112 protein-coding genes, 1 tRNA gene and 1 other annotated feature (2 of these 114 cut by a window edge) are annotated in these 114470 nt (G+C 63.8%); of the genes, 61 read left to right on the plus strand and 52 right to left on the minus strand.

Annotated features, from left to right (window positions below; translation table 11 throughout):
• The 6 genes from JI59_RS05850 to JI59_RS05875 form a co-directional block, all read left to right on the plus strand.
• On the plus strand, positions 1-199 hold the end of the coding sequence (locus JI59_RS05850; RefSeq protein ID WP_038575623.1) for a glycosyltransferase. It extends 803 nt beyond the left edge of the window; only the last 199 of its 1002 coding nucleotides appear in the window; its start codon lies off the left edge, out of view; it ends in the stop codon at positions 197-199.
• Positions 196-1656, plus strand: a complete 1461-nt coding sequence (locus tag JI59_RS05855) for an oligosaccharide flippase family protein (RefSeq protein ID WP_007013720.1) — start codon at positions 196-198, stop codon at positions 1654-1656. Before JI59_RS05850 ends, JI59_RS05855 begins: the two co-directional genes overlap by 4 nt.
• A gap of 25 nt (positions 1657-1681) precedes the next feature.
• Positions 1682-2602 carry a beta-1,6-N-acetylglucosaminyltransferase gene (locus tag JI59_RS05860; protein ID WP_038575626.1) on the plus strand — a complete coding sequence of 307 codons (921 nt, stop codon included), beginning with the start codon at positions 1682-1684 and terminating at the stop codon, positions 2600-2602.
• Between the two features lie 88 nt (positions 2603-2690).
• Positions 2691-3590, plus strand: a complete 900-nt coding sequence (locus JI59_RS05865; RefSeq protein WP_007013718.1) for an aspartyl protease family protein — start codon at positions 2691-2693, stop codon at positions 3588-3590.
• Positions 3591-3626: 36 nt separating this feature from the next.
• On the plus strand, positions 3627-5447 hold the full coding sequence (locus JI59_RS05870; RefSeq protein ID WP_038575629.1) for an ABCB family ABC transporter ATP-binding protein/permease: 1821 nt from the start codon (positions 3627-3629) through the stop codon (positions 5445-5447).
• A gap of 123 nt (positions 5448-5570) precedes the next feature.
• Positions 5571-5626, plus strand: a sequence feature (sul1 is cis-regulatory element that is thought to sense ions involved in sulfur or methionine metabolism; They are found in Alphaproteobacteria).
• Positions 5627-5694: 68 nt separating this feature from the next.
• A complete protein-coding gene (locus JI59_RS05875) occupies positions 5695-7179 on the plus strand; it encodes a SulP family inorganic anion transporter (protein WP_007013715.1) in 1485 nt (494 codons plus the stop codon).
• A 63-nt stretch (positions 7180-7242) separates the two neighbouring features.
• On the opposite strand, the gene JI59_RS05880 is transcribed toward JI59_RS05875, so the two are convergent.
• The 4 genes from JI59_RS05880 to JI59_RS05895 all read right to left on the minus strand — a co-directional run bounded on the left by JI59_RS05880 (position 7243) and on the right by JI59_RS05895 (position 9906).
• Positions 7243-7443, minus strand: coding sequence for a DUF1737 domain-containing protein (locus JI59_RS05880; protein ID WP_007013714.1), 201 nt, complete (start codon positions 7441-7443; stop codon positions 7243-7245).
• Positions 7444-7457: 14 nt separating this feature from the next.
• Positions 7458-8759, minus strand: a complete 1302-nt coding sequence (gene hslU, locus JI59_RS05885) for an ATP-dependent protease ATPase subunit HslU (protein WP_007013713.1) — start codon at positions 8757-8759, stop codon at positions 7458-7460.
• A 14-nt stretch (positions 8760-8773) separates the two neighbouring features.
• Positions 8774-9334, minus strand: a complete 561-nt coding sequence (hslV, locus tag JI59_RS05890) for an ATP-dependent protease subunit HslV (protein WP_007013712.1) — start codon at positions 9332-9334, stop codon at positions 8774-8776.
• Positions 9335-9411: 77 nt separating this feature from the next.
• The gene (locus JI59_RS05895) at positions 9412-9906 is read right to left on the minus strand and encodes an outer membrane protein assembly factor BamE (RefSeq protein WP_038577105.1); all 495 of its coding nucleotides are present in this window, start codon (positions 9904-9906) and stop codon (positions 9412-9414) included.
• Positions 9907-10052: 146 nt separating this feature from the next.
• On the opposite strand from JI59_RS05895, the gene JI59_RS05900 reads away from it, so the two are divergent.
• Positions 10053-10607: a ubiquinol-cytochrome C chaperone family protein gene (locus JI59_RS05900; RefSeq protein ID WP_081473989.1), complete on the plus strand. Its 555-nt coding sequence runs from the start codon at positions 10053-10055 to the stop codon at positions 10605-10607.
• Complete coding sequence (locus tag JI59_RS05905) at positions 10604-11122, plus strand: YceD family protein (RefSeq protein WP_007013709.1); 519 nt, start codon at positions 10604-10606, stop codon at positions 11120-11122. Before JI59_RS05900 ends, JI59_RS05905 begins: the two co-directional genes overlap by 4 nt.
• 85 nt (positions 11123-11207) lie before the next feature.
• Here JI59_RS05905 and ssb read toward each other — a convergent pair whose 3' ends face one another.
• The 5 genes from ssb to JI59_RS05930 all read right to left on the minus strand — a co-directional run bounded on the left by ssb (position 11208) and on the right by JI59_RS05930 (position 15344).
• Positions 11208-11786 carry a single-stranded DNA-binding protein gene (gene ssb / locus JI59_RS05910; protein WP_007013708.1) on the minus strand — a complete coding sequence of 193 codons (579 nt, stop codon included), beginning with the start codon at positions 11784-11786 and terminating at the stop codon, positions 11208-11210.
• Positions 11787-11888: 102 nt separating this feature from the next.
• Positions 11889-13730: a ferrous iron transporter B gene (gene feoB / locus JI59_RS05915; protein WP_007013707.1), complete on the minus strand. Its 1842-nt coding sequence runs from the start codon at positions 13728-13730 to the stop codon at positions 11889-11891.
• Entirely contained in the window at positions 13727-13966 is a 240-nt protein-coding gene (locus JI59_RS05920) for a FeoA family protein (protein ID WP_013832518.1), read from the minus strand. The genes feoB and JI59_RS05920 overlap by 4 nt, the downstream gene beginning before the upstream one ends.
• Before the next feature lie 105 nt (positions 13967-14071).
• Positions 14072-14725, minus strand: coding sequence for a COQ9 family protein (locus JI59_RS05925; RefSeq protein ID WP_013832517.1), 654 nt, complete (start codon positions 14723-14725; stop codon positions 14072-14074).
• Between the two features lie 19 nt (positions 14726-14744).
• A complete protein-coding gene (locus tag JI59_RS05930; protein WP_007013704.1) occupies positions 14745-15344 on the minus strand; it encodes an ankyrin repeat domain-containing protein in 600 nt (199 codons plus the stop codon).
• 156 nt (positions 15345-15500) lie between these two features.
• Here JI59_RS05930 and JI59_RS05935 point away from each other — a divergent pair, with 156 nt between their 5' ends.
• Genes JI59_RS05935 through JI59_RS05960 form a run of 6 tightly spaced genes read left to right on the plus strand, consistent with a single transcriptional unit; the run spans position 15501 to position 19422 of the window.
• On the plus strand, positions 15501-16103 hold the full coding sequence (locus tag JI59_RS05935) for an SCO family protein (protein WP_013832515.1): 603 nt from the start codon (positions 15501-15503) through the stop codon (positions 16101-16103).
• On the plus strand, positions 16091-16579 hold the full coding sequence (locus JI59_RS05940; RefSeq protein ID WP_007013702.1) for a YcgN family cysteine cluster protein: 489 nt from the start codon (positions 16091-16093) through the stop codon (positions 16577-16579). The genes JI59_RS05935 and JI59_RS05940 overlap by 13 nt, the downstream gene beginning before the upstream one ends.
• A 4-nt stretch (positions 16580-16583) precedes the next feature.
• The gene (locus JI59_RS05945; RefSeq protein WP_007013701.1) at positions 16584-17309 is read left to right on the plus strand and encodes a M48 family metallopeptidase; all 726 of its coding nucleotides are present in this window, start codon (positions 16584-16586) and stop codon (positions 17307-17309) included.
• 33 nt (positions 17310-17342) lie between these two features.
• Positions 17343-17837 (plus strand): hypothetical protein, encoded by a 495-nt coding sequence (locus JI59_RS05950; RefSeq protein WP_038575636.1) that lies wholly within the window; start codon positions 17343-17345, stop codon positions 17835-17837.
• Positions 17834-18820: a bifunctional diaminohydroxyphosphoribosylaminopyrimidine deaminase/5-amino-6-(5-phosphoribosylamino)uracil reductase RibD gene (ribD, locus tag JI59_RS05955; protein ID WP_007013700.1), complete on the plus strand. Its 987-nt coding sequence runs from the start codon at positions 17834-17836 to the stop codon at positions 18818-18820. The genes JI59_RS05950 and ribD overlap by 4 nt, the downstream gene beginning before the upstream one ends.
• Positions 18805-19422, plus strand: coding sequence for a riboflavin synthase (locus JI59_RS05960; protein WP_007013698.1), 618 nt, complete (start codon positions 18805-18807; stop codon positions 19420-19422). Before ribD ends, JI59_RS05960 begins: the two co-directional genes overlap by 16 nt.
• Before the next feature lie 3 nt (positions 19423-19425).
• Here the strand turns inward: JI59_RS05960 and JI59_RS05965 are convergent, their stop codons facing one another.
• From JI59_RS05965 to JI59_RS05975, 3 genes are all read right to left on the minus strand, one after another.
• Positions 19426-19980, minus strand: coding sequence for a GNAT family N-acetyltransferase (locus JI59_RS05965; protein ID WP_007013697.1), 555 nt, complete (start codon positions 19978-19980; stop codon positions 19426-19428).
• A 2-nt stretch (positions 19981-19982) separates the two neighbouring features.
• Positions 19983-21161, minus strand: coding sequence for an amino acid aminotransferase (locus tag JI59_RS05970; protein WP_038577113.1), 1179 nt, complete (start codon positions 21159-21161; stop codon positions 19983-19985).
• A gap of 241 nt (positions 21162-21402) precedes the next feature.
• A complete protein-coding gene (locus JI59_RS05975) occupies positions 21403-22245 on the minus strand; it encodes a DUF1134 domain-containing protein (protein WP_007013695.1) in 843 nt (280 codons plus the stop codon).
• Between the two features lie 247 nt (positions 22246-22492).
• On the opposite strand from JI59_RS05975, the gene JI59_RS05980 reads away from it, so the two are divergent.
• A tRNA-Ser gene (locus JI59_RS05980) sits at positions 22493-22583 on the plus strand.
• A 375-nt stretch (positions 22584-22958) separates the two neighbouring features.
• Here the strand turns inward: JI59_RS05980 and JI59_RS05985 are convergent.
• The 3 genes from JI59_RS05985 to JI59_RS05995 all read right to left on the minus strand — a co-directional run bounded on the left by JI59_RS05985 (position 22959) and on the right by JI59_RS05995 (position 28848).
• Complete coding sequence (locus JI59_RS05985; RefSeq protein WP_007013694.1) at positions 22959-25724, minus strand: bifunctional aconitate hydratase 2/2-methylisocitrate dehydratase; 2766 nt, start codon at positions 25722-25724, stop codon at positions 22959-22961.
• A gap of 302 nt (positions 25725-26026) precedes the next feature.
• Positions 26027-27763 (minus strand): sensor histidine kinase, encoded by a 1737-nt coding sequence (locus JI59_RS05990; protein WP_007013692.1) that lies wholly within the window; start codon positions 27761-27763, stop codon positions 26027-26029.
• Positions 27764-28224: 461 nt separating this feature from the next.
• A complete protein-coding gene (locus JI59_RS05995; RefSeq protein WP_007013690.1) occupies positions 28225-28848 on the minus strand; it encodes a response regulator transcription factor in 624 nt (207 codons plus the stop codon).
• 339 nt (positions 28849-29187) lie between these two features.
• Between JI59_RS05995 and JI59_RS06000 the strand changes: the two genes are divergently transcribed.
• The gene (locus tag JI59_RS06000) at positions 29188-29880 is read left to right on the plus strand and encodes a helix-turn-helix domain-containing protein (RefSeq protein ID WP_238532561.1); all 693 of its coding nucleotides are present in this window, start codon (positions 29188-29190) and stop codon (positions 29878-29880) included.
• 60 nt (positions 29881-29940) lie between these two features.
• Here JI59_RS06000 and JI59_RS06005 read toward each other — a convergent pair whose 3' ends face one another.
• The 8 genes from JI59_RS06005 to JI59_RS06040 form a co-directional block, all read right to left on the minus strand.
• On the minus strand, positions 29941-30957 hold the full coding sequence (locus JI59_RS06005; protein WP_238532560.1) for a LacI family DNA-binding transcriptional regulator: 1017 nt from the start codon (positions 30955-30957) through the stop codon (positions 29941-29943).
• A gap of 206 nt (positions 30958-31163) precedes the next feature.
• On the minus strand, positions 31164-33449 hold the full coding sequence (gene pnp, locus JI59_RS06010) for a polyribonucleotide nucleotidyltransferase (protein WP_007013687.1): 2286 nt from the start codon (positions 33447-33449) through the stop codon (positions 31164-31166).
• A 179-nt stretch (positions 33450-33628) separates the two neighbouring features.
• The gene (gene rpsO / locus JI59_RS06015; protein ID WP_007013686.1) at positions 33629-33898 is read right to left on the minus strand and encodes a 30S ribosomal protein S15; all 270 of its coding nucleotides are present in this window, start codon (positions 33896-33898) and stop codon (positions 33629-33631) included.
• 5 nt (positions 33899-33903) lie between these two features.
• Positions 33904-34815 (minus strand): tRNA pseudouridine(55) synthase TruB, encoded by a 912-nt coding sequence (gene truB, locus JI59_RS06020; protein ID WP_038575640.1) that lies wholly within the window; start codon positions 34813-34815, stop codon positions 33904-33906.
• Positions 34816-34894: 79 nt separating this feature from the next.
• On the minus strand, positions 34895-35305 hold the full coding sequence (locus JI59_RS06025) for a DUF6491 family protein (RefSeq protein ID WP_007013684.1): 411 nt from the start codon (positions 35303-35305) through the stop codon (positions 34895-34897).
• A gap of 115 nt (positions 35306-35420) precedes the next feature.
• On the minus strand, positions 35421-36107 hold the full coding sequence (locus JI59_RS06030; protein ID WP_013832446.1) for a site-2 protease family protein: 687 nt from the start codon (positions 36105-36107) through the stop codon (positions 35421-35423).
• A 78-nt stretch (positions 36108-36185) separates the two neighbouring features.
• Entirely contained in the window at positions 36186-37106 is a 921-nt protein-coding gene (locus tag JI59_RS06035; protein WP_007013682.1) for a hypothetical protein, read from the minus strand.
• Positions 37107-37259: 153 nt separating this feature from the next.
• Entirely contained in the window at positions 37260-37841 is a 582-nt protein-coding gene (locus JI59_RS06040; protein ID WP_007013681.1) for a thymidine kinase, read from the minus strand.
• A gap of 119 nt (positions 37842-37960) precedes the next feature.
• On the opposite strand from JI59_RS06040, the gene JI59_RS06045 reads away from it, so the two are divergent.
• On the plus strand, positions 37961-39613 hold the full coding sequence (locus JI59_RS06045) for a DUF1963 domain-containing protein (RefSeq protein ID WP_007013680.1): 1653 nt from the start codon (positions 37961-37963) through the stop codon (positions 39611-39613).
• Between the two features lie 16 nt (positions 39614-39629).
• Here the strand turns inward: JI59_RS06045 and rbfA are convergent, their stop codons facing one another.
• The 10 genes from rbfA to pspF form a co-directional block, all read right to left on the minus strand.
• Complete coding sequence (rbfA, locus tag JI59_RS06050; protein ID WP_013832442.1) at positions 39630-40028, minus strand: 30S ribosome-binding factor RbfA; 399 nt, start codon at positions 40026-40028, stop codon at positions 39630-39632.
• 189 nt (positions 40029-40217) lie between these two features.
• Positions 40218-42920, minus strand: a complete 2703-nt coding sequence (infB, locus tag JI59_RS06055) for a translation initiation factor IF-2 (RefSeq protein ID WP_007013678.1) — start codon at positions 42918-42920, stop codon at positions 40218-40220.
• Between the two features lie 23 nt (positions 42921-42943).
• Positions 42944-43669, minus strand: coding sequence for a DUF448 domain-containing protein (locus JI59_RS06060; protein ID WP_007013677.1), 726 nt, complete (start codon positions 43667-43669; stop codon positions 42944-42946).
• Positions 43650-45284, minus strand: a complete 1635-nt coding sequence (nusA, locus tag JI59_RS06065) for a transcription termination factor NusA (protein WP_007013676.1) — start codon at positions 45282-45284, stop codon at positions 43650-43652. Before nusA ends, JI59_RS06060 begins: the two co-directional genes overlap by 20 nt.
• 3 nt (positions 45285-45287) lie before the next feature.
• Positions 45288-45848, minus strand: coding sequence for a ribosome maturation protein RimP (rimP, locus tag JI59_RS06070; RefSeq protein WP_007013675.1), 561 nt, complete (start codon positions 45846-45848; stop codon positions 45288-45290).
• A gap of 323 nt (positions 45849-46171) precedes the next feature.
• Positions 46172-46534, minus strand: a complete 363-nt coding sequence (locus tag JI59_RS06075; RefSeq protein WP_007013674.1) for a JAB domain-containing protein — start codon at positions 46532-46534, stop codon at positions 46172-46174.
• Positions 46531-47031, minus strand: a complete 501-nt coding sequence (locus tag JI59_RS06080; RefSeq protein WP_007013673.1) for a hypothetical protein — start codon at positions 47029-47031, stop codon at positions 46531-46533. Before JI59_RS06080 ends, JI59_RS06075 begins: the two co-directional genes overlap by 4 nt.
• Positions 47032-47051: 20 nt before the next feature.
• Entirely contained in the window at positions 47052-47375 is a 324-nt protein-coding gene (locus tag JI59_RS06085; protein ID WP_138921406.1) for a hypothetical protein, read from the minus strand.
• 92 nt (positions 47376-47467) lie between these two features.
• On the minus strand, positions 47468-47983 hold the full coding sequence (locus JI59_RS06090; RefSeq protein WP_007013671.1) for a helix-turn-helix domain-containing protein: 516 nt from the start codon (positions 47981-47983) through the stop codon (positions 47468-47470).
• A 137-nt stretch (positions 47984-48120) separates the two neighbouring features.
• Positions 48121-49158 (minus strand): phage shock protein operon transcriptional activator, encoded by a 1038-nt coding sequence (gene pspF, locus JI59_RS06095; RefSeq protein ID WP_007013670.1) that lies wholly within the window; start codon positions 49156-49158, stop codon positions 48121-48123.
• Positions 49159-49323: 165 nt separating this feature from the next.
• Here pspF and JI59_RS06100 point away from each other — a divergent pair, with 165 nt between their 5' ends.
• The 6 genes from JI59_RS06100 (at position 49324) to JI59_RS06125 (ending at position 51742) form a co-directional block, all read left to right on the plus strand.
• Entirely contained in the window at positions 49324-49509 is a 186-nt protein-coding gene (locus JI59_RS06100) for a hypothetical protein (protein ID WP_038575646.1), read from the plus strand.
• Positions 49506-50366, plus strand: coding sequence for a phage shock protein PspA (gene pspA / locus JI59_RS06105; RefSeq protein WP_038575650.1), 861 nt, complete (start codon positions 49506-49508; stop codon positions 50364-50366). The genes JI59_RS06100 and pspA overlap by 4 nt, the downstream gene beginning before the upstream one ends.
• A 121-nt stretch (positions 50367-50487) precedes the next feature.
• Positions 50488-50865, plus strand: coding sequence for a PspC domain-containing protein (locus tag JI59_RS06110; protein WP_007013667.1), 378 nt, complete (start codon positions 50488-50490; stop codon positions 50863-50865).
• A 29-nt stretch (positions 50866-50894) separates the two neighbouring features.
• Positions 50895-51179 (plus strand): hypothetical protein, encoded by a 285-nt coding sequence (locus JI59_RS06115; protein WP_007013666.1) that lies wholly within the window; start codon positions 50895-50897, stop codon positions 51177-51179.
• A gap of 36 nt (positions 51180-51215) precedes the next feature.
• Positions 51216-51509 carry a hypothetical protein gene (locus JI59_RS06120; RefSeq protein ID WP_007013665.1) on the plus strand — a complete coding sequence of 98 codons (294 nt, stop codon included), beginning with the start codon at positions 51216-51218 and terminating at the stop codon, positions 51507-51509.
• The gene (locus tag JI59_RS06125; protein WP_007013664.1) at positions 51506-51742 is read left to right on the plus strand and encodes a hypothetical protein; all 237 of its coding nucleotides are present in this window, start codon (positions 51506-51508) and stop codon (positions 51740-51742) included. Before JI59_RS06120 ends, JI59_RS06125 begins: the two co-directional genes overlap by 4 nt.
• Here JI59_RS06125 and JI59_RS06130 read toward each other — a convergent pair whose 3' ends face one another.
• The gene (locus JI59_RS06130; RefSeq protein ID WP_052117844.1) at positions 51743-53767 is read right to left on the minus strand and encodes an NAD(+) synthase; all 2025 of its coding nucleotides are present in this window, start codon (positions 53765-53767) and stop codon (positions 51743-51745) included.
• A gap of 139 nt (positions 53768-53906) precedes the next feature.
• Here JI59_RS06130 and JI59_RS06135 point away from each other — a divergent pair, with 139 nt between their 5' ends.
• Both JI59_RS06135 and JI59_RS06140 read left to right on the plus strand, forming a co-directional pair.
• Positions 53907-54317: a SufE family protein gene (locus JI59_RS06135; protein ID WP_007013661.1), complete on the plus strand. Its 411-nt coding sequence runs from the start codon at positions 53907-53909 to the stop codon at positions 54315-54317.
• Entirely contained in the window at positions 54304-54663 is a 360-nt protein-coding gene (locus JI59_RS06140) for a YbaN family protein (protein WP_007013660.1), read from the plus strand. Before JI59_RS06135 ends, JI59_RS06140 begins: the two co-directional genes overlap by 14 nt.
• A gap of 15 nt (positions 54664-54678) precedes the next feature.
• On the opposite strand, the gene JI59_RS06145 is transcribed toward JI59_RS06140, so the two are convergent.
• Positions 54679-55197, minus strand: a complete 519-nt coding sequence (locus tag JI59_RS06145) for a sterol desaturase family protein (RefSeq protein ID WP_007013658.1) — start codon at positions 55195-55197, stop codon at positions 54679-54681.
• Positions 55198-55380: 183 nt separating this feature from the next.
• On the opposite strand from JI59_RS06145, the gene JI59_RS06150 reads away from it, so the two are divergent.
• The 8 genes from JI59_RS06150 (at position 55381) to JI59_RS06180 (ending at position 60350) form a co-directional block, all read left to right on the plus strand.
• A complete protein-coding gene (locus JI59_RS06150; protein ID WP_007013659.1) occupies positions 55381-55767 on the plus strand; it encodes a hypothetical protein in 387 nt (128 codons plus the stop codon).
• A 96-nt stretch (positions 55768-55863) separates the two neighbouring features.
• Positions 55864-57297, plus strand: a complete 1434-nt coding sequence (gene leuC / locus JI59_RS06155) for a 3-isopropylmalate dehydratase large subunit (RefSeq protein WP_007013657.1) — start codon at positions 55864-55866, stop codon at positions 57295-57297.
• Between the two features lie 4 nt (positions 57298-57301).
• Positions 57302-57466, plus strand: a complete 165-nt coding sequence (locus JI59_RS27330; RefSeq protein ID WP_007013656.1) for a hypothetical protein — start codon at positions 57302-57304, stop codon at positions 57464-57466.
• Positions 57466-58068 carry a 3-isopropylmalate dehydratase small subunit gene (gene leuD, locus JI59_RS06160; protein WP_007013655.1) on the plus strand — a complete coding sequence of 201 codons (603 nt, stop codon included), beginning with the start codon at positions 57466-57468 and terminating at the stop codon, positions 58066-58068. The genes JI59_RS27330 and leuD overlap by 1 nt, the downstream gene beginning before the upstream one ends.
• A 133-nt stretch (positions 58069-58201) precedes the next feature.
• Positions 58202-58525 (plus strand): DUF1476 domain-containing protein, encoded by a 324-nt coding sequence (locus JI59_RS06165; RefSeq protein WP_007013654.1) that lies wholly within the window; start codon positions 58202-58204, stop codon positions 58523-58525.
• 36 nt (positions 58526-58561) lie between these two features.
• A complete protein-coding gene (locus JI59_RS06170; protein WP_007013653.1) occupies positions 58562-58795 on the plus strand; it encodes a BolA family protein in 234 nt (77 codons plus the stop codon).
• A gap of 34 nt (positions 58796-58829) precedes the next feature.
• On the plus strand, positions 58830-59159 hold the full coding sequence (grxD, locus tag JI59_RS06175) for a Grx4 family monothiol glutaredoxin (protein WP_007013652.1): 330 nt from the start codon (positions 58830-58832) through the stop codon (positions 59157-59159).
• A gap of 396 nt (positions 59160-59555) precedes the next feature.
• Complete coding sequence (locus tag JI59_RS06180; RefSeq protein ID WP_007013651.1) at positions 59556-60350, plus strand: NUDIX hydrolase; 795 nt, start codon at positions 59556-59558, stop codon at positions 60348-60350.
• 23 nt (positions 60351-60373) lie between these two features.
• On the opposite strand, the gene JI59_RS06185 is transcribed toward JI59_RS06180, so the two are convergent.
• The 3 genes from JI59_RS06185 to JI59_RS27335 form a co-directional block, all read right to left on the minus strand.
• The gene (locus JI59_RS06185; protein WP_081473987.1) at positions 60374-60682 is read right to left on the minus strand and encodes a PilZ domain-containing protein; all 309 of its coding nucleotides are present in this window, start codon (positions 60680-60682) and stop codon (positions 60374-60376) included.
• Positions 60683-60858: 176 nt separating this feature from the next.
• Complete coding sequence (locus JI59_RS06190) at positions 60859-62340, minus strand: AMP-binding protein (RefSeq protein ID WP_007013648.1); 1482 nt, start codon at positions 62338-62340, stop codon at positions 60859-60861.
• Positions 62341-62603: 263 nt separating this feature from the next.
• Positions 62604-62780: a hypothetical protein gene (locus JI59_RS27335; protein ID WP_203226087.1), complete on the minus strand. Its 177-nt coding sequence runs from the start codon at positions 62778-62780 to the stop codon at positions 62604-62606.
• Positions 62781-62870: 90 nt separating this feature from the next.
• Here JI59_RS27335 and JI59_RS06195 point away from each other — a divergent pair, with 90 nt between their 5' ends.
• The 9 genes from JI59_RS06195 to JI59_RS06235 all read left to right on the plus strand — a co-directional run bounded on the left by JI59_RS06195 (position 62871) and on the right by JI59_RS06235 (position 73324).
• Positions 62871-65123 carry a sensor domain-containing phosphodiesterase gene (locus JI59_RS06195; RefSeq protein ID WP_052117846.1) on the plus strand — a complete coding sequence of 751 codons (2253 nt, stop codon included), beginning with the start codon at positions 62871-62873 and terminating at the stop codon, positions 65121-65123.
• 68 nt (positions 65124-65191) lie between these two features.
• Entirely contained in the window at positions 65192-66310 is a 1119-nt protein-coding gene (locus JI59_RS06200) for a GGDEF domain-containing protein (RefSeq protein WP_238532559.1), read from the plus strand.
• A 95-nt stretch (positions 66311-66405) separates the two neighbouring features.
• Complete coding sequence (locus JI59_RS06205; RefSeq protein WP_007013644.1) at positions 66406-67089, plus strand: Fe2+-dependent dioxygenase; 684 nt, start codon at positions 66406-66408, stop codon at positions 67087-67089.
• A gap of 85 nt (positions 67090-67174) precedes the next feature.
• Complete coding sequence (locus JI59_RS06210) at positions 67175-69382, plus strand: TonB-dependent receptor (protein WP_007013643.1); 2208 nt, start codon at positions 67175-67177, stop codon at positions 69380-69382.
• Between the two features lie 56 nt (positions 69383-69438).
• A complete protein-coding gene (locus tag JI59_RS26705) occupies positions 69439-70248 on the plus strand; it encodes an energy transducer TonB (protein ID WP_007013642.1) in 810 nt (269 codons plus the stop codon).
• 39 nt (positions 70249-70287) lie between these two features.
• Positions 70288-70959 carry a PepSY-associated TM helix domain-containing protein gene (locus JI59_RS06220; RefSeq protein WP_052117951.1) on the plus strand — a complete coding sequence of 224 codons (672 nt, stop codon included), beginning with the start codon at positions 70288-70290 and terminating at the stop codon, positions 70957-70959.
• Between the two features lie 7 nt (positions 70960-70966).
• A complete protein-coding gene (locus JI59_RS06225) occupies positions 70967-71470 on the plus strand; it encodes a DUF2271 domain-containing protein (RefSeq protein WP_007013640.1) in 504 nt (167 codons plus the stop codon).
• 13 nt (positions 71471-71483) lie between these two features.
• Positions 71484-72317, plus strand: coding sequence for a DUF4198 domain-containing protein (locus JI59_RS06230; RefSeq protein WP_007013639.1), 834 nt, complete (start codon positions 71484-71486; stop codon positions 72315-72317).
• 119 nt (positions 72318-72436) lie between these two features.
• A complete protein-coding gene (locus tag JI59_RS06235) occupies positions 72437-73324 on the plus strand; it encodes an FAD:protein FMN transferase (protein WP_081473986.1) in 888 nt (295 codons plus the stop codon).
• Here JI59_RS06235 and JI59_RS06240 read toward each other — a convergent pair.
• Both JI59_RS06240 and JI59_RS06245 read right to left on the minus strand, forming a co-directional pair.
• Entirely contained in the window at positions 73321-74298 is a 978-nt protein-coding gene (locus JI59_RS06240; protein WP_007013637.1) for a bile acid:sodium symporter family protein, read from the minus strand. The genes JI59_RS06235 and JI59_RS06240 overlap by 4 nt on opposite strands.
• Before the next feature lie 88 nt (positions 74299-74386).
• Positions 74387-75409 (minus strand): aldo/keto reductase, encoded by a 1023-nt coding sequence (locus JI59_RS06245; protein WP_038575657.1) that lies wholly within the window; start codon positions 75407-75409, stop codon positions 74387-74389.
• A 352-nt stretch (positions 75410-75761) separates the two neighbouring features.
• On the opposite strand from JI59_RS06245, the gene JI59_RS06250 reads away from it, so the two are divergent.
• The 7 genes from JI59_RS06250 (at position 75762) to JI59_RS06280 (ending at position 84602) form a co-directional block, all read left to right on the plus strand.
• Positions 75762-78134: a TonB-dependent receptor gene (locus tag JI59_RS06250; RefSeq protein WP_007013635.1), complete on the plus strand. Its 2373-nt coding sequence runs from the start codon at positions 75762-75764 to the stop codon at positions 78132-78134.
• Positions 78135-78334: 200 nt separating this feature from the next.
• Complete coding sequence (locus JI59_RS06255) at positions 78335-79603, plus strand: MFS transporter (RefSeq protein WP_238532558.1); 1269 nt, start codon at positions 78335-78337, stop codon at positions 79601-79603.
• 143 nt (positions 79604-79746) lie between these two features.
• A complete protein-coding gene (locus JI59_RS06260) occupies positions 79747-80961 on the plus strand; it encodes an aromatic ring-hydroxylating oxygenase subunit alpha (RefSeq protein ID WP_007013632.1) in 1215 nt (404 codons plus the stop codon).
• Between the two features lie 183 nt (positions 80962-81144).
• Positions 81145-81630, plus strand: coding sequence for a VOC family protein (locus JI59_RS06265; protein ID WP_007013631.1), 486 nt, complete (start codon positions 81145-81147; stop codon positions 81628-81630).
• A 157-nt stretch (positions 81631-81787) separates the two neighbouring features.
• A complete protein-coding gene (ygiD, locus tag JI59_RS06270) occupies positions 81788-82570 on the plus strand; it encodes a 4,5-DOPA-extradiol-dioxygenase (RefSeq protein ID WP_007013630.1) in 783 nt (260 codons plus the stop codon).
• A 40-nt stretch (positions 82571-82610) separates the two neighbouring features.
• Positions 82611-83705, plus strand: coding sequence for an acetamidase/formamidase family protein (locus tag JI59_RS06275; RefSeq protein ID WP_007013629.1), 1095 nt, complete (start codon positions 82611-82613; stop codon positions 83703-83705).
• An 84-nt stretch (positions 83706-83789) separates the two neighbouring features.
• The gene (locus JI59_RS06280; protein WP_007013628.1) at positions 83790-84602 is read left to right on the plus strand and encodes a TauD/TfdA dioxygenase family protein; all 813 of its coding nucleotides are present in this window, start codon (positions 83790-83792) and stop codon (positions 84600-84602) included.
• Positions 84603-84650: 48 nt separating this feature from the next.
• Here JI59_RS06280 and JI59_RS06285 read toward each other — a convergent pair whose 3' ends face one another.
• From JI59_RS06285 to JI59_RS06310, 6 genes are all read right to left on the minus strand, one after another.
• Positions 84651-87041: an acetamidase/formamidase family protein gene (locus JI59_RS06285; RefSeq protein WP_238532557.1), complete on the minus strand. Its 2391-nt coding sequence runs from the start codon at positions 87039-87041 to the stop codon at positions 84651-84653.
• 123 nt (positions 87042-87164) lie between these two features.
• Positions 87165-88571, minus strand: a complete 1407-nt coding sequence (locus tag JI59_RS06290) for a zinc-binding metallopeptidase family protein (protein WP_007013626.1) — start codon at positions 88569-88571, stop codon at positions 87165-87167.
• A 33-nt stretch (positions 88572-88604) separates the two neighbouring features.
• Positions 88605-89771: an MFS transporter gene (locus JI59_RS06295; RefSeq protein ID WP_007013625.1), complete on the minus strand. Its 1167-nt coding sequence runs from the start codon at positions 89769-89771 to the stop codon at positions 88605-88607.
• 86 nt (positions 89772-89857) lie between these two features.
• Positions 89858-90508 (minus strand): cysteine hydrolase family protein, encoded by a 651-nt coding sequence (locus tag JI59_RS06300; protein ID WP_007013624.1) that lies wholly within the window; start codon positions 90506-90508, stop codon positions 89858-89860.
• Positions 90501-91625, minus strand: a complete 1125-nt coding sequence (locus JI59_RS06305) for an LLM class flavin-dependent oxidoreductase (RefSeq protein WP_007013623.1) — start codon at positions 91623-91625, stop codon at positions 90501-90503. The genes JI59_RS06300 and JI59_RS06305 overlap by 8 nt, the downstream gene beginning before the upstream one ends.
• 38 nt (positions 91626-91663) lie before the next feature.
• Complete coding sequence (locus JI59_RS06310; RefSeq protein WP_007013622.1) at positions 91664-92605, minus strand: ribokinase; 942 nt, start codon at positions 92603-92605, stop codon at positions 91664-91666.
• A gap of 172 nt (positions 92606-92777) precedes the next feature.
• On the opposite strand from JI59_RS06310, the gene JI59_RS06315 reads away from it, so the two are divergent.
• Both JI59_RS06315 and JI59_RS06320 read left to right on the plus strand, forming a co-directional pair.
• Positions 92778-93620, plus strand: coding sequence for an oxidoreductase (locus JI59_RS06315; protein ID WP_038575662.1), 843 nt, complete (start codon positions 92778-92780; stop codon positions 93618-93620).
• Positions 93608-94300, plus strand: a complete 693-nt coding sequence (locus tag JI59_RS06320; protein ID WP_007013620.1) for a cysteine hydrolase family protein — start codon at positions 93608-93610, stop codon at positions 94298-94300. The genes JI59_RS06315 and JI59_RS06320 overlap by 13 nt, the downstream gene beginning before the upstream one ends.
• Before the next feature lie 60 nt (positions 94301-94360).
• Here the strand turns inward: JI59_RS06320 and JI59_RS06325 are convergent, their stop codons facing one another.
• The gene (locus JI59_RS06325) at positions 94361-95455 is read right to left on the minus strand and encodes a TauD/TfdA family dioxygenase (protein WP_007013619.1); all 1095 of its coding nucleotides are present in this window, start codon (positions 95453-95455) and stop codon (positions 94361-94363) included.
• Between the two features lie 306 nt (positions 95456-95761).
• Between JI59_RS06325 and JI59_RS25600 the strand changes: the two genes are divergently transcribed.
• Entirely contained in the window at positions 95762-97183 is a 1422-nt protein-coding gene (locus JI59_RS25600) for a hypothetical protein (RefSeq protein WP_007013617.1), read from the plus strand.
• 243 nt (positions 97184-97426) lie between these two features.
• Complete coding sequence (locus JI59_RS06335) at positions 97427-98656, plus strand: cell wall hydrolase (RefSeq protein ID WP_238532555.1); 1230 nt, start codon at positions 97427-97429, stop codon at positions 98654-98656.
• A gap of 168 nt (positions 98657-98824) precedes the next feature.
• Here the strand turns inward: JI59_RS06335 and JI59_RS06340 are convergent, their stop codons facing one another.
• A complete protein-coding gene (locus tag JI59_RS06340) occupies positions 98825-99490 on the minus strand; it encodes a response regulator transcription factor (protein ID WP_007013614.1) in 666 nt (221 codons plus the stop codon).
• A 298-nt stretch (positions 99491-99788) separates the two neighbouring features.
• Positions 99789-100394, minus strand: coding sequence for a polysaccharide biosynthesis/export family protein (locus tag JI59_RS06345; protein WP_052117849.1), 606 nt, complete (start codon positions 100392-100394; stop codon positions 99789-99791).
• Positions 100395-100697: 303 nt separating this feature from the next.
• On the opposite strand from JI59_RS06345, the gene JI59_RS06350 reads away from it, so the two are divergent.
• The 5 genes from JI59_RS06350 (at position 100698) to JI59_RS06370 (ending at position 107211) form a co-directional block, all read left to right on the plus strand.
• Positions 100698-101489, plus strand: a complete 792-nt coding sequence (locus JI59_RS06350; protein WP_007013612.1) for a sugar transferase — start codon at positions 100698-100700, stop codon at positions 101487-101489.
• A gap of 335 nt (positions 101490-101824) precedes the next feature.
• Positions 101825-103168 carry an outer membrane beta-barrel protein gene (locus tag JI59_RS06355; protein ID WP_007013611.1) on the plus strand — a complete coding sequence of 448 codons (1344 nt, stop codon included), beginning with the start codon at positions 101825-101827 and terminating at the stop codon, positions 103166-103168.
• Between the two features lie 55 nt (positions 103169-103223).
• Entirely contained in the window at positions 103224-105368 is a 2145-nt protein-coding gene (locus JI59_RS06360) for a GumC family protein (RefSeq protein WP_007013608.1), read from the plus strand.
• Entirely contained in the window at positions 105365-106519 is a 1155-nt protein-coding gene (locus JI59_RS06365; RefSeq protein ID WP_007013607.1) for a glycosyltransferase, read from the plus strand. Before JI59_RS06360 ends, JI59_RS06365 begins: the two co-directional genes overlap by 4 nt.
• A gap of 461 nt (positions 106520-106980) precedes the next feature.
• On the plus strand, positions 106981-107211 hold the full coding sequence (locus tag JI59_RS06370) for a hypothetical protein (RefSeq protein ID WP_138921398.1): 231 nt from the start codon (positions 106981-106983) through the stop codon (positions 107209-107211).
• A gap of 82 nt (positions 107212-107293) precedes the next feature.
• Here the strand turns inward: JI59_RS06370 and JI59_RS06375 are convergent, their stop codons facing one another.
• The 3 genes from JI59_RS06375 to JI59_RS06385 are packed head-to-tail and all read right to left on the minus strand — an operon-like array spanning position 107294 to position 110446.
• The gene (locus tag JI59_RS06375; RefSeq protein WP_007013605.1) at positions 107294-108175 is read right to left on the minus strand and encodes a glycosyltransferase family 8 protein; all 882 of its coding nucleotides are present in this window, start codon (positions 108173-108175) and stop codon (positions 107294-107296) included.
• Positions 108176-108210: 35 nt separating this feature from the next.
• Positions 108211-109365: an aspartyl/asparaginyl beta-hydroxylase domain-containing protein gene (locus JI59_RS06380; RefSeq protein WP_007013604.1), complete on the minus strand. Its 1155-nt coding sequence runs from the start codon at positions 109363-109365 to the stop codon at positions 108211-108213.
• Complete coding sequence (locus JI59_RS06385; RefSeq protein ID WP_007013603.1) at positions 109352-110446, minus strand: GNAT family N-acetyltransferase; 1095 nt, start codon at positions 110444-110446, stop codon at positions 109352-109354. The genes JI59_RS06380 and JI59_RS06385 overlap by 14 nt, the downstream gene beginning before the upstream one ends.
• A gap of 453 nt (positions 110447-110899) precedes the next feature.
• Between JI59_RS06385 and JI59_RS06390 the strand changes: the two genes are divergently transcribed.
• From JI59_RS06390 to JI59_RS06400, 3 genes are all read left to right on the plus strand, one after another.
• Positions 110900-112345: a hypothetical protein gene (locus tag JI59_RS06390; RefSeq protein WP_007013601.1), complete on the plus strand. Its 1446-nt coding sequence runs from the start codon at positions 110900-110902 to the stop codon at positions 112343-112345.
• Positions 112346-112409: 64 nt separating this feature from the next.
• Positions 112410-113498 (plus strand): GNAT family N-acetyltransferase, encoded by a 1089-nt coding sequence (locus tag JI59_RS06395; RefSeq protein WP_007013600.1) that lies wholly within the window; start codon positions 112410-112412, stop codon positions 113496-113498.
• Positions 113499-113756: 258 nt separating this feature from the next.
• Positions 113757-114470: the 5' portion of a glycosyltransferase family 2 protein gene (locus JI59_RS06400; protein WP_007013599.1), read on the plus strand. 204 nt of this gene lie beyond the right edge of the window; 714 of the gene's 918 nt are visible here — the first part of the coding sequence; its start codon is at positions 113757-113759; the stop codon falls past the right edge of the window.

Here is a 114470-nt window from a genome sequence, read left to right on the forward strand (position 1 = left end):
CCGTGAGCAAGTGGCGCTCGGCCTGCGCTATTCCGCCTCGGCCCTCCGCGATGACGGCTTCGACTTGCTCGTAGACCACTTGCGCGATGGCGGAAGGCAAGACGGCATGTGGCGAACCGTGGCACGGCTCGTACGCTACGGCGAACCTGTCCGGGCCATCCGTCTCGCAGCGACCCTTGCCCGAGCGCGCGCGGCATGAGCGTGCGCCGGGCCGCCTTGTGGTCGATGGGCGCGCAGTACGCGACCTTCACGATCCAGTTCGCCGCCAGCGTCATCATCTCGCGGCTGTTCCTGCTGCCGAGCGACGTGGGCCTGTTCTCTGTGGCGCTGGCCGCCGCCATGCTGGTATCGATCTTCCAGGACCTGGGAATCACCCGCTTCATTTCCGGTCAGCCGCAGATGGAGCCCAAGTCCCTGCCCTTCTATGCAGGCGTCGCGGTGTCGATCGGCTGGACAGTTTCGGCGCTGGTCGCACTGGCCGCGCCGCTGGTCGCCCACTTCTATGGCGAGCCTGCGCTGGCTCCACTACTATGGCTGATCGCCGCGTCCTATCTCATCAGTCCTTATGCGACGGTGCCAGCCGCGCTGCTGGTGCGCGAAATGGACTTTCGCGCCCTCTTCCACGTCAACGCGGGCAGCGCCCTCGCCGGCAACGGCACGGCGGTGATCCTGGCTGCCTGCGGGTTCGGCGCCAGCTCGCTGGCTTGGGGCGTGCTGGTCACCGCTCTCGTTCGCGCCGGCATCGCCCAATGGCAGCGCCCGGTTCGCCCGCGCCTGCCGCAGGTCTTCTCCTCCGTGAAGCCCATGCTCGGCTTCAGTTCCATGTCCTTTGTGCTGAGCGCCAGCGCTGCCGTGGGGCAACGCTCGCAGGACCTTATCGTCGGGCGCCTGCTGGGCATCGCCTCGACAGGACTGTTCAGCCGGGCCAGCGCCCTTGCCGGACAATTGACGACGCTCGTAACCGGCGCGATCGGTTCGGTCTTTTACGCCGCCTTTGCCCGCAAGCGTGACGCAGGCGAGCCGCTGGCCGAACCTTACCTCCATCTCGTTTCCTGTTACACCGCGCTCAACTGGGCGGCGATGGTCGGATTGGCGCTGGCCGCAGAACCGCTGGTGATGCTGCTCTATGGTCCGAACTGGATGGGCTCGGCCTCGCTGCTGCGCTGGACCGCTCTGGGCGAAATCTTCTTCGTCGCGGTTCCCCTGCAGATGGACGTGCCCCTCTTGCTCGGCCAGATCCGCCGTCTCGTCTGGGTCAACCTGCTCGACACCGCTGCAGCCGTACTCATCCTCACGGCAGGCTGCTTCATCAGCCTCGAGGCCGCAGGCATCAGCCGGGTGGTCTACGGGTTCGTCTGGTGGGCGATCTATGCCACCTACCTCGGTCGCCTGATGGGCTTCCGCTTTCGCGACCTGCTGGGGGTCTATCTGCGCAGCGGGATCTGCGCGCTTGCCGCAGGCGTGCCGCTGATCGTCGCCGGCTTCTACGGCCTTGGCGGTGCATCCATGCCGTTTCTCACATTGCTCGGCCTTAGTGGGCTGGGCGTCCTGCTCTGGCTTGCGACGCTGGCACTGATCCGCCACCCCGCCTGGTTCGAGATCCGCATGCTCGTGTCCGCGCTCGCCCGCCCGATCCTGTCGCGCGCCGCGGCCTGAGCGCTGGGATACTGCCGCCGTGCGCATGGCCTATCTCATCCTCGCCCATGACAACAGGGCGCAGCTCGACCTCCTGATCGAACGGCTCCTCGGCCCTGGTGGAGAGGACTTCGCGGTCATCCATGCCGATCGCGCCTCGCCGCTTTGGCCGGAGCTGCGGGCAAGCCTGCCGGAAGCAGCCGGACGGGTACATCTCGTGGCCGACCCGGTCGCCGTGCGCTGGGGGCACTCCAGTCTGGTCGAAGCGATTGCGAAGCTGGTTCGCGAGGCGGTCCGCCTCGGCAGTGAGGGTGCACACCTGATCAGCGGCGCCGACTGGCCGGTGACCCCGCGCGAGGCCATTGCTCAAACCATGCGAGAGGGTCTCTGCCACATCGAAGTCCGCCCCGGACACATGGAAGAGCGGATGCAGACCTTCCGCCTGGACACGCGCTGGCTGCGGCTCGATCCCGCTCGCGATAGACGCGCCTATGCCGCGACCTGGGAACTGCGCCGCCTCGCGCGCTGGGTTGACGCCGCGCGCAATCGGCTCGGGCTCCCACGCTCACGCCCCTATGGCCTGTGGGCATACGGTTCGGGCTGGTGGTCCCTGCCCGCAGACGTGCTGGCAATGCTGGACAAGGAAATGCCGCGCCTTCTAACCTCGGGCCGTCTGCGCGGAACCGTGTGCAGTGACGAACACGTGGTGCCAACGCTCGTCGCCCATGCCTTTCCCGAGCGCATTGCCGCCCACCGGCGCTATGTCGATTTTCCCGCCGGTGCTTCGAGCCCGCGCATGCTTACCGCAGCCGACTTGCCTGCCATTGCTTCCAGCGGCGCCTGGTTTGCCCGCAAGGTCGACGTAACCCACGAGCCGGACTTCCTGACGCTCCCCGATTTCCACCCTGCTCCCATGGCGCACCCAGCCTCGATGCGCGGGAAATTGCCTGTTTCCGGGCAGGCCTGAGCGACCCGCCCAACTTGGTGTTCCACCGCATTCGTGGTAGCTTCGAGGCGATATAAAGAATACGCAAATCACTGCCCGGGAGCAGGAGATGACAGGCACAGCGCTTGCCCTTGCGGCGGCCCTGATCGCGCACTCCGCGATTGCCGCCACGCCGGCACAATCGGTCCCTGACGACAGTGATGCCGCCAGCGAAATCCTTCAGGCCCAGCCCGATGCCGATGACCGCATGACAATCGGCGTCGCGATCCATGGCCATGGTCCCTATCAGTTCCTCATCGACACCGGATCGCAGAACACGGTGCTTTCGACCGCGCTCGCCAGTGCGCTCGGCCTGCGGATCGGCCCGAGCACCAAAGTGATCAGCCTTGCCGGCGTAGGCCAGGCGAACACGGCGCGGGTCGAGTCCCTCGATGTCGGGGGGCGGACTTTCCATGACCTGACGGTGCCCCTGCTGCAGGACCGGCACATCGGTGCTGACGGCATTCTCGGCACCGACAGTCTACAGCACCAGCGCGTCGTCCTCGATTTCGACCGCAACACCATCCAGATCGGCGATCCTCACGATTTCGACCGCGGCGGCAGCTACGAAATCACCGTTCGCGCGCGCAAGCGCTCGGGGCAACTGATCATGACCCAGGCCACGATAGACGGCATTCGCACCTCGGTCGTCATCGATACCGGGTCCAGCAGCACGATCGGCAACCGGGCGCTGCAACGCGCCATGCGCGAGCGCAAGGGAGGCAGCGGTGTCCTGACATCCGTCACCGGACAGACGCTTCCCATCGATTTCGGCCTGGCCCAGAAACTCAAACTGGAGTCGCTCGAAGTCGCCAACGTGCTTATCGCCTTCGCCGATGCCCCTGCCTTCGAGGCGCTGCATCTGGAAAAGCGCCCCGCCATCTTCCTGGGAATGCGTGAACTTCGCGCCTTCCGGCGTGTGGCAATCGACTTCACGACAAGAAAGATACTGTTCGATCTGCCCGGTTGAGATTGCCTAACCGCCAAGTCTCCCTAAATTGCGGCGATGCCACCCGATACAGCCGTGAACAATCCCAATGCCCGCCATGACGGCTGGCGCACGCTCCTCAGGTTCCTTCCCTACCTCTGGCCGGCCGACAACAAGGCCCTGCGCTGGCGGATCGTGTTCGCCTGTATCTTCATTCTCGCCTCGATCGGCACGCAGCTTACGCTGCCCTACCTGCTCAAGTGGGCGGTCGACGCGATGGGCGCTACCGGACCGAAGCTGGTGCAACTGGCGATGCTTACGGTGCTGGGCTACGCGGCGGGCCGCTTTGCGCAGACCGGCTTCGACAACTTGCGCAACATCGTCTTCGAGCGGGTCGGGCAGGATGCCACGCGCTCGCTGGCGGAAAACGTCTTCGGCCAGCTTCATCGCCTGAGCCTGCGCTTTCACCTCGGGCGGCGCACCGGAGAGATCACCAAGACCATCGAGCGCGGTACCAAGAGCATCGACACGATGCTCTACTTCATGCTGTTCAACATCGCGCCCACGGTGATCCAGCTCGCGGTCGTCGCGGTCATCTTCTACATCAACTTCGGATGGGGCCTTGTCGCTGCCACGGCCGTCGCGATTGCCGCCTACATCTGGGTGACGCGCACGATCACCGAATGGCGCACCAAGCTGCGCGAACAGATGAACCGGCTCGACGGACAGGCCCTGGCCCGCGCCGTGGACTCGCTGCTCAACTACGAGACGGTGAAGTACTTCTCGGCCGAGCACCGCGAGGAAGAGCGCTATGCCCAGGCAACGCGCGCCTATGCGGCTGCCGCGGTCAAGAGCGAGAACTCGCTCGGCATGCTCAACATCGCACAGGCCGTGATCGTCAACCTGCTCATGGCATGCGCCCTCGCCTATACCGTCTGGGGCTGGTACCGCGGGCAGTATACTGCCGGCCAGCTCGTCTTCGTGCAGACCTACCTGACGCAGCTGTTCCGCCCGCTCGACATGCTGGGCATGGTCTATCGCACCATCCGGCAGGGCCTGATCGACATGGCCGAGATGTTCCGCCTGCTGGACGAACCCCAGGAAGTCTCGGACAGGCCCGGCGCACCGGCGCTCGTCATCCGGCGCCCCTCGGTGGTCTTCGACAATGTCGTGTTCGGCTACGAAAAGGATCGCCAGATCCTGCACGGACTGTCCTTCGAAGTTCCGGCAGGGCGCAACTACGCCATCGTCGGCCCGTCGGGCGCAGGCAAGTCCACGCTCGCCCGCCTGCTGTTCCGCTTCTACGATCCGCAGGGCGGGCGGATCCTGATCGATGGACAGGACATCAAGGAAGTCACCCAGGCATCGCTGCGCGCCGCAATCGGGATCGTCCCGCAGGATTCGGTACTGTTCAACGACACCATCGGCTACAATATCGGCTATGGCCGCGACGACGCCACCCAGGCCGATATCGAGGAAGCCGCGCGGGGCGCTGCGCTCATGGGCCTGATCGATCGCCTGCCCCAAGGGTTCCAAACCGAGGTAGGCGAACGCGGCCTCAAGCTGTCTGGCGGAGAGAAGCAGCGCGTCGCGATTGCGCGCACCCTGGTCAAGAATCCGCCGATTCTCCTGCTCGACGAAGCGACCAGCGCGCTCGACACCCGCACCGAACAGGACATCCTGGCAACGCTCCACCGCGTTGCCGAACACCGCACCTCGCTCTCGATCGCGCACCGTCTCTCGACGATTGCCGATGCGGATTCCATCCTCGTCCTGCAGGAAGGCAGGCTGGCCGAAAGCGGAACGCACGGGCAGCTTCTGCGGGCGGGCGGGCTCTATGCCGAAATGTGGGCGCGCCAGGCCTCCGAGACCGACGAACTGGGCGAAGCCGCCGAATAGGACCCGCCCGGGCGCGGTCCGCGACCCGGTCCCTTGCAGCGGTGGTGCACCCTGCGCCCGATGGCCTTCCCGACGCGACGGGTTGCATTCGCACCCGCAACACGGCAAAAGCCGCGCCACTCGCTTGGACCCGGTGCAATTCCGGGTGGCTATCCCGGCCGCCGATCCGCCGGGCAACATCATACATGTTCACTGGCACGCCCGCGTGCTTCGCGGGTCGCGGACATGTGCTTGATGCGGATATTGCATGACTGAAACACTCTCCCGATTCCGCCAGGACTGGCTTGGCAACGTCAGGGCCGACGTGCTTGCCGGCCTCGTCGTCGCGCTCGCGCTCATCCCCGAAGCCATCGGCTTCTCGATCATCGCCGGCGTCGATCCCGCCGTGGGGCTGTGGGCCTCGGTGGCAATTGCCATCGTGATCTCGTTCACCGGCGGCCGTCCAGGCATGATCTCGGCCGCGACCGCAGCAGTCGCCGTGCTTGTCGGGCCGCTGGTTCGCGAACACGGCGTGGAATATCTCTTCGCCGCGACGATCCTGATGGGCGTGTTCCAGATCCTCGCCGGCCTGCTCCGGCTCAACCTGGTGATGCAGTTCGTCTCGCGCTCGGTGATCACCGGCTTCGTGAACTCGCTCGCCATCCTGATCTTCATGGCGCAGCTGCCGCAGTTGATGAACGTGACCTGGCACACTTACGCCATGGTCATTGCCGGGCTCGCGATGATCTACACCCTGCCGCGCCTCACCAAGGTGGTCCCGTCTCCGCTCATCTCGATCCTGGTGCTTTCGGTGATCTCGATCTCGATGGGCCTGCCCGTCCACACCGTGGGCGACATGGGCGAACTGCCCTCCGGCCTGCCCTCGTTCGGCCTGCCGCAAGTGCCGCTAACGCTGGAAACCTTCCAGATCGTGGCTCCTACCGCGCTTGCCATGGCGGCCGTTGGCCTGCTCGAATCGCTGCTGACCGCGCAGATCGTCGACGACATGACCGACACCGATTCGTACAAGCGCTATGAATGCCGCGGCCAGGGCATCGCCAACATCGTCGCCGCGCTGTTCGGCGGCATGGGCGGCTGCGCGATGATCGGCCAGTCGGTGATCAACGTGACCTCGGGCGGCCGCGGCCGCCTGTCCACCTTCGTCGCCGGCTTCTTCCTGTTCATCCTGCTGGCCCTGCTCGGACCGTGGGTCGGCCAGGTTCCGATGCCCGCCCTCGTCGCAGTCATGATCATGGTCTCGATCGGCACGTTCTCGTGGAACTCGATCCCGAACCTTCGCCGCCATCCGTGGCAAAGCTCGGTGGTCATGCTCACGACCGTCGTGTTCGTCGTGGCCACCCATGACCTTTCCAAGGGCGTGATCGCGGGCGTGCTGCTTTCCGGCATCTTCTTCGCCCAGAAGGTTCAGCGCCTGTTCCGCGTCGAACGCACACAGGAAGGCGACACGGCGACTTACCGCGTTTCGGGCGAGATCTTCTTCGCCTCGGTGCATCGTTTCATCGAGCAGATGCAAGCCGGCCAGGAAACCGCGCCCAACGTGATCATCGACATGACCCACGCCCACCTGTGGGACATCTCCTCGGTCGGCGCGCTCGACAAGATCGTGGGCAAGCTCGACCAGGGCGGCGCCAGCGTGAAGGTGATCGGCTACAACGAGGCGAGCAAGGACATCGTCGACAGGTTCGGCCTGCACGACAAGACCGGCTTCGAACTCGGCACCGTCCCGCACTGACAAAACAAAAAGGCCCCCCGCCGCACTGCGCGACGGGGGGCCTTGCTGTTACTCGGCGTCCCTTTACTTGACGACGTCGGCCTCGTGCCAGACGACGGCCTGCGCCGCCTTCATGCAATTCTCGGCCGTATCCCAGGAAATCGTCGGCGAACCGTAGAGGCGCCAGCCCTGCGCCAGCGCCTCTGACACACGCTCGCAAAAGGCACGGTCGTCCTTGCCGGTCAGCAGGCGATAGATCGGGCGGTCTTCAGGTGTCTGATACATGGCGCGGTCTCTCCTCAGAGAATATACTTCGACAGGTCCGCGTTGCCCGCAAGGCCTTCCAGCTTGTCGCGAACGTAGGCCTCGTCGATAGTCACCGTTTCGCCGGTGCGGTCCTCGGCCTCGAAGCTCAGCTCCTCGAGCAGCTTTTCCATCACCGTCTGCAGGCGGCGGGCGCCGATGTTCTCGACGCTCTCGTTCACCTGCGCAGCGATCTTCGCCACTTCCTGCACCGCATCGGCCGTCACGTGGACCCTGACGTCCTCGGTACCGAGCAAGGCGCTGTACTGTTCGACAAGGTTGGCGCGCGTCTCCGACAGAATGCGCACGAAGTCTTCCTCGGTCAGCGCCTTCAGCTCGACGCGGATCGGCAGGCGGCCCTGCAGTTCGGGCAGCATGTCGCTCGGCTTGGCGACGTGGAACGCGCCAGAGGCGATGAACAGGACGTGGTCGGTCTTCATCGGACCGTACTTGGTGGCAACGGTCGTGCCCTCGATCAGCGGCAGCAGGTCGCGCTGCACGCCCTCGCGCGAGACCGAGCCGCCGCGCACGTCGGAAACGGCGATCTTGTCGATCTCGTCGATGAAGACGATGCCGTTGGTCTCCGCATTGGCGAGCGCGGTGCGGGCCACGTCGTCCTGGTCCATGCGCTTTTCGGATTCTTCGTCGACCAGCTTGTCCCAGGCTTCGGGCACCTTCATGCGCCGCCGCTTGAGCTGGTTCTGGCCGAATGCCTTGCCCATGATGTCGGACAGGTTGATCATCCCGACCGATCCGCCCATGCCCGGAATCTCCATCGGGGCAGACGGACTGTCTTCCACCTCGATCTCGACTTCGGTTTCGTTCATCGCGTTTTCGGTGATGCGCTGGTGGAACGCGGCGCGGGTCGCCTCGGAGGCCCCTTCGCCCACAAGCGCATTGAGCAGGCGATCCATCGCCGCCTTCGATGCCGCCTCGCGAACGGACTCGCGGCGACGATCCTTCTCCAGGCGGATCGCTTCCTCGACGAGATCGCGCGCGATCTGCTCGACGTCGCGGCCGACGTAACCGACTTCAGTGAACTTGGTCGCCTCGACCTTCACGAACGGCGCTTCCGCCAGCTTGGCGAGGCGGCGGCTGATCTCGGTCTTGCCGCAGCCGGTGGGGCCGATCATCAGGATGTTCTTGGGCGTCACTTCGTCGCGCAGGTCGACGGGGAGGCGCTGGCGCCGCCAGCGGTTGCGCAGGGCGACGGCGACGGCCTTCTTCGCTTCCTTCTGACCGATGATGTGTTCATCGAGGGCGCGAACGATGGCCTTGGGCGTGAGGTTGTCTTTCATGCTTCCCCGGGATCTCAGATGGTCTCGACCGTCACGCGGTCATTGGTGAATACGCAGATTTCGGCCGCGACCTGCATCGCGCGGCGGGCCATGGCCTCGGCGTCGTCCTCATAGGGATCGAGGGCGCGGGCCGCCGCCAGCGCATAGTTGCCGCCCGATCCGATCGCAGTGATCCCGCCTTCCGGTTCGAGCACATCGCCGTTGCCGGTCAGCACCAGCATGGTGTCCGCATCGGCCACGATCATCAGTGCTTCGAGATTGCGCAGATACTTGTCGGTGCGCCAGTCCTTGGCGAGTTCGACGGCCGCGCGCATGAGCTGGCCGCGATACTGCTCCAGCTTGCGCTCAAGGCGTTCGAACAGGGTGAAGGCATCGGCCGTCGCTCCTGCGAAACCGGCAATCACCTTCCCGCCTTCACCGATCCGGCGCACTTTGCGCGCGTTCGGCTTCATCACGGTATTGCCCATGGAAACCTGGCCGTCGCCGGCAATGACGGTCTTGCCGCCCTTCTTCACGCCGACGATCGTCGTACCGTGCCACTGGATCAGGCCGTGGCTCGCCCCATTGCTATCCATGCCGGGGATATATGCCCGGTGCCGCGAGGTTCAAGCGGCTGGGACGAAGCTGTCCGCAAACGCGAAAAGAAAAGCGCTCAGCTGCCGTTCGGTCCGGGGCCGCTCGGCCCGGCCTGGCCACCCATACCGCCGGCGCCAACGGCACCGATGTTGCCGAACAGATCTTCCAGCAGACCGCGGTGACGGCCCAGCGTCGGGGTCTTGTCACCGTTCGGGCTGATGCGGGCGACCTGCTCGACGCCGCGGCGATCGACGGCAACGACATTGCCTTTGGGATCGAAGCGCACGCGCAGGACCGTCTGCTCGGTCGTACGCGGACGGCCGAAGGGCGGCGTCTTCACGAACTGCGAAACGTAGTACCAGTCCTTCTCGCCGAACTGGCTGACGAAAGTCGGGCGACCGAGGGTCTTTTCCACCGAAAGGCGATTGTCCACGCCCGGCTGAACCGAATCGACCAGCGTCTGGTCGACGATATAGCCGCGATGATCCCGGATCGAAGTGCATCCGCCCGCCAGTGCAGCCAGGGCCATCACCAGGCCTGCCGCTGCGATCTTGGGACCAAAACTGCGCATTTTCACACTCCAATCGTCCGGTTCGTCCATGCCAGGCATTGCCAGCAGGCGCCCCGCCCATATATCGGCCGGATTAACGGCATCGAGCCTTAAGGCCCTCCATCGCCTCGTGCAATGGGCGTTGGGGCAGCTGCGTTGAATTGCCGATGAACGAAAGGCCAGTTACCCACGTGTCCCTCCTCTCACGCATTTTCGGCAAGGGCTCCGACAGCCGCGCGGCTGTCCGCCCCCTCTGGCATCGCACGGTGGAAATCGCGCGCGAGAAGGAGTGGTACGCGCAGTGCGGCGTGGCCGACACCGTTCCCGGTCGCTTCGATGCAGTGACGCTGGTGACCTCGCTGGTGATGCTGCGCATGGAGCGGGACAAGACCCTGATCGAACCCTCGGTGCGCCTGACCGAGCTTTTCGTCGACGACATGGACGGCCAGCTGCGCCAGTCCGGCGTCGGCGACCTTGTCGTCGGCAAGCGCATGGGCAAGCTGATGAGCGTGTTCGGCGGACGCCTCGGCGCACTGCGCGAAGCCTTCGCCGCGGGTGACGCCGAGCAGGTCGGGGCCGCACTCGTCCCGGTGCTGGAGCGAAACGTGACGCTGACCGAAGGCGCGAACACCCAAGCGCTGGCCGCTCGCCTGCAGGCCCTCGCCGCCCAGCTCGACGCCATTCCCGACGAGGACATCATGGCCGCAAGGATTGCGCGATGAGCAACATCGAATTCTCCCGCGAGATCGACATCCGCCAGGTTGAAGGCAAGGCAATCCACGTCGAGGCCAACGAAGCGGAACGCGCCGCTTTGGCGACGCGTTTCAGCCTGGTGCGGATTTCGAAGCTCGAAGCCGATCTCGAACTCCACCGGTCCGGCGAGCGCGATGCCGAAGCGCGCGGCACGCTCAAGGCCAGCTTCGTCCAGTCCTGCGCCGTTTCGGCCGAGGACATCCCGGTCGAAGTGGAGGAGCCGCTGTTCTTCCGCTTCGTCCCGCAGGCGACGCACTACAATCCCGACGAGGAAATCGAACTCGATGCCGACGACTGCGACGAGATCGAGTATTCCGGTACGCACATCGACCTTGGCGAAGCCGTCGCGCAGAGTCTTGCCCTGGCAATCGACCCGTTCCTGACCGGCCCCGAAGCGGAGGCTGCCCGCAAGGCCGCAGGGATCGGCTCGCCCGAAGATCAGGGGCCCTTCGCCGCGCTAAAGGGTCTCAACGTCAAGGGCTGACCCGGCACCTTCGCGCCTCCGCTAGCCAAGGCCGCAATGAAAAAGGGGGCCGAAGCCCCCTTTCCTGTCGACCTTGCGAGGTCGATCAGAACGGAATGTCGTCGTCGAGATCGTCGCCGAAGCCGCCGCCGCTGCTGCTGCTGCCGCCCGACGAACCGCCGGAGCGACCCCAATCGTCACCGCCACCGCCCGAACGACCCCAGTCATCGCCGCCGCGCGAGCCACCGCCCGAACGGCCACCGCCGCCGAAGCCACCCGACGAACCGCCTTCATTGAAGCCACCGGAGCGGCCGCCGCCGCTACCGCCGCCCTGCGCGCCGTCGAGCATGGTCATAACCGCGCCCGGGCCCTGCAGCACGACTTCGGTCGAGTAGCGGTCGTTGCCCTGCTGGTCCTGCCACTTGCGGGTGCGCAGCTGCCCTTCGATGTAGACCTTGCTGCCCTTTTTCAGGAAGCGCTCGGCCACGCCGGCCAGACCTTCGGAAAAGATCGCGACCGTATGCCATTCGGTACGCTCCTGGCGTTCGCCGGTATTGCGGTCCTTCCACGATTCACTGGTGGCGATGCGCAGGTTGCAAACCTTGCCACCGTTCTGGAACGAACGGACTTCCGGGTCGGCCCCGAGATTGCCGACGAGAATGACCTTGTTGACGCTGCCTGCCATGGAATCGCTTTCCTATCGTGTGTGGCCGGTTGGGTAGCCAATCGCGGCGCCTGACGCCAACCCCGCAGGCGCCCCTTTCCCACAACCGAGGTAGAAGGATCGCTAGAGGCCGATGGCGCTCGCGACCCAGAATGTCAGACCCGCAGCAATATAGGCCAGGCCGAACAGGTAGGCGAGCATGAAGACGGGCCACTTCCAGCCGTTCGTCTCACGCCGGGTGACAGCGATCGTCGACATGCACTGCGGCGCGAAAACGAACCAGGCGAGGAAGGCCAGTGCCATCGGCAGGGTCCAGCGCGACTTGAGCTGGTCGCCCAGTTCCATCGCCTGCTGGTCCTCGTCCGTGGCATCGACCGCATAGGTGGTAGCCAGCGAGCTGACTGCCACTTCGCGCGCGGCCATGGCCGGGATCAGCGCCAGAGCCATGTCGCGGTTGAAGCCGATCGGTTCGACCACGAACGCGAGGCCATTGGCAACCTTGCCCGCAACCGAGGCATCGACCTGGCTCTCACCCGGGCGAGCCTGCGGAAAATTGAGCATGAGCCACAAGACGACGGTGACGGTAAAGATGATCGTGCCGGCGCGGCGCAGGAAGATCCAGGCGCGCTGCCACAGCCCGATCGCCATGTCCTTGAGGCGGGGAAGCTGGTACTTGGGCAGTTCCATGATGAAGCCCGAGGCCTCGCCCTTGGTCACCGAACGGCGCAGCACCAGTGCGACTACCATCGCGCCGATCACACCCGCGACATAGAGGGCGAAGAGCACCAGCCCCTGCAGGCCGACGCCCCAACCAACGGACCGGTTGGGAATGAAGGCAGCGATGATCACCGCGTAGACCGGCAGGCGCGCCGAGCAGGTCATCAGCGGTGCGATGAGGATCGTCGTCAGCCGGTCCTTGGGATCGCTGATCGAGCGCGTCGCCATGATGCCGGGAATGGCGCAGGCGAAGCTCGAGAGCAGCGGAATGAAGCTGCGGCCCGAAAGGCCCACCGAAGACATCAGCCGGTCCATCAGGAATGCCGCGCGCGCCATGTAGCCGGAGGCTTCCATCGCGAGGATGAACGCAAAGAGGATGACAATCTGCGGCAGGAAGACGACCACCGAACCGACGCCGGCAAGAATGCCGTCGGTCACCAGATCGCGCACCAGTCCGGCAGGCATGAACTTTATGGTCAGGTCGGTGAGCCAGCCCACGCCCGCCTCCAGCCCGTCGGCGAACGGGGTCGCCCACGCGAAGACCGCCTGGAAGACCACGAAAAGCAGCGCGCACAGGACGAACGGGCCGATCCACGGATTGAGCAGCAGGCGATCGAGCCGCGCGTGCATGCGATGGCGACGGGTCTCGGAGAGAATCGCGCCTTCGGCCATGGCATGGGCGGCAACGCGCCGCTCGGTCAGCGAAAGGTCGGTGATGCCGGGGCCGGGATGGCCCATTTCGGCCGAAGCGATGGCCTCGGCGAGATCGGACAGGCCGCGGCGGCGCACCGCCACCGTCGGAACGACGCGCACGCCCAGTTCCTGCTCGAGCAGCGTGGCATCGAGGACGAGGCCGTCGCGCTCGGCAAGGTCGACCATATTGAGGGCGATGACGGTAGGCTTGCCCAGCGCGAGGATTTCCTGCGCAAAGACGAGGTGCTGTTCCAGGTTCGAGGCATCGAGGACGATCACCAGCACGTCCGGCACGGCTTCGCCGGGGAAATGGCCGCGCACGACCTTGGAGGTAACTTCCTCGTCCGGGCTCGTCGCATCGAGGCTGTAGGCGCCGGGAAGGTCGGTCATCTCCACCGGTTCTCCGGTCGGCAGAACGAAACGGCCCGACTTGCGCTCGACAGTGACGCCCGGATAATTCGCGATCTTCTGGCGCGCGCCGGTCAGGGCATTGAACAGCGCGCTCTTGCCCGCATTGGGATTGCCGACCAGCGCGACCTTGCGTTGCCGGCTCACAGGACTTCCACTTCCATGGCTGCAGCGTGGGCGCGGCGCACGGCCACGATCATGCGGCCCACCGAAATCGCGATGGGATCGCGGCCGCCGAAGACGCCGCGATGGGAAACGGAAACCTTGGCTCCCTCATCGATGCCGAGCGCACGCAGGCGGTGCGCCTCCTCGTCGACGAGGCAATTCCAGTCGACCGCCGTGATGCGGGCGCCCTGGCCTACGGGAAGCAAGTCTAAAGTCATGGGGCTGCGCTGCCAGATTAGTTCGTTATTTGCAACTGGTTCGCAATAGCCAGCCCCACTTGTCATTGTTCGCGATCAAACCGGGAGGGGCGTCCGGAGAAAAATTCAACGCGCCGGGTAGCGCAAGCGGCCCAGCAGCCGGGTCACGCTGAACCGGTCGTCAGGAGCACGAAAGACTTTCGCCTTGGTCTTCTCGAAGCGGATGATGCCGTCGATCCGGCGATCCAGAAAAGCGCGGGTTTCAGCCTTGTTCTCGCTCTTGTCGCGGGCATAGACCTGCAGCGTCGCAGCATAGATCGCTCCGAGGATCGCGCGCTTGGTATAGTGGTTGTAGTCCGTCGCGCTATCGCCCGCGAGGCGCCACATCACATCCGCGCTATGCCATCCCAGCTTCGTCGCGGCCACGACGTTTTGCGGCATGGCCATGATCGAAAGCGCCCGGGTCAGGGCTTCCTCACGCCCGGCGACCGCGTCGAGTCGCGCCATGACGAGGCGGCGGATACGCTCACGAATCGGAAGGTTCGCCAGCGATTCGGCCGGCGTCGTGGCCGCCATGCGTTCATCGACGTGACCGATCCAGGCGGCGATCATCGCCATCGCCCCGCCCTGGAAGGCGAACTGTGCCAGTTCGTTGTCGACGCCAGCCATGGCCGCGGCCTGCGCCACCGCTTCCTCGCTCCAGCCGTCGAACGCGACGGCATCGGCAATTGCCGGGGCGAGCTGACGGCGCAGCGCTTCGAGGGTCTGCGGTTCTTCCATCACCTTGCCTGCCACCTGATCACATCACCGGGCCGTAAACGGCCTGGGCCTTCTTCTTGTTCTTCGCCGCATACTCGTCGAGCACAGACGTCATCGGGCCGGTCTTGCTGTCGAGCGCCGCATAATCGCGCGCCGAACGGCCCGAATTGTCGGCACGGTTAGGATCGGCTCCAGCCTGGAGCAGCGCCTTGACGAGCTGCAGGTCCTTGCGATGCACCGCATAGATCAGCGGCGTTTCACCGGCGTCGTTCGATGGGTCCGGAGAGGCCTTCTGCTCCAGCAGGAATTCCGCGCCTTCGCGCCAGCCCAGATTGACCGCCATTTCCAGCGGCGTGCGGCCGTGATCGTCCGCGGCATTGACGTTGGCGCCATGCGAGACGAGGTAGTTGAGCCAGGTCAGGTCGCGGCGCGCGGTGACGATGTGCAGTGCGGTCTCGCCGGTGGTCACGTCGCGCGAATTGATGATCTGCGAGGAGGGCTCGAGCAGGGCTTCCTCAACCTTGGCTCCATCCTTCTTCTTCACCGCTTCGAGAAACTTGTACCCTTCGGAGAAGCCAGCCTGGGCCATCGCCGGCGAGGATACCGCAAGACCCGCGGCGAGCGCCGGCAAGGCTGCCATCAGGATCGCCCGAGAGATCCGCGCACCGTACCCCAAGTTGTTCCTGGACACTTCGTATTTCCTCCGACTTAGTCGATTCTTCCGGCGCTTGCCGCTGCCCGACCCAGGCATCGCACCTTGCATGGCGCGGCTTAGCAGAGCATGAAGCGACGCGCCATGACCTACCTGAATCGCTGGATAGCACCCCTTGCCCTCGGCCTTGCCGCGAGCCTGTCCCTCACCGCCTGCTCGCAGCAGGACCAGCCCGAGCGACCACCGCTGGAAGGCGCCGCGATCGGCGGTCCCTTCACGCTGGTGGACAAGGACGGCAAGACCGTTACCTGGGACCAGTTCAAGGGCAAGTGGCGCATCGTCTACTTCGGCTATACCTTCTGCCCGGATGCCTGCCCGCTTGACGTCCAGGCGATGATGCGCGGCTTCAACGCGTTCGACAAGGCACACCCCGCAGAAGCGGCGAAAGTGCAGCCGATCTTCATCTCGATCGATCCCGAGCGCGATACGCCCGAGGTGGTCGGCCAGTGGACTGCCGCCTTCGGGCCCCGGCTACTGGGCCTGACCGGCACGCCCGATCAGGTAAGAGTGGCCGCCGACGCCTTTGTCGCCTATTACAAGAAGGGTGAGGAAACCCCCGGCGGATACCTGATGGACCACAGCCGCATTGCCTACCTGATGGACCCGGACGGCAAGCCCATTGCCATGCTTCCGGTAGACAAGGGCCCGGACGCCGTTGCCGCAGAACTTGCCAAGTGGGTGAAGTGAGCAGCGCGACGCCTTTCTGGGAGCGTCCGCTCGAAACGCTCGACCGCGCGCAGTGGGAAGCCCTGTGCGACGGTTGCGGGCAATGCTGCCTGCACAAGGTGGAAGACGCCGACACCGGAGAGATCTTCCATACCAACGTCGCGTGCAAGCTGCTCGACCTCAAGACCGCGCGCTGCAGCGACTATGCCAATCGCCGCAGCTTCGTGCCCGATTGCCTGAGCCTGAGCCTGAAGACCGCAGGCAGCCTCGACTGGTTGCCGCCGAGCTGCGCCTATCGCCTGCGCTCGGAAGGCCAGCCCCTGCCCGAATGGCACTACCTCGTCAGCGGGGATCGCAATGCCGTGCTCGAGGCGGGAATGTCGATCGTCGGCAAGGTGATCAGCGAGACCGTCGCCGGGCCGCTGGAGCATCACATCGTCTGGCCCTACGGCGAAGACGAGTTCGACGAGGATGCCTGCGAAGAGGAGGAAGGCTGAGGCCGTGCTCGACTGGCTGCGCCGCAATCCCCGCGAAGAGCCCGTCATCGACCTTGACGGCAAGGACGTTCCGATAGTCATTCGCCGCCATGACCGGGCGCGCCGCCTCACCATGCGGTTGGCCCCCGATGGCAGCGAAGTGCGCATCACGATCCCGACCTGGACGCGCACTGCAGAGGCTATCGCCTTCGCCGGATCGCGGCGGGACTGGCTGGCCCGCCAGCTCGCCTCCCTGCCTGTCGCCGAGCCCCTGGCCCATGGCGCGCAGATCCGCTTTCGCGGTGAGATCCTGGTCATCCGTCACGATCCGCTGGCCCCGCGCCGCGCCGTCCATGGCGCAGGCGCGGTTTCCCTCGGCGGTCCCGAATCCTCGCTGCAGTCCCGCCTCAGGCGTTGGCTGGAGGGCGAAGCGCGTGCGCTCATGGCCGACGACCTGCTAGAGTACTGCACGCGTGCGCAAGTCGATGCGCCCAAGCTGGCGCTTTCCAGCGCGAAACGGCGCTGGGGCAGCTGCGCCCCCGACGGCTCCATCCGCATAAACTGGCGCCTGATCATGGCCCCGGACTTCGTGCGCCGCTCGGTCGTCGCCCACGAAGTGGCCCACCTCATCCATTTCGACCATTCGCCCGCATTCCATGCCTGCCTCGATGCGCTGTTCGAAGGCGATATTCGGGCCGCGAATGCCTGGCTCAAGGCCCACGGGCGAGAGCTTTACCTCCCCTTCGGCTAGCGTTTGCTGCCCGAAGCGCCTAAGTAGGGCCCCATGTCGTTGTTCAAACGCTCAGGATACTGGAAGGACGTCAGCCCCACGGGGATGGTCGCCGATTTCAAGGCAGTCTGGAAACAGGCCGGCAGCAACCGCTGGCGCATTGCCGCGCTTTCGGCCGCCTGCACTTTCGGCGTGTTCTTCACGATGTACCAGCAGGAGGCGAAAGGCCCGCAGCCGCCGCCCAAGATCACCTATATCTCGACGTTCTCCGGCCATCGCACCGAGGCCGAGATCATCGCGTCCAACATCGCGAACCAGAAGCGCAAGGAAGCGGTCGCCCGCGAACTGGCCAGGCGCGACGAGGAAGTGCGCAACATCTACAAGACGATCGGCCGCATGTCCGGCATGGATGTAGAGAAGATCGCCCGCGAAGCCGAGGCCGAGCAGGCCGCTCAGCAAGCCGCGCAGCAGAAGAAACAGGGCAAGCTGCCCGAGGGCGTGACATCGGTCGACCAGATCGACGCCCAGCAGGACGAAGCCACCCGGTGACGGCCGATAGCCGCGAGGACGCGCGCTGGCTGGCCGCAGCCGCCAGTCTGGCCACTCGCGCCCGGCCGATCAGCCGGCCCAATCCCGGCGTCGGCGCGATCATCGTCAAGCAGGGCAAGGTCGTCGCCCGCGGCTGGACCCGCGCGACGGGGCGCCCTCATGCCGAAGCCGTCGCGCTCGATGCCGCCGGTAAGGCGGCCCGCGGCGGCACGCTCTACGTAACTCTTGAACCCTGCGCCCACGAATCGCCGCGCGGCCCTGCCTGCGCCGATCTCGTCAGTGCATCGGGACTTTCCCGCGTCGTGATCGGCTGCATGGACCCCGATCCGCGCACCGCAGGCTTAGGGCTGGAGCGTATCCGCGCTGCCGGGATCGCGGCCGATCACCTGCCCTCCCCCGCCTGCGAGGAAAGCCTCTCCGGCTATCTGGTATCGAAGCGGCTGGGGCGGCCTGAAGTGACGCTCAAGCTCGCCATGTCGCTCGACGGCTGCATTGCGCTCCAGTCGGGCGAAAGCCAGTGGATCACGGGTGCGCAGGCGCGTGCGCATACCCATGCGATGCGCGCCAGGGCCGATGCGATCCTCGTCGGCGGCGGCACCCTGCGCGCCGATGCCCCGCGTCTCGACGTGCGCCTGCCCGGCCTCGAACTGCGCAGCCCCGAGCGTTGGGTACTGACCGGCGGCAAGGCTCCCGCAGGCTGGTACGCCCTGCCCTCGCCCGAAGCGATCGCAGGCATGGACGGCGTGCAATACCTCTTCGTCGAAGGCGGCGCTGGTGCCGCTTCGTCCTTCCTGCGCGCGGGACTGGTCGACCGGCTACTGATCTACCGCGCGCCGATCCTGGTGGGCGGGCAGCCCGCCGTCCGGGATTTCGGCCTCGCATCGCTCGCCTCGGCGCATGGCCAGTGGCGGATTACCGAACGACGGCAGCTTGGCAGCGACACACTCGAAGTCTACAGCCGCATCCCATGTTCACAGGAATAGTCACCGCCGTCGGCCAGATCCGCGAAACCCGCAAGACCGGGGACCTTCGCGCCGTCATCACCTGCCCCTTCGATCCCGCCGGGATAGCGATGGGCGCTTCCATCGCCTGTTCGGGCGTGTGTCTGACTGTCGTCGACAAGGGCGGCGTGGCCGGCGATGCCTGGTTCGCGGTCGACATTTCGGCGGAATCCGTGGCGCGCACCGTGCCCGGGCGCTGGGAACAGGGCACCAGCCTCAACCTCGAGCCCGCACTCAAGCTGGGCGACGAACTGGGCGGCCACATCGTCACCGGCCATGTCGACGGGGTCGGCAAGATCGTCTCGGTGACACCGGAAGGCGATTCGCGCCGTTTCGTGATCGAGGCCTCCGCCGACCTTGCCCCCTTCATCGCGCCCAAGGGCTCGATCACCGTCGACGGCATTTCGCTGACGGTAAACGACGTGACCGACCAGCCCGGCGGCACCTGCCACTTCGCTCTCAACATCATCCCGCATACCGCGCAGGTCACCACCATCGGTGCTGCCAAGGCGGGGGATAGCGTGAATCTGGAGATCGACGTGCTCGCCCGCTACCTCAAGCGGATGCAGAGCCTGCGGGGCTAGGTCTCAGGCCGAGAGCGGCCCGAGTGCAAAACTCTCGCGCGTGATTTCAAAGATCACGTGATCGACCATGACACCGCAGCGTTCGAAGGAACGGCTGCGGCCGGGCACGAGCCTGCCGCCGATGTTGGCCATAGCCTTGCGCGAGATCGCGTTGTCGGCACCAACCTGGAAGATGGCGCGATCATAATGCGCGAGGGCGTGGGCGAGCATCAGTGCCTTGAACTCGGCATTGTAGCCCAGCCCCCAATAGGCGCGGGCAAGGAACGACCAGCCGATCTCGATCTCGCCCGGCGCTTCTGCCTCGGCCTCGCCGAAACGGGTCGATCCGATGATTGTCTCGCCGTCCGGCGCCAGCCTGTCGACGATCGCAAGGGCGCCGCCGCCGGCAAGGGCTTCGTCGAAGTAGGCCCGGAACACGGGTTCCTGCCAGCGGTCATGCGATGGATGCCCGGCCCAGATCTCACGATCCGAGGCCACGGCGAACAGCGCGTCCCAGTCGCCGGGGCGCAAGGGACGCAGCGTCAGCCGATCCCCATGGAGGACCGGCTGACGATCCATTGTCAGGCCGTCACGTCCGCGACAGCTGCGATGAACTTTTCGATATTGCCCTCGGTCAGGCCGGCCACGTTGATGCGGCCCGAACCGGCGAAGTAAACGCCATGCTTGTCGCGCATCGCCTGCACCTGTTCAGGGGTGAAGGGGATGATCGAGAACAGGCCGTTCTGCCCGCCGATCGGCGTGAGGTCGACACCGCCGGTCTTGCCGGCCGCGGCGAGCTTCTCTCGCATCAGGCGCATGCGATCGCGCATGTCGTCAAGCTCGGCGAGCCACTGTTTGGTCAGGGCCTCGTCCTCGAGGATCAGGCGAACCGCGGCGCCGCCGTGATCCGGCGGCTGCGACCAGTTGGCGCGGGCCAGGGCGTGGGCGTTCGACATGATCTTGGGAAGACCGTCCTTCTCGGCCGCCAGCACATAGAGTGCGCCGACGCGGTCACGATAGAGGCCGAAGTTCTTGTCGCACGAATAGCACACGATCGCCTCGGGCACCGATGCGATGACGCGGCGCAGGCCGTAGGCGTCTTCTTCCATGCCGTTGCCAAGACCCTGGTAGGCAAGGTCGATGATCGGCAGGATGCCCTTGTCGGCGATGAGGCCGGCGATCTCGTCCCACTCGGCGTTCGAGTAGTCGATGCCGGTCGGGTTGTGGCAGCAGCCATGCAGCAGGATCGCGTCGCCCGGCTGGGCCTGCGCGATTGCACCGCGCACCGCGTCCATGTCGGTCTTGCCATCGGCATTGGCATGGCCGAATTCGAAGACTTCAAGGCCGAGATCGGCGCAGATCTGGTTGTGGTTGGGCCAGCTGGGCTTGCCGACGATCAGGCGGGTCACGCCGGCGCGCTTGGCCATCGCGATGGCAAGGCGCAGCGAACCGGTACCGCCCGGGGTCTGCATGCCTTCGATGCGGCCGTCCTGGGTCGGGTTCGCCTGGCCGAAGACATAGGGCATCAGCGCTTCGACGAAGCCCATGTCGCCCTCGGGGCCGAGGTAGGCCTTGGAGTCCTGCGTCTCGACGAGTTTCTTCTCTGCCGCCTTGATCGCACCGAAAACCGGGGTTTCCCCGTCACCGGTCCGGTAAACACCGACACCGAGGTCGATCTTGTCGGCGCGCGGGTCCGAATTGTGGAGCTTGATCAGCGCAAGAAGCGCGTCGGCGGGCTGTTGCTGAAGATTGTTTAGCATGGCGGGCGCGGCCTTACTCTCGCCCGGGAGCGGAAGCAACAGGCGATCTGTGCGAAGCCGCGCCAGCAACGCAACAACGATACAAAAAAGAAAGCCGGTGCGGCAAAAGTGTTACCTTCTGCCGCACCGGCTCCAGCCCACTCCCCATTCCAGCCCCTTCGCGGGCGCCCTGCCTTTCAGTCTTGAAGGGGCTCGGATGGGGAGCGGACCGATCCAGTGATAACTTGCTGACCCGGCCCGGTCAGAAAGGCAGCCAGCGCTGCTTGTGCGAGAACTTCATGTAACCGACGTTGGCGCCAAGGCGCAGGCCGGCGCCGGCCCGAACCGGGATCAGGACGACATCGCCGCGGCGCAGGTAGCTGACGGTGAAGCCGCCGATCAGGTAGGCCTGACCCTCGCCCGCACCGAAGCGGTGATAGAGGTCTTCGGTATCGTAGAGGTTGTAAACCAGGACGAAGGCGTTACCCGCATTGGCTCCGGCATCGAAGCCGATCGAAGGCCCGGTCCAGTAAACGGGCTTTTCGCCTTCCACCTTGTGATAGAGAGTGCCCGAACCGTAGCGTAGGCCGATTGCGATGGCGCCTCCGGCTTCACGCCCGACGATGTAGCCATTGGGCTCTCCCTGCTTGGCCAGCAGGTCCTTGATGACATCGGCAAGGCCCTTGGCGCCCTTGCCGAACACGCCCTCTGCCGCCCCGATCAGGTCGTCCTCGTGATAAGTGGTGGAATTGTCCGCCGCAGTGGTCGCTGGAGCAGCCGGCGCTGCCATCTGGTCGGCATTCCAGTCAGAAACACTGCTGCTCGGCTCCATCGGGGTGCCATTGCCCGCCGCAGCTGCAGAACTGTCCTCGGCAGGCAGCTCACCTGCAGGCGTCTGCGAAAATGACGTGTCTCCACCCGAGAGGTCCCCGTCGATCGCCGCGTCGGGGTCGACGGTCGTCACTTGCGCCATGGCAGGCGCGAGCGGCGAGACGATGGCGAGAAAGGCCGCTGCGAGCGTGATCAGCGATCGTGATGCACGCGCGCCAGCCCGCTTAGGAGCCCTTGTCCGGCTCTTTTCGGTGATTGGCTTGCAGACTGACATGACTTTCCGATCCTCCCTCGCGGTACGGCGGTAGAACTAGCGCCGAAGCGCGGCAACATTGCGACATCGAACAAGAATCCACTGTTGGGGCGCCTGCAATGAACGGGCGATGGACCGAGTCGGTTTTGCGGCAGACCGAATCGACAAGCCCTCGAATCAGCCCCCGCAAACTAATTTCACCTTCGGCGCTCATCCCCCCTTGATGCCCCTCATCCCCCCAGCTATAGGGCCCGCCTGCGCCGCATCCGGAGACGTGGGTGAGTGGCTGAAACCAGTTCCCTGCTAAGGAACCGTACTCTATCAGGGTACCGAGGGTTCGAATCCCTCCGTCTCCGCCACCTTCCATAGATTACTGTGTAAAATCAGTATGATATTGGAAATTCGGCAATTCAGTCCAACATTACGACAACACTTCCCCGCTCATGGACCTGAGTGACCGCGCTCGGGCTTCGACAGCAAGATCAGGGGCCGGTCACCGCTCGCGGTGCGAACACGCGTGGATCGGCCGAAGCAACCCACCGTTGTCCATTACATCCTGAATTCCTGGCACTCCTGCGCCATGAAGATGCAGGATGGCTCCACAGTCTGACGTCAGGGCTTCGGCACACAAGCAAAGGCGGCGCAGACGTAAAGCCTGCGCCGCCCCAAATATCCGGCGATTATGCCATGGCAACGCCAGCCCGGCCCCTCTGAAGGCACCGGGCGCGCGTCTATCAGGCAGCCTGCGGCGGAGCGAACTTGGTCAGGTCGATGCCCTGCACCGCGCTCTTGTACTCGTCCATGTTCGGCGTGCGGCCAAGAATCGTGGAGAGCACCACGAGCGGGGTCGAGGCCAGCAGCGATTCACCCTTCTTCTCGGCAGCGTCTTCCACGACGCGGCCCTGGAACAGGCGGGTCGAGGTCGCGAGGACGGTGTCGCCCTTGGCAGCCTTTTCCTGGTTGCCCATGCACAGGTTGCAGCCCGGACGCTCAAGATACAGGGTGTTCTCGTATTCGGTGCGGGCAGCCTGCTTGGGCGCGACGTCGTCGAACTCGAAACCGGCGTACTTCTTGAGCACGTCCCAGTCGCCTTCGGCCTTCAGCTCGTCGACGATGTTATAGGTCGGCGGAGCGACGACCAGCGGCGCCTTGAACTCGACCTTGCCTTGCGCAGCTTCGATGTTCTTGAGCATCTGCGCCAGGATCTTCATGTCGCCCTTGTGCACCATGCACGAGCCGATGAAGCCCAGGTCCACCTTCTTGGTGCCGCCGTAGTAAGAGACCGGGCGGATGGTGTCGTGGGTGTAGCGCTTGGACACGTCCGGGTTGTTCACGTCCGGGTCGGCGATCATCGGTTCGTCGATCAGGTCGAGATCGACGACGACTTCGGCGAAGTACTTCGCGTTGGAGTCTGGTCCCAGAGCCGGCTTCTCGCCCGAACGGATTTCCGCGATGCGGGCGTCAGCCTTGTCGATCAGGCCCTGCAGGGTCCGGGCGGCGTTGTCCATGCCCTTGTCGATCATGATCTGGATGCGCGACTTGGCGATTTCCAGCGACTCGATCAGGGTCTCGTCCTGCGAGATGCAGATCGAGGCCTTGGCCTTCATTTCGGCCGTCCAGTCGGTGAAAGTGAAGGCCTGGTCGGCCAGCAGCGTGCCGATATGGACTTCGATGACGCGGCCCTGGAAGACGTTCTCGCCTCCGAACTGCGCCAGCATCTGCGCCTGGGTTGCGTGCACCACGTCGCGGAAGTCCATGTAGGGCTGCATCTTGCCCTTGAAAGTCACCTTGACCGACTGCGGGATCGGCATGGTCGCCTCGCCCGTGGCCAGCGCCAGGGCGACGGTGCCCGAGTCCGCACCGAAGGCAACGCCCTTGGACATGCGGGTGTGGCTGTCGCCGCCGATGATGATCGCCCAGTCGTCCACGGTGATGTCGTTCAGCACCTTGTGGATGACGTCGGTCATCGCGTGATAGACGCCCTTGGGGTCACGCGCGGTGATCAAGCCGAAGTTGTTCATGAAGGACATGAGCTTCGGGATGTTCGCCTGCGCCTTCTTGTCCCACACCGATGCGGTGTGGCAGCCCGACTGGTAGGCGCCATCAACAATCGGCGAAATGACGGTGGCCGCCATGGCTTCCAGTTCCTGCGCGGTCATCAGGCCGGTGGTATCCTGCGAACCGACGATGTTCACGCGCACGCGCACGTCGGAACCGGCGTGCAGCACCTTGCCCGGCGTCACGCCCACGGCATTGCGGTTGAAGATCTTCTCGACCGCGGTCAGGCCCTGACCCTCGACGGAGATTTCCTTGTTCGGCGCGAAGACCGGGGTCGCCTCGACGCCCAGCGTCTCGGCCGCGAAAGTCTGGAGCTTCTTGCCGAAGACAATGGCATAGGAGCTGCCCGCCTTCATGAATTCCATCTTCTGCGGCGTGAACGAACTGGCGACGTCGACCAACTCGTTGCCATCTTCGTCGCGCAGGACCTTGTCCTTGACGTCGATCTTGAGGATCGTGCCGGTCTCGACCGAGAACTTCTGTTCCAGGACGGGGTTGCCGTCGTTGTTGAGGATTACCTTGCCGTCTTCATCGACCTTCTTGACCCAGTTCTTCAGGTTGAGGCCGATGCCGCCGGTCACGTCGACGGTGGTCGCGAAGATCGGCGAGATGCCGTTGGTGCCCGCGACGACCGGTGCGTAGTTCACGAAAGGAACGTAGGGGCTGGACTGCTTGCCGGTCCACAGCGCCACGTTGTTCACGCCCGACATGCGCGAGGAGCCCACGCCCATCGTGCCCTTTTCGGCGATCATCATCACGCGTGCGTCGGGGTGCTGCTCCTTGAGCGCAACGATCTGCGCTTGCGCCTCGGGCGAGATCATGCACTGGCCGTGCAGTTCGCGGTCGGAACGCGAGTGGGCCTGATTGCCCGGCGAAAGAAGGTCGGTCGAAATATCGCCTTCGCCGGCGATGAAAGTGACGACCTTGATCTCGTCCTCGACGTCGGGAAGCTTGGTGAAGAACTCGGCCTTGGCGTAGCTTTCCAGAACGTCCCTGGCGATGGCGCTACCGGCCTTGTAGGCATCGGCGAGGCGAGCCATGTCGGCGTCGTAGAGGAAGACCTGGGTCTTGAGCACATCGGCAGCCTGCGCGGCAACCGCAGCATCGTCGCCCAGCGCGATGTCGAGCAGCACCTCGACCGAGGGGCCGCCCTTCATGTGCGAGAGCAGTTCGAGCGCGAAGGCGACCGGGATTTCCGGAACGATGGCTTCGCCCAGTACGATCTGCTTCAGAAACGCCGCCTTGACGGCCGCGGCGCTCGTGGTGCCGGGCAGGGTGTTATAGATGAAGAACTTGAGAGCATCGGCGCGGTGCTCGCTGCCGGCATCCTTGATCAGGACGATAATCTCCTCGATGAGCTTGCCATCATCGATCGGCTTGGGCGCGAGGCCTTGCGTGGCTCTGCTGTCGATTTCGGTCAGATAATCCGAGTAGATGCTCATCGTAATCCCAAGATCTTGAGTGAATGGAGCCAAAAAAGTGCCGCGTGACGGCCTTATTCGGTTGCCCGAAGGCATGCGCGGATCCCGCTACGCCAACCGAAATCAACTGGCAAGGCATCACATTCCGGCAAAACCCCCTGCGGACAAGGATCCGTGAAAGATCCGCAGGATAGATCAGGCCCATGATTTGCCGGATCCGGGATCGAGCACACAGCTCGCGCCGATACTGACGATCTGCGCGACCGGCGAGTGATCCGATTGCGGTTTTCGAATGGATCCGGACTGCGCCCGGCCCGGCACCGTCAGTCCAGATCATCCACCGGGACGCGCATGCGCAGCGAAGTGGAGCCCGGGTGCGATACGATCTCAATCGTGCCGCCGCGTTCACTTAGGCGTTCGCGGATCGAGCGAGGAAAGATCGGCTCGTTGCTCTCGCCGAACCCGTGGCCGTTATCCGTCACCTCGATTTCGATGCCCACCGCACGCATTCGGCACTTGATGGTCACCAGCGACGCTTCTCCGTGGCGCACGCTATTGGCAACAGCTTCGCGCACGATCTGCTGGATTTCCAGCGACAGCCAGACCGGAACCGGCACCCGGTAGTCGGATTCGATGATGTCGACAGTGATCTGCCAGCGCAAGGCCAGTGCGTCCGCAGTCCCTTCGAGATCGTCGATCAGGTTGCGCACCCGGGCATCGGAATTCGTCTCGCGCAACTGCTCGATCAGGCGGCGCACGTGTATGTGCTCGGCCGCCAGGGCGTCCTTGATCGCGTCGATTTCCCCGACGATCTCGGGGTCGGCGCCAGCCTTAGAACGCAAGGCGACAAGCAGGAACTTTGCGCCGACAAGCGACTGCGCAACACTATCGTGAAGGTCGCAGGCAACCGATTTGCGCAGCCTGCTGAGCGCCCGGTCGAGTGCATTGACCGCGCTCACCTGCCAGGCCACGCCCTGCGCCACTTCGGAAGCAATGGCGTGGGCGAGATAGAGGTGCCCCCAACCCAGCATCGGAATGCCGGTGAGGATAAGGCAAGTGGCGCCGTCTTCCCCGTTTGCCGGAATGCACAGCCCCCGCTCCACGCCGAGTTCCTTCAGCAGCTGAAATCCCGGCAGCGCCGAGGCCTTGCAGGCGCTCAGCTGGCCTCGTGCCGATACGATCGCACGATTGCGCGCAAGATCGAACAGCATCGGCTCCAACTGCCGCAGACGATCCGCGGCGCCAAAGCTCAACTTTCTGGGTGCAAGCCGCTGCTCAAGCGCAGAGGGTGTACAAGAGAAGCATCCGAGATTCTCGCGATCGATCCAGCACAGCACCGCATCCGCCGCATCGGCGGCACCCATCGCGTAACTCATCGCCGACGCAGTAATCGGATAGCCCGGCCCCGGAGTCTCGCCTGCGAAACGGGGCAGGTTCGACTTGATCATCTGGCTGCTCACCCAGACGATCACCAGCGACCCGAGCGGGACAAACAGGCCCCAACGCGCCAGGCTCGCCCACGCCACCGTGCCGCGGGGGACTTCGACAATCAGGATATCGCCAATCCAAACGGCATTCAGGAAAGCGGCGATGGCCAGGACCAGACCAAGCCGCCAGCGCAGAACGCTGCTGAACAGGATGTGCGCGATAAGACAAAGCGAGAGCAAGACCCAGGTCAAGCCATCATCCATCGGCGGAACGGTCAGCGCCAGGAAGGCCAGCACGTCGAGGCCGATGAACGCCTCGGACATGATGAAATCGAGATACCAGTCGTTGAAGGCAATGATCAGCGCGAAAAAAGCAAAGACGGCGTAGGTCAGCGCAAACAAGTCGACGTAACCGCCTTGCAAGCCGAACCCGGTCGCCTTGGTGAAGGCAAACAGCACCAGCACGAAGGCGCAGAGCCCACGGCTCACTGCAACGATGTGGTTGGAATGCGCACCGCAGGTCAATTCCGACAGGAAACGCAGCAATTGCGAACCGGCTCCAGATGGCAACTCCGCCTCGGGCTTGAACGGCTCCTCTTGCGCCTTGTCGAAGTCATGGACCACGCCGTTCATTCCGCCACCTTTCGATGGGACAAGCACCTCATGCAGTCGAGGCTCGAGGCGCCACCCGGGGCATGCCGCATCACGAACCGCTGCACTGGAACTTGCAGCAATGGGCCTGGGACCGCGAAAGCCATCCGAACGCTATCTTCCCTTATGTGAGCCTGCGTCTGGAGCAGTGGCTGAGGGGCGTATGCGCCCCGGAGGCTCAACTTTCGCAACCTGAAATACACTCCCCGGACAAGAAGCAGAGACCACAATTACCTGCACCTGCAGGGATCTGTTACTTCTTTGCCTCGATTGACCGAAATTAAGTATCTATCGTTAGTTAGTCAAGTTTCTTAACCGAGGTAGCTGACGCAGTACTTAAGGGCCGATCCTGCCGCATCCCAGCCTGCGGCCGGAGAACCTGTCGCTGGCCTGCCCAACGGCGCCAACGCGGCGCCAGCAGGGTCGCCCCAGCATCGCAAGGGCTATTCGCCGGCGTCTTTCAGGCTGTTTGCCAGCTCGGTCCGATTCGAAATTCCCAGCTTGGTATAGATGTTGTGGAGGTAGACCTTCACCGTCCCCTCAGTCGTACCAAGGCGCGCCGCAACCTCGCGGTTGCGAAGTCCGCGAGCGACATGCTGGGCAACATCCAGCTCCTTGGGAGTAAGGCCCGCCAGGCGGGAGGAAGGACTTGCGGAACTGGCGTGGGCTATCGCCTTGTCGATCAGATCGCCATCCAGGTAGCGCATGCCGTTCATCACTGAATCGATGGCCTTGAGCAGGCAGTGCTCGGCATCGTGCTTGAAGACGATCCCGTTTACCTGCGAACGGATCACCGAAAGCAGCTGTTCGTCGTTCATTTCCACGGTCAGGATGATGACAGGCCGCGTATCGCCTCGCCTGCGCAGCTCGGCAAGCGTAGATACGCCATCTCGGCAAGGCATGCGCACGTCGAGCAGGACGATGTCCGGGTTCTCGCGCTCGATCGCGGCGAGCGTTTCATCCCCGTCGCCCGTCATCGCGACGACATCGTGCCCCCCCATTCGGAGTACGGCCTCGACGCCCAGTCGAAAAAAGGGATGATCGTCGGCAACTAGAATTCGCGACACAGCTTATGTTCCCCACCCGACTGCTGCCTTTCGGCAGCTTGAGGCCCCCAACCCGAAGGTAACGCCCGATCATTACCTATTCGTCGATTTTGCAAGGCCATGCCAACAAGGTCAATAAAATAGCACCCTGCCGCCAGGCACTTTTCGCAATCGATTTAGCGCTCCCTGCCCCGCACCGCAGCCTTAACCAGATAGTATGACTTGCGCAGCGAGCCCGACTGCTCGCTGCATTATCTTGCGTTAGAAGGATTGACTAACGGTCTATATCTTTGGATATTAAACGCGTCTTTCGGTAAAATGACCAATCATGGATAACGGCTCAAGACGCGGAGTTGTCAGATGACAGTGATGGCCAAGATCAATCTGCGCAGCCGGACGGGCTACCTGCACGGACAGCCCACCCGCAAGCTCAGCCTTGAAGGCACCGCCGCCAGCTTCAAGGGCGATCGGGAATCCGTTTCCATCACCAACCTGTCGAAGTCCGGCATGTTGCTGGAAACGTCGGCCCCACTTTCAGTCGGTGAACCGCTGATGGTCCTCTTCCCCGAAGGAGAGACGCGCAACGCCAGCATCGTCTGGGCAGCAGAGACGATCTTTGCCTGCGAATTTGACAAGGCATTGTCGATAGCCACGATCCGCAAGGTCCAGTTGCAGAGCCCGCCCGAACCGCGCAGCGCCGAGGAAACGGCATCTTCAGAGGCGCTTGGCGCCCGCATCAAGCGCCTGCGCCGCGAGCGAGGCTTCGGAGTGGACCACTTCGCCAGCCACATTGGCGTAAGCCGTCCTACTCTGTGGAAGTGGGAAAAGGGCACTGTGTCGCCAAGGCAGAACATGGTCCAGGCGATTGCCAGAGCCCTGGGCGTACCGGAAACGGAATTGCTCTACGGCTCAAAACCGGCCCCTGTCCGGCAGGACAGCCCCGCTGCGACCGCTTTCGAGGCTTCAAGCTCGGTGATCGCCAGCAAGAAAGTCGAAATCGCGAAGCTGATCGGCGTGGATCCCAACCGCGTGCGCATCCTGATCGAGACCTGATCCCGAGGGGAAATCGCAGTCTCTCTGCCGCGAAGAGCGCAAGTAGACGTCTCGTCCGCCCTAGCGGCGAGTGCTGTCCCGTATCACGAGCTTGCCCGGAACCGGGCTCGTATCGATCGCCTCGCCCGAAGACACCCCGATGAAGTTCGACACCAGACGCCTGGCGATGGCCGGCATGTCCTGCTCGACGGTCGTGATCGAGGGATTGGTCAAACGCGTGGCATAGATGCCATCGAACCCGCAGAGCGCCAATTGCCCCGGTACGCTGACCCCGCGCTCATGCAAGGCCCGCAGCGCCCCTATGGCCATGAGATCGCAGGTCGCAAAGATGCCGTCGAGTTGCCGCCCTTCATCGAGCACTTCACGCATGAGGTTCACCCCCTGCTCCAATCGATCGGTAGGCACATCGCAATAGCGCACCGTTTCCTCCATCCCGCGGCGGGTCATGACCGAGCGGTAGCCCTCGACGCGGTCAGCGAACTGGCGCTGGTCGCCCGGCCGGGGCGAGAGACAGGCGATCGCGCGGCATCCGACATCCACGAGATGTTCGACTGCGCCGGCCGCCGCCTCGACATTGGCCGCCGAGATCGCCGATAGCCGCTGCGAGGCGATGCCCCAGCCGACCACCGGCACACCGTCGTCGGCCAAGGCCCGGAACCTGTCCCAGCAGACCTTGTCCCGGCCGCTGCCGATGACGATGTAACCATCGGCCAGGCCGCGCATGACAAGGCCCACGTCTCCCATCTTCTCGCTCATCCACGAAGTAAGGACGGCATAGCCTTCGGCATTGGCAGCAACCGAAATATGGCCTTGCAACGTAGTATAGAAGGGATTGAGCGAGCCGATGCCTTCCTGATCGTCATAAAGCACGACAAGGGCAATCGTGCGCGTCGTGTTGCGTCGCAAGTTGGAGGCGGTCGCATTGGCGATATAGCCCAGCTTGCGAGCCGCTTCCTCGACGCGCACGCGGATGTCCGGCCGGACCGAAGTCTTGCCATTGAGAACGCGCGATACCGTCGACTGCGATACGCCCGCCAGACCTGCAACATCATATGCCGTGACGCGGCCCGAATTCACGCCTTCCCCTCCTGCACGACCCAATCGGAACAGTGAAAGTCCGATCCGACCTTCTATCGGGCCAAGCCCATAGCAGCGCAAGCCCGGTGTAGGAACGGCCCTTGCCACTTCCTGCACCCGACCAGCACATCGCCTGCCCGGCGATGAAAAAAAGGGGCCGCGTTGCCGCGGCCCCTTCTTCCGGATTTCGAATTGTCGAAAGCCTGTCAGTCTTCCTTGAGGAAGGCCGGCATGTGGTTGGGATCGCCACCGCCGTTGTCGTCACGATCGCGGCGCGGGCCACGGTCGCGGCCGCGGCCACCACCGCCTTCGCGACGCGGACCACGGCGATCGCCACCACGGCCGCCGCCTTCACGGTCGCCGCGCGGTTCGCGGGGCGGACGGGTGTCCTCCAGCTCTTCACCGGTTTCCTGGTCGACGACGCGCATCGACAGGCGGACCTTGCCGCGGTTGTCGATCTCGAGGACCTTGACCTTCACTTCCTGGCCTTCCGACACGACGTCGGTCGGCTTCTCCACGCGCTCGTTCTTCATTTCGGAAACGTGGACGAGGCCGTCCTTGCCACCCATGAAGTTCACGAAAGCGCCAAAGTCGACGATGTTGACGACCTTGCCGGTGTAGATCTTGCCGACTTCCGCTTCCTCGACGATGCCGAGGATCCAGTTCTTGGCGGCCTCGATCTGGTCGAGATCCGAGGACGAGATCTTGATCACGCCTTCGTCGTCGATGTCGACCTTGGCGCAGGTTTCGGCGACGATCTCGCGGATGACCTTGCCGCCGGTGCCGATGACGTCGCGGATCTTCGACTTGTCGATCTGGATCGTCTCGATGCGCGGCGCGTGGGCCGACAGCTCGGTGCGGGCCGAGCCGAGAGCCTTGGTCATTTCACCCAGGATGTGCGCGCGGCCGGCCTTCGCCTGCTCCAGCGCCTTGCCCATGATTTCCTTGGTGATGCCGGCGATCTTGATGTCCATCTGCATCGTGGTGATGCCGTTCTCGGTGCCGGCCACCTTGAAGTCCATGTCGCCGAGGTGATCCTCGTCGCCCAGAATGTCCGAAAGGACAGCGAACTCATCGCCTTCCAGGATGAGGCCCATCGCGATACCCGAGACCGGGCGCTCGATCGGAACGCCGGCGTCCATCATCGAGAGACAGCCGCCACAGACGGTCGCCATCGAAGACGAGCCGTTCGACTCGGTCACGTCCGAAAGCACGCGGATGGTGTAGGGGAAGTCCTCCTTGGCGGGCAGGACCGGGTGCAGCGCACGCCACGCCAGCTTGCCGTGGCCGACTTCGCGGCGGCCCGGGGCGCCGAAGCGGCCGACTTCGCCGACCGAATAGGGCGGGAAGTTGTAGTGCAGCATGAACGCCGAGTACGACAGGCCTTCGAGGCCGTCGATCATCTGCTCGGAATCCTTGGTACCCAGGGTGGTGGTGCAGATGGTCTGCGTTTCACCGCGGGTGAACAGGGCCGAACCATGGGTGCGCGGCAGGAAGCCGACCATCGATTCGATCGGGCGGACCTGGTCGAGCTTGCGTCCGTCGATACGCTGGCCGTCCTTGAGGATGGCGCCGCGAACGATTTCGGCTTCGACCTTCTTCATGGTCTTGATCGCGACCATCTGGGTCTGCGGCTCGGCGTCGGCGAAAGCTTCCTTCGCCTTGGCGCGCGCTGCGTTGAGCGCGTTCGAGCGGGCCGACTTGTCGGTCAGCTTGTAGGCGGCGGCAACGTCCTTGCCGACGACTTCCTTGAGCTTCGCCTTGATGTCGGCCGTGTTGTCCGACAGGTCGATTTCCCAAGGCTCCTTGGCGGCCTGTTCGGCGAGGTCGATGATGAGGTTCACGACCTTCTTGCACTCGTCATGCGCGAACATGACGGCGCCGAGCATTTCTTCCTCGTTCAGCTCCTTGGCTTCCGATTCCACCATCATCACGGCATCGCCGGTAGCGGCAACGACGAGGTCGAGGCGGCCATCGGCCAGCGCAGCTTCCTGCTTCGGGTTCAGCGTGTACTGGCCATCGACGAAGCCGACGCGGCAGGCGCCGATCGGACCCATGAAGGGCACGCCCGAAATGGTGAGCGCGGCCGAAGCGGCGATCATCGCAACGACGTCGGGCTCGGTCTCGCCATCATAGCTGAGGACCTGCGCGATGCAGTTGATCTCGTTGTAAAAGCCTTCGGGGAACAGCGGGCGAACCGGGCGGTCGATCAGACGGCTGGTCAGCGTTTCCTTTTCGGTCGCGCCGCGCTCACGCTTGAAGAAGCCGCCCGGGATACGACCGGCGGCGGAGAACTTTTCCTGGTAGTGCACGGTCAGCGGGAAGAAGTCCTGGCCTTCCTTCACCGACTTGGCGGCAGTGACCGCGCAGAGCACAACAGTTTCGCCATAAGTGGCGAGGACCGCGCCGTCGGCCTGACGGGCAATACGGCCGGTTTCCAGAGTGAGGGTCTTTCCGCCCCACTCCATCGATACGGTTTTGACGTCGAACATAGAGTTTTCCTCAACCCACCGGCCCTATTGCCTGGCGGGGTTTACTGCCGGGGATTCCGTCCCGGTCCGGTGCGGGGCCTTTCTCGGCCCCAAGGCCCCTCGCCGAATTGCGAGGATACCCAGAAAGGGTGGCCCAGATGCAAGAAGCGGCCCGCTCAGGGGCCGCCTCCGCGTCAGTCTTACTTGCGCAGACCGAGCTTCTGGATCAGTGCGTTGTACCGCGCGACATCCTTCTTCTTGAGGTAGTCGAGCAGCGAGCGGCGCTTGTTGACCATGGCCAGCAGACCGCGACGCGAATGGTTGTCCTTGTGGTGCGACTTGAAGTGTTCGGTCAGGTTGACGATGCGCTCGGTGAGGATCGCGACCTGAACTTCCGGGCTGCCCGTGTCGCCAGAGGCGCGAGCGTTGTCCGAAATAATTTCCTGCTTCTTCTCAGCGGTAACCGACATTCATTCTACTCCGCGACATCCGAAAGATTGAACCCCCTGACGACGCGGGCTTCACCGCCCGAAAGCTCCATCAACGCGACCGGAACAATTCCTTCTCGCGCCCAATGCAGCCCGTCTTCATGGGGCAGCCCGGTCAGAACGCGGCCCTGTCGGACCGCCCTTGCCTGCTCCGGACCGAGGTCGATGGCCGGGATGTCGTCCAGCCCCACCTCCAGTGGCAAGAGTATCTGTTCAAGAGGGGCGCCCTTACCGATTTCGTTCAATTTGTCCAGCGAAATCGCGTGAGACAGGTCGAACGGGCCGGCCTTGACGCGGCGCAGCATGGTCACCGTGCCGCAGCTACCCAGAGCCCGGGCAATGTCGCGCGCCAGCGACCGGATGTAGGTCCCCTTGGATACGTGGGCCAGAAATGTCGCCTCATTCGCCGCTTCGCCCTCGGGATCGCACAGCGACAGCGCATGGATCGTCACTGCACGGGACTTGAGCGCGACGTCCTGCCCGGCACGGGCAAGGTCATAGGCGCGCTCACCGTCGACCTTCAGCGCCGAATAGGCCGGAGGCACCTGCTCGATCGGGCCGGTGAAGCGCGGCAGCACCGCTGCCACCAGATCGCGCGTGGGCACGACATCGCTGCGCGAGACGACTTCGCCTTCGAGATCGAGCGTCGTGGTCTCCTCACCGAAGCGGACGGTGAAGGCATATGTCTTGCTGGCGTCGAGCATGCGCCCGGTCAGCTTGGTCGCCTCGCCAACGGCGATCGGCAGGATGCCGGTCGCCAGCGGATCGAGGGTGCCGCCGTGGCCGACCTTGACCTTCTTGCCATAGCCTGCCTCGCGCAAGTTACGCTTGACGGCGGCCACGCCCTGGGTCGAGCCGAGCCCATGCGGCTTGTCGAGAATGATCCAGCCGTGCGGCATCACGAAACGGTAACGGGAAGCTTCATTGCGCCTCCCAAGGCCGCCGGCACCGATTTGTCAATCGCGCCGGCCCTTGGAGCTACTTTGCGGGCTTCGCCTTGGGTGCGTCGATCCGGTGCTGTCCCTTGCCACTTTTCTTGGGCGGAGCGTCGACCCGCTCGAACGAGGTGATCTGATAGCGCTGCCCCTTGACGACAACAGCGCCGAACTTGTCGAGCGTGCCGGTCGGACCCGCATCGATGCCGATATGCTCTACATAAGGCAGATCGAAAGCAGGCGACATCAACGTGGCACGATACCATTGCCGGTGACTGTCCCGAAAATAGATCGTCCGGCTGTCGCCCGCGCGCCAGTCATCGACACCGCCGTGGTCGGCAAAGGGAATGGAGGCCTGGCCCTGGTGCTGGGCGGTCGCGGTTGGCGCCGGTTCGGCCATGGCCGGAACCGCGACAAGCAAACCGAGCGGGATGAGCAATGCGGACATCTTCATGGTGACTTCCTTTCGAACTCTCGAACGGTTTCACCCCCTTGCCTTCCCATTTCGGGCCCGGCGCGGGTCACTTCAAGGGCAACGACACTTTGTTACAAGCTCGCGCCGAAGCGGATCAGCCTCCCGCGACAGCTGCGGCCAGGGCATAGTAGTGATCGCTGGCCCAGATCACCGGCGGCAGCACCAGCCGGCGCACAATGCCCCAGTCCGGGAACAGGTAGGGGATCACCAGCAGGACAAGAAACAGCAGCGGCAGTCCGTAGGGGCGCATCCGCGCATAGACCCGCGCCGCATGGCGCGGCAGCGCGCCCTCGACGATGTGCGAACCGTCGAATGGCGGGATCGGCAGCAGGTTGAACAGCGCCAGGAAGACGTTGATCAGGATGAAGTTGTTGAAGTTCATCGCCGCGAACCTCTCGACCGGTCCCAGCTCCGCTCCGGCGAAACGCACCAGCAGGCCCAACATGACTGCGCCCACCGCGGCGAGCACGAGATTGGTTCCCGGCCCTGCCGCAGCCACGGCCATCATTCCCTTGCGCGGATCGCGCAGGCGGTGGTGGTTGACCGGCACCGGCTTGGCCCAACCGAATATCGGCATGCCGGTAAGCGCAAGAAAGCCCGGCAGAACGACCGTGCCGATCGGATCGACGTGGCGGAACGGGTTCAGGCTGAGGCGGCGCTGCTCATAGGCCGTCGGATCGCCCAGCGCCCTCGCGGTCCAGCCATGCGCCACTTCGTGGAACACGATGGCGAAAATGAGGGGGATGATGAGCGCTGCGGCCTGCAGCAGTGTATCGTTCATGCCTACCATCTAGGCACGGAGCGACTGACCCGCAATCTCGGCCGGAAGATATGTCCGGCAGCGCGGGACCTGCGGGCATCACACCGGGTAGCCGAGTTCCTCCAGCGGCAGGTCGCGCAGCGCCATCAGCCGGCGATTACTGTCAGGATAATGCTCGGCGATGCGGCTGCGCAGCCGGGGCGAGAGCTGCGCCGGCCTGCGGTTGATCACGGGAACCTGCCCGAGCAGCCACTTGGCACCGTGCCGCAGGGCCTGCCCTCCCGGCAGGTCGACAATGCGGTCCTTGTTGACCACCGACTGGCGCGTGAACAGGTTGACCGCGCGCATCGCCGTAAGCCCCGCCGCGCCCAGCGAGCGGTTGGAGCGCGATCCTTCCGGCGGCAGCGCCTCGAGCGAGAGGCCAAGGTCACCCTCCAGTCGGGCAATCAGGGCAGAGCGATCCTTGAGCCACTCATAAGGATAGACGTGCACCCGGTCGGCCCCGAAGAGACCGTCGTAGTGCGCCACGAGACGGTCGTACTCGAAATGCTCGAACTGGAAGACCGGGGCCTTCCAGGGACGGGTCAGCGCGCCGCGCACGAAGTTCGCCGTTTCGAAATAGCGCCGCTGCCCCCAGGTTCCGCCGCCCGAGACATATTGTGCATAAGTGGCGCGGCAGATGTCGAACTGGTTGCGGATGAAGATGACGATGCGGGCATCGGGCAGCACCGACTTGACCCGGCGTGCCACTTCGGGGGCGAGGAACCCGTGCAGGCCGCCATTGTGCAGATAGCCGGAGAGGTTTTCCTCGCTCAGCAGCACCGGTCGGTTGCGACCCTTGAGCGCAAGAACCTCGCGCGCGCGATCCGGGCAGAAATGCATCCCGCAAGGCGCAAGGAAAGCCTCCTGGACCGTCTTGCGCGGCAGGAAGTCGTGACTGCTGGCCATCGGGAAGAGCTGCTTTTGCAGCCATGTCGTGGCGGTCTTGTGATAGCCCAGATGGACAATTGCGTTCTGCATGGCGGACCCGTTTTCTGCCGTCGTTGTCGCGGCGGAGTATCGAATGCCCGTGTTGCATGAATTTTTCAGGTCCGTGCGCCCTCTTTTGCAATCGAATGCGGGGGAGCGCCCCGGATATGCGGCAGCGCGAGTGCGCAGCCCGTTATCGCAGCCTCAGGCAGAACCCAGCGCCTCTCCGAAATGCCGGCGGCACAGCGCGACGTAGCGATCGTTGCCGCCGATCTCTGTCTGCGCACCATGGCTGACCGCCGCGCCTTCGGCATCCACGCGCAAGTTCATCGTCGCCTTCCGGCCGCAATGGCAGACTGCCTTGAGCTCGACGAGCGCATCGGCAATGCCCAGCAGCACCGCAGAGCCGGGGAACAACTCGCCCCTGAAATCGGTCCGCAAACCGTAACACAGAACCGGGATGTTCTCGCCATCGGCAAGGCGCGCCAGCTGCCAGACCTGCTCCGCACTGAGGAACTGCGCCTCGTCCACGAGGACGCAGGACAGCGGCCGCGAGCGGTGCAACGCCTGGACGCTTCCATGCAGATCGGTATCTGCAGCGAAGCGATGGGCATCGGCGTGCAGGCCTATGCGGCTCTCGATCGCGCCGGCCCCGCCGCGGTTGTCGATAGCCGCAGTCCAAAGCATCGTGCGCATCCCGCGTTCGATATAGTTGAAGTTCGCCTGCAATAGCGTCGCCGACTTACCGGCATTCATGCTGGCATAGTAGAAGTAGAGCTTGGCCATCGTGACAGTGGATAACACGGTCAATTCGGCCCCGCACGAGGACATCGACAGTTCTCCCCGCTTGAATGAATTCGTTTGAAGTACTCTAAGATGAACGACGCAGGCCGTGGGAGTTCGCAATGAAGAAATTGCTCGCCATGTTCGCTGTCTTCGGGTTGGTCGCACTCGTCGCCGCCTATGTGGCGCTGGCTCCGCTATCGACTTCCGGCCCCGGAGCCGTGCAGACCGCGCTCGCCTTTCTGGACGAAGGTGCAGCGCGCATTTCCGCCATTGCCGGGCGCAGCGAAGCCGTCCTTGCCCTGCTCGGCTTGGGCATGGTGCTTGGGCTCATTGCGGCCCTGGCCGTGGGCAAAAGCTCCGCCCCCCCTCAAGACGAGGACGTAACGCCCGCGCCCGGCCCGGTCTGGCGTCCCGAACCGCATTCGCACGAAGACCGCATCGCCGGTCTGCGTCGGCGGGCAAGCGGCACGACTGCTTCCGAACCGGATTATGAAAGCCCCGTGATCACCGCGCTTGTCGACGAAACGGAGTATGGCCAGTCGGACTATGGCCAGACGGCCGATGCGCAGGCCTGCGAAGCGGCAGAACCGGAAGTCATTGCTGCAGAGCGTCCCCGGCCGGTTATCCTCGTGCGCAAGGCGCGCGAACGCAATCGCGACTGGACCTGGGACCTGAGCTGGCTGGGCGGGTTGCCGCGGCTGGGCTCGGCGCCATGGCCGCGCGATTCTCACGGCACGCCCCTGCCCTTCGCAGCGCAGGTCAATCTTTCCGAGCTGGCCGGGGCCTGCGCTGAAAGCCCATTGCCCCATTCCGGGTCGCTGGCCTTCTTTCTGGGCGAAGGCGCGGTCGTCGCGGTCTCGCCGGGCGAACACGATTTCACCGATCCACCCGCCGACCTGCCGCCCGCCTACGAGGAAGACGGCACGCCGCTGCCGTCAACGCCGACACGGCTCAGCCGCTACCTGTTCCCGTTCTGGCCGGTCGAACCGGTGGCCGAGCCTGGCGACGAGGAGCCGGGCCCATCCACCCTGCAAGAACACGGCATGACTTCGGCGGCGCTGGCCGAGGTCGGCGAGGACAACTTGTGGTGGTACGGCGTCTTCCATCTGACCGACCAGCTGCGTGAGGCACTGGACGGCGCGCAACGCGACTACGATGCCGAACTGTCGCAGGAAGGGAAAGCAAAGGACGCCCTGGCAGCCCTCGAAGCGCGCGGCGACGCGCTTCCTGAGGCGGTCGCCGGGGCGCGTCGGAAGATCCACGATATCGATGCCCGGCTGCGCGAGATCGAGGAGCAGGCAAGCGAGATGCCGGCCATGATCGAGGCGCTGGAGGGGTTCAGTTCAGGCCGCGGCCCCTGGGAACCGATGACCGAGGAAGAACGCGGCCTCGTTACGGAGATCCTTGGAGAAATTCACGCCCGCCACGGCAAGCTGGTCGAAGCGCGCCTGCCGCACGCGCTGGCGCCGCTGCGGGCCCTGTGCATCCGCGCCATGGCGACCGGCGCGCCCAAGGCCTTTGCCGCCCTGCCCGACGACCTGCTGGAGAAGATCGGCAAGGACTTCACGGCCCCGCCGCGCGACCACCACCGGATCTTCACCGACCCAGCTCAAGGCCCGCAGGACGACGACCTGCTGCTGCTGCAGCTGGCCAGCGACGACATGATGGAATGGCGCTGGGACAACCTCGGCCGCTACCAGTTCCGCATCGACCGCAAGGACGCGCTGGGCGGAAACTGGCAGAACGCAAGGCTGATCTTCGAACCGGCGTGAGCCGGCTCGGCGGCGATCAGTCTTCCTGGTCGAGATCGCGCTTCACGCGCGGATCGGACAGGAGCGCGTCGATGCGGCTTGCCTCGTCGAAAGTCTCGTCGGCGCGGAACCGGATCTTGGCCGCGAACTTGAGCTTCAGGCGCTGTGCCACTTCGCGCTGGAAATAGGCCGTGTTGGTCCGCAGCGCCTTGAGCACCGCTTCCTCGTCCATGCCGAGCAGCGGCTTCACATAAACGGTGGCCTGCCGCAGGTCCGGCGTCATGCGCACTTCGGTGACCGACACCGAATGCCCGCTCAAGGTGTCATCGTGCACCTGCTGACGGGTCAGAACTTCACTGATCACATGACGCACCTGTTCGCCCACCTTCAGGAGGCGGACAGAATGCTGTTCGGGGGTAACTTGCTGGCGTGCCATCGTCTGCGTCCATTTGGGTGCCCGGCGGCAATTTGCAACACGTGAGAACGGCCCGCAGCCATCCTCTGGCGGTGTCCCTCATGAGATCGCCTCACAAGGGAAATGGGGCAGCGATTTGCGATCGCCACCCCATCAATCCATCGATCCGACCGGTACCGCACCGCGGCACCGGGGAACGCGCGAAGGGCCTCAGCCGATCGTGCGTTCGCGCTCGCTGACCTCAAAGACTTCGAGGTGGTCGCCCGGCTTGATGTCGTTGGTATCGGCCAGAACCACACCGCACTCGAGACCGGTGCGCACTTCGTCGACGTCGTCCTTGAAGCGACGCAGCGAAGCGATGGTCGTTGCCGAAACGATGACGTCGTTGCGGGTAAGACGGGCATGGAGACCCTTGCGGATGACGCCTTCGACGACCAGCAGACCTGCCGCCTTGTCCTTCTTGCCGGCCGGGAAGACCTGCTTGACCTCGGCGCGACCGACGACCGTTTCGACCTTTTCCGGCCCCCAGATGCCGGCCATCTGCTTGGCGACTTCCTCGGTCAGTTCGTAGATGACGTCGTAGTACATCATCTCGGTCTTGGTCTTCTCGATCTGTTCGCGCGCCTTGGCGTTGGGACGGACGTTGAAGCCGACGATCGGCGCGCCCGAGGCCGAAGCCAGGGTCACGTCGGTCTCGGTAATCGCGCCCACGCCCGAATGCAGGATGCGGACCTTGATCTCGTCGTTCGAGAGGTTGTGAAGCGCGTTGTTGATCGCCTCCACCGAACCCTGGACGTCGGCCTTGATAACCACCGGGTACTCGATGACGTTCTGCTTGGCGGCCAGCGCCGAGAACATCGTGTCGAGGCTCGCCGGCGCCGTTGCCGTGCGCTTGGCGGTCGCCTGCTCCTGACGATAGGACGAGACTTCACGGGCACGCTGCTCGCTCTCGACCACGGTCAGCACATCGCCGGCCATCGGCACGCCGCCGAGACCGAGGACCTCGACCGGCATCGACGGTCCGGCTTCCTTGACCTGGCGACCCTTGTCGTCGTTCATCGCGCGGACACGGCCGCTCTCGGTGCCGACCACGAAGATGTCGCCGCGCTTGAGCGTGCCGCGGTTGACGAGGACGGTCGCGACCGGACCTTTGCCCTTGTCGAGCTTGGCTTCGATGACGGTCGCTTCGGCGGCGCGGTCCGGATTGGACTTGAGCTCCATGAACTCGGCCTGGAGCAGGATCTTCTCGATCAGCTCGTCGAGACCCTTGCCGGTCTTCGCCGAGACTTCGACGTCCTGAACGTCACCCGACATTTGCTCGACGATGATCTCGTGCTCGAGCAGTCGCTCACGCACCTTCTGCGGGTTGGCGTCTTCCTTGTCGCACTTGTTGATCGCCACGATCATCGGAACGCCAGCGGCCTTCGTGTGATTGATGGCCTCGATCGTCTGCGGCATGATCCCGTCATCGGCCGCTACCACCAGGATGACGATGTCGGTGACATTGGCACCGCGCATGCGCATCTGGGTGAAGGCCGCGTGACCCGGCGTGTCGAGCACGGTGAGCTGGGCGCCGTTCTTGGTCTTGATCTGGTAAGCGCCGATGTGCTGCGTGATGCCGCCGGCTTCGCCGCGCACCACGTCCGTGCCGCGCAGGGCGTCGAGCAGGCTGGTCTTGCCGTGGTCGACGTGACCCATGATCGCCACGACCGGAGGACGCGCCTTCAGCGTCTCATCGGCATCGACGTCGCCAGTGGTGTCGATGTCGACATCGCTTTCCGAAACGCGCTCGATGTTGTGGCCGAACTCGGTGACGAGCAGTTCCGCGGTATCCTGGTCGATCGTCTGGTTGACAGTGACCATCATGCCCATGTTGAACAGCGCCTTCACGAGGTCGGCGCCCTTCTCGGCCATGCGGTTGGCGAGTTCCTGAACGGTGATCGCCTCGGGGACGATGACGTCGCGAACCTGCTTCTCACGCTGCTGGCTCTGGCCCGAGAAGTGCGCACGGCGTTCCTTCTCGCGGGCGCGCTTGAGCGCAGCGAGCGAACGTGCACGTGCACCTTCGTCCTCGTTCAGCGCGCGGCTGACGGTCAGCTTGCCGGACTGGCGGCGATGATCGGAAGCCTTGCGGTCGCCGCCACGCGGGGCAGGCGCACCCTTCTTGGCACCGGCCGGCCCCTTGCTGGCTCCGCCGCCGGCAGTACCGCCACCCGATGCGCCGCCTTCCGGCTTGCGGGCCGCAGGCTCGGGACGCTTGACCGGGGTGAAGCGACGCGGTGCGGGCGCCGGGGCAGCAGATTCCTTGGCCTTGGGCGCGGGATCAGCAGCAGCCTTGGGGGCTTCCTGCGCGGCTTCCGCAGCCTGCTCGGGCTCCTTGGCCTGCTCAGGTTCGGCAGCCGATTCGGCCTTGGCTTCGGGCTGCGGCTCAGGAGCGGCCTTGGCCTCTTCCTGTTCGGCTTCCTTGGCCTTGGCGGCTTCTTCCTCGGCGCGGCGATTATCTTCGGCGCGGCGCTTTTCTTCCTCGATGGCGCGCAGCTTTTCTTCCTGCTCGCGGCGATTGGCTTCCTCCAGCGCGGTGAGTCGGGCTTCCTCGGCCTCGCGCAGCAGGCGCGCCTGCATCTCCTGACGGGTCTCACCCGCAGGGGCAGCCGGCTTCTTGGGCGCGGGGGCCGGAGCCGGCGCAGGCTTCTGGGGCACGGCCTTGGCTTCGGGCGCCGGAGCTTCCTCGGGCTTGGTTTCCACGACGTCGCCCGCCCCCGGCTTGCCGAGGATCTTGCGGCGCTTGACCTCGACCACCACCTTGTTGGTGCGGCCGTGGCTGAAGGTCTGCTTGACCTCACCCGCTTCCACCGAGCGCTTAAGCCCAAGCGGCTTGCGGCCCAGGGTCGGTTTGTTGTCGGTCTCGCTCATATCTCTCGTCGTGCCCTTCAATCTCAATTCGTCGTGACGGGTGCGGCGCCAGCCTGCCCGTTATCTTCATCCATACCGGCCGCGTGCCCTTCGGACGTGGCCTGCCCCTGGAAATGCAGGAGGCGCTGCAGCAGCGATGCGACTCGATTGGCCGCGCCGCGATCGGTCAGCGCCAGGTGAACGACGTTGTCGCGGCCCAATGCCACAGACAGTGTCTCCCGGTCCAGTGGCAAGCGCGTCCCTTGCAGGCCGCTTCCCTCCGCCTCGCTACCGACCCTCCAGGCCTGGTCGAGCTTTCGCGAGCCGTCCTGGCTCGCATCGGCGGAATGACCAAGCCACTCGACCCGGCCCTCACGCGCGTTTTGCGCAATGCGGTCCGAGCCCATGAGCAGCTTGCCCGATTTCAGTTCGAGGCCCAGCCTTTCGGTCAGCGCGCGAATCAGCGCCTGCTCGATCCGATCTGCCAGGTCGTCGGGAACGGACAGTGGCGCACCCTTGAAGGCGCGAGCCAGCGCTCCCTTAAGTTTGCCCTTCGCGACCGCTTTTTCAAGGGCCTCGCGCGACACGCCGATCCACGCGCCGCGCCCGGGGGCACGCGCGTGGACGTCCGGAAGGACGAGGCCGTCGGGCGAGATCGCAAGGCGCAGGAGTTCGTCCCGCGCAGCCGTCCCACCGGAAAGGATGCAGGTCCTTTCCGGGCTGGCACTATCGATGTCGGAGCTTACGCGCTCATTGCGAGGATTCCGCATCGGCGGCCTCCTCGGTTTCAGGCGCTTCGTCCGCCGGTTCGTCGTCGAACCAGTGGGCGCGAGCGGCCATGATGATTTCGTTGCCCTGCTCTTCGGTCAGGCCGTACTCGCCGAGTACGCCGCCCTTGTCCTCTTCGCGGGCGCGGCGGTTGACCGAGCCGTCGCGGCGACGCTGCTCGGAACGCTTCTTGGCGATGAGCTCGTCGGTAGCAAGGTCGGCAACGTCGTCGAGCGTCTTGATCCCGCCCTTGCCGAGCGTGACCAGCATCGCTTCGGTGAGGTGCGGCAGCTCGGCCACGGCATCCTCGACGCCCAGCGCGCGGCGTTCCTCGCGGGCAGCCTCCTCGCGGCGCTCGAGCGCTTCATGGGCGCGGCTCTGGAGCTCTTCGGCGAGTTCCTCGTCGAAGCCCTCGATCGCGGCCAGTTCGGCCATGTCGATGTAAGCGACTTCCTCCAGTTCGGTGAAGCCTTCGGCCACCAGCAGCTGCGAGAGGGTCTCGTCGACGTCGAGCTCTTCCTCGAACATCTTGGAGCGCTCGGTGAATTCCTTCTGGCGCTTCTCCGAAGCCTCGGCCTCGGTCATGATGTCGATCTGCGAACCGGTAAGCTGCGAAGCGAGACGCACGTTCTGGCCGCGGCGACCGATCGCCAGCGAAAGCTGGTCATCGGGCACGACGACTTCGATGCGGCTTTCTTCCTCGTCGATGACGACGCGGCTGACGGTCGCGGGCTGGAGCGCGTTGACGACGAAAGTCGCGGTGTCCTCGCTCCAGGGAATGATGTCGATCTTCTCGCCCTGCAGTTCCTGCACGACGGCCTGGACGCGGCTGCCCTTCATGCCGACGCAGGCACCGACGGGATCGATCGAGTGGTCGTGGCTGATCACGCCGATCTTGGCGCGCGAGCCCGGGTCGCGGGCGGCGGCCTTGATCTCGATGATGCCGTCGTAGATCTCGGGCACTTCCTGCGCGAAGAGCTTCTTCATGAACTCGGGGTGCGCGCGGGACAGGAAGATCTGCGGACCGCGGTTCTGGCGCTCGACACGCAGGACCAGCGCACGCACGCGCTCGCCGACGCGGGCCGCTTCGCGCGGGATCTGCTGGTCGCGGCGGATAACGCCTTCGGCGCGGCCGAGGTTGACGATCACGTGGCCGAATTCGACCGACTTGATCACGCCGGTGATGACTTCACCCGCACGATCCTTGAATTCCTCGTACTGGCGGTCGCGTTCGGCATCGCGGACCTTCTGGAAGATCACCTGCTTGGCCGACTGCGCATCGATGCGGCCGAGATCGACCGGCGGCAGCGGATCGACGATGAAGTCACCGATCTTGGCGTCCTTCTGCAGCTTTTCGGCCTGCTTGAGATCGACCTGCTTGAAATAGTCTTCGACGTGCTCGACCACTTCGACGACGCGCCACAGGCGCAGGTCGCCGGTACGCGGATCGAGCTTCGCACGGATGTCGTTCTCCGCACCGTAACGGTTGCGGGCCGACTTCTGGATGGCTTCTTCCATCGCCTCGATGACGATCGACTTGTCGATCATCTTCTCCGATGCGACGGAGTTCGCGATCGCAAGCAGCTCGGCGCGGTTGGCGGAAATCGCACTGGCCATGGCTTAGTCTTCCTGTTCCTCGAGAATCTCGTCGGCGCCGCTCGTATCCAGCGGGCGGGTTGCAGCAATCAGCTTGTCGGTAAGGACCAGCCGCGCGGAATGAACGTCGGAAAGCGGGAAAGTCACCCGGCCCGATTTCCTATCTTCGAACTCGACCGTTTCACCGTCGAGGCCGACAAGCTCGCCATTCAGCGTCTTGCGATTGCCCTCGATGGGAGCGGTCAGATTGATCCGCGCCTCGTGGCCGGCCCAGTTTACGTAATCCTTGGGACGCGTGAGCGGACGATCGATACCCGGCGAGCTGACTTCGAGGCGGTAGGCCTCGTCGATCAGGACTTCGCCCGCCTCTTCAAGAGCGTCCATGCGGTCGGAGATGCGATGCGAAAGCTTCACACAGTCGTCGAGGACGAGCTGCCCGCTCTTCGGGTTCTCGGCCATGATCTGCAGCGCATGCTCATCGTCGCCGACTTCCGAACGGCCGAAGAGCTTCACGCGCACGAGATCGAATCCCAAGGCTTTGACCTCAGGTTCGATGACTTCGACGAGGCGCGCGATATCGACCAAACGAAACTCCACGTTAAATCACTGGCTTCCCGGCAGCACTGGCATGCAACGCGGTTCCGCGCCGGCCCCTTCCGGCGCCAGCCCGAACCTTGTTTCACCAATGTCGGGATGAGGCGCAAATAAGCGCATTCCCCTCAAAACGCAAGGCCCGATGAAGGCGGCGGCAATCGGGCCGCATACCGGCGAAACCCGAAGCGCGACCTGCCGTACCGGACGCTGACCACTCCGGTAACGACAGGCCGCTACTCCCCCATGCAGCTCTTGCCCGGACATTCCCTGCCCTTCCGGCGCGCGATTCGCGTCGGACGAAGGGAGGACGTCCGCTAAGGTCTGGACCTGCCTGTACGGCCGGTCATAAGCCCCGCCCGGCGCATGCTGAGAGCCATGCGTCCGGCAATGACGAGGTGATCGAAAAAGTCGACTTCAACGACCCGCGCGATAGCGCCAAGCCGGCGTGTGGCCGCAATGTCCGCCGCACTTGGACTGGGATCGCCGGATGGATGATTGTGAACGAGGACCAGCCCGGAAGCATCGACATCGAATATCTGCTTGAGCAGCGGCCGGTAACGCCCGCTTACCGAGGCCCTCGCGCCTTCGCTACCCGACAGGCTGGACAGGAGTATTCCGCGGCCATCGAACAGGAGGGCGACCACCACTTCATGGCGCAGCCCGCCGATCTGGCTCACCAGCGATTCGAGGATCCTGCCTGATAGGGGCCGGACGACGCTGACCCCCGGGACCAGTTCTGCCATGAGGGATCGGCTCCATGTCGCTTCAGCCTGACAATGTGCAGGATCGTCCCCACCAGCAGCGCCGCCAGCGCTAAGAATGTAGGAGAGCCGCGCATCAGCGCGTAGACGAACGGCGGCACGCCGATGTCCGCCCACCGTGCGAAGTGCGCGCTCACACTGAGAAGTTGTAGGGACGCTGCCCATATCGGCCAGATTCTCCGGGCTTGAACAGCAAGTGTTCCAAAACCCGCCAGCCCGACGAAATCCGTCACAAGGGCCGCCGGGTCGACACTGACGAAATGGCTGGGAACGAAAACGATGGCGATCCGCTGGATCACGGCCATCGCGACGATCACCAGGGCCCCGTAACGCTCCGGCGCTCCGCCCTTCCATACCGCCAGGAGGAGCGAGAGGGGCAGCAACAGGAAGAATGCCAGTTGTTCACCTTCCAAATCTGCCCCTCCTCAATTCCTCAGGCGACGGCGCGCTCCAGATCGAGGTCGCGCAATTCCCCGCGATTATCCGGGCACTCGTAAGGAATGTCCATGCGTTCCGCGAGCTTGGACAGATCGGAATGCGCTCGAACCAGTTCCGAACGCGCTTCCATCAGGTTCCGCTGCATGTTCGCAACCCGCATCATCGGTCGCTGCCCTTCATAGGCATCTTCGGTCGTGGCGATGCGCCCACGAGCGATTTCGGCAAGAAGTTCTCCGGCCATCGCGAGCAGTTCGTCCATGCCCGTTTCCACCGACTTGATGCTGCGGGAAATCCGCATTCCAGCAATTTCAGGAGTCATGCTCTTCGTCTCCGCTGGCGCCCCCGGCGCTCATTCAGGTTCGAAGGCAATCGGCGCTGATCCGGGCCGGTTCGCCCTGTCACGGCCGACCGTCAGATCAGCCTGCCCAGGGCATCGGCAATGGCCAGCGAGGACGCGAGCGTCATCGCCATGATCATGGCCAGAACGAGAATGGCCACCAGCCGCCCCGCCCTGCCGAATTTCGCATCGAAAGCCTCCAGGCCCGCCGGTCGCCGTCCCTTGTCCTCGTACCACTCGCGATGCATCGCCAACGGCCTTGCATCGGAGAGGACGAAGACCGGATCGACCGGCAAGTCCTGATCAGCGTCATCCCCGCCGCCGGGCTCATCGTCGACACGTGAAAAATCACATGTGGTTTTGTCACATAACTCCAGCAACTCGACGTAGCGCCGCGTGGTGTCCTTGCGGTTGGTGGTTCCCCACTTGTCGCGAACCGCGGATATCCGCTGGTCAACCGTGTTTGGCGCGATGTTCAGTTCGCGCGCGATTTCCTTGGTGGTGCGATGCATTGCAAGCAGGTCCAGCACTTCGACCTGCTTGGCCGTCAGGCTGTCCAGCAGTGACCTGGCTTCATCTTCGTCGAACACCGGAATACGACTCGCCCGCCTATTGTATGCCTACCCTACACGACAAATCGGAACGCCATATACGGCGCCGACCTTATCCTAAGCTGTCAGTTAATTGCATGGCAAAACGACTTCTTCGTGGCAAGATCGCGCGCCGTTTATTCCGACTCCATGATCCTGTGCTTGCGGATGCAATGCCTTATCTGGTCATACGTAAGCCCCAACGCCGCTGCCGCACGGCGCTGGTTCCAGCGATGGCGTTCGAGCGCCGACCGCACCAAGCCGCTTTCGTAGGCGTCGACTGCCCCGCGCAGGTCTTCGACGCTCTCGTGGCCTGGAACCGTCGCCGGTGATGCCGCCTGCGCTGCAGACGCATCTTCCCGCTCAGCATTGCGCGGCTGCGGCGACAGAGCCGGTCGATGCCATGGGCTTTCGAAGGGATCGAACACGATTTCGGCAATCGGCTCGTCTTCCAGTCCCCAGCGATAGACCGCCCGCTCCACGACATTGCGCAATTCGCGAACATTGCCGGGCCAGGCATGGGCGTCGAGCGCATCCAGCGCGGCCGCGCTGAAACCGGGCCAGTCCTGCCACTCCAGTTCGGCTGCCATGCGCCGCCCGTAGTAGTCCGCCAGTTCGAAGACATCCCCTTCCCTCGCCCGCAGCGGAGGAAGATTGATGACTTCGAAACTCAGCCGGTCGAGCAGGTCGGCGCGGAACCTGCCTTCTTCGGCAAGGCGCGGGAGGTCGGCATTGGTGGCGGCCACGATGCGCACATCGACCATAGAGGGCCGCGAAGATCCGATCCGGGCGATCTCGCCATACTCGATCGCGCGCAGCAGCCGCTCCTGCGCGGCCATGGACAATGTTCCCAGTTCGTCGAGAAACAGGGTGCCGCGATCCGCTTCCTCGAAGCGCCCGACCCGTGCCTTGACCGCGCCCGTGAAGGCGCCCGCTTCATGACCGAACAGCTCGGCCTCGATCAGCGTTTCGGGAAGTGCCGCGCAGTTCATCGTCACGAGCGCCTCGTCCCAGCGGGGGGACAGGCGATGAAGGCGCTGGGCGATCAGTTCCTTGCCGGTCCCGCGCTCCCCGATGACGAGAACCGGCCGGCTGACCGCGGCGGCACGGCTGGCCCGCTCCACCGCATCGAGGAAGGCCGTCGACTGGCCGATGAACTGCACGTCGCGATCCATTGCCAATAATTAGCGAAATTTCCCATTCATTGGCAATTCATCTTTTCCGTGGATGCTCAGTTTTGGATGAACCGCAGGAATTCCGCCATTTCCGACAATTGGCACGCCCTTTGCAATTCATGGGGCGTAGTGAACGCAAGACCGGAAACTGAGGGAATTCACGTCATGTCGACCAGCATCGCCAGCACCGAACGCCAGCCGGAACGTCCCTGCGTGCGCAGCAAACTCGACTGGGCGATCATCGCCAGCGTCCTCGCCATGGGCACTCTCAATATCCTCGCCCTTTCCGACCAGGTCGGCCCGGCCAAGGCCTATGCCGCTGCGCCGGTTTGCGGCGTGCCGCTGCAATGAGCAGGCTCGACGCGGAAATCGAAATCCTCCAGAATCCGGTCAAGCATTCCGGCACCGAGGAGGCCCGCTTCAGCGCCGCAACCACCGACGCCCAGACCCAGAACTTCGGCCCGACCTACATCAAAGGAAACATCAGGATGGGTATCTTCTCCCGCACGCGCGACATCATCGCCGCGAACTTCAACGACATGCTCGACAAGGCCGAAGATCCCGCCAAGATGATCCGGCTGATCATCCTCGAGATGGAGGAGACCCTCGTCGAGGTCCGCACTTCGAGCGCGCGCACGATCGCCGACCAGAAGGAACTGCGCCGCCATGTCGCCAAGCTGGAAAAGCTGCAGGACGACTGGGCGGAAAAAGCCCAGCTGGCCCTCAGCAAGAACCGTGAGGACCTTGCCCGCGCCGCGCTGATCGAACGCAAGAAGGCAGCGGACATGGCGGCCCAGCTGCGCGAGGAAGTCCTCGTCCTGGACGATGCGCTGCGCGCCTACGAGGAAGATATCGAAAAGCTGCAGAGCCGCCTTCGCGAGGCCCGCAGCCGCCAGAGCTCCATCGCCGCACGCTTGCAGAGCGCCGAAAATAGGGTCAAACTGCGCACGCTGCTTTCGAGCGAGCGCGTGGACGAGGCGATGGCACGCTTCGACCAGCTTGAGCGACGCGTCGATTATGCCGAAGGTCGGGCCGAGGCGCTGGGCCTCGCCGACAGGCGCCAGCCGACGCTCGCCGAGGAGATCGCCGCGCTCGCCGATGGCGACAAGATCGAGGCCGAGCTTGCCGAGATGAAGCGCAGCATGGGCCATGCCCCCGAGAAGTCGAGCGACGCATCGGGCAAGCGCGCCGAAGATCAACCGGAATAATTGCGGCGCGCGCCAGGCTCCCGGAAGCGCGCTCCGCCCGCGATGGGCCAGGACCGGGAAACAGGGACAGCGCACGCCCATTCGCAAACAGGGGCGCGCGCAAACAAGGGAAGGAACACCAGTGTCACGCGGACAATTCTATCTCGACAAGTCGAATGCCAAGCTCGCAGGCGTATGCGCCGGCATCGCCGACTATACGGGCGTCGATGCGCTCTGGATCCGTCTGGCCGCCGTTCTGCTGACTTTCTTCGGCTTCTACCTTACCATTCCGATCTACATCGCGGTCATGGTGCTGGCCGACAAGCGCCCCAACTACCTCTACAGCGAGGAAGAGGAAGAGCGCCTGCTGCGCCGCATGGAGCGCCGCCGCTCCAGGCAGGGCCGCTCGACGCGCCTGCGCTCGGAAATCTCCGACATCGACCGCCGCGTGGCGGACATGGAAGCCCACTACACCAGCAGCAATTCGCGGCTCGCCGCCGAGATCGAGAGCCTGCGCTGAGCGCAGGCCTCACGAAAGGACCGCTTCTCATGTTCAACTTTGCGGAACTCATCCCCATCGTGGCGCTGTCGATCCCGATCGTAGCGATCTGGACCCGGCACCAGCGCAAGATGGCGGAGCTCCAGGTTAAGGCGACCGCCGAAAAGGCCGCTCAGTACGCAACCAGCAACGCCGAACTCGAGGAACGCGTGCGGGTACTCGAGCGAATCATCACCGATGGCGGTTACGACACCGCCCTGCAGATCGAGGCCCTGCGCGATACGCGCGACGGCGACGCGCTGCGCAAGTCCGAAAGGGACACATCCGTCAACTGAGAGCCGCTTGCGGCCGGGTTACAGGGGCAGAATACGATGGGTTTCGGTGATGTCGTTGCCTTTGCCGCGCTCATGGGCGCACTGATCGCCATGGTCGCGCTCGTATCGGGCGCCTACAAGCGCCGGCTTGACTTCCAGCAGCGGAAGTTGGAACTCCTTGCCGGCAGGGAAACGCAGCATGCAAAGCAGCTTGAGGTGCATTGCGCCGAGCTGGAGCAGCGCCTGCGCGTCCTGGAAAGAATTGTCACCGATGCCGAGAGCAAGAACCCGATCGCCATGCAGATCGAGGCCTTGCGCGACAGCGATGCACAAGAGGTTGTCACGCAATGAGTTTCTGGACTGCCGTTGTCGTTCTTTTCGCCATCGCGTCGATTACCTGGCTGCGCTCGCAAAAATACCGCGCCATCGGCGACCGTCGCGGGCCGGGCCACAGCGCCCGCGAGGAAAAACTCGAGCACGAGGTGGAAGCCCTGCGCAAACGCATCTCGGTGCTCGAACGCATTGCCACCGACGATCGGCGCAGCTCCGATCTCTCGCGCGAGATCGAATCGCTGCGCGACTGATCAGGGCAGCCGCGCTTCCAGTTCCGCCAGCCAGACCGCCGCGCTTGCATCGGACGGTGCACGCCAGTCCCCGCGCGGGCTCAGCGCCCCGCCAGAAGACACCTTGGGCCCGTTGGGGATCGCCGAGCGCTTGAACTGGCTGAAGGCGAAGAAGCGGCCCAGGAATTTCTCGAGCCAGCTGCGGATGGTCTCCAGGTCGTAGGCATTCTTGCGCTCGTCCGGGAACCCGGCCGGCCAGGTGCCCGCCGCCGTGTCATGCCAGGCATGCCAGGCAAGGAACGCCACTTTCGAAGGCTTCTGCCCGAACCGCATCACGTGGTGCAGGAAGAAATCGTTGAGTTCGTATGGCCCGATCTTGGCCTCGGTGCTCTGGATCGCGCCGTCGGCCCCGGCCGGGACCAGTTCGGGAGAGATCTCGGTAGCCAGAATCGCCAGCAGGATCTTCGCGGTCGGCTTGTCGAAGTCGCCAGTCGTCGCACACCAGCGGATCAGGTACTGGATCAGCGTCTTGGGCACGCCGGAATTGACCGCGTAATGGCTCATCTGGTCGCCCACGCCATATGTGCACCAGCCCAGCGCCAGTTCGGACAGGTCGCCGGTGCCGATCACGAAACCGCTGTTCTGGCTGGCCAGACGGAAGAGATAGTCGGTGCGCAGGCCCGCCTGCACGTTCTCGAACGTCACGTCGTAAACCGGCTCACCGTCGGCGAAGGCATGGCCGATGTCCTCCAGCATCCGGGTCGAGGCGGGAATGATGTCGATTTCGTCGGCGGTAATGCCCAGGGCCTTCATCAGCTTCCAGGCATTGGACTTGGTGCCCTCGCTCGTGCCGAAGCCGGGCATCGTATAGCCGCGGATGAAAGTGCGCGGCAGGCCCAGCCGGTCGCAGGCCCGGGCGGCGACGATCAGCGCATGGGTCGAATCGAGGCCGCCCGAAACGCCGATGACCATCGACTTCGCGCCGGTCGATTCGATGCGGCGCATGAGGCCGTCGACCTGGATGTTGAACGCCTCGTAGCAGTCCGCATCGAGCCGCTCTGCGCGGTCGGGAACGAAGGGAAAGCGACTCACCTGCCGGATCAGGCCTATATCGCGCCCCGCGGGCGCGTGTCGGAACGAAACGGTGCGGAACGTCTCGTCCGGCCGCCCGGCCACTTCGCCGGAATCGTTGAAGGTCGGCAGGCGCATCCGGTCGTTGAGGATACGGTCGCAGTCGACGTCGGCGATGCACAGCTCGGGATCGAGCGAGAAACGCTCGGATTCGGCAAGCAGGTCACCCAGTTCGTAGATGACGCCCTGCCCGTCCCAGGCAAGGTCGGTCGTGCTCTCGCCGTGCCCGGCGGCGCAATAGACATAGGCCGCGGTCGCGCGGGCCGATTGCGAGCGGCAGAGCATGTGCCGCTCGTCCGACTTGCCGATCACGATGTTGGAAGCCGAAAGGTTGCACAGGATCGTCGCCCCGGCGAGCGCGCCAAGCGAACTGGGCGGGGTCGCGGCCCAGAAATCCTCGCAGATCTCGGCGAAGAAGCGGAAGCCCGGCAGGACTTCGGAGGCAAAGACGAGGTCCGTGCCGAAAGGCACATCGTGCCCATTGACCCGGATCGACTGGCCGCGAATGTCCTTCCCGCTGGCGAACCAGCGCTTTTCGTAGAATTCGCGATAGTTGGGCAGGTAGGACTTGGGAACCGCGCCCAGAAGCTTGCCATGAGCGATTGCCAAAGCGCAGTTGTAGAGCCGGCCGTTCTTGCGCAGCGCAGCGCCGATCAGAAGCACAGGCGTCAATTGCGCGCTTGCCTTGACGATTTCGCCGATCGCCGCCTCGACTGCCTCGATCATGGCCTGCTGAAGGTGCAGGTCGTCGATCGCGTAGGAGGACAGGCACAGTTCGGGATAGACCAGCAGATCGACATGCGCCTCGTGCGCGCGGCGCGCCTCGGCCAGGATCGCGTCGCGATTGAAGGCGACGTCTGCCGTGCGCACGTGCGGCGTGGAGGTCGCGACGCGCACGAAACCGTGCTCGTGCATGGCGTAGAACGGGTGGCTGTGCGTGGCGTTCAAGGTTGCGGGGCTCCGTACGTCTCTTTAGTGACTCCACTGACAGCAAGACGCTGGCGAGGCAAGGAATCCCCTTGCCCTTGCCCATTCGGCGCTTAAATGGCCTAGCATGCGCAGCCTCGACGATATCCGCGAAGAGTACGAATTCCTCGATGGCGACGAACGCTATCGCCTGCTGATCGAACTCGGCCGCGAACTGGACGCCATGCCCGATGCGCTCAAGACCGATGCGACCAGGGTGCGCGGCTGCTCGGCCAGCGTCTGGGTCTATCCGATGGCGCAGGACGACGGCAGACTGCACTTCCTGGCCGACAGCAACGCGGCCATCACCAAGGGCATCGTCGCACTGGTGATCTCTGCCGTGCAGGACAGGCCCGCCGCCGATGTCGCTGCAACCGACATCGCCGCCGCGCTCGAACCTTTCGACCTGAAGAACCAGCTGTCGTCCAACCGCACTCAGGGCGTGCCCAACATGATCACCCTGATTCGCGAAACAGCAGCCCGGTATGCGGCAAGTTAAACGCGGGGTCTGGCTGGCGGCGGGGATCTTCTTCGTCGCGCTGGGGACCATCGGCATCTTCCTGCCGATCATGCCGACCGTGGTGTTCTACCTGCTGGCGGCCTGGTGCTTTTCCAAGAGCCATCCCGAATGGGCGGAAAAGCTTCACAACCATCCCATCCACGGCCATCACCTGCGCGCCTGGCGCGATCGCCGGGCGATCAGCCGCAAGGGCAAGGTCTCCGCGATCCTCGCTATGACCGCCTCGATTCCCTTCACATGGCTGCTGACCGGCTGGCCCTGGTTCCTGATCCCGGTCGCGGTGCTGGCGATTCTGGGCCCCTGGATATGGACGCGGCCCGAATAGGGCCGGAAGCCTGGCTCAGTCCTCGACCGCCTCGCGCAGGACAGCGATGCCGGCCTGGCGCTGCTCGCGCAGTTCGCGCTTGAGCACTGCCGGATCGCGGGCGACCACGAAGCCGAAGCTCACTCCGCCTTCCTTGCCGATCGTTGCGTGGTGCAGCTTGTGCGCCTGCACCAGCCGCTTGGCATAGCCGCGCTTGGGCACCCAGCGGAAATACCGCTGGTGGACGAGGCCATCGTGAATCAGGGTGTAGATCACACCATAGACGAGGATGCCGAGGCCGATCCACGTAGCCGGCGCCCAGGCGCTCTCTCCGAGGACAAGCGGAGAGCCGAGCGCGAACATCGAAATGCTCATCCCTGCGCCGACGAGCGCGAAGAGGTCGTTCTTCTCCAGCAGGTTGTCGTGCGGTTCGTGATGATCGCGGTGCCAGGCCCAGCCGAACCCGTGCATGACGTACTTGTGGCTCGACCATGCGACGAATTCCATCACGGCCACGGTGGCAAGGACGATCAGGCTGGCAACAACTGCGGACATGCGGATCGCTATAGCACTGCAATCGCGCCCTGCGACACTCTCTTACAAATACGCATGAATTTGCGACGGGTTATATTCCTGCCGTTCATCTTCGCAGTCATATTTCTGAATGCACGGAACGCCGAGCAGCACCCCCGAGTTGCCCCGCCGTTTCCGGACAGATGCAAACAAGGAAATGACATCATGCGCACCCTGACCAAGATCGTCGCCCCCGCCCTCGTCGCCGTGCTGGGCATCGCCACCATCGCCCCGGCATCGGCCCACGAAGCCGCGCGCTACGACAATGTCCGCCATGACGCGGCGCGCCACACCCCGGCCCGCAACGCATCGATCCGCAGCGACATCAACGACCTGCGCCGCGACATTGACCGTGCAGCCGCCCGCCGGACGATCAGCCAGCGCGAAGCCAAGGGCCTGCGCCGCGACGCTGCCGGGATCCAGCGCCTCTACGCCAGCTATGCCCGCAACGGCCTCTCGGCCCGGGAGATGCAGATCCTCCAGCGCAAGGTCGATCGCGTCCACATTGCCCTGCGCATGGAACGCCATGACCGCGACAACCGCCGCGGCTGACACAAGGCACCGGGCCGAAGCTCAACATCCGCCCTACGAAAAGTCGCGCTCGTTCCGCTTGAATTGCGGGGCGAGCGCGCCTAATCGCCCCTGATCATGAGCACGAAACCGCGTACACTCTACCAGAAGATCTGGGACGCCCACGTCGTCGACCAGCGCGACGACGGTACCTGCCTCGTCTATATAGACAGGCACATCATCCACGAGGTGACCAGCCCGCAGGCCTTCGAAAGCCTTCGCGCCGCCGGACGCCCGGTGCGCCGCCCAGACCTTACGCTCGCGGTTCCCGACCACAACCTGCCGACTACGGCGCGCAAGGACGCTGCAGGCAATGTCCTGCCCATCGCCGATGAGCAGAGCGCCCAGCAGCTCGCCGCGCTTCAGAAGAATGCGCCCGAGTTCGGCATCCGCTACATCGATTCGACCGACCCGGAACAGGGCATCGTCCACGTCGTCGGCCCCGAGCAGGGCTTCTCGCTGCCTGGCGCGACGATCGTGTGCGGCGACAGCCACACCGCCTGCCACGGCGGCCTGGGCGCCCTGGCATTCGGCATCGGCACCAGCGAGGTCGAGCACGTTCTCGCTACGCAGACCCTGCTGCTCAAGCAGTCCAAGACCATGGAAGTGCGCGTCGAGGGCACGCTGGGTGCCGGCGTCACGCCCAAGGACGTAATTCTCCACATCATCGGCCAGATCGGTACTGCCGGCGGCACCGGCCACGTGATCGAGTACCGCGGCAACGTCTTCGAGGAAATGTCGATCGAGGGCCGCCTGACGGTCTGCAACATGTCGATCGAAGGGGGCGCGCGCGCCGGCCTGGTCGCTCCCGATGAGACCACTTTCGCATACATCAAGGGACGCCCCTACGCGCCCAAGGGCGAGGAATGGGACAAGGCAGTGGCCTGGTGGAAGAGCCTTGCCACCGATGAAGGCGCAACTTTCGACAAGACCGTCCTGATCCGCGCCGAAGACATCCAGCCGACCGTGACCTGGGGCACCAGCCCCGAGGATACGTCCGCGATCGGCGGCGTCGTTCCGGCGCCGGAAGACTTCGCCGACCCTTCGAAGCAGAGCGCAGTGAAGGTCAGTCTCGAGTACATGGGCCTGACGCCCGGCACGAAGCTGACCGACATCGAAGTGCAAAACGTCTTCATCGGCTCATGCACCAACAGCCGCATCGAGGACATCCGCGCTGCCGCCGAAGTGCTCAAGGGCCGCCACAAGGCCGACAACGTCAAGTGGGCGATCATCGTCCCCGGCTCGGGCCTCGTCAAACAGCAGGCCGAGGCCGAAGGGCTCGACAAGATCATCATCGAGGCCGGTCTCGAATGGCGCGAACCGGGCTGCTCGGCCTGCCTTGCGATGAACCCGGACAAGGTTCCCGCCGGAGAGCGATGCGCCTCGACCAGCAACCGCAATTTCACCGGGCGCCAGGGCCCCGGTGCACGCACCCACCTGATGAGCCCGGCCATGGCCGCAGCGGCTGCCGTCACCGGCAAGCTGACAGACGTGCGCGATCTGGTAGGATAAGAAGATGTCCGAGGAATCCGAAAGCAATCTGGCCAGCAAGGCCGCCATTGCCGCCGGCGCCGCCATTGGCTCTGCCGCCATCGCCGCCGCCCTGCTCTTCGTGAAGCGCCGCAAGGCCCGCAATGAGGAAAAGCCGCTCCACCCCGAAGAGGCGCCGGAGACCGACTGATGGAACCCATTTCGCACGTAACCGGCCGCGCCATTCCGTTCGGCCGCAAGAACGTCGACACCGACGTCATCATCCCGGCCGCCTGGCTCAAGACGATCACCCGCGAAGGGCTTGGCCAGGGTGCCTTCGAGGCGGTCAAGCAGGAACCGGGCAACGTCTTCACCGACCCGGAATATGCCGGTGCGCCGATCCTGATTGCAGGCGACAACTTCGGCTGCGGCTCCAGCCGTGAACACGCCGCCTGGGCCCTGCTAGACATGGGCGTGACCTGCGTGATCGCGCCCAGCTTCTCCGACATCTTCGCCAGCAATGCTTTCAAGAACGGCATCCTTACCGTGGCGCTGCCGCAGGATGCGGTCGACCGCCTGCTGGAAGTGGCGAAAAGCGACGATATCGACGTCGACCTGGCAACACAGTCCGTAACGACGCCGTTCCAGGACCGCTTCACCTTCGAAATCGATCCTTTCCGCAAGCACTGCCTGCTCGAAGGTCTCGACGAAGTGGGCCTGACCATGGCGCAGGGCGATGCCATCAAGGCTCACGAAACGCGCGCGAAAGAGGAAATGCCTTTCCTTGCCCGCACCATCTCGACGGTCGACTGAAAAAACCTTCGCCATGACGAAGGAATAAGGGCAATCGGCGAATCTGGATTGAACCAAGTCAATCCGGGCCTTATCCGCTTCTGGTAAATAACAGGGGCCCTATTCCCGTGGGCATTATTTTCGAGGTTGTCATATGACGAGTTTTGAAGACCGCGAACGCGCCGAAGAAGCCAAGTTCGCACATGATGCCGATACGCAGTTCCGCATTCAGGCGCGCCGCAACCGCCTCCTCGGGGAATGGGCCGCAGAACGCATGGGCCTTTCGCAGGCCGAAACCGAAGCCTATGCCAAGGCCGTCGTCCAGGCCGACTTCGAGGAAGCCGGCGACGAAGACGTCATCCGCAAGCTGCTCGGCGACATCACCGCCGCCGGCGTCGAGACCACCGAGGCCGAAGTGCGCACCGCGCTTGAGGCCAAGCAGGTCGAGGCCCGCCGCGCCTTTCTCGGCGAAGTCTGAGAAGCGCAGGGCACAGGAAACTCAGGGAACCCAACTATGGCAATGTCCGCAGAACAGATCGAAACCCTCATCCGGGCTTCGCTGCCCGATGCGCAAGTGACGATCACGGACCTTGCCGGTGACGGCGACCATTATTCCGCGCACGTGGTTTCCGCCGCATTCACCGGCAAGCCGCGCGTTGCGCAGCACAAGATGGTCTACGAAGCACTGGGCGGTCGCATGGGCGGCGAACTCCATGCCTTGCAACTGACGACCGCCGTTCCCAACTGAGCTTGCGTAGAAGATTAAAAGGTCAGCCTTCACCATGTCCGAAGTCAACGCCCGCATCGGCGAGATTGTAAACAAGAACGACATCGTCCTGTTCATGAAAGGGACGCCGCTATTCCCCCAGTGCGGCTTTTCGAGCCGGGCGGTGGCGATCCTCGATCACCTCGGCGCTCCCTATGAGAGCGTCGACGTGCTGCAGGACATGGAAATACGCCAGGGCATCAAGACCTACTCGGATTGGCCGACGATCCCCCAGCTCTATGTAAAGGGCGAATTCGTCGGCGGCAGCGACATCATGATGGAAATGTACGAGGCCGGCGAGCTTCACCAGCTTTTCATCGATTCAGGCCTCGCCACGCAGGGCTGATCCCTCAAGGCGCTTGCGCACCAGGCATGATTCAGGCGCCCGGAAGGAAGCTTCCGGGCGTTTCGCCGTGCCTTGGAGATGCTGGAAACGAGGCATTGCCGGGCGGCGCATCCATGTCGGAGCGCTGCTGTGCCAAATTGCCGATTTCGAAAAAGACGCCTCGGGGAGACGGGGCCGTGGAGACTGGTCGGCCCCGCCTCTATTCGAGACTACTCGGGGGTACCAAGCTATAAGCATGGACCGTGCCAGTTTGCATTTTCTCTTTGTTTTCAGATCATTTGCTTCAATACTTCATGGCTGGTTAGCCCACTTTGTAAAGCTGCCCGACACCAGCTCCCGGCCAAACTCTCACAAATATGACTTGCCTGCGCTCGCCCGCCGCGCGAGAGCATGCCCATGTTCAAGTTCCCGCCGACCGACGAGCCCATGGCCGCAGATGGCCCGAATGTCATCCCGGCCGCAACCGTGCTCATCTTCCGCAAGTCGCAAACCGGCAATGCACCGGAGTTGCTGATGCTGCAGCGGGCGAAGGAAATGCGCTTTGCCGGCGGGGCAGCCGTCTGGCCCGGCGGGCGGATAGATCCTGCCGACCGCGATCTTGCGAAAGTACTGCTTCCCCAGGTCCCGATCGAAAGGGCCGCAGCCAAGATCGCCGGTATCCGTGAGACACTCGAGGAAACCGGCCTCATGATCGCCACGCGCGAGCCGGTCAGTGCGGCGCAAGCAGCGGCAGCCCGCGCGATGTTGTTCGAACAGGGCAGGCTTGCCCCGGTACTCGATCACTTCGGCTGGCAACTCGACCCCGACAGTCTGACGCTCTATGCCCACTGGTGCCCGCCATGGGAGCGTGCCTTCGATACCCGCTTTTTCATTCACAACCTCGGAACCGGCTCGGTCGAGGTCGAAGTCGATGCGACGGAGAACACGCGCCTGTTCTGGACCAGCGCCGCCGATGCCCTGGCCATGGCGGATCGCGGCGAGATCACGGTCATCTTCCCGACCCGGCGCAACCTGGAAAGGTTGGCCCAGTTCAGTTCCTTCGAGCAAGTGCTTGAAGATATTGCCCGCTATCCGGTGTGCCGCATCACCGGCGCGTTCGTCGAACAGGACGGCGAGAAATGGCTGATGCTGCCCGAGGGCGCGGGATACCCCGTGCTGGGTGAACCCAAGACCACCCTCTTGCGCGGTTAGCCTGTCCCCGCGACCAAAGCGAATCAGGCTTCGGGGCCGTGCCTCAGAACCAGGTAATCGACGACAGGACCATACATAGGCCGGTCGAATTCGATCCCGGCCACATCGTCCTTGTTCCACCGCACTACGCCGGTGAGGACTTCCATGCCTTCGGGTCGGATCATCACCCGCGTGCCGACCTTGAAGAAAAGGCTTCGCGGTCGGATGCAGCACCCTTCGATCGAAATGTCGGAAATCACGCCCCGATCGCGCATGCCTGTGTGCGTGCGGCACTGCACGGACATAGATACAGGCCGACGGATGTACCGGCGAGGCAACATGGGACGAGTCATAACGGCTCATCGTGACCGAAACTGGTTGATCAATATTTAAGACAACTTGCCGCCCTCGAAAGGCAAACAGTACTCAACCAATATAATGCAGTCTTTATAGATAGTTGAAACAGGCCTTTCAGAAAATCCAACAAGCGGATCCACTTCCCATTGCCTGCAAGGAACTTCGCGACACGTCAGGCGAAAAGCCCGGCGAAACGCTCTCGCAGAAGCTTTTTCTGTATCTTGCCCATCGTGTTGCGGGGCAAGACGTCGAGCGTCAGGATCGCCTTGGGGACCTTGAACGCAGCCAGCTGCTTGCGCAGGTCCTCTCGCACCGCCTCGGGATCGAACGCCCCCGATGGCTGGACCACTGCAACGACTGCTTCGCCGAAATCGGGATGCGGCACACCGATCACCGCCGCCTCGGCCACGTCATCGCGATCGTCCAGCAGTGCCTCGACTTCGGCGGGGTAAACGTTGAGGCCGCCAGAGATGATCAGGTCCTTCTCGCGCCCGACCAGCTGGACGTAACCATCGGCATCGATCACCCCCATGTCGCCGGTGATGAACCAGCCATCGCCGCGGAACTCGGCCGCGGTCTTCTCAGGCATCTGCCAATAGCCCTTGAAGATGTTGCGTCCCTTGACTTCGACTATGCCGACTTCCCCCCGAGGCAGCACCTTGCCGGTTTCAAACTCGGCAATGCGCAGCGAAACCCCGGGCAGCGGCGGGCCCACATAGCCAGCACGGCGCTCACCCTCATATGGGTTGGAGGTGAGCATCCCGGTTTCGGTCATGCCGTAGCGCTCCAGCACCCGGTGGCCGCAGCGCGCCTCGAACGCGCGGTGGATGTCGGCCGACAGCGGGGCCGAGCCGGAGATGAACAGGCGCATGTCGGCAGCTGTCTCGCGGGTGAAGCCGGGATCGGCAAGCAGGCGGGTGTAGAACGTGGGCACACCCATCAAGACCGTCGAATCCGCCATCAGTTCGATCACGCGCGCGCTCTCGAACCTGGGCAGGAAGACCATCGACGCGCCCGAGAAAAGCACGCAGTGCACCGCAACGAACAGGCCATGGACGTGGAATATCGGCAAGGCATGAATGAGCCGATCCTCATGCGTGAATCGCCAGAAGTCGATCAGCATCTCGCCATTGGACGCGAGGTTGTCCTGCGTGAGCATGGCCCCCTTGGGCTTGCCGGTCGTGCCGGAAGTATAAAGGATCGCTGCGATATCGTCGCTCCGGCGCGGCACGGGCGCGGCCCCCTCTTCCGGCAAGTCGGCGAAGAGGCGCTCAAGCGTCGTCACCTGCATCGCGCCGCCGCCGATGCGGGCGAAGAGTTCGGTGCTCCGTTCTCGGCAGACAGCCAGAACCGGCGTCGCGTCGGCCGCGAAATAAGTCAGTTCGGACTCGGTATAGTCGATGTTGAGCGGCAGGTAGATCGCCCCGGCCCGGATCGTCGCGATGTAGAGCAAGAGCGTCTCGACGTTCTTGTCGGTCTGCACGAGAACCCGTTCGCCCGGCGCCACGCCGAGCGCCTGAAGTCGCCCGGCCAGACGCCCCGCCTCCACCTCGATTTCGCGGTAGGTCCAGCGCCGCGCCCCATCCTCGACAAGAACTCGATCGGCAAACGCCTCGAAGCTGCGCGCAAAGCGAGAATGAAGATCGCCCGACATTTCCTGCCTCTTTCCCAAAGTCGTGTTCGTGCTCGCCGAATGGGGGAGGTGCACGCGATGCGCAAGCCCTGCCATCCGGCCGGTGGGTGCGTCCGGCAGAGCCGCGCTCCCGTGTGGAAACCACCTCAACTTACCGGAATATATAAAGAATATTACACAGCCAAATGGCACGGCCGGAAGTTTCCTTGCCATGCCGCATTTTCCTTCGGCGCCATGACGTCAAAAACATGACGCCGTCATGAGCTCAACTGAGGCGATACATGTCACACGCCGGTAACTGCTGCGGTACATGCCCAGCGCAACTCGTCGCCAAGCTTTAAAAAATGCGTCGCAATAGCGTCAGTATGATCGCTGTTGCCCTTGCCCGGAAGCGCTGGGCCTGCGAAAACCCTGGCGATCAGCACCTCGCACCGCCCTTGCTCAAACAAACTCCAATACATTATCGAAAAAATAACCAAATAATTTCAAGAGCGTAAATTAAAGCACCAAAAAGAATTCGGATCGTCGCGCGCAAGGAATACCAGAACATAATGCCCCCCATTCCACCGAATGACGCAGAGCGGGTCGCTGCGCTCAGACAACTGGCTTTGCTCGACAGCCCCGGGCATTCGTCCTTCGACGATATCGTGCGCCTTGTCAGCCTGGCGCTCGACTCCTCGATAGCGATGATCTCGCTGATGGACGAACGGCGGCAGTGGTTCCTTGCCTCGCGCGGAATCGACGTCAAGGAAACGCCGCGCGAGCTGGCCTTCTGCAATTACCCGGTCGCCTTCGGCAAACCCCTGCTGGTCCGGGACACCCGCAAGGACACCCGCTTTGCCGATAGCATATTGGCGAACTCGGGCCCGCAAATCCGGTCATACATCGGCTATCCCGTGCGCTCTCCGGATGGGCATGTCCTGGGTACCGTCTGCGCAGCCGACAGGGCAAAGGACAAGTTCAACGACGCGCACGTCGAACTCCTCGAAAATCTCTCGGCGCTGGTCGAGCAGCTCATTGCCGCCCATGCCCTCAATCTCGAGCTGGACAGGATGCACCGCAATCTGGCAGCGGAGAAGGACAGGCTCGAGCAGGTCAACCTCACCTTTCGCCAGATGGAAAAGATCGCCCGGATCGGCGCCTGGGAATTCGACGTCCAGAACGCCCGCCTCATCTGGTCGGACAGCATTCACGCCATCCACGGCCATCCCAAGGACATGCCGATCGATGGCGAAATGGCGATTGGCTATATCGTGCCCCATCACCGGCCAAAGGTTCGCGAAGCGATCCGGGCCATGATCGCCGGCGCCGCCGAAATCGACACCGAAGTCGACATCATCACACGAACCGGCGAAGCGAAGCGGGCGCACATCATCGGCCAGAGGCGAGAGGTCGCCGACGGCGGGGCGCGGATCATCGGCGTTCTCATGGACGTGACGGACCGGCATAACGCGCACCTTGCCCTGAAGCGCGCAGCCGAGATCGACGACCTGACGGGCTTGCTTAACCGCAATGCCTTCGTGGCGCATCTCGACGAAACCATCCGTTCGAGCGGCGCGGCAGAAAAACCGCGACACCTGATGATGTTCGACCTCGACGGCCTCAAGGACACCAACGAGATCTACGGGCATACCGCGGGGGACCTGGCGCTGCGCGAAGTGAGTGCGCGCATCGCGTCCCTTGCAAAGGATCCCTACTCGCTTGCGCGATGGGGCGGCGACGAGTTTGCCGTGACGATACCCGGGGATGCGTCGACCAAGGCCGTCTACGAGTTCGCCCGCAGGGTGATCGACGCCATTGCCGTCCCGATCGAGCAGACCCACCGCACGATCTACCTGCGGGCCACGTGCGGCGTTGCGGAGTGCGAACCCGGGATATCCGGCAAGGAGCTGGTCCGGCGCGCCAATCAGGCGCTCCACCTGGGCAAGACCACCGGGATGGGTCTCGTCCACTTCTACGACCGGTCTTTTGAAGAGCGGAAACAGGCACGCAAGGCCATCGAGCTGGAAATTCGCGCAGCCCTGGAACATGGCCGCATCTTCGCCCGCTACCAGCCAATCGTCGACCTTCGCACAGGTCGGACGCAAGGCTACGAGGCGCTGCTGCGCCTGACGAACGCCGCAGGCGAGGAAATGACTGCCGCGCAATTGCTTCCCGCGCTTGTCGAACCGGAATTGTCCCGTCTCGTCGCCTCGCGCATGATGACCCTCGTCGCCGCCGACTTCGCCGAGATTTCGCGTTCACCCCAGGCCCCGGACTTCGTCAGCATCAATGCAACCGAGGCCGACCTGCTGGGGAGCAACTACGTCGACATGCTGCTGTCCACCCTGGCGGCCCATGACATTCCCACGCATCGCGTCACTCTGGAAGTTACCGAGACGATGCTGCTGGTGAACGATCTCGAACGCATGCGCGCCGTCCTCGAGCGGTTGAAGGCTGCAGGCGTCTCCATCGCACTGGATGATTTCGGCACCGGGTTTTCCTCGCTGACGCACCTCAAGGTCTTCCCGATCGACAAGGTGAAGATCGACCGCAGTTTCGTGTGCGACATCGCACAGGACCGCGATGCCCATTCGATCGTGGCGGGTGTCATCGCCATGGCCCGAAGCCTGTCCATCGACATCATAGCCGAAGGGATCGAAACCCCCGAGCAACTGACAATGTTGTGCGAGATGGGCTGCCATCTGGGCCAGGGCTTCCTTCTGTCCAGACCTCTACTTGCACGCGACTGCCGATCCGAAACGGCGATCATGCCCGTTGCCGATAGCGATCGGCCCGCAAGCGAGCGTTTACGACAAGGCTAATCTTTGTCGTTTAAGGAGGAGAACGTCGCGCTGCGGCCAAGAGCCGGCAAGCTGGGAAGGAAACAAGCGTGCCATTGAGTTCGACAGAACCGCTTAACGACCGAGTCTATGTTGAGCTCGTCCGCAGCCTTTTCGCAAACATCACGCCCGCCGTGATCATGATGTTCGCCTTCATCCTTGCATTCGGCATCGTCTGGTTCGAAGCCCATGAGAGCGATCCGCTTCTGGTTGTCCTCGGCATTTGCAGTGCGCTTGTAAGTCTGGCCCGGGTCGCCGTGACGATCGCCTATCGCGCCATGGCGCTCACCGCGGCATTGGACCGCCGGCTCGCGCGAAGGCTGGAACTGACCTTCGCATGTCCCTACCTCGCATTCGCGGCTCTGCTGGGGCTTTACGGCGCCTATGTATTCTGGATGCCGGTGAGCGAGGCGCACACACTCATCATCGCCTTGCTCGTCGGCTATTGCGCCGGCGTCGCGACCGGAACGGGTCTGCGTCCCAACATCGCCGTCCCCAGCATGTGCATGGCGATCGGGCCGACGATCCTGGTTTGCGCCATTCGCGCCGACGCGGTGCACATCGGCCTGGGGATCATCACCATCGCCTTTCTGTTCGGCGGCTCGCAAACGGTCCTCATGCGGCATGACACAATGCGCGCGGAAATCGCCAAGCGACTGGCATCGGTATCGCTCGCCCGCCATGACACGCTGACCGCCCTGCCAAACCGGCTCGCGCTTCAGGAATATTACGAGGAAAACGCAGCGACGATCTCTCCCAATGGGCTCATCGCCGTGCATTATCTCGATCTCGATGGCTTCAAGCCGGTCAACGATACTTATGGCCACGGGGTCGGCGATGCCCTGCTTACGTCCGTGGCCAGCCGCCTGCGCGGTGCGATCCGCAGCGGCGATATCGTCGCGCGGCTGGGCGGAGACGAATTCGCGGTCATCCAGTTCGGACTGCAGCGCGCCGACGAAGCGGACCTGCTTGCCCGCCGCATCGGCGCGACGATCGCGCAGCCCTTCGAAATCGGCGACCACGACGTTTCGATCAGCACCTGCATCGGAACCGCGGTCAGCACCGACCGCGGCCAGCGGCTCGACATGCTGCTGCAGGAGGCCGACGAGAAGCTCTACGCCCGCAAACGGGCCCGCAACGAGACCGCGGCACTGCGCGACTTCGCCTGAACCGCACCGCGGCGAAGCCCCGGGGGCATCTTCGCGGTTGTCTTGGGCACCCGTCCTGACTTAGGTGCGCGGCCTTCAATCATGGAGAGAGACGCATGTTGCTCAAGCTTGAAGGAATCATGTCCCCCGATGAAGTCGCCGCCTGCCGCGCGCTGATCGACAGCGGGGAATGGGTCGACGGCAACGAGACGTCCGGCCACCAGTCGCGTCTGGCCAAGAACAACCTGCAACTGCGCAGCGGCAGCGCCAAGGAGCGTCAGGCCGGGGAGATGGTCGCCGCCGCGCTGGGCCGCACACCGCGGTTCGTGGCGGCCGCCCTGCCGCTCAAGGTCTTTCCCCCCCTGTTCAACCGCTACGGCGGCGGGCAGGCGTTCGGCGCCCACGTCGACAATGCGATCCGGCAGGTCCAGGGCACCGAATTCCGCATCCGCAGCGACTTGTCCTGCACCCTGTTCCTGACCGAGCCCGAGGACTACGACGGCGGCGAGCTGGTGATCGAGGATCTTTACGGCGAACAACGGGTCAAGCTGCGCGCCGGAGACATGGTGCTCTACCCCGCGTCCAGCCTGCACCACGTGACGCCGGTCACGCGCGGTGAGCGCATCTCCAGCTTCTTCTGGCTGCAGAGCATGGTTCGCGACCACGGCGAGCGCGAACAGCTCTATCGCCTCGACTGTTCGATCCAGACGCTTTCGGCCGAACGCGGCGGGCAGGATCCGGTCGTTCTGGAACTGACCAACCTCTACCACAACCTGCTGCGTCGCTGGGCGGACACCTGATTGTTAATGAAAATAATTCGCATTAAGCATTGACTCATTGCGACTGACTCGCAATAGCCCCTGTCGAGATTCAACAGGGGATTTTATGACGCGTACCCGCATTACTGGCGGCCAGGCGGCCGCCAGCTTCGTCGCTCTGAGCTGCGTTGGTTTCATTGCGACGGCTCCGGTTCAGGCCACGGCCCAGGAAACCAAGAACCAGCCGGTCCGCCTCGAGGGCGTCTCCGTCACCGAAAGCGCCATTGAAGAGGATTACGGCGCCGATCACGTCCAGAGTCCCAAGTCCACGGCTCCGCTGATCGACACCCCGCGCACCGTCAACGTCATCACGACCGACGTGCTCAAGGACACCGCATCATTTGATTTCGCCGATGCGCTGCGCACCGTCCCCGGCATCACGCTGGGAGCCGGCGAAGGCGGTACCGCCAGCGCCGACATCCCGCTGATCCGCGGCGTCGACGCAACCTCGGACACTTACGTCGACGGCGCCCGCGACGTCGGCTCGCAGACCCGCGAGACTTTCGCGGTAGAGCGCATCGAGGTCTTCAAGGGCTCCACGGGCGCGTTCGGCGGCCGAGGCTCGGCCGGCGGCGCCATCAACATCGTCTCCAAGATGCCGCGCGACGGCAACTTCGCCAATGCCGACGTGACCGTGGGCACCGACGACTTCAAGCGCGTGACCGTGGACGTCAACCAGAAGCTGGCCGACAAGCTGGCCGTGCGCATCAACGGCCTGTGGCACGATGCCGATGTCGCCGGGCGCGATGCGGTCTTCAACAAGCGCTGGGGCATCGCTCCTTCCGTCACTTGGGGAATCGGCACCGAAACCACCGCGACGCTCTCGTACTACCACTACGAGACCGACGACATGCCGGACTACGGCATTCCGCTCACCTCGCGCGGCCAGCTCGACGGCGTGCTCCCCGAAGGATCGCGCCGCCCGGCCGACACCGACTACGACAACTTCTATGGCCTGAAGAACCGGGATTTCCAGAAGACCAAGGTCGACTCGGTCACCTTCCAGTTCCAGCATGACTTCGGCAGCGGCTGGGTTCTGTCGAACACGGCCCGCTGGTCGCGCGCGCGCAACGACTACATCGTCACCAACCCGGACGACAGCAAGGGCAACGTCGCCAACGGCCTCGTCTGGCGCGGGGTCAAGAGCCGCAATTCGCTCAACCAGAGCCTCGTCAACAACCTGAACCTGGCAGGCCGGTTCAAGACCGGCGGCATCGAACACAGCATCGCGATGGGCTTCGAGATGTCGGCTTCCGACACCGACCGTTATTCCTACTCGGTCGATACCGGCGACAGCACCTGCGCTTCGCTGGCGGACTACAACTGCACCACGCTCGACAATCCCAACCCCTCGGATCCGTGGGCCGGGACGATTGCTCTCAACACCGACAGCCCTGTCCTCACCCGCGCTGAAGACTACAGCTTCTACGCTTTCGACACGGTCACGATCATCCCGCAGCTGCTGGTCAACGGCGGCGTACGCTGGACCAGCTTCAATATCCGTGCGAGCGGTTCGAGCCGCGGCGTTCCTTACTCGGTCGACAAGAAGACCGACTTCTGGACCTGGCAGGGCGGCGTCGTCTTCAAGCCGGTCGAGAATGCCAGCATCTACTTCTCCTATGCGGACTCGGCCACGCCTCCGGGCGCGGACGTCGGCGAAGGCGCAAATGCCGTGAGCGGCACGAACGCCAATTACGAACCGCAAACCATGGAAAACTGGGAAGTGGGCGCCAAGGCCGATCTCTTCGGCGGTGCACTCAGCCTGACGGCAGCCGCATTCCAGATCGACCGCAGCAACATTCGCGACTTCAATCCGGAAACCGGGGATCAGATGATCATCGCCAACAAGGCGCGCATCAAGGGCTTCGAAGTCGGTGCGTCGGGCCGCGTCGGGCCGGTCTCGCTGCTTGCCGGGTATAGCTACACCGACAGCTCGTTGCGCGACAGCAGTGCGGACAACGGCAACGCCCTGCCCAACACGCCCAAGCACAACGTGGCGCTCACCTCGAGTGTCGACGTGACCGACCGGTTCAGCATCGGCGGCGGCGCCTATCACGCCTCCCAGCGCTATGCCGACACGGCGAACCTTATCGAGGCGAACGGCTACTGGCGCTTCGATGCCAATGCCGGCTTCCGCTTCAACGAGAACTTCTCGGTCAAACTGAACCTGCGCAACCTGACCGACAAGCGCTACGTCACGAAGCTGCGCAATCCGCACTTCGCGGTGCCGTCCGCCGGTCGCCAGGCCCTCGTCACGCTCAGCGCGAGCTACTGAGGCCAGCCTGACGCCGCCCCTTCCCTGCCCCCCGAAATTGCATGTTGAGGACGACCATGGAACTATCCATTACCGATACCCTTGACCCGATCGCATCCGGGCAGGCGAAGGGCGCGGCGCGCCCGAAGGAACGCGCGCCGAAGGACGAGACGACATGGATCGTCCCTTCCGCGCCCCCCCCGGTCGCCCGGGAACCTGAAATTGACCGAGTCCTTGAACCGTCCGGTGCGCGCTATGCCCCGGGCGGCTTCAACTATCGGGCCTTTGCGATCGTCGCCGCGATCCATGTCCTCGCCATTGCCGCCCTGCTCGGCATGGGCGTGGTCAAGGTTGCGAAGGCGCCGCAAAAGCACCTGACGGTCTTCGCCGTCTCCCCGCCGGCACCCCCGCCCGAGCCCGCACCTCAGCCCGAGATCGAGCCGCAACCGCTGGTCCGGGAAGCGCAGCCGACAGTCGTCAAGCCGATGATCGAGCTGCCCTCGAAGTCCCCGATGGTGATCGACGCGGCCCCGGTGCAGAGCGCGGTTGCCGTCAAGGTCGATGCGCCGCCAGCGCCCAAGGCCCCGCCCGCGCCACCGGCCCCGGTGACCCCGCCCGATTTTTCCGCCGCCCAGCTCAACAATCCCGGCCCCACCTATCCCTACGCCGCACGCCGCGCGCGGGAGCAAGGCACGGTGATGCTCAAGGTCCTGGTCACGCCCGAAGGCCGCGCCGGTGACATAGAGATCAACGAGTCCAGCGGCTTCGACCGGCTCGACAAGGCCGCGATCCAGACCGTGCGCAAGTGGCGCTTCGTTCCGGCCAAACAGGCCGGGAAGCCGGTTGCCGCCTGGGTGCTCGTGCCCGTCGGCTTCCACCTGAACTGATCCATGAACGAGACCGCCTTGCCCGATACGACCACGACCATGCGCGTTGGCGCCAATGCCACCCCCTCGGGTCGATCGGGCGGCACAGCCCGCCCGCGCAGGAAACTGACCCGCGGCTTCTGGCTGCGCCACCTGCACACCTGGCACTGGATCAGCTCGGCCATCTCGCTCGTCGGCCTGATGCTCTTTGTGTTGACCGGGTTCACTCTCAACCACGCCGCCGACATCAGCTCCCAACCGCAGGTCGTCGAGGGATCGGCAAACCTTCCGGCCGAGATGCGCGAAAGCCTCTCCGGCCTCGCCACCGAGGGCAAGGCCCCGCTTCCCGGCGACCTGCGAACCGCGCTGTCCAGCCAGACCGGCATGGCCATTTCAGATCGCCCCGCCGAACTGAGCGAGGATGAAATCTATCTCGCCATGCCACGCCCCGGCGGCGATGCCTGGGTAGCGATCGACCGCGCCAGTGGCGAAGTCACCTGGGAAATGACCGACCGCGGCTGGATCTCCTACCTCAACGACCTGCACAAGGGCCGCGACACCGGCAAGGCATGGCGCCTGTTCATCGACGTCTTCGTGCTGTCGGCCATGGTCTTCATCGGCACCGGCTTCGTGCTGCTCTGGCTCCATGGCCGAAACCGCCCGGCGACCTGGCCGCTTACCGGCCTCGGCTTCCTGGTTCCGTTCCTTCTCGCCCTCTTCTTCATTCACTGAGGACATCATGCGCAAGACTTCGCTTTTCGCCCTGACCGGCGCTGCCACCATCGCCAGCCCGGCGATGGCCGACACGATAACGCTCGACATTACGATCCCGCGCCTCTCGGTCGCCGAATACCATCGCCCATACGTCGCTGTCTGGCTGGAAGGCGATGGCGGCAAGGTGCGCACGCTGTCCGTGTGGTACGACAAGGACAAGCGCGGCGGCGAAGGCAAGAAGTGGCTCAACGAAATGCGCACCTGGTGGCGCAAGGCGGGCCGCAGCGCATCGATTGACGGCGTCTCGGGCGCAACGCGTGCCCCCGGCCCGCAGAAGCTTTCGATCCCGGCCGCCGCCCTGCGCGGCCTGCCCGCCGGGAATTACCAGCTCGTGGTCGAGGCCGCGCGCGAAGTCGGCGGCCGCGAAGTCGTCAAGCTGCCCGTCTCGCTGGGCGGCAAGAGCGCATCGACCGCCCGCGCCAGCGGCAAGACCGAACTCGGCAGCGTTGCCGCCACCATCAAGCCCTGAAAGGACTGACCTCATGAAAATGCGCAGCCGTCTTGGCGCCCGCGCCGCCTTCCTTGCCATCTCGCTGGCCGCCGTCCTGCCCGGATCGGCCCAGGCGCACCGAGCCTGGTTCCTCCCCTCCGAGACGATCCTGTCCGGCGAAGATGCCTGGATCACAGTGGACGGAGCGGTTTCGAACGACCTGTTCTATCCCAACCACTTCCCGCTCGGCACCGACGGCGTGAAGGTCGAGAAACCGGACGGTAGCGCCGGCTCGATCGAGAACGCGGCCAGCGGCAAGATCCGCTCCACCTTCGATCTGCACCTGGACCAACCAGGCACCTGGAAGATTGGCAACATGCGCAGCGGCGTGTTCGGCCGCTACAAGCTGAACGGCGAGCAGAAGCGCCTGCCGCGCGGCGCTCAGGCAAGCGAGATCGAGAACCTGATCCCGGCCGGCGCGACCGATGTCGAAGTCCGCGAAAACCTGATGCGCAACGAGTTCTTCGTGACGCTGGGAGCCCCGACCGACACCGTTTTCACGCCGAGCGGCAAGGGCTTGGAATTGGTACCCGTAACCCACCCCAACGATCTCGTCGCAAACGAGGAAGGCGTGTTCCGCTTCCTGATCGACGGCAAGCCTGCTGCCGGCATTGAACTGACCGCCATCCTCGGCGGCGGCCGCTATGCCAACCAGCCGGTCGAAGTGAAGGCGACCAGCGACGCTAAGGGCGAAGTCAGGCTCGCCTGGCCGCAGCCGGGCATGTACTGGCTCGAGGCCGAAACCAAGGACAAGAACACCAGCATCCCCGGCGCGACCGAGCGCGGCCTCGGCTACGTCACGACGCTGGAAGTCATGGCGCCCTGATCCGGCTACCCATGACCTGAAGGAGAGCCGCGATCCGCATCGCCATTCCGTCGGTCGACTGGCCTGAGGCACTGCTGACCCCGCCTGTGGGAGAAGTCGTTTCGTTCGGCGGACGGTCCATGGCCACGACATGGTCGGTGCGGCTCGTGGCAGAACCCAGCCTGGAAGTCGGCAGGTTGCGCCGCGATTGCCAGTCCGCGCTGGACCGCGTCGTCGCGCAGATGAGCCAGTGGGAACCGGACTCCGATCTCAGCCGCTTCAACCGCGCCGGTGCGGGCGAATGGCTTCCGCTTCCGCCCGAATTCGCAGCGGTCATGGCAGAAGCGCTCGACGTCGCGCAATTGACGGGCGGGGCCTTCGATCCCACGGTCGGCGCGGCGAGCGAGGCCTGGGGCTTCGGCGCCAGCCCGGCCACGCAAGCGCCAACCTGCGACGCGCTCGATACCCTTGCCTCGCCCCAAGGCTGGAAGCGGCTGGATTTCGCACCCGATCCGGCACGCCTGCGCCAACCGGGAGGGATCGCCCTCGACTTGTGCGCCATCGCCAAGGGCTACGGGGTCGACCTGCTCGCCGAAACAGTCACCGCCGCCGGCGCCTCATCCTTCCTCGTCGAAGTCGGCGGCGAATTGCGCGCGCAGGGCCTGAAGCCCGATTTCCAGCCATGGTGGGTGGATCTCGAGGAGACTGGCGGCGAGGGGCTCACGCCCTTGCGCATTGCGCTGAGCGGCTGCGCGGTCGCGACCAGCGGCCACACGCGCCGGTTCCATCAAGTGGACGGCATGCGGCTTGGCCATACCATCGACCCGGCAACCGGCGCGCCGCTGCGCAATGGCGCCCTAAGTGTGACGGTGCTGGCCGAGACCGCGATGCGCGCCGACGCGCTCGCGACGGCGCTGATGGTGATGGGTGAGGCCGCCGAGGACTTCGCAAGGCAGCACGGCATCGCCGCGCGCATCGTGGCCGAGACCGAGATACTCACCCCCGCACTGGCAGCAATGCTCGATTAGGCAATCGCCTCGCGGGTGGTCTGCGCGGCATAGCGACGCGCGAGAATGGCGCAGACCATCAACTGGATCTGGTGAAAGAACATCAGCGGCAGGATGATCGCGCCCACTTGCGCCTGTGTGAACAGCACGCCCGCCAGGGGAACGCCGGTCGCAAGACTCTTCTTCGAACCGCAGAAGACCAGGACGATCAGGTCCTCTCGCGAAAAGCGCATCGCCCGCCCAAGCATGTTCGCCGCCAGTAAGACGAGGGCGAGGATGGCAATCGATATTCCCGCGATCAGCGCCAGTTCGCCGATGGTCACGCGGCTCCACAGCCCGTCGATGACGGCAGCCCCGAAAGCGGTGTAGACGACCAGCAGGATCGAGCCGCGATCGGTGTAGCCCAGCACTTTCTTGTGCCGCGCCACAAACTCGCCGATCCAGGGGCGCAGGAAATGGCCTGCGAGGAACGGCAGCAGCAGTTGCATGGAAATCGTGATCACCGGATCGCTCGAGAAACCGCCCTGCTTCCCGGTGATCAGCACCGCAGTCAGCAAGGGCGTCACGAAGATGCCGGCAAGGTTGGAGAAGGAGGCACTGCACACCGCAGCGGCAACATTGCCCCCGGCAATCGCGGTAAAGGCGATAGATGACTGCACTGTGGAAGGCAGCAGTGTGAGGAACAGCACGCCGGTAGCCAATGCCGGGTCCAGACCGGGAATCGCAGAAACCGCCAGCCCGATCAGCGGGAACAGGACGAAGGTGAGCGATGCCACCGAGACATGCAGCTTCCAGGCCCGCGCGCCGTCCACGATCGCCTCGCGCGAGAGCTTGGCCCCGTGCAGGAAGAACAGCAGCGCAATGCCCGCGTCGGCAACTCCTCCGGCAATGTCGGCAAAGACCCCGCGCGCCGGCAGGACCGAGGCAAACGCAACGGTCGAGACCAGCAGCAGCAGGTAGGGGTCGATATTGAAGCGGGCGAGCAATCGGTTCATCGGGTATCCTGTCCGGCGCGGCCGCCTAGCACGGGAAACCGAGGCAAGCGACGCTACTTTTGCTTGAAACTGTCTCCACCGGCCTCGCTCAACCGATTACCGGTCCCTCGCCCGCTCCGGCGCTGCGGATGGCCTGCGCGATCTGCCCCAGATCCGTCGCGTCGAGTTCGAGCCCGGCCGCTGCGACCCAGCCATCGACCTGCGCCGGACTGCGCGCGCCGACTATGGCCCCGGTCACGCCCGGCATTGCCAGCGCCCAGGCCACCGCGACTGCCGCCTGCGAAACTCCGTGGCGCTCGGCCACCGGCTTCATCGCCTCCGCCACGGCAAGATTGCGCGCCAGGGCATCGCCTGTGAAGTCCGGGTGGCTCGAACGCCAGTCGTCAGAGGGCAGTCCGGCCACCCGCTCGGCAGAAAAGCCGCCGGAAAGAAGCCCCGACTGCATCGGACTATAAACGATCACCCCGGTATCGCAGGCCAGGCACCAGGGCAGTTCCCGCTCCAGCGCACCGCGCTTGATCGCCGACAGCGGCGGCTGGAGGGTGTCGACATGGCCAAGCGCTTCGGCTTGCTCGAGTTGGACGGCATCATGGTTCGAAAGGCCGACGGCCCGCACCTTGCCCTCGGCTTTCAGGTCCAGCAGAGCCTGCCAGTATTCATCCAGCTCGCTGCCGTCTTCCGCGGGCCAGTGCATCTGCAACAGGTCGATGACATCGACCCGAAGTCGGCGCAGCGAATCCTCGCATTCACGGCGGATGGAATCCTTGCGACCGACGCGCAGCTTGCTCTTGCGGTCCGCCGGATCCCAGACCTGCCCGCACTTGGTGAAGATATAAGGCCGCTCGGCCTGCGGAATTTCGGCAAGCGCGCGAGCGACCACTTCCTCGGAATGACCGAGACCGTATATCGCCGCAGTATCGATCCAGTTTACCCCGCGCTCGGCCGCATGACGGATCGCCCGCACCGAATCCGCATCGTCCTGCGCCCCCCATCCGACTGCCCAGTCCGGACCGCCGATGGCCCAGGCCCCGAAGCCGACGCGACTGATCTCCATTCCCGTGCGGCCCAGCGTGGCTTTGCGTAGTGTTGTAGGTGAAGCGGTCGCAGTCATGTGGCCTCCCGGGCATGTCCATCCATTCACATGCATTGGCCTTTGGCAGACGCGGGCCGTGCGGTCTTGATGCTGGGTACGCCCGCGCTTTGACCTGAGACGCCATCCGCGCACTTATTGCGCGGTGCAACCGGTAGCCGACCCTGTACCAGAGCCTCGTTCGCGACCTGAAATAAAGGGATATTCCCCCTCTTGCCGCATGGCTCCGGGGGGGCTCCAGTCAAGTACTTATTCGCAAGTGCACAAGACCCGTTGCCGCCGAACCGCCAGATTTCAGGACAAGCGGCCGACCCAGACAATGACGAGCCGCAGACCGGGAATGGGTTCTGTCGTCATGTTTCGGGGAGCTTTCATGAACACCAAATCTCACATCGCCTATGCCCTGGCCTGCAGCGTATCCATGCTCGCATTCGCATCGAATAGTGCCCATGCCGCCGAGGCCGAAGCCCAGGCACCGACGCCGGGGGAAACCGGCATCACCGACATCGTCGTCACGGCCGAGCGCCGCGAGGTGAGCCTTCAGGAGGCCCCGCTCTCGGTCAGCGCTGTCACTTCCGAAACGCTCAAGGCGGCAAACATCACCGACATCACCGGCCTCAACGGGTCGGTGCCCGGTCTCGTGGTTGCGCGCAGCGGTGGCGGCGAACGGATCATCACCATCCGCGGCATCGGCTCCGAAACGCCGGAGAACACCAACACGCAGCCGGGCGTCTCCTACCACATCGACGGCGTCTACATTTTCAACTCGATCGCCGCGAGCGCAGCCTTCATCGACGTTGCCCAGGTCGAAGTCCTGCGCGGCCCGCAGGGGACCCTGTTCGGCCAGGGTTCGACCGGCGGCACGATCAACGTCGTCTCGATCGAACCGAGCACCGATGCGCTGTCCGGCAACGTCAGCGCCGGGATCGGCAACTACAAGTACATGGAAGGCTCCGGCGCGCTCAACGTACCGCTGAGCGACACGCTCGCGATCCGCGGCGCGATCCAGTACACCAAGCACGACGGCTACGCCTATGCGACCAAGGTCCCCGGCGTCGACAAGTACGACCTCGACGATCAGGACGAGACCGGTTGGCGCATCGGCGCCAAGTGGTCGCCCGCGCCGAACTTCTCGATCACGCTGAACACGGTGCAGTACGACAGCAAGACCAACGGCCCGGCACAGAAGAACATCCTCGATCCCGATACCGATCCGCGCGTCCTGACGCAGGACTATCCCGGCAGGTCGGAGGTGAAGACCGAGCTTTATACCGGCGTGATCAAGTGGGAGACACCCTTCGCCACGATCAAGTCGATCACCGGCTACCAGAAGCTGCATTCCGAGCAGGCATGGGATGCGGACGGGCTCGATACCGAGCTCTTTTTTGCCAACACCTACAATCCGATCAGCTTCACCGGCGTCAGCTACGACCACGTTCCTCTCTGGGCTTCCGATACCGAGAGCTGGAGCCAGGAAATCAACATGACCTCGAACGGCAACGGTCCGTTCAATTGGGTCCTGGGCGGCGTCTACCTGCACTCGAAGAACAGCCAGTACATCAACGAGTACCGCAGCGACGACGACAACTTCCTGCAGCCCGCGCTGCCGGTCGATACGGCCTTCGACGATCCGCTGGTCGGCAATCTCACATACGCCGAGCTGTCGTCGATCAAGCGCGAGCTTTATGCCTTCTTCGCGCAGGGCACCTACGAAGTGACGAGCCAGCTCAAGCTCACGGCAGGCGTGCGCTACAACCACGACAAGGCCTCGGGAGCCTATGACAGCCTGTCGGGCGGGACGTCCAACCAGACTTCAGGCGCCTACATGCAGCCGGCATCCACTGGCAGCCGCAAGGCCGATGCCTGGACCGGCAAGGTTGCGCTGGATTACCAGATCACCCCGGAAAACATGGTCTATGCAAGCTGGACCCGCGGCTTCAAGCCGGGGGGCATCAACTCGGCTTCGGCTTCGGGCGGCAGCTTCTCGGTCCTGCCGACCTACAAGCAGGAGACCGTGGACTCCTTCGAGGCCGGCACCAAGAACCGCTTCATGGACGACACGCTGCAGATCAACGCTTCAGCCTTCCTCTACCAGTACAAGAACATGCAGTTCCTCGAGGAAGATCCGATCCTTTACGGCGAGGGCATCAGCAATGCGCCCAAGGCGCGGGTCTATGGCCTGGAACTGGAAAGCACTTACGTGCCAACCGACGGTCTGCGCTTCGACGCTTCGCTGTCCTGGCTGGAGGGCAAGTTCACCTCGCACTACGCAGCGCTCGATCCCACTGCGGCCACCGATGCGCAGAACGCGGCGGGCTATCCTGACTACCTGTTCTGGACCAACTTCTACGACGCGGTCCTTGCCCGCGATGCCGCGCGCGCCGACATCAAGGGCAACCGCATTCCCAAACTGCCGCGCTGGCAGGGCACCATTGCCGCAACCTACAATGCTGAGGTCGGCCCCGGAGAACTCACCACCCGCGCCCAGTTGATCTATCGCGGCAAGTACCAGTACCGCCTGTTCAACGACGGCGCCGTCGACCTCACCCCGTCCTACACGCAGGTCAACCTGATGGCGAAGTACGAGCCGGAGGGGACCAACACCGACATCACCCTGCGCGTGATCAACCTGTTCGACGAGGACGGCGTGAACTCGCGCTTCTCCGATCCCTATGGCAGCGCGCAGGTGTTCGACACCTACATCCCGCCACGGCAGGTGATCCTCTCGTTCGGGTATCGCTTCTGATCTGACTGGAAGCCCTCACCTCCAGCGCCGGGGCGCGTCGACCGAAAGGCCGGCGCGCCCCGCTTCGTCTCGGCACCTCTTCACCGGACGATCAAGTCTTCAGGCGCGCACCATCAAGAGTGTACGGCGGCACCGTGAGAGCTTCGAGCCTGTCGAATCCCGGAAAAGGTTTCCGGATCGCAATGCCTGCAGGAGCCCCCATGCCGCGTAACGTACAGGTCATGTTTGCCGCTTCGCTTGCCTTCTTCTTCGTCACGGCAACGACCTTCACGTCGCTGGGATACGTCCTTTACACCATGGTTGCAGAACTGGGCTGGTCCAAGGCCGCGGCAGGCCTCAGCTTCTCTCTGCTCGGCCTGGCCTGCGGGATCGCCAGTCCCCTGCCGCCAGTGATGATGAAGACGGTCGGCACGCGCGTGACCATGTTCCTGGGCTGCCTGGTGCTTGCCGCCGGTTTCCTGATCGCCTCGATGATCAGCGACCTGACCTACTTCTTCATCGCCACCTCGCTCATGGGCATCGGCTTCACCCTCGCCGCGCCTTCGCCCGCGGTGTACCTGCTGGCGACGTGGTTCCCGCGCACCTCGGCGCGGATGATCGGCTTCTACTTCATGATCGGATCGTCGGGCGGCATCGCCGGTCCGCTGATCGTCGGCACCATCGTCGGCCTGACCGGCGACTGGCGCCTGCACTGGATGGTCATGGCCATCTGCGCTGCACTCGTCGGCCTCGTCTGCCTGATATGCGTGCGCGACGCGGTGAAGGTCGAAAGCGTCGAACAGGTCAAAGGCCCGGGCGACAAGCGCGATGGCGCCGCCGCCCAACCCCGGAACTGGACTGTACGCGAGGCCCTGTTCAACCCGACCTTCGTGACCCTTGCGGTGATCATGACGGTCGTGCAACTGGTCGTTACTTCGACCCATTCGATCCTCGTCGCCCACATCGCCACCCTCGGCGACGGCGCCGCACCCGGCGCAATCGCCATGAGCCTGCTGGCCTTTGCCGGAACCGGGGCCAAGGGCGTGACAGGCGCCGTGTGCGAACGCTACGACCCGCGCCGCATCCTGATCGCCGGGCTCATCCTCCAGGCCGCGGCCATGGCGGTACTGTGGTCCTCGCCCCATGTCCTCGTTGCTTGCGGAGCCGCCGCGCTGTTCGGCACCGGCTGGGGCATGACCTGGCTCTCCGCCCATGTGCTGATCCTGCGCTACTTCGGTGCGGCCATCGCCGGCGACATGACCGCGATGGCAACCACGGCGACCACGCTCGCGGTACTGGGCCCGGTCGGCGCTGGGACCATCGCCGACCTGACCGGCAGCTACGCCCCGGCCATGCTGGTCTTCTCGATCCTTCTAGTCGGCGCGATCGCCGTCGCCGTGCTGTTCCTGCGTGCGCCGCAGCAGCGCCCGCAAGGTGACGAGGCACAAGGCGGGACGGACGGCGTCGGAGATCTCGTTCCGGCCGAATGAGCCCGAGCGTGGCGGGGCCCAATGCCAAAAATCACTACGCCCAGCGCAAAGCCGCCCCCCTGCGAAGCGGCTAACCTCCCAATATCGTCGGAAAGCGCACGAGGCGCATTCCACCGGTTCGCCCAAAACGGAAACAGGCCAGAATGACTCTCCTCAACGACCAGTTTTTCGACAGTCTCGCGAGTTCCAAGCTCGACACGCTCGAGGCCGACACCCTGCCGCCGGCCTGCTATACGAGCGAGGAATTCTTCCACTTCGAGATGGACGCCATCTTCCAGCATGAATGGCTGTGCGTCGGCCGCGAGGAATGGCTCGGCGAGCCGGGTGACTTCTTCACGGTGACCCGCGCGGACGAGCCGATCATCGTATCGAAGACCCGCGACGGATCGGTCAAGGCCCTGTCGGCGGTGTGCCAGCACCGCGCGATGCTGGTTGCCGAAGGGCAAGGCAACGCACGTGCCTTCGTCTGCCCCTACCATCACTGGACATACGATCTCGACGGCACCCTCGTCGGCGCGCCGGCCATGAGCAGGACCTGCAACTTCGACAAGAAGGCCGCGGCCCTGCCCGAGATCCGTCACGAGACCTGGCACGGCTTCATCTTCGTCAACCTCGATCCCGAGGCAGAACCGCTGACCCCGCGCCTTGCCGCGTTGGAGCCAGTCGTCGCCAATTACGACTTCGCCTCGCTGCGCGGCCCGCGCCCTGAGGAGCCGACCGTGTTCCCGTGGAACTGGAAGGTCATGCTGGAGAACAACAACGACGGCTATCACGCCAGCCGTCTGCATGCCGGCCCGCTGCACGACTTCATTCCCAGCGGCCTCGCCAGCTTTCCGGAAGTTCCCGAGAACTCGGCGGGCTACTACCGGCTCAACGGGACGCTTCACAGGAACGCCGCATTCAACGCCACCCAGCGCTCGGTCTTCCCGGTCTTCCCAAAGCTGACCGAAGAAGAGCAGAACCGGCTGCTTTTCGTGAACCTGCCGCCGAGCCTCTCGCTCGTCGTGCTCAACGATACTGTCCTCTACCTCATCATGGACCCGCGCTCGGCCGGATCGCACGCGCTGACGATCGGCACGCTCTTGGTTCCCGAGGCAATGGACGATCCGCTATTCGACCTGAAAATGAAGATGAACGACCAGGCGGTCGAGGAAATCGTGGCGCAGGACTTCCACGTCGACGAACTCGTCCAGCAAGGGCTGCGATCCAAGCACGCCCCACGCGGCCGCTATTCCTGGCAGGAAGGGGCCCAACGCCTTCTCAACGTCTGGCTCGTCGACCGCTACTGGGCTGAGTGGGACCGCCGTCGCGGCCCCTCGGCTCCGGTTACCGAGATCAAGCGCTCCGGCGCTGCCTGATCTCACTTATTGCACTGTCCATTCCCGACGGCTGCGGCGTCCGACTCCGGTCGGGCGCCGCCTTTTTGCATGGGCCGTCGCCGCGCCGAAAATCGTCGCGCGAGATCAAGGAATTGTGCGCGTGGCGCCGAGCAAAGTTCCCGCGCCACACTAGGCCTTGTTCCCAGCACAAGGGAGCTATCGATGACCAACAGCTTGATTTTCTTCGACTTCGCCACTGACAATCCGGACAATGCCGGAAAATTCTACGCCGAAGTCTTCGGTTGGGAAGACGATGCGCGCATGGGCGGGCTCTATCACCGCATGGTCCCTGGCGGCTTCTTCAAGAACAAGGACGGGTCGGACAGCCAGATCGGCAATCTCCACTTCGGCGTATTCGACGCCAGGAACGCTCGCCCCAATCCCAATCCCGGCGGCGCGGAGCCGCGCACGCTTTCGACTGAAGGGCGCAAGGCGCGGATCTGGGTCCTGGTGAGTGATGACGACACCCCGGAGCGCATCCTAGACACCGCAGAAAAGCTCGGCGCCAAGATCCTGTGGCGCAACCACTACTGGAAGGAATTCAACGGGTTCAACCACTGCTTCGCCGACCCCTGGGGCAACGAGATCCTGCTCTGGGTGAAGGCCGGCGAAAACCCGCAGATCCCGGAGGGCTATACCTGCGAATAAGGCCCTCCCCTTCCCGGTCCTGCGGCAGCGCGACAAGTTCTTGTGCGCCGCGCCGCAAGACCGGGAACACGGCCCCGGCCTAGCCTTCCCCCAACAGCACAAGATCTACGGCGCCCATCGGGTCGGTCGCCGCGGGAACTCAACGGAGCACACGACAATGAGCCGCCTCCCCATCGTCTTCTTCGGACATGGCAGCCCCATGATCGCCCTGGAAAAGAGCGACGTGACGAAGACCTGGAACGAGATGGCCACGCGGATCGGCAAGCCCAGGGCGATCCTGTGCATTTCCGCGCACTGGCAGACCCGCGGCACGGCCGTGACAGCAATGGCCCAGCCGCGCACGATCCATGACTTCGGAGCCTTCCCGCAGGCGCTTTTCGATGTCCAGTACCCCGCCCCCGGCGATCCCGAGCTGGCCGCCCGCGTCAAGGAACTGCTGGCGCCCATGCCCGTCGGCCTCGATGCCAACTGGGGCCTCGACCATGGCACCTGGTCGGTCCTCGTCCACGCCTATCCCGAAGCCGATGTGCCGGTGATCCAACTCGGCATGGACATTGCCAAGACCCCGGCGGAGCACTGGCTGGTGGGGCGTATGCTGCGCCCCCTGCGCGATGAAGGCGTGCTGATCATGGGCACCGGCAATATCGTCCACAACCTGCCCGCGATGGACTGGGCCAATCCCGCCGCCGCGCCATACCCTTGGGCCGAGCAGTTCAACACCGCGATGTGCCAAGCCATTGCCGGCGACGATCCCAGGACCGTCATCGATTACGAGGCGCTTGGCGAGGCCGCGCGCCTGTCGGTGCCCAGTTCGGACCACTTCCTGCCGCTGCTCTATGTCCTGGGCGCCAGGCACGAGGGCGAAAACGCCCGGTTCGACCCGCATTTCATCCAGCACAAGTCGCTCAGCATGACGAGCGTCCTGATCGACGAGGCCTGAGCCGCCCCTTCCCGTTTCCACCTGTGTCACAGGAGTTTAGATGGCACTGATCGACCTGAAGCCCGAGTTCGCCAAGCAGACCGCCGCGCCCAGCGCCCTGCACCATCTCAGGGCCACGCCAGAGACGGTGCACTGGGGTTACTTCTCTCCCGAAATCAAGCCCGCCCTGACCGTCAGGAGCGGCGACCTGATCTCCGCGCAGGCCGTCACCCACCATGCCGGCGACGATCCCGAACTGATGTTCGACGACGATATCCGCCGCATCTTTACCGAGATCGATCCCAGCACCCGCGCACCGGGCTGCCACATCATGACCGGCCCGATCTACGTCGAGGGCGCGGAGCCGGGCGACATGCTGGAAGTGCGCTATTTCCAGATGAAACCGCGCATGAACTACGGCTCGAACCTGCAGGCGAACTGGGGCCACCTCTACGAGGAATTCGGCGAGACCGAGCGCGTGACGATCTACAAGATCGATCCCAACGCCAATACCGCCAGCGCTCTCTATGCCTATGACGTGGCGGAAAAGTACGTCGAACCCGGTCGCATTACCCATTGCCCGGAATGCGACCGCTCGCCCGCCCTGCCCGGCATCACCCTCCCTGCCCGTCCGCACCTTGGCACTGCCGGCGTAGCGCCCGCCGTCAACGACCCGGTCAGCACGATCCCGCCCGGCCTGCACGGCGGAAACATCGACAACTGGCGCATCGGCGCGGGTTCGACGATGTACTACCCGGTGCAGGTCAAGGGCGGCCTGTTCTCGATCGGCGATCCCCACATCAGCCAGGGCGACGGCGAGATAAGCGGCACTGCCATCGAAGCATCGCTCGACGTCCTGTTCCAGATCGTCCTGCGCAAGGACTTCTCGTTCCCCTCGCCCCTGCTCGAGACGCCGGACTGCTGGATCGTCCACGGCTTCGGCGAGGATCTCGACCAGGCCATGAAGGGCGCCTCGCTGGATATGCTCCACCTGCTCACCGAGCATCAGGGCCTCTCGCGCCATGACGGCTATTCGCTGATGAGCGTCGCGGCAGACTTCGGCGTGACCCAGGTGGTCGATGGCACCCAGGGCATCCACTGCCGCATCGAAAGGCGCATCTTCCCCGAGAAGGGCACCGTGATCGATCCCGAATGAACATGCCGATTACCGAGAGTGTGCCGGGCGTTCCCAACCGTCCGGCACACGCCTGTTGCTTCTGATGACGAAGGAAAGTGGACGATGGGGTATGAAATGATCGAGGTGCGTCCGATGACCAAGCGGATCGGCGCCGAGATCTTCGGCATCGACTTGCGAGAACCGCTGGGCAACCAGGCCTTCGCGGAAATCCACGATGCCCTGATGAAGCATCAGGTCGTCTTCTTCCGCGACCAGCGGATCGACCACGAAGCGCAAAAGGCCTTCGGCCGCGCCTTCGGCAAGCTGCACATGCATTCTGCCGTGAAAGGGCTGGACGATCACCCCGAAGTGGTCGCCATCCATGCCGACGAAAACAGCAAGTTCGTCGCCGGCGAGAAGTGGCATTCCGACCTCTCGTGCGATCCCGAACCGCCGATGGGCTCGATCCTCTACATGCACACCCTGCCCGAGACCGGGGGCGATACCCTTTTCGCCAGCATGTACGCCGCCTACGAAGGCCTGTCAGAACCGATGAAGGCGTTTCTCGAACCGCTGAGCGCGGTCCACGATGCGAACCCGGTCTACAAGGCGCTGTTTCCGGACATCCAGAAAACCTACGAATGCAACAGCCACCCGGTCATCCGCACCCATCCCGTGACAGGGCGCAAGCTGCTCTTCGTGAACTCCTCCTACACCACGCGCATCAACGGGCTTTCGCTGGAGGAAAGCGATGCGGTGCTCCGCTTCCTGTACGAGCACATCAAGAACGCCAACTTCCATGTGCGCTTCCGGTGGGAGCCTCACTCGATCGCGTTCTGGGATAACCGCTGCACCCAGCATTTCGCGGTGTGGGACTACTTTCCCGAAGTGCGCTCAGGCTTCCGCGTTACGGTCGCAGGCGACCGCCCCTTCTGATCCACTTCCGTCACTCCGTCGCCAATGCCGACGGGGTGACGAGCGACCTCAGCTGGTGAACAGTGCCTTGCGGATCACCGCATGTACGCCGAAGTTTCCGTTTACCACCTGGCTCACACCGAAATCGACACCTACCGACAGCAGCGATATCGCCTCGTCCTCGCTGAGCTGCTTGGCCGTCATCAGGAAACGGCGGGCCTTGCGGAATGCGTCGCGCATCGCGGAATCGATCGAGGACTGCTTGTACACCTCGCTCTGCGCGTCTTCGCCCAGTTCCTTGAGGTAATCTGGGTGGCTGAAGCCCATGACCACCCACTCGGTCTCGGTCTCGATCAGCGGGTAATCGACATCCTTCAATTGCTCGATAAGGCCCGAGGCCTTGTGGTGGACGACCTGGATCAATCCGGTCATCGAGCATTCGATAGCCGTGCCGCACAGTTCGCTATCGCCCTGCGAGGCATGCGGATCGCCAAGCGAGAGCAATGCCCCGGCTACCTGTACCGGCAGGAAGACGCGCGCACCCGGGCCGGTGCGCCAGTTATCGAGATTGCCTCCGAATGAAGCCGGAGGGACCGAATCCACCAGTCCACCATAGGCAGGTGCGACCGCGATCACGCCGAAGTGCGGGCGGATCGGGATCTCGACATTTCGCAGGACGTCGTAATTGCGCTCGATCGTCGTGGGATCGACCGGGACGCCCGGATAGTCATAGCGGCTATGGGCAATGCCGGAGGGATCGACCTGTTCGGTCCAGCGATACTGGTAGACGGCGTGGGCTGTGGGCGTGCGCGCGCCGGTCGCCTCGACTTCGTAGATCGTGATGACTTCGCGCTTCTTCGGCTCGGTCAGCAGGTCCTGGTAGTGGAAGCCCCAGTAAGTCGCGGCATTGCTGCCGAAGCACTTGCCGGCAAAGCGCGGGTTGCCGCTGGGACGGGGCTTGAGATCGAGGATGCGCACTTCCACGAGGTCGCCCGGCATGGCACCCTCGATCGCAATGGGACCGGTGCAGATGTGAACGCCGAACCCCTCGCCCGGCCCGCGGCCGAAGGCGCTGGCATCCATCGGGCCTGCGCCGCGCCGGTCAACCGCCTTGCCGTGCTCATCCCAATGGTAGACGCTTTCCGCGCCCGGATCGCCGTGAACCATGCGCTCGGGATCGTCGTTGGCGTGATGGGTCAACGTCTCGATAGTGATGAAATCGCCCGAGCGCACGTGAAGCGCTGGCTTCAGGTCCTTGCTGAGATAACCCCAATGCACTGTCTCGGGCGAGGCCGGAAGATGGTGATGGCGGACCGGCTGGCCGTCGGGCAGGAACTGCGCGGCATCGAGCGCGGGAGCTGACGCCCCCTCCTCCTCGCCGTCCGCGTCCTTGTCGGGCTCGCGTCGGGGGTCCGGCTCCTCGGCAGCATCGACCAGCTTTTCTTCGCCGGAACTGTCCTGCTTTGCCGCACTGCGTTCACCACGGGCCGGACGGCCGCGCCGAAGCAGCTCTACCGCCTCCTGCTCCTGCGGCTGAGCCTTGCGATATTCGCGCGGCGAGATGCCGTACTGCTCACGAAAGGCGCGGCTGAACGAGGCGGAATCGTTGAAACCCCACTCGAACAGAATGTCGGAAATCGACTTCTGCACATGAAGCGGGCTGCGCAAGTCGAGACGGCAGCGTTCGAGGCGCCGCACCTTCACGTAGTGGCCGAAGGAATCGTTGATCGATTCGAACAGCTTCTGGAGGTAACGCGGCGAAATCCCGTGCTCTGCCGCGACCTGCTGATAATTGAGATCGGGGTCGGACAGGCGGATCTCGATCGTCTGGAAAATGCGTTCCAGCAGCGCCGCACGCATGCCCGCCGCGCCGCCCAATGCCTTTGCCGGCGCGTTGTCTAGCAGGCTGGTGACGAGGAATTCGGGGAACGCCAGTTCAATCGGCCGTGCCTGGTCGGTGGTGATGTCCGAGATCGTGTCCGCAAGCGAACGAAGCATCCCGGCAAAGACGCGCGCAGTGCCGGTATCCGTCGCGATCTTGCGCGGTGCGCCGCCGATTGGCGTCTTCAACCGCATTGACAACTCGCTGTGCGGCACCTGCACGATCAGGCTGCGGTTATCGCCCGCGAATGACAGATGCACCGGTGAATCGCCCCTGCCGCAGATCATCTCGCCGTCGCCGAGCCGGATTTCCTGCTGCGCGTCGCGCATCGTCGCGCTGCCGTCGAGAATGATCGCCAGCCAGTAGGTCTGCGGCTGTTCGCGAAAGTCGATCGACCAGGACTGCGGCGTTCCGGTCACACGAGTGAAGTCGATATTGGTGCTCGAGCGAAAATGGATCAGCTCGCCGTAAAGCGTCGCCTCGTCCACTTCGTCGAGCGTGAGCGACAGGCGCTTGAGCGCAAAGCGCCATGCGTCGCGGCGCTGTTCCTTGGGATAGACATTCGTTGTAATTCGCAAAGCGAGGACCACCCGATAAGCTGGTGGCACCCTGTCCCGGGCGATGAACGCTTCTTAACTCTGGCGACCTTTCTGCAAGGTCTATCCAGCGTTCAGGCTACCGGCAAGGGGCATTTCACCCGGTCAGAAAGGCGTATCGTTACCGTACACGCTGGATATCCCGGCAATCTGTCCAGGCGTATCGCCACGGCCGCAAACCGCCAGCATCGTCAGCGCATAAACGAGCGCGCTGGAGGCCATGTCCTCGCGCGTCGGCCGCCAGCGCGGCATGCCGGTGGTGACTGCCGGAACGCGGTGCATGTTGAACACATTGTGATCGCGCCACATGCTCGAATAGACCGGATGTGCGGGCTTCAGCGGCGCTCCGCGGGCCAGCCTGGTGGCGGCATCGACCGCACCGACAAGCGGAGCGACTTCGTCCGGGCGGGCCTCGAAACCATGGCGCACGACAACCGGCTCGACATCGAAGTCCTGGACCGCGACCCCGCGCATGGCCTCGACGATGCCGTGATAGGCGTCCGCCGCCTTCTGCCTGGGGTTGAGCGAGACATCGATATAGAGCGCGCAGACTTCGGTGCCTGCCCCGAAGTCGATTGGCATTCCGCCGCGCACCGACGCGATCTGGACCTTGGGCGCGATGGCACCGCTTTCGGTCTCCAACCGGCTGCTGCGTTCGAAGTCCAGCCCCCAAGCATGGAGCGCATCGATTACAGGGCCAAGGCGGTAGATCGGGTTGGGATGAGCCCGCGCATCCTCAGGCGCATCGAGAATCGGCGAAAACACACCCTGGCCGAATATGCGGACCCGGAACAGCGCATAGCCGCAGCCCTGCCAGGTCAGGCCGAAATCGGTGCCTTCAGCGGCAATCGCATAGTCGGGCGCTACGCCGCCATGATGGAACAGGTAATGCGCGCCGATGTCCTTGCCGTTCCAGTCGATGCCTGAGAATTCCTCGATCGGTTCAGGACCGATCTCACCCGGACAGGCCGTAAGCCAGGTCTTCCCGGCCAGCCCGATACCCGCCTTGCGCAGCGCCTTGGCGGCGATGAGGAAGCAGGACATCGGCCCGCGATCGTTGGAGATCGGATATCCGCGCAGCCGCCCTTCCTCATCGACCCAGCACTTCGTCCATTCCGGATCGGCCAGCGTACTCTCGCGGTAGCGGAACTTGTCGTGTTCGCGCATTCCGCTGGGACTCTCGGTATCGAGATGCGCCGTGAACAGCAGGTTCGCCCCGCGCCCGTTGCCGCCGTATTCACCGATGACGTTCGGCCGCTCAGGCGTTGCGCCGACCTTGCGCGGGCGAAAGCCCTCCTGCGCCATCCAGTCGTGCACGAATTCGGCTGCCGCCAGTTCCTCGCGCGAGCGACTGGGAATATTGCCGAGGGTCAGGGCTAGTTCGACGAGTTCGTCCGCATCGATGGCAGCGGCGACCGCGGCGCGCTCTTCTTCGCTCACCGCATAAGGCGCGCTGGCGGGATCGGCGAAGGCCCCTGCGGCAACCGGTTCGTTCTCGCAATAGTCAGCCAAACTGGCCTCCCCAGATCCATGTTTCGTGCAAGATCAATGCCCCGCGACCATCAGGCCCTCTGCCGTCTGCGCCGAGCGGCTGTAGCGCGGCAGCAAGGTGAGCAACAGCGCGCCAGCGACGAGCGCGCCGCCGACCCCGATAAGCGCGATGCGATAGGAATGCTGTGCATCGTAAACGGCATCGAGCAGGATCGGCGTCGTACCCTGCGCCGCGATTACCGCCGAGTACATAGCCCCGATGATCGAGCCGAAATGGCGCACGCCGAAATAGCGGGCGATGAAGTAGGGCAAGGCGCCAAACTGTCCGCCTAGCCCGACCCCCAGCAGCGCCCCGCCCAGGATCAGCTGCGGCATCCCCTGCCCGGTCTCGAGCAGGACGAGACCGACTACCGCCATCAGGTACATCGGCACGGCCACACGCGGCGTCTGGATCATGTCCATGATCCGCCCGGTCGCAATCTGCCAGCCCGAGGTTACGAGAGCGAAGACGCTGACGACCGCCGTTCCTGTGCCTATCGAAAAGCCGCGATCGCTCAGAATCGGCACGACGTGGCTGAATACCGCCGTCGTGCCCCCTGCTCCGGCCGCCAGCGCGATCAGGACAAGCCAGAAAGCCGGGGTATGCGTCGCCTCAGCCAGAGTCAGGCCCTCGCGCTCTGGCATCTGCTCGGTATCGTCGCTGACGCTGCGGTCGCGCAGCAGCAGCCAAAGCAGCGGAAAGGCGATGACAAGCATGAAGCCGCTGATGCCCATGTAACCGGCACGCCAGCCCCAAGCCTGCACGAGCACGGCGCCCAGCACCGGCAGGACCACCGAACCGAGCCCGCAGCCCCCTCCCGCGCTTACGCCCAACGCCGTGCCGCGGTTCTGTTCGAACCAGTCGGCGATCACTTTCTGGAAGATCGGCGTTCCTGCCATGGCGCCGAATACAGCGAGGACCGCGAATGTCGCGTAAAACTGGATGAGGCTACCACCGGTAAGGGAAAGCGCAGCGATGGAAAGCGCCAGGCCGAAGATCCCGATCAACAATGTCCGCCGTGCGCCGTGCTGATCGACGTAGCGACCGATCATCGGATAGCTCACCGCGCCGACCAGGGCGAGAACTCCAAGGACACCGGAAATACTGGCGCGCGCCCAGCCAAATTCCGCGGCGAGCGGCATCAGGAAGAGCCCGAAGACCGCGTGAACGGCGGGAGTCACGCTAACGGCATTGCCAAGGGTACAGGCAGCCAGAACACCGGCCGGCGAGCCTTTACCGAAGGCCCGCCCACGATGGCCGGGGCGGTTCAAGACCACGCCTCCATTACGTCCTGAGCAGTAGTCAGCAGCGCCAGGTTCTTCTGTAGCGCAAGGAGCGAGCCTGTGTGCAGACCCGGTTCGTAGGCGGCGCAGGCGTCGGATACGACGAAGACATTGTAGCCGCGATGGAATGCACCGCGGGCCGTGGAATCGACGCAACACTCCGTGGTGATTCCCGTCATCACCACTGTATCGATCTTTCGCGCCTTGAGCTGGTCGTCAAGGTCGGTTCCATGGAAACTATCGAACAGCAGTTTCTCGATCTCGATATCGCCGGATTCCGGAAAGAGCCGGTAATAATCGGCGCCCGGCTGACCCGCGCGGCAGATCGCCTCGCCTCCGCCACTGCCCCGGCGGGCCATCAAGGTCTTCAAAGCGGTTGAATCGGTCTCGGGCCGGGTCACCACGCGCATGAACGCAATCGTCACTCCCACCTTGCGCGCAGCAGCGATCATGGCCTCGATCCGGTCGATGACTGCCTCGATGGGATCGAGATCGACCCCGAATCTGCCAACCAGCCCTTCAGCTGCGGCAAAGTCGTTCTGAATGTCCACCACGACGAGCGCCGTGCTTGCGGGAGGCAGCATCTCCTCGAGATCCCGCGCAGCGACATGCGGCAGGTCGAGCACTTCAGCCATGACTCCCGACCTTCACCTTGCCGGGAAATCGCTCACGCAGGACGGGCAGCACCTCCTGGCCGAATTTGGGAATGCCGGTCATGTAATCGGGGAAGATCAGCATCAGGCCATCGGTCTGCGACACTTCGAAAAGCTCGGTAAGCCGTTCGATCACGGTCTGCGACGAACCCGCGACATGCGCGGACATGAAGCTGGAGCGGGCCTTTTTGGTAAAGGCGTTTTCCTTGCCGATCTCCGCATCGAGGAAGCCGTAGGCGCGCATCATGCCGTGCAGTGCCCCTTCATCCAGGCCGGCGGCATAATGCCTTGCGGTCGCTTCGGCCTGCGCGTCGGTATCGGCGAGCAGGACCGTCATCATCGAATAGGTGCGCACATAACGTCCCATGGCCGCCGCGTCCGCCTTGGCCGCGTGGCTCGCTTCGGCGAGTTCCACAGGATCGCCACCGCTGAGAAAGATCGCGTCCATCTCCTCGGACGTGAAATGCATGCCCTTCTTCGAAGAGCCCGCACAGACCAGAAAAGGCCGCTTTTCCGGCTTGGGCCAGGACTCGCAATCCTCGAGCTGGAAATACTTGCCGTCCATCGTCACCGAGTCCTCGCGCCAGAGGCGCTTGATCGCAGTGACCCATTCCTTGGCGAGATCGTAGCGCCCGTCATGGTCGACGCCTTCGGGCCATGCCCCCATCTGCGCAAACTCGTCCTTGTAGGAGCCGGTGACGACGTTAAGGCCGCCGCGCCCCCTGGACACCTGGTCGAGCGTCGCCATCATCTTGGCAACGACCGCAGGGTTCTGCAGGATCGTGTGAACCGTCGTCCAGACCTTCACCTTGCTGGTCACTTCCGCCAGCGCTGCCATCAGCACCACCGGATCGAGCGAGCTGTTCCAGTGGCTGGTCTCACCGCCGTAACCGCGGAACTTCGACATCGACATGACGAAGTCCAACCCCGCTTCCTCGGCCAGGATCGCACACTTGCGGTTGTAGGCGTAAGAGCCGTCGAGTTCGGGCTTGTTCTTAGAGAGGATCCACCCGCCATTCGCGATCGGCAGGAAAATGCCGAGGTCCTTGCCGCCGCTGTCGGACGGAATATCGAAGGGCGTGGGCTCGAACTGTGTCATACTCAAGGACTCCCGATCCGCGTCTGGTCGATGTTGGATCAGCTTAGGGAAGCGGCCGCCGGGTTCTTGATTGGCAGCGCATGTTCTGTTGCCGAACCGGAAAGCAGGTCGAACACCGCCCCGCGCGCAGGCATCGAAGGGACCGCGCCGCGGCCGAGAGTGCACAGGGCCGCCGCCGCGCTGGCGATGGGCAAGGCTTCTTCGAGGCGCCGGCCTTCATCGAGCAGCGCCGCCAGTGCGCCGCAGAAGCAGTCGCCCGCGCCGATGGTGTCGACGGAAATGACCGGCACGGCCGGAATGTGGCGATACGAATCCCGCCGTATCGCAAGCGCGCCGTTGGCCCCCAGCGTAACGACGATCGCCTGATCTGCCCGCGCCAGCAAATCCCGGGCCCGCGCGGCGAGGTCCTCGTGTGAAAACGGCGCTTCCCAGGGCGGGACATAGACGCCCAGCTCATGTTCGTTGAGGACAATGATATCGACGAAGTCGAACAGGCATCGCGCTTCGAGCAGGGCTGGTGCCGTGTTGAGAATGCGAATCGCCCGAGACTGCGCGAAGACCGGCGCCAGGGCGGCAACCGGCACTTCCAGCTGCGAAAGCAGGACACCTTCTTCCACCGGCGCAGGTGCCTTGAGCCTCGCATTGGCGCCGGAGACGACGATGATCTGGTTTTCACCTTCACCATCCACCGCAATATAGGCGGTTCCGGTCTCCTCACCCGCTATGACTTCGACATCGGAAATATCGATGCCTTCCGCCGCGAGCCGGTCCTTCATCCAGCGCCCGGCATCGCCTTCACCCACGGCCCCGATCATGCGCGTGACCGCACCCATCCGGGCGGCCGCCACGGCCTGGTTCGCGCCCTTTCCCCCGGGCAGGCGTGCGGTCGCCCCGGCCAGGACCGTCTCGCCTGGCATGGGCAGGCGTTCGAGCGATGTAATGATGTCGATGTTGATCGAACCGACGATGTGAACAGCCAAGTCTGCGCCCCGTCTTCTTTGCATGTGCAGCGAAGGTGCAGCATGGGACCTGCCCCCGGTCAAGCGCGAGGAGCCCGCGTGCGCCCAGGCACAAGATTTGCGGTCGCCAGCGCAAAGAGCGCGACTCCTGCGGGCCATTAGGTTCCTCGTCTGCAACAGGAAGGTGACGAAGATGACGAATTGGCTGATCACGGGAATCGGTGGCGGTCTGGGCCGGGAACTCGCCAGGGCAGCGCTTGCCCGCGGAGACACTGTAGTGGGCACCAGCCGCAGGGCCGAGGACGCTGAATTCACCAGCTTCGCTCCGGACCGCGCCCACCTGCTGTGCGTCGACCTGCGCGACGAGGCTTCGGTGCATGAAGCCGTGGCCCGCGCCGAGGCGCTGACTGGCGGGATCGACCGTCTCGTGAACAACGCCGGCTATGGATTGATCGGCGCCATCGAGGAAGTGTCCATCGATGAAGCCCGCGACCTGTTCGAGATCAATGTCTTCGGCGCCATGCGCATGATCCAGGCCATGCTGCCGCACATGCGCGGCCGGCGCGCAGGGCATGTGGTCAACATCACATCGGTCAGCGGCCATGCGCCCTGGGCAGGCACGGCCATCTACGGCGCGAGCAAGTATGCGCTCGAATGCCTGGGCCAGACGCTGGCGCAGGAAGTCGCCCCGATGAACATTCGCGTCACCAATGTCGCCCCGGGCGGGATGCGCACCGAATTTGCCGCATCGGGCCTGCGCATCGCCGGCGCGGACATTGCCGACTACGACGAGGTTGCCCACTTCGCGCGGCGCAGCCTTACCGAGAATGCCGGCAAGGAAAAAGGCGATCCCCGGCGCGCGGCGGCGGCGATCCTCGAAGCGCTGGATGCGCCCGAACCGCCGCTGCACCTGTTCCTGGGCGAAGACGCCTTGCACTATGCGACCGATCAGCACGCCTTCGTCGCCGCGCAGATCAGGGACTGGGAAAGGCTTTCGCTTTCGATCGCCTTCGAGGAAGCCTGGTGCACAGGATAGAACTGCCCGACTGGGCAGTCGAGCGTGGGCGCGGGTACAATAGTTTCGACGCGATCGACCCGGAGCGCACGGCGCTTGTGGTAATCGACATGCAAACAGCTTTCGTTGCCGAGGAAGGTGTGTTCGGCAAGGAAAGCGCCCGCGCCATCGTCGAGCCGATCAATACCCTGGTGCGCGCCATGCGCGACGCCGGAGCCTGCGTAATCTGGACGCGCCAGACAGTGAGCGATGCACCGCACCTGGCCGTGCCCGCCTGGCAGTACGACCTCGCCGACCCGTTCGTCGCCCGGGCAGTGGCGTCGCTGCGCAGCGGTACCGCTGCTCATGAAATATATCCACCGATGGCCTGCGGACGCGACGACCTGGTCCTGGACAAGTTTCGTTACGGTGCCTTCTCATGCCCTGCCGGCGCCCTTGCCCGGGTTCTGCACATGCGCGGGATCGAACTCATCGTCCTTGTCGGCACGCTTACCAATGTCTGCGTCGAATCCACCGCCCGAGAGGCCAACATGCGCGGGCACAAGGTGATCGTGGTCGCGGATGCCTGCGCTGCCGCCACCGACGCCGAGCACAACGCCGCACTGCTCAACCTGCGTCTGAACTTCGCCGACGTGCAATGGACACGGGACATCCTGGCCTTGTTGCAGGAGCCCGATCGGCATCTCCCGCTCCTTGGGTAGGCGGCGCCGGTTCCGTGCCGAACCGACGCCGCCATCTCCCAATCCACAGGTGCCGTACGCTCAGGAAAGCAGGCGCGGCACCGCCACGGAAAATATGTCGAAATGCCCGTCCGGGTGCTCCTCGGCTCCACCGCGAGGGGCTGCTCGGTGTTGGACGACGCCATTCTTGCCGAACCCTGGAACCACTGGCCGCCCGGCGTCGCGGCTCAGCCAGAGGCGCAGGAGGTGGCGCTTGCGCTGCGGCTCGGGCCAATCCCGGAAGGTCGTCCGGGCGTGAAGCGCTGCATAGTTCGACAGCCACTGAATATCGCCTGGCCGGAAGTCCATCGCGATCGCCATGCCTTCCTCGTAAGTGATCTTGTCGAAGAGCTCGAGTACCTCGATCTGTTCGGGCGTCAGCTTGGGCACGCCATCGTATTCCTGCGCAGTGAGGATGTAGAGCGAGCCTGCGTACATGGAGAACACGCCATCGACGAGACTGACGATGGGCGAGGTATAGGTGTCCGCCGGCGCATTGTGGTCCTGGCGCCGCCAGTCCCAATGGAACGGCTCGAGCAGCAGAGGCGCAAGATCGGGTCGGCGCTCGAGAATCTCGTTGTAGATCTGCGCGCCCGAGACCAGACAGGACAGCCCGCCCTCCTTGGCCGGGCGCAGGCACATCAGCGCCACGATGTCCGAACTGTCGGAGTGATAGACGAGCTTGTCGCGCACCTTCGATGACAGCGCGGTCGGATCGTCCATGGTCTTGTCCGAAGTCGCATAGACATGGTCGATCAGGTCGCCCATCTCGTTCTGGCGTATCGGATCGCCCATGTGCAGGCCGAGGATGTAGTAAATCGCGCTCGAAAGCGCGTCGGAATAGAGCTGGGTTCGCAGGCCCCGCACCAGGACGAAGCCGCGGCCGTAATCGACATCGCCACCCCATTCCTTCACCGCGTCGGCGCAGGCTACAAGCGGGTAGTCCTGGGCCCTGACCGTGCGCAGGTCCGGATTTTCAGCCAGGAAGCGCGCACCGAGAATTTCCAGCTCGTCCACCTGCGCATCCGACAGCATGTAGATCCACTCGCCGCTCTGCTCCAGCGCATCGCCGCGCCAGGCGGCGGCGGTCGTCACCGGGGGGACCGTTTCCAGCGATATGTTCGGATTGCTGGCCATGCGCTGTTCCTTTGCTCCGCCATTCGATAATGATCCTGCTAGCTTAGAGCGACGCGGTCACGGCGACTTGTCGCGCCATGTCCGAAAGGTTTTCCGGACGCGAACAGGACGGCTCAGTCGCTTCCGAGGAATTCCAGCACGTTGGTGCGAACGCCCCGCTGATACCGTTGCGATCCACATTCCCTACCCTTTGGAGTAAGCCCGAGGGCCTACTTGTGTGCTTGTGGTCACAATGAGACGATGGGGGCTTCGGGGGAGTACGATTCCTACCAGTGCGACAGTCTCCCGGCGCCGAGGGTCATTTGCATGGTCTATCCTTCCGAACTGTCAGACTGGCGAGCGGAGCAGCCGTTCGACGAGGGGGCAATGATGGACGGCCAGGATGAAGGCATAGCGGAACGGTTCAACAAGATTGCCGCATTGGCCTATGCCCGCTGGGAAGCCCTTCGCGATGATGAAGAACTGCCCTCGATCGCCCACAGCACGATTGAGGAAACACGCCTGTTCACGTCCAACTGCGTGCAGGTGGCATGGGATCCGGAAATCACCCTGCCGACGATTTCCTACCTGGGCGAGAGTCTTGCGCCGCAATTGGCCGAGATCTCGGGTGATCACTGGCCAAACCTTCCTATCGAAAGCCCCATAGTGACGCTGCTGCACCGCATCTCTCAGCAGGCTGTCGAAGAAAGGGACGCCACGGAGTTCAAGGAATGCGTGACGGACAGCAATGGCATGACAAGGGAATGCCGAGGACTGGCTCTGCCATTTCTCGGACGCGAGCGAGGGACGTTCCTCGTCGATGTCATGTTTGATCTGGACCAGCCCATGGAGCCGCTTGCACAGGCCGAAGAACTTGGCGAACTGCTGCTCGAGCAGGAACTGGACCCGGAGGAGATGCCGAACCTGGCAACCAAGCCGCCTCCGCCGCCGGTACTCTTCGTCTGCGTTTCCGGCGATCGCGACGACGCTGCCAGACCGCGCTCGCCCCGCTCGTCCGATGTGCAGGCAAAGCCCTACCTCCTGCCGATCAGCGCCGAGATCCCGGCCGAAGACGACATCGCGCAAGACGAACCGCTTCTGCTGACCGAATCTTTCGAGGCACCGTCCGCGGATGAGGGCCTCCTGATCAACTACGACGAGTTCCTGATGTCGCTGGAAGAAGCGCGACACCAGGTCGAGGCGGCGAGTTCGAGCGAGGAACGCTCCCACGTCGCGCTCTACAGGGCGATCGGTGCAGCCTACGACTTCTCCATCTATGCGCTCGACGCGCCGGACCGGTTGGAGCGCATGATCGTGGAAGCCGGCCTGACGATGCAGGCCCGTGCGCCGATGACGCCCATCGTCAAACTCGTCTTCGGCGCCCACTACGACCGTCCACGCCTTGCCGAATATGCAACGGCCTTGGCCCATGGCCGGCGCAAGGGCGTTGCGGCAGGGGCCTTCGTCGATTACCTGCTCACTTACGAGGGCGGGCTCAAGGGCATCGTCAAGGCCGAAAGGGCACGCAAGCGCAAGATCAGGTCGCCGCGCCATTCGAAGCTGGAACTGATCGAGAGCAAGCTGCGGCAGCTTCCCGCAGTGCCCGCCCAGACGATTACACCAAAAGGCGAGGAGTTCGCCCTGGTTCTCGCCCGGCGCATGCCCGACGGTACGATTGCGCTGCTCGGCGAAGTCCCGAAGGACGAGAGGCTGCTCTGCTCCGCTGCGCAGAAGTTCCTGAAGACTTAGGCTTTCATTGCGCCTGACCTGATTTGGTTAACCACGCCCCGGCGCGCTTACCCCTTTCGCGTAGCCGCTACCGAATCCGGTTATTCGCCGCCATGGCGGCACGTCCCTCATGGCGCGAAAATGGGGCATGCCCCATGAACTATCCCCACTCCTGCGGCACTTATCGATCACTACTCGAACGCTCCGCCGCCTACTCCGAAAGCTCGCTGGCAAGCCAATCCGATCAACAGCATCCTCCCGCTCGTGAAGTTTTCCGCCCCCCCCGATCTCGCCCGTTCGCGCATGGCGGCAACGCCGGCGAAACACGTGAAGCAGATGCTCGTCGATCGCGAGACGAAGTACGCGGTCGCAGGGGTCGTTCCCGTTTTCGTGATGGTGATGCTCCTCGCCCATAGCGCCAGCCCTGCGCCGACACGCCACGAGGCGATACCCCGCCTCGGCGACGCGGTCGCCCCGGTGTCGGCCAGACAGGTGAAGATGATAGAAGCTTCGCCGTCGACGACGAACTGGGGCGGCGCCCGGCAACAGCCGGCAATGCTGGTTGTAACCCCGACCAGGCCCAGGAGCGCGGCCCCGTTCTTCTACAAGGGAACGACCAGCGACCGCGAACGGGCAGTCAATTGCCTTGCCGCGGCCGCCTGGTACGAAGCCGGAAACGATCCGGAAGGACAAAGGTCGGTGATGCAGGTCGTCCTCAATCGCGTCCGCCATCCCACTTTTCCCAGCTCCGTTTGCGGTGTCGTGTTCGAAGGCAGCGAACGCACGACCGGATGCCAGTTCACATTCACTTGCGACGGATCGATGCAGCGCCGTTTCCCCTCGCCGCGGCAATGGACGCTGGCGCAGACCCTGGCAGATAAGGCGCTGACCGGTTCGGTCGACGATACCGTCGGGCAGGCCACGCATTACCATGCGGACTATGTCTCGCCCTGGTGGAGCGGCGCGCTGCAGCAGGTCAGCCAGATCGGGGCGCACATTTTCTATCGCTGGCCGGGCGGCCGCGGTCATCTTGCCAGAAGCCGCAATTCGGGTAGCGAAGCCGACGAGGCTGAACTCGCGCAAGGCCGGCCACGGCCGGAGACACAAGGTGAGGCCGCTGCGCTTCTCGCCCCGCAGATCGCATCGCTCGATGCGGCTGCAAGCGCGCCGGTGATCCCGGTCGGCGTCAGTCAGGCCCAGCTCATCGGGCTCGACCCCAAGTCGCCCAGCGGACCCTGGGCCGTGACCGCGCTGACCCAGTGCCTCAACAAACCGGCCTGTACGGTCCTGGGGTATGGTCAGGGCGTCGAGCTGAGCCGGAACACGAACCTCGTGCCCGCACAGATGGATCGGCCGCTCTTCCTGTTCGTGCGCGATCGCGCCTCGGGGATGGAAGTGGTGCTCTGGGATTGCGACCGAACGGCCCGGCCCCGGGAGGATCAGTGCCTTCCCAGGGATCGCAAGTCGCTTGACCAGCTCATGCGCAATCGCTGAGGGCTCGGCCCAAGGTCGAGCGCGCGTTCACTCGCCGAGATGATCCGAAGTCCAGCGCCGTCATAGCAGCGGGACCTTCCCAGGACTGAACAGGAAAAGGCGGGCCGTTTTGGCCCGCCTGTTCAAGAGCCGGTCACGGGCCGCCCAAGACGCGCCCGCAACTTGTCCTCAGGCATGCATTTCCATATCGGACAGCCCGCGTGAGCTGGCCCAGATCGCAGCCTGCGTCCGGTTGTGGACATTCAGCTTGCGCAGAATGGCCTTCACATGAACCTTTACTGTCGCTTCGCAAACCGTAAGTTCGCGAGCGATCACCTTGTTCGAATAGCCTGCCATCAGGCAGCAGAGCACATCGAGCTCGCGCGGCGAAAGTCGCGCGCGATTTACTTCCTCGTCCGGCTTTTCCGCGGTACGCAGCACCGGCGTGAAAGTCTGCTGCTCGAAAACGTCAACGAGATCGGGCGGCAGTACGCGTTCACCCATTGCGGCAAGCCGCATGGATGTCATCATCGGCAATGCCTTCATGGAGCGCACGATGTAACCCTGTGCGCCGGCCTGGAAGCATTCCAGCATCGTATTGAAGTCGAATCGCTCCGACAGGATGACGACCGGAACGGTATCGAACCGATCCTTGAGCTTCTGCACCGCGTCAGATTGGCCTTCTGCGGCGATTCCATCGAGAACGAAGAAAAATTCTGATCCGAAATCCTGTTTTTCGAGGTCCTTTATCGCCCCGTAGGATCCGATGATGTTGAAGCCCTCGGACTTCAGAATATTACCGAGGCCTTCCCTGGTTATCTCGCATTCACTTACTAGACAAACGTCGCTGTACATGTGCAGTCCCCCCGATTGACCCCGCAGGGTAGTGCGACGGTCCAGCAGCATGCCGGACCGATCGGAAGCGCGACTCCATTTTTCTTATGCTGAGACGATGCGGCAACCTGATATGGGAATCAACTATCAGCTAACATGCTTAGTCGCTTTATGGGACAAGCGAGCCGAAGAGCCGCAGTAAAACCACGCTTTAACATATACTTGATACACACATAACTCTTTATGGGTATACCCGATCGAGGGGGTGCCGAGTCCAGTTTTGGATCAGAATACAGTCGGCGGTTAACAATCTCGGGGCCTAGAAGAACGACTCCTGAATGATGATCGTATCTCCCGGCGCAATTTTCAGGGGCGTCCCGTCCAGTTTGATTCGCGTGGCGATCTTCGAGGACTGTCGCTGCAGCTTGATCACGCGCTTGTTCGCCCGCGCCGTGAATCCACCTGCCTTCGCCACTGCCTGGTTGAGAGTCAGTTCACCGCTATAGGGATACTCTCCCGGCTTGGTGACTTCGCCTAGAATATAGAAAGGCCGGTGCTCGGTCACTTCGACGGCCACCTTGGGGACGAGAACATAGCCTCCTTTCTGCAACCTGCTGGAGATCGCACTGGCGAGTTCGCTGGTGGTCAATCCGTTCACGTCGACCGGATCGATCAAGGGGAACGCGACGGCGCCATCGTCACCCACTTCATAATCCCCGGTCAGCGTCGGTTCGTCGAAGACGGTAATGCGCAGCTTGTCGCCGGTCGAAACCTGATAGCCAGCGACCAGTCCGGCATTGACCTCCTGCGCCGATTTGAGCGGAAGACCCGCCTGGGCCGGCACCGCAAGGGCAAGAGTGCCCAAAACGATTCCCGAAAGCAGCAGGTGAGGCATTTTGCCAAGTCTGCGATCCTGGGGGCGCATCTACGATCTCCTCAATCCCGATATGTAACAAACGGGGACGCGGACTCGGTTATCGAGCCCCGCACCTCGCCATCCTAACCGGCAATTAAACGGCCCGAAACGACCATTTAGAGCAAATGGGGACACCACTCGGACGACCGGTTTAGCCTCATTGGGTAGAAAGGCGCTACACCGGATGCCCGGTTGTGCGGCACCCCAATCTGGGAAATCGTCAGGGTGCGGTCTGCGATCATTTTTGAACGCAGGCGGGTGGCAGGAATGACAGGTCGAATAGATCGAGAGATGCACACAACAAGCAAAGACATGTCACGCAAGGGGAGCGAGGGGGATGAAGCATATGGCTCCTGCATTGCCGTGTCATCGTCCAGCGCCGCCGAGGCGGCGCTGATCTCGAAGCCTCGATTCGAAGCCGTGCGCAGCGCCGCCGGAACTGCAGACACTGTGGTCCGGTCCAGGATGGTCACCTCGCAGAGCGGAGATCCTCCCCGCTTCGGGCTGTGCCGGATACGCGACATCGTCTGCGCCCTCGCCCTCATCATCGTGCTCTTGCCTGTATTCGTGGTATTGATCGCGGTCATCCTCATAAATGACCCCGGTCCACCGATATTCGCGCATCAACGGGTGGGCAAGAACGGCCGCCCTTTCAAATGCTTCAAGCTGCGTTCCATGTACTGCGATGCGCAGGAGCGTCTCGTCGTCCTGCTGGCCAACAACCCGCAGATGCGGCGCGAATGGGAAGCCATGCACAAACTGGCCGAAGATCCGCGCGTCACACCGCTCGGCGACTTCCTGCGCCGGACCAGCCTGGATGAACTGCCGCAGTTGTTCAATGTGCTGATGGGATCGATGACGCTCGTCGGCCCGCGGCCCATCGTCTATGACGAACTGCGGCATTACGGGCGCCATGCCTCGTGCTACCTGACCTCGAAGCCGGGCCTCACCGGCCTGTGGCAGGTGACCGGACGCAGCGAGGTTTCCTATCGTCGGCGGGTGGCAACCGACCGTCTCTATGCGCGGCGCAAGTCTTTCAAGCTCGACCTGCGCATTCTGCTCGCGACGGTTCCGGCCGTGCTGGCTCGCAAGGGCGCTTGTTAATGGGGGAACGAAATCAGGTGAGCAGGCAGAAGACCAGAGCCCACAGAACAACCGCAGCGGGCAATGCAATCGCAAGGCCCCGCGCGAAACTGCGCCGTGGGCCACGCGAAGGCGCTTGCGAGGCGGATCGCTCCTCCGTGGTCGGTTTGGTCATGGCAATTACGCTATCCATCACAAGTCGCGCTCTACTCCTTTTGGGCAGCTTGATCCAGCCAATCTTAATCATTCCGGCTATCAAGCACCGAATCAACGCACAAAGCGGCTTCGGGTTGCGCAAATCCGTGGGTTTCACGGCGAATCGGGCTAGCCTGTCGACGTCTCGAACCGTCGGCCTGTTGGAGACGATCCCGCTGATCCTGCGCCTGGCCTTCTCGAAGGGGGAACAGCGTGAAAGGCTGGTCCAGCAGGTGATCTACGTGGGCACCCCGGGCAGCGACAGGCGCAGGCCCTCGCTTGCGGCACGCGGCGCCATTTTCCTGGCTCTGCTTGCGATGCCCCGCCTCGCCTCGGCGCAAGCGGTCGACGTTGTCGAGACTCCCACCGACATCTTCGAACCGGAAAGAGGGGCCGGCATACCGCTTTCCGGAAGCGTGCTGCTCTACAACACCTCGGTCCTTCAGGGCGTGTACGATTCCAACATCTACAACGTCGATCGGAACCGGACCAACGACACCAGCGCCCTCATCCAGTCCGAATTCCACCTGACCACGAACCTCGCGCGTCACGAACTAGGGGTGCGCGCCGGGGTTACGGCCCGCAAATATTCGGACACATCCGCCGAGAATTCCACGACCTATCATGTCGACGGGCACGCCCATCTCGACCTGGGCGATCGTATCGACGTCTATGCGCGCGGCGGATATCTGCGCGGAATCGAGATTCGCGGCACCGCCGGGGACCAGTTCCTGACCGACCGCCCGGTCCGCTTCGACGACAAGTACGTCGAAGGCAGCATCGAACGCACCGGCGGCATTCTGGAAGCCGGTCTCGCCGGCTCCTTCACCCGCCGCAAGTACCTCAACGCGAGCGTCAACGACACGAGCATCGACCTGAGCTTTCGCGACGCCGAGATCAAGAAGGCCACGCTCAAGGCAAGCTATCGCCTGTCGCCGGTCATGCGGCTGTACAGCGAATTCTCGGTCAACGATGTCACTTACGACCAGAACCCGGGCGTCTCACGCGATTCCAGCGGTTATTCGGCGCTTGCCGGCATCCACTACGAAGTCAGCAAGCTGGTCGATGTAATCGCTGCCGTCGGCTATATTCACCAGAAGTTCGACGCACCAGGCACCAAGGCCGCAACCGGCCTGAACTACCGGGTCGAGGCGACCTGGACGCCGACACCGAAATGGAAGCTCACGGCCAGCGGCGAGCGGTTCGTCGACTCCAGCCCCTTGAGCGACATTCCCGCGATCGTGCGCAGCGACTTCCGGCTCAAGGTGCAACGTGCGCTGGGCGACCGGATGCTCGTCGAGGCGGGGGCCGTCTACACCGGCGAGGATTACCGCGGACTGTCCGGAACCGATCGCCGATACACCGGCTACGGCAACGTCCAGTACCGCATTACCAGGAATATCTCGGCCGTAGTCGAAGGTGGCTACCGCAAGCAGTCGGGCGGCGCGAGCGGCCGCAGCTACAGCGGTGCATCGGTCTCGGCCGGCATAAGGGTCGCCCTGTGACGAACCAGACCGGCCTTATGCGCGCGAACGAAAATCCGCACGCTGGAGAATTGCAATGAGCGGATCACGAGAACTTGTAGCCTCCGGCGCCGAACCCGGTTCATCGGCACTGGAAAGAACCACGGGGCGGTCGCTGGCTTCGGCGGACCGGCTCGATCTCAGCGGGAGCATCAGCTTCTTCCGCAGGCGCCTGAAGATCATCATCGGCTTCGCGCTCCTCGGTTTGCTCGCCGGGCTGGCCATCAGCCTGCTCTCGAAGAAAGTCTATCGCGCCGAAGCCACGGTGATGTTGGTTGAGCAGTCCAGCGGCCTGCCGAGCGCGGACGACACGCCGCCGGCGCCGGTCGTGCCCCTGACCAGCCAGCTCGTCGACACCCAGGTGGAGATCATCAAGTCCCGCCAGATGGCGCGCCGCGTTGCCGATGCGCTGAAGATCGACCAGGGCATGGATACGGGCGAACGGCGCACACTGTTCGATCTCATGCAGGAAAAGGTGAATGCCCAGCGCACCGGCACCAGCTTCGCGCTGACGATTTCCTATGATGCCGCCGTGCCCAGCGATGCGCGCCAGATCGTCAACGAATACGCCCACCAGTTCGCGAACTGGCAGACCTCGCAGGACGAAGAGCGCAATTCGCAGATCCGCAAGCAAGTTGAGGAGCGCCTCGTCAGCCTGCGCGAACAGGCGCAGGCCGATACCAGCGCCCTGCAACAGTACCGCATCGCCAACAATCTGCTCAGCACCTCGGGCGCATCGCTCACCGAACAGGAAATCTCCAACTACAACCTCGAAATGACGCGTGCCCGTGCCGAGGCTGCCGAGGCCAGTGCGCGCCTGCAGACCGCACTGGGGCAATTGCGTTCGGGCTCCTCCGGCGACGACGTCGGCGAGGCGCTGGATTCGCCGGTCGTCTCCTCGCTGCGCACGCAGGAAGGCACGCTGGCCGGCGAAGTGGCAAGCCTCGAGGCTCGCTACGGCCCCAATCACCCGCAGCTGATCCGCACGCGCAACCAGCTCGCGCAGGTTCGCCAACAGATCCAGGACGAGATCGGCCGGGTCATCTCCAACTTGCGCGCCAAGAAGGACGTATCGGAAGATCGCCTCGCCTCGATCGCCGGCAGCCTGTCGAACGCGCGCTCCAAGCTCGCCTCGAACAATGCGGCGATGGTCGGCCTCAGCGAGCTTGAGCGTTCCGCCGAAGCGTCGCAGGGCATCTACGAGACCTATCTCAACAGCTACAAGCAGCTGCTCGCGGCCGAGGGCACCTCGAAGCCGATGGCCCGGATCCTGTCACTCGCCAACGATCCGATGAAGCCGATCTCCCCGAACCTGAAGCTGAACCTCGCGCTCGCACTGGTCATCGGCCTCGGGCTTGGCGTGATTGCAGCCTATATCGCCGATGCGCTGTTCCACGGCATCAAGTCGGCGCATGAGGTCGAACACGATCTCGGCGAGAACTGCCTCGCCTCGATCCCGCTCCTGGCCTCGGTCCACGAAGGCAAGCCGCATGCCATTTCGGCGATCCGCGACAACCCCAAGTCGGTATTCACCGAATCCTTCCGGGTCCTGAGCACGGCCATCGACCAGGCGACGATGAACCGGGCGCAGGTCATCGCCATCACCTCGGCGCTTCCCGGCGAAGGCAAGACGGTCATGTCGTGCTGTCTTTCACACGTTTTGGCCGCCGATGGCGAGCGCACGATGCTGATCGACTGCGACTTGCGGCGACGCGGGATAAGCCGCCTGCTGGACGTCGGCCCCGATCAACCCGGCCTGATCGAGGTTCTTAACGGCACCTCACCGCTCGATGTCGAGGAGCTCGTGCGCGACCGCGTGTTGTGCGTACTACCGCTCGGCCCCATGTCCGACGCGCCGGACAAGCTCCTGACCGGCCAGCCCTTCATCGACCTGCTGGAGAAACTGCGGCCGCATTTCGATCGCATCATCCTTGACCTGCCGCCGATCCTGCCGATCGCAGCCACCCGCTCGATTGCCTGTCAGGCCGATGCGGTCGTCCTCGCCGCGCACTGGTGCAAGACCTCCAGCTTCGCGATCCGCACCGCCCGCGCACGCCTGCCCAAGAAGCTGGTCAACGTCGTGGGCGTCGCACTCAACCAGGTGGACCTGCGCAAGAAGGCCTACTTCGACCGCGAAGACGTTTCGTTCTATTACAACAAGTACAGCGAGTACTATTCGTGAACGTCGTCGTCAGCCGCAGCGACTGGAAAGCGTCGGCGGGCACCGCGCCTTTCTCGCAGCCCCGCGTGGCGATCGTCCATTACTGGCTGGTTTCCATGCGCGGCGGCGAGCGGGTGCTGGAGCAGATGCTCGACCTCTATCCGCAGGCGGACATCTTCACCCACGTTTACGATCCCGATGCAGTCTCCGCGAAAATTCGCGCGGCCAAAGTGACGACCAGCTTCATCGACCGCATGCCGCTCTCGAAGAAGCTCTACCAGTATTACCTGCCGCTGATGCCCATGGCTCTGGAGGAACTGGACCTGAGCGGCTACGACCTCGTCATCAGCAGCGAGGCAGGCCCGTCCAAGGGGGTGATTACCGCACCGACCGCTCTTCACGCCTGCTATTGCCATTCGCCGATGCGCTATTTGTGGGACCATTACCATCGCTACAAGAAGGAGGCGAACTGGTTGGCCCGCGGCGCCATGCCGATGATGTACCACCGGCTGCGCGCCTGGGATGTCAGTTCCAGCGCGCGAGTTGACCGTTTCGCCGCCAATTCCCGGTTCATCCGTCAGCGCATCCGCAAGGTCTGGCGGCGCGAGGCGGAAGTCATCCATCCCCCGGTCGAGACGGGCCTCTTCACGCCATCGACCGAGATCGACGATTACTATCTCTGGGTCGGCCAGATGGTGCCCTACAAGCGCCCCGACCTTGCCGTGGACGCGTTCAATGCGAACGGGTTACCCCTGCTCATGATCGGCACCGGCGGCCTGTCGAAAGCGCTCAAGGCGAAGGCCGGACCCAATATTCGCATCATCGACCGCCTCGACTTTGCCGGCCTTGTCAAAGCCTATGCCCGTTGCCGAGCACTGATCATGACCGCGGAGGAAGATTTCGGCCTGACTCCTGTCGAAGCCATGGCCTCGGGTCGCCCGGTCGTCGGCTACGCGCGCGGCGGGTTGCTCGACACGGTCGAACATGGCCGAACCGGTATCTACTTCGACAGTCATGAAGCCGAATCCCTGGTGGACGCGGTGGAAGCCATGGAGGCATTCCTCCCCGCGTTCGATCCGCGTCACGCCGTCCAGCGAGCGGCACAATTTTCGCCGCACAGTTTTGGTGAGAAATTCAGGAAATTCACGCAGTTGGAGTGCATGGCAAACTGAACAGTTGCATCTTTCGCATGATTATTCGGCAGATGATAATGTATGACTGAACACCACATCGAAAACGACATGTCGATTTCGAGGCGTCTTGTCGCATGAAAAAATAATCGCAGGGCCTATCACTCAAGTTAATAAGAGAAGGATCAGCACGTTAGTCGGCAAAACGGGACTTATCCACGAGTCTTAGCCCATATACCCGTTCCGCCAATGCGCCGGTCGATGCTAAGAGTATTGCCTATAACAACTCAAGGGTAGTTTCGGATAACGGGCGCGAAAGCGGTAGAGGCATCTATCTACCAGCACTGCACAATTACCGTTTACCCGGTTGGAGCCGACGTCGAGTTGGGGGCCTCGGCATAATGTACATGTGCTGCAAGGATGCGCTTGCAGCAGCAGTTGGATGAGCGCCGATGACATCGTCTGACGATCGATCTGCAAAAATCATGAGAGGACTACAACGCTTGCTCGCAGATCAAAGTTCTACGGATTTCGTTGACTTCGTCGAAGTGGCGGAGTCCCTGATGGACGGGTATGCCAAGCTGATAAGGAATGGCTCTCCCGCATCCACGGTTGCACTCGCCATGTTGGGCGCCACGCTCAACATGTACGAAATGCTCGGGATGCGCTCGGAGCTGCCCTCGCTACTGCGCACGGTGGCAGACCAGATCGAGTCCGAAAATCGCATGAACTGAAGCGCGGGCGGCGCTGGGAACGATCGCATGAGCGCGGCCGTCCTCTTGACGCGCCGAGCGGTAGCGATCGTCCCTTTCAGGATCAGTAGAGGACCGAGGCCAGTCGGGCGGAACAGTGCCGCAACTCGTTCCGGCGGCGCATGTCCCAAGAGCGGAAGCGATAAAGCGCCCTTCTCGCCAGCGATATGCTTTTACGGAAGCGCCGAAGCTGCGGGTATGTCCTGAGATAGTCGCGATAGACATCATGCTCGCGCCGGCTCCAGGGAAAGAACACGCCGTCCCAGGGCTTGGGGTGCGACATGTAATGGATGATCGCCGGCGCCTCCTCGTCGACGAGGTGCATGAACTGGCGCGGGAAATTCCACTTGTTGGAAATCGGGATCCACGCGTCCCCCTTCACCGCATTGAGCGCTCCCTGATCGTGATAGGCGCCGCCGTTCTCGATGAAGAAGTCGAAAGCCTTGCGCCCGATCCATCCGTTACGATTGAACTTGATCACGCCGGAATTGAAATAGTCCTCGTGGCTTGCTCCATTGAGAACCGACAGCACCGGAACGTAGTCCAGCGCGGCAAGGAACTTCCCCTCAGGGACCCTGTAATTCTCTAGGTAATCGAGAGGCCCCACGACCTGGACGTCACCGTCCAGATAGATGATCTGCTCATAGCTCTCGGGAAGGACTGAAGGGAGCAGCAGGCGCCCCATGGCGGCAATGCTGATCCGGCCTGCGAACTTCGACTTGTCCAGCACCGACAGCTGCTCGGTAAAGAAGGCACTGGTGTCCTTGAAGACGATATCCTCACGCGCGCAGAGGTCCCGGGCAATGGGGACGCCGGCAGAGGCTTCCGTGAAGGTGATCACGACATCGGTGTTTCGCGAACAGTGCTTCTTGGCCAGAATGGCCGCGACGAATGTCGGCAGGAAGAAATTCTCGTCGGTGACGAATGCAATGCACTGCGTGTTCAAGCTGTCTTCCTTGCTACCTGGCCCCGATCGGCAAGCTAGATCTTCGCGTCACGGATCCATTCGCACTCCGCCCGCGTCAGTTCGGGGTGCGGAAAGTCGACCAGCAGAACGATCCGCGGGTCGGCAGAGCAGTTCTGCGCCTCGTGCGCATAAGACGAATCGAAGATCAGTGGCTCGCCGTAGCGCCACTCCCGCCGAATGCCGCCCACTTCAAGGTGACCACCGGGTGGAACGATCAGCGGCAGATGCAGGGTGAGAAAGACGTTCGACACGTCGCGGTGCGGGCGGATGAAACCATGTGGGCCGAGGATCGAGAACATCGCGTCGCGGAAAGCCGGATATCCGGGGATCGTCTTCAGAAGGCCGCCCACTACCGGGCACAGGGCAAGGTTCTCGGGCACTTCCTCGTGGCGCTTGACGAAGCTGAAGTTGCGCCAGAAGTCGCCGTCGAGGCCGACGTAGTGATAATGTTCGATCCGCGTCTCGTGATTGAGCAAAACCGCCTCTGCTTCCGCTCGCAGCTCATCCACGGCATCGACAAATGCGGGCAGCCAGGCAAAGTCTTTCGGATCGTGCCATGGCTTTGATGTCAGACCGGCAAACGTGAAACCCTGCGGATTGGCGCGCACCGAAACCGCGGAGGCGCTGCCCTCCCAGTCGATCGAGGCCCTCACACGGCCCAGTTCCACCGAGGATCCGGTGCGCTCAAGAGCCCCGCGCATGATCGCTATGCCGGAATTGATCGCCTGCCAGCGCCGGACCGCCGAAACCAGCAGCAACGCAGTCACGGCGGTCGGCACAAGCAGCAAGGTGAAGGATACCAGCGAGAATTCGATCCCTCTCGGCGAGGCGCGGTCCGTTATCATGGCGATGGCAGCAGCGAGGGCAGCAGCGAGGGCGATCAGGCAGGCGATGGCAAGAAGCACAGGGAGCATCCACTTGCGCATGCGAACCTTGGCGCTGGTGCCCCAATAGATCTCCACCGGCTCCAGCAGCGCGGACCACGCGAACCAAAGGAGCGCAAGGATGCCCGAAACCAGCAGCAGGTGTTCGGCCATCCCCAAGGGTCCGGCGAAGGAGAAGGCTTCGCCGATAGACAGGCTGATGTCGGTCAGTTCCAGCAGCAGGAGCAACAGGAACTGCAGCACCAGGAAGGCAAAGATGCCGTTGAAGGATTTAACCGTTCCCATCTTGCGATCTTTCTTTCTTGCGACCTTCGACGAACTGGCTGATCCTCTTTCGTCCCATCGCGGCCACGTCCTTTGCCAGGGCTGCCGCTCCCACGAGGTTCCGGGGGTAATAATTGAGCTTCATCCGCGGTCGCTCGCATGACGCCCAGAAGGCGGTCCAGCCCGCCGCCTTGCCTAGAAATTCATAGCGCCTCAGGCCCTGGGTCGCGGCGCGTTGTATGCTCTCGAGCATCAGGAGCTGGCCCGGGGAACAACGGGCGAAGCGTTCATCGTAACCGATCTTGAACAGCCAGTAGCTGCCATCGCATTCGGCGCAGATCTGGGCTGCGGCGATATCTGTCCCGATCTTCATGAAGGCAATACGAAAAATGCCTTCCTGCGCGGCAAGCTCGGCGTAACGCCGGAAGAAATCCAGCTGGACCTTATTGTCGGCGATTGCAGTGCGGGTCCGCGATTTCCAGCTTCTTGCCTCGACTTCTATCGCCTGCTCCAGAAGCGCCACAGCTTCATGCGCTTCGGGCTGGTGGAACCCGAATGTAACTTCGCCGTCTTCCTCGGCGCGGCGGCGCATCCGGCGAAAATCGGCGCGGCGGCGCGACGAGAAGCGTGCGAGGCCGTCCTTCCAGCTCTCGTCGAGTTCGATATAGGGAGACCCTTCGGTGGGCGCCTTGACCAGTAACCCGCGCCGCTTCGCCTTGGCCACGAAGACGTCCGAAAAGACCGTGCCCGCCGGCGGCTGGCCCAGCTTCACCGGCAGGCGATGGTCGAGAATGGCATCGACAAGCCGTTCGGCAGCCCCGGCATCGGCACAGGCTGGCTCTGTCGGTTCGGCCAGTTCCTCCGCGCCTGCCAGGTACAGGGTCGGCACCAGCCCTTTGCGGACGAAGGCGGCAATGCCCCCGTTGGTGGTAAGCAGAACGGCCTTGCGGTTGCGGTACATCGTCGCAAAGCAGGCCTCGTTCCAGATGAAGTGCTTCATCGGGGTGGGGTCGAGTGCGTCCAGCCCTTCCCAGATCGAACGTGGCAGCAGCGCCTCTAGAGGGGAGGCATCGCTTGCAGGCACGATGGAACCGATCTTCATATGGCAACCAGCTTCTCTGAATTTGATCCAGTCTGAATAGCTTGCGCGAAACCCGTCCTCCGGAACGCCGGCGCCCGTCTTCGGCGCATGCAAGCGAACCGGACGGATTGCATGATGGCCCAGGGCGTTGGACGGAGCACTTGCTGATAAGGATTAGTCCGCTTTTTCAGAGCGCTTCCCGATTGGAAGAGGCTGCCGAAAACGCCGTTCTGCAAGGGCGCGCGCCGAGCCGCAAAAGGCGGATCGCCAGCGCCGCTAACCCGAATGCGCATTGGCGGCGCGCTCGTTCGCGGTGTTAGGTTCCCTCCCATGTTCGGCTGCCCGAAGGCATCGAGAGCAGCGCACCAGCCGAGGCCCGAACAGGCTTCGGGGTCAGTCGCGCCCGAATTGGGCAAGGTGCTCTTCGCCCAATCGCACGGCCGCTGAACGACGCGGGATCATGGGGAACTATCTTTGGAACTCACCTTCATCGGATTGATCCAGATAGTGGTCGGCGGAGCGATCGTGCTTTTCGGCGGCCCCGGCAGCGCTTTCATTTTCCTTATTATCAGCGGTCTGTTCGACGGATCGGCGGCGATCCTGCTGCCCTCACTCGGCGGCTCCTCGATCCCGCCCGTCCAGTTCGCCCTGCTCTTTGTCTACCTGCGCATCTTCGCGCCGAAGGGTGGCCTCTACGGTTACTTTCCCGATGCCGTGCGCGCGAATGCCTGGCTCGTGCTGTTCTGTTTCTACGGCATCGCCAACTCGTACATCGGCCCGCGCCTGTTCGGCGGTGCAATCGAGGTGTACCCGATGCGCCCGATACCCGGCTCGGGCCTGTTCGACGTCATTCCGCTGGGCCCCACCTCCCAGAACCTCACGGCAGCCACTTACCTTGTCGGGACGCTGCTGCTGGCCATTGCCGCCTACATCTTCTGCCAGGCACGTGGATCGAAGAAGGTCCTCATCGACACCGCGATCTGGAGCGGCTGGTTCTTCATCGTTACCGGCCTGCTCGATATCGCCGCGCGCGGAACGCCGCTGGAGGACGTCCTCGCGATCTTCCGCAACGGCGACTATGTGCAGATGAACGTGGAAGTGGACGGCTTCGTGCGGATCCGCGGCCTCCTGCCGGAAGCATCGTCCTATGCCGGCTCGTGCTTCATCGCCCTCGTGGTCAATGCCGAGCTTTGGTACCGCTCGATCCGAACGCGGCAAACGGGACTGCTGGCGACAATCCTGACGGTGATGCTGGTCATCAGCACCTCCTCGACGGCCTACGTCGCGCTTGCAGGCTATGCCCTGATCTTTCTCGGACGCACCCTTGCCTTCCCCAACCTTGCGCCGCAGGGAAAGATCCAGCGCCTCGCCCTTGTCGGATTCATGATCGTAGTCCTGATCGCGATCCTCGTGGCGCTGTTCCCCGAGGTAGCAACCGCGATCTGGGATCTCGTGCTGGAGATGACGGTCGCGAAATCGTCGACCGACTCCGGTCAGCAGCGCCTGTTCTGGGCCATGCAGGGGATCCATGGCCTGATCGATTCCTACGGACTTGGCATCGGCCCGGGCAGCTTCCGTTCCTCGAGCATGCTCACAGCAATCGTCGGCGCCATGGGGGTTATCGGCATCGTCTCCTTCGTCATGTACCTGCTGGCGATCTTCCAGCCCTCGCGCCGCTCAAGCTGGGGCATCGGCGCCGATTCATCTCAGACGCTGGGCGGTGCCTTCGCCAGTGCGGCGGTATTCAGCCTCATTCCGGCAGCAATTGCCTCACCGCTCGCCAATCCGGTGGCGATCTTCTCGATCCTCTCCGGAGCCGCCCTTGCCCTGCGGCCAGTCCGCGACGCAGCGGACGCCACGCACAATCCCGTCAATACAAGGACCGGCGAGCGCAGCCGCACGGCCATCGACCAGGCATGACCACCGACCACCTCCTCGCCCACTGCAGGATCCGACATTCCAAACCAGCACGGGAAGTCACGGCATGAAGGGGCACGTTCTCAGGCTCGCACAGCTCGACCGCGATCTGATCGGCCGCTGGAGCCAGATCTGCGATACCAATCCGCTGTACCAGAGCCCATTCTACCGGCCTCAGTTCTCCCGGGCAGTGGCCGCAGCCCGGCCGGACGCGCGCGTTGCGGTTCTGGAACGAGGCGGCGATGTCGTGGGCTTCTTCCCCTTCCACCTGACACGCGGTGATGTCAGCAAACCGATCGGCGGGCACATCAACGACTATCACGGCCCCATCCTGGCACACGGGGTAGCCGTCACCGCCCCGGCCCTTCTGCGCGCCGCGGGCCTTTCCGCCTACGACTACAACCACCTTCCGGCCGCCTTCTCGACGCTGGCCGAAGGTGCACATACGTTCTCCTACTCGCCGCGCATGGATCTCTCGGATGGCTACGATGCCTACGTCGCACGCAAGGATTCGCGCTGGACCAAGGCGCAGCGCGAAGTCCGCCGCCGCCAACGCAAGACCGAGACGGAGATCGGCCCGCTGCGCTTCGCCTTCCACGATCCTTCCGAGGCCGTTCACGAACGGCATGTCGAGATGAAGAACGCCCAGTACGCACGCATGGGTCTCAGGGCCATGCTGGGCAGCGGCTGGGTCGGCGATGTCCTCGACAGGCTCAGGACCGTAGACGAGCCCGACTTCGCCGGCGTCATGAGCACACTGCACGCAGGCGACCGCCTGATCGCCGCCCACTTCGGCATCCGTGCAAAAGGCGTGCTGCACTGGTGGTTCCCGTCTTACGACCTTGCGCTCTACAAGCTGGGTCCGGGGATCAACCTCATCAACCAGTGCGCGATGACGGCCAACGAACACGGCGTGACCCTGATCGACTTCGGCAAGGGCGACGAGGACTTCAAGCTCCACTTCGCCGACCACCGGGTCGACTTGTGCGAGGGATCGATCTGCCGGGCCCGCAGCATGGCAGCCTCCCTGCGCCAGGGCACGCAGGCACTGGTGGGTCTCGCCGAACGACTACCGCTGGGCCAGTACCGCACCGTCCCGCGCCGCGCCGTCGCCCGGTTGATTTCAGGTGTCACGCTGCCCGAAAAGGTCGGATAGGAGACCAGCCGATGAGGCAATGTCCATATTCACCGGCCGATTTCGGGGTAGGCCGAATTATTCACCCTTCGCACGGCCCGCCCGGACCGTGACTAAGGCGGGTTACCGCGATTACGAGGTCGCTCAAGTGCCTGAAATCGGCAAGAGTTTAGCGAACCACAAGCGCAAAAGGATCGGCATTTGAAGGACCGCGAAGACCGAATACCGGGTACCCTCAAGCCAGCCGATCGGCATAAATTGTAATGGTGACGTAGGTTTATGACAGCTGCCAACCTCAACATCGCTAGACAGAATTGCAGCTCCCCGCTTCGGATTCATGTCATCATCGCCACTTATGGCCGGCCCGATTCCGTGCGCAAGTTGCTCAAGCACCTCGAAAACCAGACCCGACCAGCGGACGGTATCGTCGTCATCGGCACTTGTCCTGCGGACATAGCCGGTCTCGACAATGTCTCAGCGAACACGCGGGTGATTGTCGGTCCCCGCGGCACGTGCTGCCAGCGCAATTCCGGCATCGAGATGGTCAAGGACGAAGCAGACGTCGTGATCTTCTTCGATGACGATTTCGTTCCGGCCAACGATTACCTCGCTGCGACCGAAGCCCTCATGGTCGCCGATCCGGAAATTGCCGGGTTGACCGGGATGCTGGTTGACGACGGCGTCTCGCACGAGCCCATTCCCTTCGACGTGGCAGTGCGCCGCCTCGAAATCGATGGTGAGCGCCCACCGCAGACGGAGCATCTACCGCGACAGGCGCTTTATGGCTGCAACATGGTGATGCGTCTCGACGTGCTGGGCGACTTGCGCTTCGACGAAAACCTGCCGCTCTACGGCTGGCTGGAAGACGTCGACCTGACGTATCAACTCGGCAAGCGCGGCAAGCTGATTTCCGGCCCGGAGATCACCGGCATTCACCTCGGCGACCGTGGCGGAAGGCAGCCGGGCAAGCGCCTGGGCTATTCGCAGGTCGCC

This window comes from Novosphingobium pentaromativorans US6-1, assembly GCF_000767465.1.
Classification (GTDB): domain Bacteria; phylum Pseudomonadota; class Alphaproteobacteria; order Sphingomonadales; family Sphingomonadaceae; genus Novosphingobium; species Novosphingobium pentaromativorans.

Bases quoted from the DNA above. Each gene is read 5' to 3' on its own strand.
- JI59_RS05950 (WP_038575636.1), top strand. From the start codon at position 17,343: ATGTCGTTGTTCAAACGCTCAGGATACTGGAAGGACGTCAGCCCCACG.
- JI59_RS26705 (WP_007013642.1), top strand. From the start codon at position 69,439: ATGGAACTATCCATTACCGATACCCTTGACCCGATCGCATCCGGGCAG.
- JI59_RS06275 (WP_007013629.1), top strand. From the start codon at position 82,611: ATGGCACTGATCGACCTGAAGCCCGAGTTCGCCAAGCAGACCGCCGCG.
- JI59_RS06085 (WP_138921406.1), bottom strand. From the start codon at position 47,375: ATGACTCCTGAAATTGCTGGAATGCGGATTTCCCGCAGCATCAAGTCG.
- ssb (WP_007013708.1), bottom strand. From the start codon at position 11,786: ATGGCAGGCAGCGTCAACAAGGTCATTCTCGTCGGCAATCTCGGGGCC.
- JI59_RS05905 (WP_007013709.1), top strand. From the start codon at position 10,604: ATGAGCAACATCGAATTCTCCCGCGAGATCGACATCCGCCAGGTTGAA.
- JI59_RS06255 (WP_238532558.1), top strand. From the start codon at position 78,335: ATGCCGCGTAACGTACAGGTCATGTTTGCCGCTTCGCTTGCCTTCTTC.
- JI59_RS05975 (WP_007013695.1), bottom strand. From the start codon at position 22,245: ATGTCAGTCTGCAAGCCAATCACCGAAAAGAGCCGGACAAGGGCTCCT.
- JI59_RS06035 (WP_007013682.1), bottom strand. From the start codon at position 37,106: ATGCAGAACGCAATTGTCCATCTGGGCTATCACAAGACCGCCACGACA.
- JI59_RS06115 (WP_007013666.1), top strand. From the start codon at position 50,895: ATGTTCAACTTTGCGGAACTCATCCCCATCGTGGCGCTGTCGATCCCG.
- JI59_RS05860 (WP_038575626.1), top strand. From the start codon at position 1,682: ATGGCCTATCTCATCCTCGCCCATGACAACAGGGCGCAGCTCGACCTC.
- JI59_RS06140 (WP_007013660.1), top strand. From the start codon at position 54,304: ATGCGGCAAGTTAAACGCGGGGTCTGGCTGGCGGCGGGGATCTTCTTC.
- JI59_RS05935 (WP_013832515.1), top strand. From the start codon at position 15,501: ATGACCTACCTGAATCGCTGGATAGCACCCCTTGCCCTCGGCCTTGCC.
- JI59_RS05930 (WP_007013704.1), bottom strand. From the start codon at position 15,344: ATGGCAGCCTTGCCGGCGCTCGCCGCGGGTCTTGCGGTATCCTCGCCG.
- JI59_RS06120 (WP_007013665.1), top strand. From the start codon at position 51,216: ATGGGTTTCGGTGATGTCGTTGCCTTTGCCGCGCTCATGGGCGCACTG.
- JI59_RS05925 (WP_013832517.1), bottom strand. From the start codon at position 14,725: ATGGAAGAACCGCAGACCCTCGAAGCGCTGCGCCGTCAGCTCGCCCCG.
- JI59_RS06060 (WP_007013677.1), bottom strand. From the start codon at position 43,669: ATGCGGAATCCTCGCAATGAGCGCGTAAGCTCCGACATCGATAGTGCC.
- JI59_RS05985 (WP_007013694.1), bottom strand. From the start codon at position 25,724: ATGAGCATCTACTCGGATTATCTGACCGAAATCGACAGCAGAGCCACG.
- JI59_RS06345 (WP_052117849.1), bottom strand. From the start codon at position 100,394: ATGCGCCCCCAGGATCGCAGACTTGGCAAAATGCCTCACCTGCTGCTT.
- JI59_RS06395 (WP_007013600.1), top strand. From the start codon at position 112,410: ATGAAGGGGCACGTTCTCAGGCTCGCACAGCTCGACCGCGATCTGATC.
- JI59_RS06180 (WP_007013651.1), top strand. From the start codon at position 59,556: ATGTTCAAGTTCCCGCCGACCGACGAGCCCATGGCCGCAGATGGCCCG.
- pspA (WP_038575650.1), top strand. From the start codon at position 49,506: ATGAGCAGGCTCGACGCGGAAATCGAAATCCTCCAGAATCCGGTCAAG.
- JI59_RS06340 (WP_007013614.1), bottom strand. From the start codon at position 99,490: ATGTACAGCGACGTTTGTCTAGTAAGTGAATGCGAGATAACCAGGGAA.
- JI59_RS06000 (WP_238532561.1), top strand. From the start codon at position 29,188: ATGACAGTGATGGCCAAGATCAATCTGCGCAGCCGGACGGGCTACCTG.
- grxD (WP_007013652.1), top strand. From the start codon at position 58,830: ATGTCCGAAGTCAACGCCCGCATCGGCGAGATTGTAAACAAGAACGAC.
- JI59_RS06210 (WP_007013643.1), top strand. From the start codon at position 67,175: ATGACGCGTACCCGCATTACTGGCGGCCAGGCGGCCGCCAGCTTCGTC.
- infB (WP_007013678.1), bottom strand. From the start codon at position 42,920: ATGAGCGAGACCGACAACAAACCGACCCTGGGCCGCAAGCCGCTTGGG.
- JI59_RS06030 (WP_013832446.1), bottom strand. From the start codon at position 36,107: ATGAACGATACACTGCTGCAGGCCGCAGCGCTCATCATCCCCCTCATT.
- JI59_RS06130 (WP_052117844.1), bottom strand. From the start codon at position 53,767: ATGCACGAGCACGGTTTCGTGCGCGTCGCGACCTCCACGCCGCACGTG.
- JI59_RS06170 (WP_007013653.1), top strand. From the start codon at position 58,562: ATGGCAATGTCCGCAGAACAGATCGAAACCCTCATCCGGGCTTCGCTG.
- JI59_RS05875 (WP_007013715.1), top strand. From the start codon at position 5,695: ATGACTGAAACACTCTCCCGATTCCGCCAGGACTGGCTTGGCAACGTC.
- hslV (WP_007013712.1), bottom strand. From the start codon at position 9,334: ATGGATAGCAATGGGGCGAGCCACGGCCTGATCCAGTGGCACGGTACG.
- JI59_RS06325 (WP_007013619.1), bottom strand. From the start codon at position 95,455: ATGGCCAGCAATCCGAACATATCGCTGGAAACGGTCCCCCCGGTGACG.
- JI59_RS06195 (WP_052117846.1), top strand. From the start codon at position 62,871: ATGCCCCCCATTCCACCGAATGACGCAGAGCGGGTCGCTGCGCTCAGA.
- JI59_RS06300 (WP_007013624.1), bottom strand. From the start codon at position 90,508: ATGGCTGAAGTGCTCGACCTGCCGCATGTCGCTGCGCGGGATCTCGAG.
- JI59_RS06205 (WP_007013644.1), top strand. From the start codon at position 66,406: ATGTTGCTCAAGCTTGAAGGAATCATGTCCCCCGATGAAGTCGCCGCC.
- JI59_RS06145 (WP_007013658.1), bottom strand. From the start codon at position 55,197: ATGTCCGCAGTTGTTGCCAGCCTGATCGTCCTTGCCACCGTGGCCGTG.
- JI59_RS27330 (WP_007013656.1), top strand. From the start codon at position 57,302: ATGTCCGAGGAATCCGAAAGCAATCTGGCCAGCAAGGCCGCCATTGCC.
- pnp (WP_007013687.1), bottom strand. From the start codon at position 33,449: ATGTTCGACGTCAAAACCGTATCGATGGAGTGGGGCGGAAAGACCCTC.
- pspF (WP_007013670.1), bottom strand. From the start codon at position 49,158: ATGGATCGCGACGTGCAGTTCATCGGCCAGTCGACGGCCTTCCTCGAT.
- JI59_RS05895 (WP_038577105.1), bottom strand. From the start codon at position 9,906: ATGCGCAGTTTTGGTCCCAAGATCGCAGCGGCAGGCCTGGTGATGGCC.
- rpsO (WP_007013686.1), bottom strand. From the start codon at position 33,898: ATGTCGGTTACCGCTGAGAAGAAGCAGGAAATTATTTCGGACAACGCT.
- JI59_RS05990 (WP_007013692.1), bottom strand. From the start codon at position 27,763: ATGAACGGCGTGGTCCATGACTTCGACAAGGCGCAAGAGGAGCCGTTC.
- JI59_RS05920 (WP_013832518.1), bottom strand. From the start codon at position 13,966: ATGACTTTAGACTTGCTTCCCGTAGGCCAGGGCGCCCGCATCACGGCG.
- leuC (WP_007013657.1), top strand. From the start codon at position 55,864: ATGAGCACGAAACCGCGTACACTCTACCAGAAGATCTGGGACGCCCAC.
- JI59_RS06165 (WP_007013654.1), top strand. From the start codon at position 58,202: ATGACGAGTTTTGAAGACCGCGAACGCGCCGAAGAAGCCAAGTTCGCA.
- ygiD (WP_007013630.1), top strand. From the start codon at position 81,788: ATGAGCCGCCTCCCCATCGTCTTCTTCGGACATGGCAGCCCCATGATC.
- JI59_RS05960 (WP_007013698.1), top strand. From the start codon at position 18,805: ATGTTCACAGGAATAGTCACCGCCGTCGGCCAGATCCGCGAAACCCGC.
- JI59_RS06305 (WP_007013623.1), bottom strand. From the start codon at position 91,625: ATGACACAGTTCGAGCCCACGCCCTTCGATATTCCGTCCGACAGCGGC.
- JI59_RS06045 (WP_007013680.1), top strand. From the start codon at position 37,961: ATGAAGAAATTGCTCGCCATGTTCGCTGTCTTCGGGTTGGTCGCACTC.
- JI59_RS06380 (WP_007013604.1), bottom strand. From the start codon at position 109,365: ATGGGAACGGTTAAATCCTTCAACGGCATCTTTGCCTTCCTGGTGCTG.
- JI59_RS27335 (WP_203226087.1), bottom strand. From the start codon at position 62,780: ATGTATTGGAGTTTGTTTGAGCAAGGGCGGTGCGAGGTGCTGATCGCC.
- JI59_RS06040 (WP_007013681.1), bottom strand. From the start codon at position 37,841: ATGGCCAAGCTCTACTTCTACTATGCCAGCATGAATGCCGGTAAGTCG.
- JI59_RS06315 (WP_038575662.1), top strand. From the start codon at position 92,778: ATGACGAATTGGCTGATCACGGGAATCGGTGGCGGTCTGGGCCGGGAA.
- JI59_RS05870 (WP_038575629.1), top strand. From the start codon at position 3,627: ATGCCACCCGATACAGCCGTGAACAATCCCAATGCCCGCCATGACGGC.
- truB (WP_038575640.1), bottom strand. From the start codon at position 34,815: ATGCCGCACGGCTGGATCATTCTCGACAAGCCGCATGGGCTCGGCTCG.
- JI59_RS05855 (WP_007013720.1), top strand. From the start codon at position 196: ATGAGCGTGCGCCGGGCCGCCTTGTGGTCGATGGGCGCGCAGTACGCG.
- JI59_RS06245 (WP_038575657.1), bottom strand. From the start codon at position 75,409: ATGACTGCGACCGCTTCACCTACAACACTACGCAAAGCCACGCTGGGC.
- JI59_RS06025 (WP_007013684.1), bottom strand. From the start codon at position 35,305: ATGAAGATGTCCGCATTGCTCATCCCGCTCGGTTTGCTTGTCGCGGTT.
- JI59_RS06135 (WP_007013661.1), top strand. From the start codon at position 53,907: ATGCGCAGCCTCGACGATATCCGCGAAGAGTACGAATTCCTCGATGGC.
- JI59_RS06250 (WP_007013635.1), top strand. From the start codon at position 75,762: ATGAACACCAAATCTCACATCGCCTATGCCCTGGCCTGCAGCGTATCC.
- JI59_RS05880 (WP_007013714.1), bottom strand. From the start codon at position 7,443: ATGTATCAGACACCTGAAGACCGCCCGATCTATCGCCTGCTGACCGGC.
- JI59_RS06385 (WP_007013603.1), bottom strand. From the start codon at position 110,446: ATGAAGATCGGTTCCATCGTGCCTGCAAGCGATGCCTCCCCTCTAGAG.
- JI59_RS06350 (WP_007013612.1), top strand. From the start codon at position 100,698: ATGTCACGCAAGGGGAGCGAGGGGGATGAAGCATATGGCTCCTGCATT.
- leuD (WP_007013655.1), top strand. From the start codon at position 57,466: ATGGAACCCATTTCGCACGTAACCGGCCGCGCCATTCCGTTCGGCCGC.
- JI59_RS06220 (WP_052117951.1), top strand. From the start codon at position 70,288: ATGCGCGTTGGCGCCAATGCCACCCCCTCGGGTCGATCGGGCGGCACA.
- rbfA (WP_013832442.1), bottom strand. From the start codon at position 40,028: ATGGCACGCCAGCAAGTTACCCCCGAACAGCATTCTGTCCGCCTCCTG.
- JI59_RS06150 (WP_007013659.1), top strand. From the start codon at position 55,381: ATGCGCACCCTGACCAAGATCGTCGCCCCCGCCCTCGTCGCCGTGCTG.
- JI59_RS06225 (WP_007013640.1), top strand. From the start codon at position 70,967: ATGCGCAAGACTTCGCTTTTCGCCCTGACCGGCGCTGCCACCATCGCC.
- hslU (WP_007013713.1), bottom strand. From the start codon at position 8,759: ATGAAAGACAACCTCACGCCCAAGGCCATCGTTCGCGCCCTCGATGAA.
- JI59_RS06125 (WP_007013664.1), top strand. From the start codon at position 51,506: ATGAGTTTCTGGACTGCCGTTGTCGTTCTTTTCGCCATCGCGTCGATT.
- JI59_RS06240 (WP_007013637.1), bottom strand. From the start codon at position 74,298: ATGAACCGATTGCTCGCCCGCTTCAATATCGACCCCTACCTGCTGCTG.
- JI59_RS05970 (WP_038577113.1), bottom strand. From the start codon at position 21,161: ATGCTAAACAATCTTCAGCAACAGCCCGCCGACGCGCTTCTTGCGCTG.
- JI59_RS06260 (WP_007013632.1), top strand. From the start codon at position 79,747: ATGACTCTCCTCAACGACCAGTTTTTCGACAGTCTCGCGAGTTCCAAG.
- JI59_RS06235 (WP_081473986.1), top strand. From the start codon at position 72,437: ATGGCCACGACATGGTCGGTGCGGCTCGTGGCAGAACCCAGCCTGGAA.
- JI59_RS05865 (WP_007013718.1), top strand. From the start codon at position 2,691: ATGACAGGCACAGCGCTTGCCCTTGCGGCGGCCCTGATCGCGCACTCC.
- JI59_RS06190 (WP_007013648.1), bottom strand. From the start codon at position 62,340: ATGTCGGGCGATCTTCATTCTCGCTTTGCGCGCAGCTTCGAGGCGTTT.
- JI59_RS05965 (WP_007013697.1), bottom strand. From the start codon at position 19,980: ATGGATCGTCAGCCGGTCCTCCATGGGGATCGGCTGACGCTGCGTCCC.
- JI59_RS06265 (WP_007013631.1), top strand. From the start codon at position 81,145: ATGACCAACAGCTTGATTTTCTTCGACTTCGCCACTGACAATCCGGAC.
- nusA (WP_007013676.1), bottom strand. From the start codon at position 45,284: ATGGCCAGTGCGATTTCCGCCAACCGCGCCGAGCTGCTTGCGATCGCG.
- JI59_RS06360 (WP_007013608.1), top strand. From the start codon at position 103,224: ATGAGCGGATCACGAGAACTTGTAGCCTCCGGCGCCGAACCCGGTTCA.
- JI59_RS06230 (WP_007013639.1), top strand. From the start codon at position 71,484: ATGAAAATGCGCAGCCGTCTTGGCGCCCGCGCCGCCTTCCTTGCCATC.
- JI59_RS05900 (WP_081473989.1), top strand. From the start codon at position 10,053: ATGAACGAAAGGCCAGTTACCCACGTGTCCCTCCTCTCACGCATTTTC.
- JI59_RS06185 (WP_081473987.1), bottom strand. From the start codon at position 60,682: ATGACTCGTCCCATGTTGCCTCGCCGGTACATCCGTCGGCCTGTATCT.
- JI59_RS06100 (WP_038575646.1), top strand. From the start codon at position 49,324: ATGTCGACCAGCATCGCCAGCACCGAACGCCAGCCGGAACGTCCCTGC.
- JI59_RS25600 (WP_007013617.1), top strand. From the start codon at position 95,762: ATGGTCTATCCTTCCGAACTGTCAGACTGGCGAGCGGAGCAGCCGTTC.
- JI59_RS06280 (WP_007013628.1), top strand. From the start codon at position 83,790: ATGGGGTATGAAATGATCGAGGTGCGTCCGATGACCAAGCGGATCGGC.